The 112,981-nt window shown below is 67.3% G+C and carries 104 protein-coding genes and 3 tRNA genes; 62 read left to right on the top strand and 45 right to left on the bottom strand.

Annotated features, from left to right (window positions below):
* Positions 1-79: 79 nt before the first annotated feature.
* The 9 genes from dnaN to LTH96_RS10425 all read left to right on the top strand — a co-directional run bounded on the left by dnaN (position 80) and on the right by LTH96_RS10425 (position 9,216).
* Entirely contained in the window at positions 80-1,207 is a 1,128-nt protein-coding gene (gene dnaN / locus LTH96_RS10465; protein WP_241465676.1) for a DNA polymerase III subunit beta, read from the top strand.
* A 20-nt stretch (positions 1,208-1,227) separates the two neighbouring features.
* The gene (gene recF, locus LTH96_RS10460; RefSeq protein ID WP_241465675.1) at positions 1,228-2,499 is read left to right on the top strand and encodes a DNA replication/repair protein RecF; all 1,272 of its coding nucleotides are present in this window, start codon (positions 1,228-1,230) and stop codon (positions 2,497-2,499) included.
* Positions 2,486-3,049 carry a DUF721 domain-containing protein gene (locus LTH96_RS10455; protein WP_241465674.1) on the top strand — a complete coding sequence of 188 codons (564 nt, stop codon included), beginning with the start codon at positions 2,486-2,488 and terminating at the stop codon, positions 3,047-3,049. Before recF ends, LTH96_RS10455 begins: the two co-directional genes overlap by 14 nt.
* 264 nt (positions 3,050-3,313) lie before the next feature.
* Complete coding sequence (gyrB, locus tag LTH96_RS10450) at positions 3,314-5,392, top strand: DNA topoisomerase (ATP-hydrolyzing) subunit B (protein ID WP_241465673.1); 2,079 nt, start codon at positions 3,314-3,316, stop codon at positions 5,390-5,392.
* Between the two features lie 70 nt (positions 5,393-5,462).
* Positions 5,463-8,159: a DNA gyrase subunit A gene (gene gyrA, locus LTH96_RS10445; protein WP_370644432.1), complete on the top strand. Its 2,697-nt coding sequence runs from the start codon at positions 5,463-5,465 to the stop codon at positions 8,157-8,159.
* 264 nt (positions 8,160-8,423) lie between these two features.
* Positions 8,424-8,816: a DUF3566 domain-containing protein gene (locus LTH96_RS10440; RefSeq protein WP_370642747.1), complete on the top strand. Its 393-nt coding sequence runs from the start codon at positions 8,424-8,426 to the stop codon at positions 8,814-8,816.
* Positions 8,817-8,910: 94 nt separating this feature from the next.
* Positions 8,911-8,984, top strand: a tRNA-Ile gene (locus LTH96_RS10435).
* Between the two features lie 23 nt (positions 8,985-9,007).
* On the top strand, positions 9,008-9,121 hold the full coding sequence (locus LTH96_RS10430; protein ID WP_219886429.1) for a DLW-39 family protein: 114 nt from the start codon (positions 9,008-9,010) through the stop codon (positions 9,119-9,121).
* 19 nt (positions 9,122-9,140) lie between these two features.
* Positions 9,141-9,216, top strand: a tRNA-Ala gene (locus LTH96_RS10425).
* Between the two features lie 125 nt (positions 9,217-9,341).
* On the opposite strand, the gene LTH96_RS10420 is transcribed toward LTH96_RS10425, so the two are convergent.
* The gene (locus LTH96_RS10420) at positions 9,342-10,178 is read right to left on the bottom strand and encodes an alpha/beta hydrolase (RefSeq protein ID WP_241465671.1); all 837 of its coding nucleotides are present in this window, start codon (positions 10,176-10,178) and stop codon (positions 9,342-9,344) included.
* A gap of 216 nt (positions 10,179-10,394) precedes the next feature.
* Here LTH96_RS10420 and LTH96_RS10415 point away from each other — a divergent pair, with 216 nt between their 5' ends.
* Together LTH96_RS10415 and LTH96_RS10410 are read left to right on the top strand one after the other, a co-directional pair.
* Positions 10,395-11,756, top strand: coding sequence for a hemolysin family protein (locus LTH96_RS10415; protein WP_241465670.1), 1,362 nt, complete (start codon positions 10,395-10,397; stop codon positions 11,754-11,756).
* A complete protein-coding gene (locus LTH96_RS10410) occupies positions 11,753-12,832 on the top strand; it encodes a CNNM domain-containing protein (protein ID WP_241465669.1) in 1,080 nt (359 codons plus the stop codon). The genes LTH96_RS10415 and LTH96_RS10410 overlap by 4 nt, the downstream gene beginning before the upstream one ends.
* A gap of 256 nt (positions 12,833-13,088) precedes the next feature.
* Here LTH96_RS10410 and LTH96_RS10405 read toward each other — a convergent pair whose 3' ends face one another.
* Together LTH96_RS10405 and LTH96_RS10400 are read right to left on the bottom strand one after the other, a co-directional pair.
* Positions 13,089-13,868, bottom strand: a complete 780-nt coding sequence (locus LTH96_RS10405) for a rhomboid family intramembrane serine protease (protein ID WP_241465668.1) — start codon at positions 13,866-13,868, stop codon at positions 13,089-13,091.
* 129 nt (positions 13,869-13,997) lie between these two features.
* Entirely contained in the window at positions 13,998-14,531 is a 534-nt protein-coding gene (locus tag LTH96_RS10400) for a peptidylprolyl isomerase (RefSeq protein ID WP_274616090.1), read from the bottom strand.
* Positions 14,532-14,666: 135 nt separating this feature from the next.
* Here LTH96_RS10400 and LTH96_RS10395 point away from each other — a divergent pair, with 135 nt between their 5' ends.
* The gene (locus LTH96_RS10395; protein ID WP_241465666.1) at positions 14,667-15,629 is read left to right on the top strand and encodes a hypothetical protein; all 963 of its coding nucleotides are present in this window, start codon (positions 14,667-14,669) and stop codon (positions 15,627-15,629) included.
* Between the two features lie 124 nt (positions 15,630-15,753).
* Here the strand turns inward: LTH96_RS10395 and LTH96_RS10390 are convergent, their stop codons facing one another.
* Genes LTH96_RS10390 through LTH96_RS10380 form a run of 3 tightly spaced genes read right to left on the bottom strand, consistent with a single transcriptional unit; the run spans position 15,754 to position 17,355 of the window.
* On the bottom strand, positions 15,754-16,395 hold the full coding sequence (locus tag LTH96_RS10390) for an aminodeoxychorismate/anthranilate synthase component II (RefSeq protein WP_241465665.1): 642 nt from the start codon (positions 16,393-16,395) through the stop codon (positions 15,754-15,756).
* Positions 16,392-16,592 (bottom strand): hypothetical protein, encoded by a 201-nt coding sequence (locus LTH96_RS10385; protein ID WP_241465664.1) that lies wholly within the window; start codon positions 16,590-16,592, stop codon positions 16,392-16,394. The genes LTH96_RS10390 and LTH96_RS10385 overlap by 4 nt, the downstream gene beginning before the upstream one ends.
* Before the next feature lies 1 nt (position 16,593).
* Positions 16,594-17,355 carry a class E sortase gene (locus LTH96_RS10380; protein WP_241465663.1) on the bottom strand — a complete coding sequence of 254 codons (762 nt, stop codon included), beginning with the start codon at positions 17,353-17,355 and terminating at the stop codon, positions 16,594-16,596.
* A gap of 146 nt (positions 17,356-17,501) precedes the next feature.
* On the opposite strand from LTH96_RS10380, the gene LTH96_RS10375 reads away from it, so the two are divergent.
* Positions 17,502-17,798, top strand: a complete 297-nt coding sequence (locus tag LTH96_RS10375) for a cell division protein CrgA (protein ID WP_241465662.1) — start codon at positions 17,502-17,504, stop codon at positions 17,796-17,798.
* Between the two features lie 36 nt (positions 17,799-17,834).
* Here LTH96_RS10375 and LTH96_RS10370 read toward each other — a convergent pair whose 3' ends face one another.
* From LTH96_RS10370 to LTH96_RS10325, 9 genes are all read right to left on the bottom strand, one after another.
* Complete coding sequence (locus LTH96_RS10370; protein WP_241465661.1) at positions 17,835-18,584, bottom strand: type 1 glutamine amidotransferase; 750 nt, start codon at positions 18,582-18,584, stop codon at positions 17,835-17,837.
* Positions 18,584-19,897: a Mur ligase family protein gene (locus LTH96_RS10365; protein ID WP_241465660.1), complete on the bottom strand. Its 1,314-nt coding sequence runs from the start codon at positions 19,895-19,897 to the stop codon at positions 18,584-18,586. Before LTH96_RS10365 ends, LTH96_RS10370 begins: the two co-directional genes overlap by 1 nt.
* A 102-nt stretch (positions 19,898-19,999) precedes the next feature.
* A complete protein-coding gene (locus tag LTH96_RS13100; protein ID WP_304653914.1) occupies positions 20,000-22,336 on the bottom strand; it encodes a PASTA domain-containing protein in 2,337 nt (778 codons plus the stop codon).
* Complete coding sequence (locus LTH96_RS10350) at positions 22,333-24,162, bottom strand: protein kinase (RefSeq protein WP_241465659.1); 1,830 nt, start codon at positions 24,160-24,162, stop codon at positions 22,333-22,335. Before LTH96_RS10350 ends, LTH96_RS13100 begins: the two co-directional genes overlap by 4 nt.
* Positions 24,159-25,604 (bottom strand): penicillin-binding transpeptidase domain-containing protein, encoded by a 1,446-nt coding sequence (locus LTH96_RS10345; RefSeq protein ID WP_241465658.1) that lies wholly within the window; start codon positions 25,602-25,604, stop codon positions 24,159-24,161. Before LTH96_RS10345 ends, LTH96_RS10350 begins: the two co-directional genes overlap by 4 nt.
* Complete coding sequence (locus LTH96_RS10340; protein WP_241465783.1) at positions 25,601-27,061, bottom strand: FtsW/RodA/SpoVE family cell cycle protein; 1,461 nt, start codon at positions 27,059-27,061, stop codon at positions 25,601-25,603. Before LTH96_RS10340 ends, LTH96_RS10345 begins: the two co-directional genes overlap by 4 nt.
* 59 nt (positions 27,062-27,120) lie before the next feature.
* Positions 27,121-28,950, bottom strand: coding sequence for a protein phosphatase 2C domain-containing protein (locus LTH96_RS10335; protein WP_241465657.1), 1,830 nt, complete (start codon positions 28,948-28,950; stop codon positions 27,121-27,123).
* Between the two features lie 3 nt (positions 28,951-28,953).
* Positions 28,954-29,454: an FHA domain-containing protein gene (locus LTH96_RS10330; RefSeq protein ID WP_241465656.1), complete on the bottom strand. Its 501-nt coding sequence runs from the start codon at positions 29,452-29,454 to the stop codon at positions 28,954-28,956.
* Positions 29,455-29,467: 13 nt separating this feature from the next.
* Positions 29,468-30,259, bottom strand: coding sequence for a DUF3662 and FHA domain-containing protein (locus tag LTH96_RS10325; RefSeq protein WP_241465655.1), 792 nt, complete (start codon positions 30,257-30,259; stop codon positions 29,468-29,470).
* Between the two features lie 259 nt (positions 30,260-30,518).
* On the opposite strand from LTH96_RS10325, the gene LTH96_RS10320 reads away from it, so the two are divergent.
* The 6 genes from LTH96_RS10320 (at position 30,519) to LTH96_RS10295 (ending at position 37,020) form a co-directional block, all read left to right on the top strand.
* Complete coding sequence (locus LTH96_RS10320) at positions 30,519-31,889, top strand: ABC transporter substrate-binding protein (RefSeq protein ID WP_241465654.1); 1,371 nt, start codon at positions 30,519-30,521, stop codon at positions 31,887-31,889.
* A gap of 2 nt (positions 31,890-31,891) precedes the next feature.
* Entirely contained in the window at positions 31,892-32,896 is a 1,005-nt protein-coding gene (locus LTH96_RS10315) for a carbohydrate ABC transporter permease (protein WP_241465653.1), read from the top strand.
* The gene (locus tag LTH96_RS10310) at positions 32,893-33,870 is read left to right on the top strand and encodes a carbohydrate ABC transporter permease (RefSeq protein ID WP_241465652.1); all 978 of its coding nucleotides are present in this window, start codon (positions 32,893-32,895) and stop codon (positions 33,868-33,870) included. Before LTH96_RS10315 ends, LTH96_RS10310 begins: the two co-directional genes overlap by 4 nt.
* Positions 33,867-35,312, top strand: coding sequence for a GH1 family beta-glucosidase (locus tag LTH96_RS10305; protein WP_241465651.1), 1,446 nt, complete (start codon positions 33,867-33,869; stop codon positions 35,310-35,312). The genes LTH96_RS10310 and LTH96_RS10305 overlap by 4 nt, the downstream gene beginning before the upstream one ends.
* Positions 35,313-35,358: 46 nt before the next feature.
* Positions 35,359-36,363, top strand: coding sequence for a LacI family DNA-binding transcriptional regulator (locus LTH96_RS10300; protein WP_241465650.1), 1,005 nt, complete (start codon positions 35,359-35,361; stop codon positions 36,361-36,363).
* Between the two features lie 123 nt (positions 36,364-36,486).
* A complete protein-coding gene (locus tag LTH96_RS10295) occupies positions 36,487-37,020 on the top strand; it encodes a YceI family protein (RefSeq protein WP_241465649.1) in 534 nt (177 codons plus the stop codon).
* A 179-nt stretch (positions 37,021-37,199) separates the two neighbouring features.
* On the opposite strand, the gene LTH96_RS10290 is transcribed toward LTH96_RS10295, so the two are convergent.
* Positions 37,200-37,841 (bottom strand): TetR/AcrR family transcriptional regulator, encoded by a 642-nt coding sequence (locus LTH96_RS10290; protein ID WP_241465648.1) that lies wholly within the window; start codon positions 37,839-37,841, stop codon positions 37,200-37,202.
* A 326-nt stretch (positions 37,842-38,167) separates the two neighbouring features.
* Here LTH96_RS10290 and LTH96_RS10285 point away from each other — a divergent pair, with 326 nt between their 5' ends.
* From LTH96_RS10285 to LTH96_RS13095, 10 genes are all read left to right on the top strand, one after another.
* A complete protein-coding gene (locus LTH96_RS10285) occupies positions 38,168-38,386 on the top strand; it encodes a Flp family type IVb pilin (RefSeq protein WP_241465647.1) in 219 nt (72 codons plus the stop codon).
* 144 nt (positions 38,387-38,530) lie between these two features.
* Complete coding sequence (locus LTH96_RS10280) at positions 38,531-38,899, top strand: TadE/TadG family type IV pilus assembly protein (protein ID WP_241465646.1); 369 nt, start codon at positions 38,531-38,533, stop codon at positions 38,897-38,899.
* Complete coding sequence (locus tag LTH96_RS10275; protein WP_241465645.1) at positions 38,887-39,930, top strand: TadE/TadG family type IV pilus assembly protein; 1,044 nt, start codon at positions 38,887-38,889, stop codon at positions 39,928-39,930. Before LTH96_RS10280 ends, LTH96_RS10275 begins: the two co-directional genes overlap by 13 nt.
* A 7-nt stretch (positions 39,931-39,937) precedes the next feature.
* On the top strand, positions 39,938-40,654 hold the full coding sequence (gene cpaB, locus LTH96_RS10270; protein WP_241465644.1) for a Flp pilus assembly protein CpaB: 717 nt from the start codon (positions 39,938-39,940) through the stop codon (positions 40,652-40,654).
* A complete protein-coding gene (locus tag LTH96_RS10265; RefSeq protein WP_241465643.1) occupies positions 40,651-41,838 on the top strand; it encodes an AAA family ATPase in 1,188 nt (395 codons plus the stop codon). Before cpaB ends, LTH96_RS10265 begins: the two co-directional genes overlap by 4 nt.
* Positions 41,835-43,322, top strand: a complete 1,488-nt coding sequence (locus LTH96_RS10260) for a CpaF family protein (RefSeq protein WP_241465642.1) — start codon at positions 41,835-41,837, stop codon at positions 43,320-43,322. The genes LTH96_RS10265 and LTH96_RS10260 overlap by 4 nt, the downstream gene beginning before the upstream one ends.
* Entirely contained in the window at positions 43,319-44,272 is a 954-nt protein-coding gene (locus LTH96_RS10255; protein ID WP_241465641.1) for a type II secretion system F family protein, read from the top strand. The genes LTH96_RS10260 and LTH96_RS10255 overlap by 4 nt, the downstream gene beginning before the upstream one ends.
* Positions 44,269-45,177, top strand: coding sequence for a type II secretion system F family protein (locus LTH96_RS10250; protein WP_241465640.1), 909 nt, complete (start codon positions 44,269-44,271; stop codon positions 45,175-45,177). Before LTH96_RS10255 ends, LTH96_RS10250 begins: the two co-directional genes overlap by 4 nt.
* Positions 45,178-45,191: 14 nt before the next feature.
* Positions 45,192-45,821, top strand: a complete 630-nt coding sequence (locus LTH96_RS10245; protein WP_241465639.1) for an A24 family peptidase — start codon at positions 45,192-45,194, stop codon at positions 45,819-45,821.
* Positions 45,822-46,174: 353 nt separating this feature from the next.
* Positions 46,175-47,671, top strand: coding sequence for an ice-binding family protein (locus LTH96_RS13095; protein WP_370644430.1), 1,497 nt, complete (start codon positions 46,175-46,177; stop codon positions 47,669-47,671).
* 126 nt (positions 47,672-47,797) lie between these two features.
* Here LTH96_RS13095 and LTH96_RS10230 read toward each other — a convergent pair whose 3' ends face one another.
* From LTH96_RS10230 to LTH96_RS10210, 5 genes are all read right to left on the bottom strand, one after another.
* Positions 47,798-48,799, bottom strand: coding sequence for a sugar phosphate isomerase/epimerase (locus tag LTH96_RS10230; protein ID WP_241465638.1), 1,002 nt, complete (start codon positions 48,797-48,799; stop codon positions 47,798-47,800).
* Positions 48,800-48,804: 5 nt separating this feature from the next.
* Positions 48,805-50,055 (bottom strand): Gfo/Idh/MocA family protein, encoded by a 1,251-nt coding sequence (locus LTH96_RS10225; protein WP_241465637.1) that lies wholly within the window; start codon positions 50,053-50,055, stop codon positions 48,805-48,807.
* A gap of 9 nt (positions 50,056-50,064) precedes the next feature.
* A complete protein-coding gene (locus LTH96_RS10220; RefSeq protein WP_241465636.1) occupies positions 50,065-51,120 on the bottom strand; it encodes a substrate-binding domain-containing protein in 1,056 nt (351 codons plus the stop codon).
* A gap of 66 nt (positions 51,121-51,186) precedes the next feature.
* Positions 51,187-52,254: an ABC transporter permease gene (locus tag LTH96_RS10215; RefSeq protein ID WP_241465635.1), complete on the bottom strand. Its 1,068-nt coding sequence runs from the start codon at positions 52,252-52,254 to the stop codon at positions 51,187-51,189.
* A complete protein-coding gene (locus tag LTH96_RS10210) occupies positions 52,251-53,771 on the bottom strand; it encodes a sugar ABC transporter ATP-binding protein (protein ID WP_241465634.1) in 1,521 nt (506 codons plus the stop codon). The genes LTH96_RS10215 and LTH96_RS10210 overlap by 4 nt, the downstream gene beginning before the upstream one ends.
* Before the next feature lie 108 nt (positions 53,772-53,879).
* On the opposite strand from LTH96_RS10210, the gene LTH96_RS10205 reads away from it, so the two are divergent.
* Complete coding sequence (locus LTH96_RS10205) at positions 53,880-55,097, top strand: ROK family protein (RefSeq protein ID WP_241465633.1); 1,218 nt, start codon at positions 53,880-53,882, stop codon at positions 55,095-55,097.
* 9 nt (positions 55,098-55,106) lie between these two features.
* On the opposite strand, the gene LTH96_RS10200 is transcribed toward LTH96_RS10205, so the two are convergent.
* The 9 genes from LTH96_RS10200 to LTH96_RS10160 form a co-directional block, all read right to left on the bottom strand.
* A complete protein-coding gene (locus LTH96_RS10200; RefSeq protein ID WP_241465632.1) occupies positions 55,107-55,364 on the bottom strand; it encodes a hypothetical protein in 258 nt (85 codons plus the stop codon).
* 120 nt (positions 55,365-55,484) lie between these two features.
* A complete protein-coding gene (locus tag LTH96_RS10195) occupies positions 55,485-56,027 on the bottom strand; it encodes a Na+/H+ antiporter subunit E (RefSeq protein WP_241465631.1) in 543 nt (180 codons plus the stop codon).
* Complete coding sequence (locus LTH96_RS10190; protein WP_241465630.1) at positions 56,024-57,871, bottom strand: complex I subunit 5 family protein; 1,848 nt, start codon at positions 57,869-57,871, stop codon at positions 56,024-56,026. The genes LTH96_RS10195 and LTH96_RS10190 overlap by 4 nt, the downstream gene beginning before the upstream one ends.
* The gene (locus LTH96_RS10185; protein WP_241465629.1) at positions 57,871-59,424 is read right to left on the bottom strand and encodes a complex I subunit 5 family protein; all 1,554 of its coding nucleotides are present in this window, start codon (positions 59,422-59,424) and stop codon (positions 57,871-57,873) included. Before LTH96_RS10185 ends, LTH96_RS10190 begins: the two co-directional genes overlap by 1 nt.
* Positions 59,418-61,055 (bottom strand): complex I subunit 5 family protein, encoded by a 1,638-nt coding sequence (locus tag LTH96_RS10180; protein WP_241465628.1) that lies wholly within the window; start codon positions 61,053-61,055, stop codon positions 59,418-59,420. Before LTH96_RS10180 ends, LTH96_RS10185 begins: the two co-directional genes overlap by 7 nt.
* An 8-nt stretch (positions 61,056-61,063) precedes the next feature.
* Positions 61,064-61,504, bottom strand: coding sequence for an NADH-quinone oxidoreductase subunit K (locus tag LTH96_RS10175; protein WP_241465627.1), 441 nt, complete (start codon positions 61,502-61,504; stop codon positions 61,064-61,066).
* The gene (locus LTH96_RS10170) at positions 61,501-62,445 is read right to left on the bottom strand and encodes a hydrogenase subunit MbhD domain-containing protein (protein WP_241465626.1); all 945 of its coding nucleotides are present in this window, start codon (positions 62,443-62,445) and stop codon (positions 61,501-61,503) included. Before LTH96_RS10170 ends, LTH96_RS10175 begins: the two co-directional genes overlap by 4 nt.
* Positions 62,442-62,798 carry a monovalent cation/H(+) antiporter subunit G gene (locus tag LTH96_RS10165; protein ID WP_241465625.1) on the bottom strand — a complete coding sequence of 119 codons (357 nt, stop codon included), beginning with the start codon at positions 62,796-62,798 and terminating at the stop codon, positions 62,442-62,444. Before LTH96_RS10165 ends, LTH96_RS10170 begins: the two co-directional genes overlap by 4 nt.
* Positions 62,795-63,082, bottom strand: a complete 288-nt coding sequence (locus tag LTH96_RS10160; protein WP_241465624.1) for a hypothetical protein — start codon at positions 63,080-63,082, stop codon at positions 62,795-62,797. Before LTH96_RS10160 ends, LTH96_RS10165 begins: the two co-directional genes overlap by 4 nt.
* Before the next feature lie 242 nt (positions 63,083-63,324).
* On the opposite strand from LTH96_RS10160, the gene LTH96_RS10155 reads away from it, so the two are divergent.
* The 8 genes from LTH96_RS10155 (at position 63,325) to LTH96_RS10120 (ending at position 70,917) form a co-directional block, all read left to right on the top strand.
* Positions 63,325-64,254 (top strand): carbohydrate ABC transporter permease, encoded by a 930-nt coding sequence (locus LTH96_RS10155; RefSeq protein WP_241465623.1) that lies wholly within the window; start codon positions 63,325-63,327, stop codon positions 64,252-64,254.
* 95 nt (positions 64,255-64,349) lie between these two features.
* A complete protein-coding gene (locus tag LTH96_RS10150) occupies positions 64,350-65,210 on the top strand; it encodes a carbohydrate ABC transporter permease (RefSeq protein WP_241465781.1) in 861 nt (286 codons plus the stop codon).
* A 97-nt stretch (positions 65,211-65,307) separates the two neighbouring features.
* Positions 65,308-66,627, top strand: a complete 1,320-nt coding sequence (locus LTH96_RS10145) for an ABC transporter substrate-binding protein (RefSeq protein WP_241465622.1) — start codon at positions 65,308-65,310, stop codon at positions 66,625-66,627.
* Positions 66,628-66,726: 99 nt separating this feature from the next.
* Positions 66,727-67,440, top strand: a complete 714-nt coding sequence (locus LTH96_RS10140; protein WP_241465621.1) for a dienelactone hydrolase family protein — start codon at positions 66,727-66,729, stop codon at positions 67,438-67,440.
* A gap of 98 nt (positions 67,441-67,538) precedes the next feature.
* Positions 67,539-68,084, top strand: coding sequence for a dimethylamine monooxygenase subunit DmmA family protein (locus LTH96_RS10135; RefSeq protein ID WP_241465620.1), 546 nt, complete (start codon positions 67,539-67,541; stop codon positions 68,082-68,084).
* Positions 68,081-69,016 carry a PDR/VanB family oxidoreductase gene (locus LTH96_RS10130; RefSeq protein WP_241465619.1) on the top strand — a complete coding sequence of 312 codons (936 nt, stop codon included), beginning with the start codon at positions 68,081-68,083 and terminating at the stop codon, positions 69,014-69,016. Before LTH96_RS10135 ends, LTH96_RS10130 begins: the two co-directional genes overlap by 4 nt.
* Positions 69,013-70,011 carry a DUF3445 domain-containing protein gene (locus tag LTH96_RS10125; RefSeq protein WP_241465618.1) on the top strand — a complete coding sequence of 333 codons (999 nt, stop codon included), beginning with the start codon at positions 69,013-69,015 and terminating at the stop codon, positions 70,009-70,011. Before LTH96_RS10130 ends, LTH96_RS10125 begins: the two co-directional genes overlap by 4 nt.
* A 9-nt stretch (positions 70,012-70,020) precedes the next feature.
* The gene (locus LTH96_RS10120) at positions 70,021-70,917 is read left to right on the top strand and encodes a LysR substrate-binding domain-containing protein (protein WP_241465617.1); all 897 of its coding nucleotides are present in this window, start codon (positions 70,021-70,023) and stop codon (positions 70,915-70,917) included.
* On the opposite strand, the gene thiE is transcribed toward LTH96_RS10120, so the two are convergent.
* The 3 genes from thiE to LTH96_RS10105 form a co-directional block, all read right to left on the bottom strand.
* Positions 70,814-71,524 carry a thiamine phosphate synthase gene (gene thiE / locus LTH96_RS10115; RefSeq protein ID WP_241465616.1) on the bottom strand — a complete coding sequence of 237 codons (711 nt, stop codon included), beginning with the start codon at positions 71,522-71,524 and terminating at the stop codon, positions 70,814-70,816. The two genes, LTH96_RS10120 and thiE, sit on opposite strands and share 104 nt — an antisense overlap.
* 181 nt (positions 71,525-71,705) lie before the next feature.
* Complete coding sequence (locus tag LTH96_RS10110) at positions 71,706-72,260, bottom strand: type 1 glutamine amidotransferase domain-containing protein (RefSeq protein ID WP_241465615.1); 555 nt, start codon at positions 72,258-72,260, stop codon at positions 71,706-71,708.
* 158 nt (positions 72,261-72,418) lie between these two features.
* Positions 72,419-73,030 carry a malonic semialdehyde reductase gene (locus LTH96_RS10105; protein WP_241465614.1) on the bottom strand — a complete coding sequence of 204 codons (612 nt, stop codon included), beginning with the start codon at positions 73,028-73,030 and terminating at the stop codon, positions 72,419-72,421.
* 202 nt (positions 73,031-73,232) lie between these two features.
* On the opposite strand from LTH96_RS10105, the gene LTH96_RS10100 reads away from it, so the two are divergent.
* From LTH96_RS10100 to LTH96_RS10065, 8 genes are all read left to right on the top strand, one after another.
* A tRNA-Gly gene (locus LTH96_RS10100) sits at positions 73,233-73,303 on the top strand.
* 2 nt (positions 73,304-73,305) lie between these two features.
* Positions 73,306-74,547 (top strand): glycine oxidase ThiO, encoded by a 1,242-nt coding sequence (thiO, locus tag LTH96_RS10095; protein WP_241465613.1) that lies wholly within the window; start codon positions 73,306-73,308, stop codon positions 74,545-74,547.
* A 118-nt stretch (positions 74,548-74,665) separates the two neighbouring features.
* Positions 74,666-74,905 (top strand): sulfur carrier protein ThiS, encoded by a 240-nt coding sequence (gene thiS, locus LTH96_RS10090; protein WP_241465612.1) that lies wholly within the window; start codon positions 74,666-74,668, stop codon positions 74,903-74,905.
* Positions 74,906-74,917: 12 nt separating this feature from the next.
* Positions 74,918-75,727, top strand: a complete 810-nt coding sequence (locus LTH96_RS10085) for a thiazole synthase (protein ID WP_241465611.1) — start codon at positions 74,918-74,920, stop codon at positions 75,725-75,727.
* 15 nt (positions 75,728-75,742) lie between these two features.
* The gene (gene moeB / locus LTH96_RS10080; protein WP_241465610.1) at positions 75,743-77,008 is read left to right on the top strand and encodes a molybdopterin-synthase adenylyltransferase MoeB; all 1,266 of its coding nucleotides are present in this window, start codon (positions 75,743-75,745) and stop codon (positions 77,006-77,008) included.
* A gap of 28 nt (positions 77,009-77,036) precedes the next feature.
* Positions 77,037-78,023, top strand: a complete 987-nt coding sequence (locus LTH96_RS10075) for a carbohydrate kinase (RefSeq protein WP_241465609.1) — start codon at positions 77,037-77,039, stop codon at positions 78,021-78,023.
* Positions 78,024-78,027: 4 nt separating this feature from the next.
* Positions 78,028-78,984 (top strand): HAD family hydrolase, encoded by a 957-nt coding sequence (locus tag LTH96_RS10070; RefSeq protein ID WP_241465608.1) that lies wholly within the window; start codon positions 78,028-78,030, stop codon positions 78,982-78,984.
* On the top strand, positions 78,985-79,818 hold the full coding sequence (locus tag LTH96_RS10065) for a glycerophosphodiester phosphodiesterase (protein ID WP_241465607.1): 834 nt from the start codon (positions 78,985-78,987) through the stop codon (positions 79,816-79,818).
* 30 nt (positions 79,819-79,848) lie between these two features.
* Here the strand turns inward: LTH96_RS10065 and LTH96_RS10060 are convergent, their stop codons facing one another.
* Entirely contained in the window at positions 79,849-81,672 is a 1,824-nt protein-coding gene (locus tag LTH96_RS10060) for an alpha/beta-hydrolase family protein (protein ID WP_241465606.1), read from the bottom strand.
* A gap of 200 nt (positions 81,673-81,872) precedes the next feature.
* Between LTH96_RS10060 and LTH96_RS10055 the strand changes: the two genes are divergently transcribed.
* On the top strand, positions 81,873-82,259 hold the full coding sequence (locus tag LTH96_RS10055) for a PLD nuclease N-terminal domain-containing protein (RefSeq protein ID WP_241465605.1): 387 nt from the start codon (positions 81,873-81,875) through the stop codon (positions 82,257-82,259).
* 250 nt (positions 82,260-82,509) lie between these two features.
* On the opposite strand, the gene LTH96_RS10050 is transcribed toward LTH96_RS10055, so the two are convergent.
* The 5 genes from LTH96_RS10050 to ectA form a co-directional block, all read right to left on the bottom strand.
* Positions 82,510-82,680, bottom strand: a complete 171-nt coding sequence (locus tag LTH96_RS10050) for a hypothetical protein (RefSeq protein WP_241465604.1) — start codon at positions 82,678-82,680, stop codon at positions 82,510-82,512.
* 108 nt (positions 82,681-82,788) lie between these two features.
* On the bottom strand, positions 82,789-83,937 hold the full coding sequence (locus LTH96_RS10045) for an ABC transporter ATP-binding protein (protein WP_241465603.1): 1,149 nt from the start codon (positions 83,935-83,937) through the stop codon (positions 82,789-82,791).
* A 296-nt stretch (positions 83,938-84,233) separates the two neighbouring features.
* A complete protein-coding gene (locus LTH96_RS10040) occupies positions 84,234-84,632 on the bottom strand; it encodes an ectoine synthase (RefSeq protein ID WP_241465602.1) in 399 nt (132 codons plus the stop codon).
* A 45-nt stretch (positions 84,633-84,677) separates the two neighbouring features.
* Positions 84,678-85,964 (bottom strand): diaminobutyrate--2-oxoglutarate transaminase, encoded by a 1,287-nt coding sequence (gene ectB, locus LTH96_RS10035; RefSeq protein WP_241465601.1) that lies wholly within the window; start codon positions 85,962-85,964, stop codon positions 84,678-84,680.
* A 119-nt stretch (positions 85,965-86,083) separates the two neighbouring features.
* Positions 86,084-86,629, bottom strand: a complete 546-nt coding sequence (ectA, locus tag LTH96_RS10030) for a diaminobutyrate acetyltransferase (protein WP_241465600.1) — start codon at positions 86,627-86,629, stop codon at positions 86,084-86,086.
* Positions 86,630-86,916: 287 nt separating this feature from the next.
* On the opposite strand from ectA, the gene LTH96_RS10025 reads away from it, so the two are divergent.
* Together LTH96_RS10025 and LTH96_RS10020 are read left to right on the top strand one after the other, a co-directional pair.
* Complete coding sequence (locus tag LTH96_RS10025) at positions 86,917-88,314, top strand: uracil-xanthine permease family protein (RefSeq protein WP_241465599.1); 1,398 nt, start codon at positions 86,917-86,919, stop codon at positions 88,312-88,314.
* 118 nt (positions 88,315-88,432) lie between these two features.
* Entirely contained in the window at positions 88,433-88,633 is a 201-nt protein-coding gene (locus LTH96_RS10020) for a CsbD family protein (protein ID WP_241465598.1), read from the top strand.
* A 135-nt stretch (positions 88,634-88,768) separates the two neighbouring features.
* Here the strand turns inward: LTH96_RS10020 and LTH96_RS10015 are convergent, their stop codons facing one another.
* Entirely contained in the window at positions 88,769-90,295 is a 1,527-nt protein-coding gene (locus LTH96_RS10015; protein ID WP_241465597.1) for an amidase, read from the bottom strand.
* 87 nt (positions 90,296-90,382) lie between these two features.
* Here LTH96_RS10015 and LTH96_RS10010 point away from each other — a divergent pair, with 87 nt between their 5' ends.
* Together LTH96_RS10010 and pheA are read left to right on the top strand one after the other, a co-directional pair.
* Positions 90,383-90,712, top strand: a complete 330-nt coding sequence (locus LTH96_RS10010; RefSeq protein ID WP_241465596.1) for a rhodanese-like domain-containing protein — start codon at positions 90,383-90,385, stop codon at positions 90,710-90,712.
* On the top strand, positions 90,709-91,671 hold the full coding sequence (pheA, locus tag LTH96_RS10005; RefSeq protein WP_241465595.1) for a prephenate dehydratase: 963 nt from the start codon (positions 90,709-90,711) through the stop codon (positions 91,669-91,671). The genes LTH96_RS10010 and pheA overlap by 4 nt, the downstream gene beginning before the upstream one ends.
* Before the next feature lie 126 nt (positions 91,672-91,797).
* Here pheA and LTH96_RS10000 read toward each other — a convergent pair whose 3' ends face one another.
* A complete protein-coding gene (locus LTH96_RS10000; protein WP_241465594.1) occupies positions 91,798-93,006 on the bottom strand; it encodes a diacylglycerol kinase family protein in 1,209 nt (402 codons plus the stop codon).
* A 124-nt stretch (positions 93,007-93,130) separates the two neighbouring features.
* Between LTH96_RS10000 and serS the strand changes: the two genes are divergently transcribed.
* From serS to LTH96_RS09970, 6 genes are all read left to right on the top strand, one after another.
* A complete protein-coding gene (gene serS, locus LTH96_RS09995) occupies positions 93,131-94,420 on the top strand; it encodes a serine--tRNA ligase (protein ID WP_241465593.1) in 1,290 nt (429 codons plus the stop codon).
* 115 nt (positions 94,421-94,535) lie between these two features.
* Positions 94,536-95,039: a Dps family protein gene (locus LTH96_RS09990; protein WP_241465592.1), complete on the top strand. Its 504-nt coding sequence runs from the start codon at positions 94,536-94,538 to the stop codon at positions 95,037-95,039.
* 452 nt (positions 95,040-95,491) lie between these two features.
* Entirely contained in the window at positions 95,492-96,784 is a 1,293-nt protein-coding gene (locus tag LTH96_RS09985) for an extracellular solute-binding protein (protein WP_241465591.1), read from the top strand.
* Positions 96,785-96,871: 87 nt separating this feature from the next.
* On the top strand, positions 96,872-97,783 hold the full coding sequence (locus tag LTH96_RS09980) for a carbohydrate ABC transporter permease (RefSeq protein WP_241465590.1): 912 nt from the start codon (positions 96,872-96,874) through the stop codon (positions 97,781-97,783).
* Positions 97,780-98,721 (top strand): carbohydrate ABC transporter permease, encoded by a 942-nt coding sequence (locus LTH96_RS09975; protein WP_241465589.1) that lies wholly within the window; start codon positions 97,780-97,782, stop codon positions 98,719-98,721. The genes LTH96_RS09980 and LTH96_RS09975 overlap by 4 nt, the downstream gene beginning before the upstream one ends.
* A 120-nt stretch (positions 98,722-98,841) precedes the next feature.
* Complete coding sequence (locus tag LTH96_RS09970; RefSeq protein ID WP_241465588.1) at positions 98,842-101,208, top strand: glycoside hydrolase family 3 N-terminal domain-containing protein; 2,367 nt, start codon at positions 98,842-98,844, stop codon at positions 101,206-101,208.
* A gap of 182 nt (positions 101,209-101,390) precedes the next feature.
* On the opposite strand, the gene xylB is transcribed toward LTH96_RS09970, so the two are convergent.
* Both xylB and xylA read right to left on the bottom strand, forming a co-directional pair.
* Positions 101,391-102,836: a xylulokinase gene (xylB, locus tag LTH96_RS09965; protein ID WP_241465587.1), complete on the bottom strand. Its 1,446-nt coding sequence runs from the start codon at positions 102,834-102,836 to the stop codon at positions 101,391-101,393.
* 204 nt (positions 102,837-103,040) lie between these two features.
* Positions 103,041-104,222, bottom strand: coding sequence for a xylose isomerase (gene xylA, locus LTH96_RS09960; protein WP_241465586.1), 1,182 nt, complete (start codon positions 104,220-104,222; stop codon positions 103,041-103,043).
* Between the two features lie 114 nt (positions 104,223-104,336).
* Here xylA and LTH96_RS09955 point away from each other — a divergent pair, with 114 nt between their 5' ends.
* Positions 104,337-105,716, top strand: a complete 1,380-nt coding sequence (locus tag LTH96_RS09955; RefSeq protein ID WP_241465585.1) for an ROK family transcriptional regulator — start codon at positions 104,337-104,339, stop codon at positions 105,714-105,716.
* A 77-nt stretch (positions 105,717-105,793) separates the two neighbouring features.
* Here the strand turns inward: LTH96_RS09955 and LTH96_RS09950 are convergent, their stop codons facing one another.
* Entirely contained in the window at positions 105,794-107,164 is a 1,371-nt protein-coding gene (locus LTH96_RS09950; protein WP_241465584.1) for a hypothetical protein, read from the bottom strand.
* A gap of 320 nt (positions 107,165-107,484) precedes the next feature.
* Here LTH96_RS09950 and LTH96_RS09945 point away from each other — a divergent pair, with 320 nt between their 5' ends.
* Positions 107,485-108,273 (top strand): HAD family hydrolase, encoded by a 789-nt coding sequence (locus LTH96_RS09945; RefSeq protein WP_241465780.1) that lies wholly within the window; start codon positions 107,485-107,487, stop codon positions 108,271-108,273.
* Between the two features lie 77 nt (positions 108,274-108,350).
* On the opposite strand, the gene LTH96_RS09940 is transcribed toward LTH96_RS09945, so the two are convergent.
* Positions 108,351-110,066: a carbon starvation protein A gene (locus LTH96_RS09940; RefSeq protein ID WP_241465583.1), complete on the bottom strand. Its 1,716-nt coding sequence runs from the start codon at positions 110,064-110,066 to the stop codon at positions 108,351-108,353.
* A 135-nt stretch (positions 110,067-110,201) separates the two neighbouring features.
* Between LTH96_RS09940 and LTH96_RS09935 the strand changes: the two genes are divergently transcribed.
* From LTH96_RS09935 to LTH96_RS09925, 3 genes are all read left to right on the top strand, one after another.
* Positions 110,202-110,927 (top strand): GNAT family N-acetyltransferase, encoded by a 726-nt coding sequence (locus LTH96_RS09935; RefSeq protein WP_241465582.1) that lies wholly within the window; start codon positions 110,202-110,204, stop codon positions 110,925-110,927.
* Complete coding sequence (locus LTH96_RS09930) at positions 110,920-112,209, top strand: DNA glycosylase AlkZ-like family protein (RefSeq protein WP_241465581.1); 1,290 nt, start codon at positions 110,920-110,922, stop codon at positions 112,207-112,209. The genes LTH96_RS09935 and LTH96_RS09930 overlap by 8 nt, the downstream gene beginning before the upstream one ends.
* 119 nt (positions 112,210-112,328) lie before the next feature.
* Positions 112,329-112,808: an inorganic diphosphatase gene (locus LTH96_RS09925; RefSeq protein WP_241465779.1), complete on the top strand. Its 480-nt coding sequence runs from the start codon at positions 112,329-112,331 to the stop codon at positions 112,806-112,808.
* The last annotated feature ends 173 nt before the right edge of the window (positions 112,809-112,981 follow it).

Genomic DNA, 112,981 nt, shown 5'->3' with positions numbered 1-112,981 from the left:
GCTCGACACTCGACACAGCCACCAGATGCTTGACATTACGCACTGGGCTGTCGATGAGCCACAAGAAGGGCAGGGATCAGTGGAGTTCACTGTTGAGCGGGACGTTCTTTCCGAAGCAGTCTCTTGGGCTGCCCGTTCGCTGTCTCCCCGACCCCCGGCGCCGGTCCTGGCAGGGCTGCACATCACCGCGGCTGATCAGACCGTCACCATCTCCAGCTTCGACCATGAGATCTCCGCCCAGCTGCACATCGAGGCGGACGTGCAGCAGTCCGGGACGATCCTCGTCTCAGGGCGGCTTCTCAATGACATCGTGAAATCCCTGCCGAACGCCCCGGTCACCGTGCATCTGCAGGACGCACGCGTCCAGCTGACCTGCCGATCCTCGAAGTTCACCCTCTCCACCATGCCGGTGGACGAATATCCTGAGCTCCCAGGCATGCCGGAGCTCGCCGGCACCGTGGACGGTGCGGCATTCGCCCGCGCGGTCTCCCAGGTGATCACCGCGGCGTCGAAGGATGACACGCTGCCGATCCTCACCGGCGTGAAGGTCGAGATCGAGGGTGACACCATCACCTTCCTGGCGACTGACCGCTACCGGCTTGCCATGCGAGAGATCAACTGGTCCCCGGCAGACCCCGAGATCTCCACCTCGGTGCTGATCAAGGCCAAGACGCTGAACGACGTGGCGAAGTCCCTCGCCGGGGCCGGATCCCTGCAGATCGCGCTCTCCGAGACCGCCGAGCTGGTCGGCTTCTCCTCCGGCGGGCGGCGGACCACCTCTGTGCTGGTCGACGGGGACTATCCCAAGATCCGACAGCTGTTCCCGGAAGAGACCCCGATCCACGCCGTGGTCAACACCGCAGAGTTCATCGAGGCGGCCCGCCGCGTCTCCCTGGTCTCCGAACGCAATGGCCACGTGCGGCTGCAGTTCACCCAGGACAACGAGGTCATCCTCGACGCAGGAGTCGACGACGCGGCCTCCGCCTCCGAGGTCATCCCCGCCACACTCACCGGTGAGGCGATCACCGTCGGATTCAACCCGGCATACCTCAACGAAGGGCTCAGCGTCATCGACACCGAGTTCCTGCGCTTCTCCTTCGTCTCGGCGCCCAAGCCGGCGATGATCACCGGTCAGGCCGAAGCCGACGGCGAGAAGGCCATCGACTTCCGGTATCTGCTGATGCCGGTGCGCCTGATCAACCCGTAGCCCTGGCAGCCCAGGAGACCATGCGGATCTCACAGCTCACACTCACAGACTTTCGCAGCTACGCCCACGCGCAGCTGACATTGGAGCCTGGCCCCAACGTGCTGCTGGGATACAACGGGGTGGGCAAGACCAACATCGCCGAAGCCATCGGCTACCTCTCCACGCTGAGCTCGCACCGGGTGAGCCAGGACGGGCCCCTGGTCCGACATGGAGAGAAGCAGGCCTTCATCCGGGCCGATGCGCATCGTGGATCTCGGCAGGCGCGACTCGAGGTCGAGATCAACCCGGGGCGCAGCAACCGGGCCCGGATCAATCGCGGAAACCCGGTGCGGGCCACCGATGTGCTGGGGATCCTGCGCACCGTGCTCTTCGCTCCGGAGGATCTGGAGCTGATCAAGGGGTCCCCCGCTGTTCGGCGTCGGCTTCTGGATGATCTCGCGGTGCAGCTGCGTCCGGCGCTCGGCAGGGTGCGCCTGGACTACGAGAAGGTGCTCAAACAGCGCAACGCCCTGCTCAAGTCGCTGCGCCATGAGGGGTTCACGGCCACTCATGAGTCCACGCTCGCGGTATGGGACCACCAGCTCTCCGAAGCTGGATCTCACCTGCTCAAAGCCCGATTGGAGATGCTCACGGCGCTTCGTCCCCACACGGCGACCGCCTACGGGCAGCTCTCCGGCAGCGTCCGCACGGCGCGGCTGAAGTACCTCAGCTCCCTTGATGCCGCGGGCACGAACGACGAGGATCCAGACGTCGAGATGGCCGCTGCCCCGGACACGGAGGGGGCACCGGCCGCCGATGCGGGTGCCGGGAGCCCGACCGTGCCTGGGACGGCCGACGTCTCGGCCCTGGAATCGGCCTCCCGCGAGGAGCTGGCGGCGCTGATGGTTCAGCGTCTCGGCGCAGCCCGGCGGGAAGAACGGCATCGCGCCATCACCCTGGTGGGTCCGCACCGCGACGACATCGCCTTCACCCTGGACGAGGTGCCGGTCAAGGGCTTCGCCTCGCATGGAGAGACCTGGTCCTTCGCGCTGGCGCTGCGGCTGGCCGCGTACCGCGTGATGGTCGACGACGATCCCGGTGAAGGCGCCCAGCCGGTGCTGATCCTCGACGACGTGTTCGCCGAGCTCGACTCCCGGCGTCGACGGCGCCTCGCCGAACTCGCGGCCGAGGCGGAGCAGCTCATCGTGACTGCGGCAGTGGACGACGACGTACCGGCCAGCCTCATGCGCAACGCGCTGCGGGTGGAATCGGTGGATCAGATCAGCCAGGTGACCGTCCATGAACGAGATTGAGGACCCGCTCCACGATCATGAGGACGCCGCCAAGATCCTGCTGGCCCGGATGCGCGCGGCGGCCCGCGGGCGCGGAGAGCATCGGATGCGCGGAATCCCGCGCGGCTCCTCGCTCGCCGGTGACCCGCGCAGCGGCGCCAAAGAGGCCCAGGCACGGGGGAAGAGCACCGGGGGATCGCAGTCCGGGGCGGACCGGCGTGATCCGAACCTGCTCGGCGGAGTCGTCGGGGGGCTCATCAAGACCCGCGGCTGGAGCTCTCCTGTCGCGGTGGGCTCGGTCATCGCACGCTGGGAGCAGCTGGTCGGCTCTGCCATCGCGCAGCACTGCAAGCCGGAGAAGTTCGAGAACGGGGTGGTGGAGGTCCTCTGCGACTCCACCGCCTGGGCCACGAACCTGAAGCTCATGCAGCCGCAGCTGATGGACGTGTTCAACACTCAGCTCGGCCCGGGGATCGTCACCGGTCTCTCGATCCGCGGTCCCGCGGCGCCGAGTTGGAAGAAGGGGCGCTATTCGGTGCGCGGGCGGGGCCCACGAGACACCTATGGCTGAAACGCCAGGCTGCGATATGCCGCGCTCGGGCCCACCCAGTGGAACCCAACCTCATCCGGGCATCCCCGAGATGGTCCCAGGCCGGTTCCCCGGCCGCTGACCATGAAGTCTGGGCGTCCACAGCGTCCAAAAAATGCGATTCTGGGGCGATGGCGCGGTAGACTGGAGCGACGGCCCGAGCGTACCCACCACTCGGGCTGGTCTGTGTCATGACAAGGTCGACCTTCACGACCTTCCCGGCAACTCAAGGAGACGGCATAGCCCGTGACCTCGGCTAACGAGAACAAGCAGCACCAGGGCAACTACGGCGCCTCGGACATCACCGTCCTGGAGGGCCTGGAAGCAGTCCGCAAGCGTCCCGGCATGTACATCGGTTCCACCGGTGAGCGCGGTCTGCACCACCTGGTCTACGAAGTGGTCGACAACTCGGTGGATGAGGCCCTGGCCGGCTACTGCTCCCACATCCAGATCACCATGCAGGACGACGGCGGCGTCCGGGTCGAAGACGACGGCCGCGGCATTCCGGTGGACATGCATCCCACCGAGGGCAAGCCCACCGTCGAGGTCGTGATGACCGTGCTGCACGCGGGCGGCAAGTTCGGCGGCAGCGGCTACGCGGTCTCCGGCGGCCTCCATGGAGTCGGCATCTCGGTGGTCAACGCGCTCTCCCAGAAGGTCCGCACCACCGTGCGTCGGCAGGGCTATGAGTGGAGCATCGGCTTCGGCAACGGCGGCGAGACCACCGAGCAGCTCAGCCGGGGCCCTGAGACCGATTCCACCGGCACCACCATGACCTTCTACCCGGACCCGTCGATCTTCGAGTCCATCGAATTCGACTTCGAGACGCTGCGCGCCAGGTTCCAGCAGATGGCCTTCCTGAACAAGGGCCTGCGCATCACCCTGCGCGATGAGCGCAACATTCCGGGCAACGCCGTGGTCCACGACGAGGTGCTCGAGGAGCACCACGAGGAGACCGAGGCCGAGCTGGAGCCCACCGAGGCCGGCGGCGGCCATGACGGCATCATCGAGACTCCCAAGGGCCGCGTCGTCGTCTACCAGTACGACTCCGGGCTGCTCGACTACGTCAATCACCTCAACGCCACCAAGCGGGCCGAGGTGGTCCACGACGACGTCATCGCCTTCGAGACCGAGGACACCGAGCGCGGCATGGCCGCCGAGCTCGCGATGCAGTGGACGCTGTCCTACTCGGAATCGGTGCACACCTACGCGAACACGATCAACACCCACGAGGGCGGCACCCACGAAGAGGGCTTCCGCGCCGCGATGACCACGTTGATCAACCGGTATTCCCGAGACAAGCAGATCCTGCGTGAGAAGGACGACAACCTCACCGGCGAGGACATCCGCGAAGGTCTCACCGCGGTCATCTCGATCAAGCTGCGCGAGCCGCAGTTCGAGGGTCAGACCAAGACCAAGCTGGGCAACACCGAGGCCCGCGGCTTCGTGCAGAAGGTCGTCAACGAGAATCTCGGGGACTGGCTGGAGCGAAACCCCGGCCCGGCGCGCGACATCGTGCGCAAGGCCCAGTCAGCGGCTCATGCTCGCGTCGCGGCCCGCAAGGCCCGCGAGAACGCCCGCCGAAAGTCTCCGCTGGAGACCATGGGCATGCCCGGCAAGCTCGCGGACTGCTCCTCCAAGGACCCCTCCGAGTCCGAGATCTACCTGGTCGAGGGTGACTCGGCCGGCGGCTCGGCCAAGCGTGGCCGCGACCCCCGCACCCAGGCGATCCTGCCGCTGCGCGGAAAGATCCTCAACGTGGAGCGGGCACGGCTGGACCGGGCGCTGGGAAACCAGGAGGTCCAGTCGATGATCACCGCCTTCGGCACCGGCATCGGCGAGGACTTCGATCAGGCCAAGCTGCGGTATCACAAGATCGTGCTCATGGCCGATGCCGACGTGGACGGTCAGCACATCACCACGCTGATGCTGACCCTGCTCTTCCGCTATATGCGCCCGCTGATCGAACACGGCAACGTGTTCCTCGCGCAGCCGCCGCTGTACAAGATCAAATGGCAGACCGGTCCGCAGGATTATGTCTACACCGACGCTGAGCGTGATGTCGCGCTGTCTGAAGGTCGGGCCAAGGGGCGCAAGCTGCCCAAGGAGCTCGGGATCCAGCGCTATAAGGGACTCGGTGAGATGGACTACTCGGAGCTGTGGGAGACCACCATGGATCCGGATCACCGCACCCTGCTCCAGGTCTCCATGGAGGACGCCGCTGCCGCCGACGAGGTGTTCTCCATCCTGATGGGTGAAGACGTCGAGTCCCGCCGCGGATTCATCCAGCAGAACGCCAAGGACGTCCGCTTCCTCGACATCTGACCCGCTGCCAGCCCGTGCAGGGCGCAGCCGCGAGACGATGCCGATTTCCGCATAAGGGAGAACACCACACGTGAGTGACAACACCGAAGAACCGCAGGACCCGCAGGGCGGGCCGTCCGAGGCCGTTGAGGGCGTCGTCGTCGAAGAGGTCGTGACCACCGACCGGATCCGGCAGATCGACCTGCAGACCGAGATGAAGCGGTCCTACCTGGACTACGCGATGGCAGTGATCGTGGGCCGCGCGCTGCCCGATGTGCGCGACGGGCTCAAGCCGGTGCACCGCAGGGTGCTCTACGCGATGTACGACGGCGGCTACCGCCCGGACCGCTCCTTCAACAAGTGCGCCCGCGTGGTCGGCGACGTGATGGGCAACTATCACCCCCACGGCGACTCGGCGATCTACGACGCCCTGTCCCGGCTGATCCAGGACTGGGTGATGCGCTACCCGCTGGCCACCGGCCAGGGCAACTTCGGCAACCCCGGCGACGACGGCCCGGCGGCCCCGCGTTATACCGAGACCAAGATGGCCCAACTGGCCATGGAGATGGTCCGGGACATCAACGAGAACACCGTCGACTTCCAGGACAACTACGACGGCAAGCAGCAGGAACCCGTCGTGCTGCCCTCGCGCTTCCCGAACCTGCTGGTCAACGGCTCCTCCGGCATCGCGGTGGGCATGGCCACCAACATTCCTCCGCACAACCTGCGCGAGGTCGCCGACGGCGTGAAGTGGTATCTGCAGAACCCGCAGGCCAGCCGCGAAGAGCTGCTCGAGGCGCTGCTGCAGCGGATCAAGGGCCCAGACTTCCCCACCGGCGCACAGATCCTGGGCACCCGTGGGATCGAAGAGGCCTATCGCACCGGCCGCGGATCGATCACGATGCGCGCAGTGGTCAGCGTCGAGGAGCTCCAGGGACGCACCTGCCTGGTGGTCACCGAGCTGCCCTACCACGCGAACCCCGACAACCTGGCCCGAAAGATCGCGCTGCTGGTCAAGGACGGCAAGGTCTCCGGGATCGCGGATCTGCGCGATGAATCCTCCGGACGCACCGGCCAGCGCCTCGTCGTCGTGCTCAAGCGCGATGCCGTGGCCAAGGTGGTGCTGAACAACCTCTACAAGCACACCCAGCTGCAGGAGAACTTCTCCGCGAACATGCTGGCCCTGGTCGACGGCGTGCCGCGCACGCTGAGCCTGGACGCCTTCGTCTACCACTGGGTCACCCACCAGATCGACGTGATCGTCCGGCGCACCCAGTTCCGGCTCGACAAGGCCCAGCGTGAGGCCCACATCAAGATCGGGCTGCTCAAGGCTCTGGACGACCTGGACCGCGTGATCGCCACGATCCGCGCCTCCTCCACCGTCGACGAGGCCCGGCAGAACCTGAAGTCTCTGCTGGAGATCGACGACGACCAGGCCCAGGCCATCCTCGACATGCAGCTGCGCAAGCTGGCCGCCCTGGAGCGCCAGCGCCTGCAGGACGAGTACGACGAGCTGATGAAGATGATCGAGGACTTCCAGGACATCCTGGCCTCAGAGGATCGCCAGCGCCGGATCATCAGCTCTGAGCTGGACACCATCGTGGACAAGCACGGCGATGACCGCCGCACCCACATCCAGCTGGGCTACGACGGTGACATGTCCATGGAGGATCTGATCCCCCAGGAGGACGTGGTCGTCTCGATCACCCGCGACGGCTACGTGAAGCGGACCAAGATCGACAACTACCGCGCCCAGCACCGAGGCGGCAGGGGAGTCCGCGGCGCCCAGCTGCGCACCGACGACATCGTCGAGCACTTCTTCGTGACCACCACGCACCACTGGATCCTGTTCTTCACCAACCTCGGCCGGGTCTACCGCACCAAGTGCTACGACCTGATCGAGTCCGGTCGCGATTCCAAGGGCCAGCACGTGGCCAACATCGTGGCGTTCCAGCCCGATGAGCACATCGCCGGCGTGCTGCCGCTGCGCACCTATGAGGATGCCCCTTACCTGGTGCTGGCGACGAAGCGCGGACTGGTGAAGAAGACCGTGCTCACCGACTACGACACTCCCCGCCAGGCAGGCGTGATCGCGATCAACCTGCGCGAGGACGACGAGCTGGTCTCCTCCAAGCTGATCTCGTCCGCCGATGATCTGATGCTGGTCTCCCGCAAGGGCCAGTCGCTGCGCTTCACCGCCACCGACGAGGCGCTGCGACCCATGGGTCGCGCCACCTCGGGCGTCACCGGCATGAAGTTCCGCGAGGAGGACGAGCTGCTGGCCGCCGACGTGGTGACCGAGGACTCCTATGTGTTCGTCGTCACCGAGGCCGGCTATGCCAAGCGCTCCGATGTCAGCGAATACCGGGTCCAGGGCCGCGGCGGCCTGGGCATCAAGGTGGGCAAGCTGGTGGAGGACCGTGGTGACCTGGTCGGCGCCATGGTCGTCGAGGACGACGACGAGGTCCTGGTCGTCATGGAATCCGGCAATGTGGTCCGGTCTCCCGTCTCAGGCGTGCCCTCCAAGGGCCGTGACACCATGGGGGTCATCTTCGCGAAGCCGCGCAAGAAGGACCGCATCCTCAAGGTCGCACGCAACTCCGGGGTGACCCTGGCCGCCACGGGTGAAGCCGAGGGTGCAGCTGAGGGTGCAGCTGAGGCCACGACGTCGGAGCCCGGGACACCAGGTGCTGCTGCCGGCGAAGCTGAGCGTCCCGCCGCGGTCGATGCAGTAGCGTTGGTCCCTGATGAAGCGGACCGGGATGAATCGGACCGAGACGATGCCTGATGGAGGACTTCAGTGAGCGCAAGCAACGGCGCAGGTAATTCAGGGAGCCAGACGGGCTCCTCCGCGGCGCGGCCGGCCAACCGGTTCCCCGCGCCTCGGCCGCGTGCCCAGGCCGCTGGCGGAGCCACCACATCCCCCCGTCCCCAGGCGGAGAAGGCCGGGGCCCCCAAGCCGCGACCGACTGCCGGGGCACGCCCCAGCGGGCAGGGAGCACGTCCGGCTCAGGGTCAGCGCCCCACCGGTAGTCGTCCCCAGCCCGGCCTGGTGCGACCGACGCCCAAGGCGAAGGTGCGCAAGGCGCGGCTGCTGATCTCCAAGGTCGACCCCTGGTCGGTGCTGAAGATGAGCTTCCTGCTCTCGGTGGCCCTGGGCATCATGACCGTGGTCGCGGCGGTCACGCTGTGGACCGTCATGGACGTCTCGGGGATCTTCAACCGAGTCAACGAGCTTCTCGGCCAGATCCTCGGCACCGAGGGCGGCGGCGGGTCCTTCCGGGTCGAGGAGCTTGTGACCATCACGCAGGTCGCGGCCTTCGCCACGATCATCGCCGTGGTCAACGTGGTGCTGCTGACCGTGCTCTCGATGCTCGCTGCAGTGCTGTACAACCTCTCCGCCTCCCTGGTGGGCGGCGTGGGAGTCACGCTCACCGACGACTGAGCGCTCCGGCTCCACGATTTGGCGGGGTCGCAGGGTGCAGGGTAACGTGTAGTGGTCGCCCTCGCGGGGGTGACGCACCTGAAACAAGGTGTCCGGGCGTATAGCTCAGGCGGTTAGAGCGCATCGCTGATAACGATGAGGTCGGAGGTTCAAGTCCTCCTACGCCCACCCCGGACTCCAAGGAGGGAAACATGAAACGCATCGTCTTTGTGGCTCTCTCCGTGGCGGGGATCCTCGGTTATCGCCAGTGGCGACGAGCCGAGGACACCCGGCAGGTCTGGTCTCAGGCCACAGACTCGCTCTGATAACCTGAGAAGCACCTTTGGGGGCATGGCGCAATTGGTAGCGCACCTGCTTTGCAAGCAGGGGGTTAGGGGTTCGAGTCCCCTTGCCTCCACCAGAGGATCTGAATCGGAAGAGGCTCCCCGCACTTGAAGTGCGGGGAGCTTTTTCGTGTCCTGGGCCGGGCCCGGCGACCGTGGAGCTTCCTGTCACCGCATGCGTCTCTCGGTGCAGTCTGGTGGTTCACGCTGGGGGCCCTGTCTCGATGTGTCTTCCGGCGAGGCGGACCACGGCGGCGACGAGATCGCTCACCCCGGGCTCCTCGATCGGGAAATGCCCGCATCTGCGCAGCATCACAGCCTCGGTCGGGGCCGCGATCCGCAGCAGGAACCGCATGCTCAGCTGCACGGGGGTCCAGGCGTCGTGTGTGGGGTGAAGGAGGGTCACCGGTGTGGTCATCTCCGCCCCGGGGACATGGTCATAGTTCAGGAATGAGCTGAGAAACCCCACCGGTATTCGGGCGCCTCCGCCCAGCGGATCCGAGGCGCACAGTTCGGCCAGGTCCGGGTCCCGGCTCATCTTTGCGAAATCAGCCACGGCGCGCATCGGCACCCTCATCTGTGCGGCTCCTCCGGGGATGAGGCGGGTGAGCTGAGCGCCGGCGACGGCCAGGGGACCGAAGCGGGTCAGCCTCGCCCGGACGCGCCAGTCCTGCGGATCCAGCAGGGAGGTCGCGCCGACCGCGGCCACGTGCGGTGATCTGGCTGCCGCCTCGTAGGCGAGCATCCCGCCCATGCTCGCACCGAGCAGGATCAGCGGTCGGTCGTCGTGCTCGGCGTCGAGAAGGTCGACCAGCAGCCGGACCCAGGTCTGATACCGCACGGCGCCCGGGTCCAGGCTGAGCGTCCTGCCATAGAGCGGGAGATCCACGGCGGCGACGTCCAGGCCCTGCGCGGCGAGCAGCGAGGTGATCGGCCAGAGCGCCCCGCTGTGCCCGCCGCATGGTGTGCCGGATCGAGAAACACCGCATAGGCCTCGGTCGTCACGGGCACACGGTATCAACAGGAGACGGTCCTTCACAGGAGACTCCGGCCAGGACCTGCCGCACGCGGTCTACCCCCGGGACCCGATTGCGCTATAGTCTCGATCTATCGGTCCAATCTAAAGTCTGAAGAGGTGCCTGACACAGGTGTACGAGTTACAACGCGCAGTACTCCGCTGGCGACGATCTCGCCCCCCGAGTACTGCGAACGCAGGGCAAGCTGATCTCCGCAGGTGCACGCTGGTGGTGACCCGGTGATCGACATCTTGCTTCTGCTGCTGGGCATCCTCGTCATCCTGGTCATCATTGCCGCCAACGGCTACTTCGTGGCCCAAGAATTCGCGTACATGTCCGTGGACCGCAATAAGCTGCGGGCACTGGCCGCCGGAGGCGATAAGTCCGCACAGCGCGCGCTGGACGTCACCGGTCGCACCTCCTTCATGCTCTCCGGAGCCCAGCTGGGCATCACCGTCACCGGTCTGCTCGTGGGCTATGTCGCAGAGCCGCTGGTGGGGGAGAGTCTGGGCGCTCTGCTGGGCGGCATCGGCGTCCCGGCGGCGCTGGGGATCGCGGTCGGCACGATCATCGCTCTGGCCGCCGCCACGATCGTGCAGATGATCTTCGGTGAGCTTTTCCCGAAGAACTACGCGATCGCGAATCCGACCCCGTTGTCGCTGGCCCTGGCGCGGTCCACGAAGCTCTATCTCGCCGCCTTCGGCTGGCTGATCTGGATCTTCGATGTCTCTGCGAACGCGCTGCTGAAGCTGTTGCGGATCGAGCCGGTGCACGACGTGGAGTCCAGCGCCACGGCGAAGGACCTCGAGCACATCGTGACCAGCTCGCATGAGAGCGGAGACCTGGCCGAGGAGATGTACCTGACCCTCGACAGGATCCTGGACTTCCCGGATCACGACGTCGAGCACGCCATGATTCCGCGGTCCCGCACCGGGCTGATCCATCCTGACACCACGTTGGGCGAGATCCGTGCGCTCATGGCCCAGGAGCACACCCGCTACCCGGTGGTCGACATGCATGACGAACCCGTCGGCGTCGTCCATCTCGTAGACCTGCTGGGCACCAAGTTCACCGATGCGGCCGCTGCGATCGAGATCATGCGCTCTCCGGTGATCGTGCCGACGTTGATGCCGCTGCCTGAGGCGGTGCGCACGCTGCGTGATGCCGACGCCAAGCTCGCCTGCGTCATCGACGAATACGGCGGCTTCACCGGTGTGGTGACCATGGAGGACCTTGCGGAGGAGATCCTCGGCGAGATCACCGACGAGCACGACGACGAGGCGCCCGCCGGCATCGAACATGTCGGCGAGAACCACTGGCGCGTCGATGGTGATCTGCACCTGGACGAGGTGGAGCGCGTCATCGGTCAGGACTTTCCCGAAGGCGATTACGAGACGCTCTCCGGGCTCCTGATGTCCCAGGAGGGCGCGCTGCTCACCGAAGGCCAGGAGGTCCGGATCGATCTGCCGGCTGAACCCGCCGACTATGGCGAGTCCTCGCCCCCGCAGCGCTGGGTCGACGTCACCGTGATCAGCGTGGACCGCCACGTTCCCGAGTCAGTGCACCTTCGCCTGACCGAACATTTCGAGGAGGAACGATGAGCGACTGGCTGATCCCCACCATTGCAACCATCGCCATCATTGCCATCTCCGCCTTCTTCGTCATCCTTGAGTTCGCGCTGCTGGCTGCCCGCCGCCACCGCCTGGAGGAAGAAGCAGAGCACAGCCGTTCGGCGCGCGCCGCGCTGCGCGGGCTCAACGAGCTCACGGTGATGCTCGCCGGAGCCCAGCTGGGCATCACGGCGTGTACCTTCGCGCTGGGCGCGGTCAGCAAACCCGCTGTCGACTACGCACTCACCCCGATCTTCGAGTCGTGGAACATGCCGCTGTGGGCCGCCGACGTGCTCGCCTTCGCGCTGGCGCTGTTCCTGATGACCTTCCTGCACCTGGTGGTCGGCGAGATGGCCCCGAAATCCTGGGCCATCGCGCATCCGGAGCGAGCCGCGAAGCTCGTCGCACTCCCGGCCCAGGTGATCCTCTGGGTCTTCCGGCCCTGGCTGCTCTGGATCAACAGCATCGCCAACCGACTGGTCGCGGCCAGCGGAATCATCCCGGTGGACCGTGCGGCTGCGGGCGGCTACGACTCCGACACGATCCGGCATCTGGTCGAGCACTCCACCCGGACCGGCATGCTGGATCAGGCCTCGGCCTCGCAGATCTCCCGGGTCATCGACCTCGAGACGCTCACCGTCGACGATGTGATTGCCGCGCGCACCCGTCAGGAGACCACTACGGTGACCGCTTCGGCCACGGCGGCTGATGTGCAGGCCGCGGCCCAGCGCACCGGGCACCTGCGGATTCTGATCATCCCCGAGACCGGCACGAACCCGCTGGTGGTCCATGTGCGGGACACGCTCACCGTCGAGCCGGGGCACCCGGTCAGCGAACTGGCCCGCCCTGCGCTGGTCGTGTCCACCGGAGCGTCCGTCTATGACGCGTTCCAGACCATGCGTGAGGCCGGCGAACAGCTGGCAGTGGTGTACTCCGACGGCGTTCTTGCTGGGGCGATCACCTGGAACGACATCCTCAAGCGGATGTGGCCCACCATGGAGGAGCAGTGGAGCGAGTCAGAGGCCGCTGCCGACTCCGGTCCGCACGGGGCGGCCGCACGACGCTGAGCAGCAGCAGCTCGGCGGCCCGGCTGGATCATCCAGCGGAACATGACGATGACGCCGAAACCACGGTCTGTGGTTTCGGCGTCGTCGTATCTGCTGTGAAAGCCCAGATCAAAAGGTTATCCACAGGGTTTATCCACAGTGTGTATAAGTTACACAGGTGTGATTCCCCAGGTCAGCCCGCTATCCACAGGTTTCTGTGAATTGTGCACAAAACTGTGGATTAGTCCTGCACAGCCTGGGGAGGAAGCGGGGTGGTTCATGCGTAGGGATTCACCAGGGTCATGCCCAGGCCGGTGAGCAGCACCAGGACCACGGCGATGCCGAGCAGACCGAAGCCCTGCCAGCGCGCGCGTCGGCGCGCGTCCTGGCGCCGGTCGGTGGAGGAGCGGGCCGGGGGCTTGGAGAACACCAGGGCGCACAGCGCGCCGATGACGAGTCCACCGAAATGCCCCTGCCAGGAGATGCCGGGGACCACGAAGCTGATCACCACGTTGATCGCGATCAGCGCCAGGATTCCGCCGGTCTGGGAGCCGGTGGCGCGCATCAGGATGAACAGCGCACCGAAGAGGCCGAAGACTGCTCCGGAGGCGCCGAGCGTGGGGGTCCACGCGGGAGTCAGGAAGAGCACAGCGACAGAGCCGCCGAGAGCGGAGAGGGTCAGCAGGGCGATATAGCGCAGGGGTCCGAGCGCCGGTTCGATGGCCCGGCCGATGAACCAGAGCGCGAACATGTTGAAGAGCAGATGCATGGCGTTGGCCGGAGAATGCACCAGCGCGGAGGTGAGCATCCGCCAGGGCTCGAAAGCCCAGGAAGACGTCTGCAGCGGGGCATACCAGAGGGCCCCGGTGACGGGGTCAGGGTTCGCGTCGGTGACGGCGCTGCCGAGCAGCTGCAGGGAGAAGAGCAGGACGCAGAGCCCGATGACGGTGAAGGTGACCACCGGGCGCTGATCGTCGCGCAGCACGGCACCGAACTGGGAGCGCGCCGGGGGCCGGCGGCGTTGGAACTCATCCCTGGCCCGGGCCAGGCAGTCCACACATTGGAAGCCGACCGGGGCCTCCCGCAGACACTCCGGACAGGCCGGCCGCTCACAGCGTTGACACTGCACGGTGGCGGGCCTGTCCGGGTGCTGCGGACAGAATGTTGCGTTGATCGGTCTAGATCCTCAGAGCTTCTCGATGTCGATCTTCTCGATGACGACATCTTCCTTCGGACGGTCCCGGTTGTCGGTGGGGACAGTGTTCAGGGCGTCGACGATCTTCTGCGAGGCGGGATCAGAGACCTCGCCGAAGATGGTGTGCTTGCCCTGCAGCCAGGTGGTGGCCACCGAGGTGATGAAGAACTGGGACCCGTTGGTGCCCGGTCCTGCGTTGGCCATGGCCAGCTTGTACGGGGAGGTGAAGTCCAGCTCCGGGTGGATCTCGTCGCCGAACTTGTAGCCGGGGCCGCCGACGCCGAGGCCCAGCGGGTCTCCGCCCTGGATCATGAAGTCGGAGATGATCCGGTGGAACACGGTGCCGCTGTAGAGCGGGGTGTCGACCATCTTCTCGCCGGACTCGGGGTGGGTCCACTCGCGCTCACCGGTGGAGAGACCGACGAAGTTGTCCACGGTCTTGGGAGCGTGGTTCCCGAAGAGCTCGACGAGGATCTCGCCCTGGGAAGTACGGATAGTTGCCTTGTGTGTTGCGATAGCACTCATGGACCCCATTCTCTCACTCTTGGTGGCGCGCGGTGCCAGCTGGGGGGATGATGAAGGGATTGGCCGTGCCATAGCAGGTCACGGAGAGACCACGTAAGCTGGAGCCAGCAACCGATCCGAATTCGGAGGACATGCATGTTCGGCAAGAAGAAGAAGCGGAACCACGGCTGGGAGCACCTGGTGCTCGCAGGGGTCGAGACCGCACGTGATTGGACCGCCCCCAAACTGGGTGCGGCAGCAGACTGGGCCGAGGACACCTACCGCAAGGGTGCCCCGAAGGTGCACGACGCTTCGGGTCGCGCACTGACGGCGGTCAACGACAGCGCCTCAGTGGCCGGCAAGAAGATCAAGGAGTACTCCTCGGTCGCCGGAGGAGGCATCTCGTCCCAGTACGAGAAGCTCCCCCCACAGGCCAAGGCTGAGGTGACCAAGATCCTCTCCAAGTACGACACTGCCAAGACGCAGTTCACCTCGGAGTACGTCCCTGCCACCTCGGCGAAGCTGGGCGGCTATGCGGACAAGACCGCGAAGCTGATCCACCGCGCTGAGCTTGATCCCCGCGTCGAGAAGGCGCTGATCAAGGCCACCGGTGACAAGAAGATCGTCAAGAAGCTGCGCAGGAGCTCCGAGCGCTACGCGAAGGACGCTGCCAAGACGCTGAAGAAGCACCAGCGCTCCAACAGCCGCAAGAAGGGTCTGCTGGTCTTTGGACTGGTGGCCGCGGCCGTGACGGCAGGGGTGGCCGCATGGCGCGCCAGCCAGCCGGTGGAGGATCCGTGGAAGAAGCCTGCGCCGGTCACTCGGCCAGCGACCTCCTCCACGGCAGCTCCCAAGCCGGTGACCTCGGCTCCCAAGCCAGCCGCCTCGGCTTCGCAGCCCGCAACATCGGCGCCGAAGCCGGCTGCCCAGGGCGGTCCGGCTGCGCCGAGCACCGTCGCTGGCACCCCGGCCGCCGCGCCGAAGGCGACTCCCGATGCCCCCAAGACCTCCGGTGCGCCGGAGTCCAAGGCTGGGCCCTCGGGAGCGACCAACGTCAACGCGCAGAATGCTGACGAGGCCAAGGGCAAGAACGTTCCCTCACCGAAGCCGGCCACCTGAGCCGAGCGTCGACTGAGAACGTAGACACACAAGAGCGGACCTGGCGTGATCGTCAGGTCCGCTCCTGTGTGTCGTGCTGTCTGCGCCGACGCGTATCGGGCTCCTGCTGGGCCTGCGCGGGCACTCAGCGGATGGGGTTGAGCTTCGCAGCCTTCTCCGCCGCGCCGGTCTGCCCCATGGTCTCGAGCCAGTTGCCCAGCATCCGGTAGCCGCCCTCGGTGAGCACCGACTCAGGGTGATACTGCATGCCCCACAGCGGGGCCGTGCGGTGGGCCAGGCCCATGATGACCCCGTCCTCGGTGCGCGCGGTCACCTCGAGCACCTCAGGAATGGTCTCCGGGGCCACGATCAGGGAATGGTAGCGAGTGGCCACGAAGGTCTCGGGCAGTCCGGCGAAGGAGACGTGCCCGGTGTGGGTGACCGGGGAGGTCTTGCCGTGCATCAGCTGCTCGGCATGGGTGACCGTTGCGCCGAAGGCCTCCCCCAGGCCCTGATGCCCCAGACAGACCCCGAGCATCGGCTCCTGGGCCTCGGCGCACCAGCGGATCAGCTCCACCGAGACACCAGCCTCACCGGGGGTGCCGGGGCCGGGGGAGATGAGCACGCCGTCGTGCTCGGCGGCGAGCTTCTTGGCCTCCTCCACCGAGAGGTCGTCGTTGCGGATCACCGTGGCCTCGGCGCCGAGCTCGCGCAGGTACCCGACAAGGGTGTAGACGAAGCTGTCGTAGTTGTCGATGACGAGGATGCGGGCGGGGGTGTCGCTCATGCGGGGGTCCCTTCGGCCCGGCCCAGCGCCGGGAAGGTCATCGTTTCAAGCGTGGAGTCATTGAGCGGGCTGTACTGGCTCAGCCAGGGGAAGACGAACTGCATCAGGAGGAACACGATACCGGCCACGAGGGCCAGTGCCAGAAGGATCTGCACCACCAGCGGACCGGGAAGCGAGCGGAAGAGCCAGGCATACATCTCAGGAACCTCCCTGGCCGAGCGCAGCCGGCGCCTCGGCGGTCAGTGGTGCGAAGTCGACCAGCTCCGCGTGGGTGATCAGTCGCTCGCGGTTGGAGAAGAGCGGATGACAGGTGGTCAGCGTCAGCAGCGACCGATCAGCCTCTGCCTCCGGCTCGCCCGGGACCGGGAGGATGACCTCGGACTGCTGGGGCAGCACCACATGGGTCTCATAGACCTCATAGGTGTAGTACCCATCGGGGGACTCCACGTAGACCTCGTCCCCGGGAGTCAGGCGGTCCTGATCGCGCAGCACGTCGCCATAGGTGAGGCGGTGTCCGGCCACCGCGAAGTTGCCCGGCTCTCCGGGCAGCTGGGTCTCCGGGTAGTGTCCCAGACCGCCGGTGTTCAGCGTCTGGTCGTCGACTCCGGAGCGGACAGGTGCTGACCAGTCGGCGCCGATGGCGGGGGCGTAGATCATGGCCATGGCCCCGGAGTCCACGGCGGCCATCTTCTCTGGACACGCCGCAGCCTTCCCGTTGGGAAGCTCCTGACAGTCTTGCTGTGACTCCGGCTGCTCCTGCCGTGCCGGGTCAGCGTCCAGCTGTTCGATTCGGGTGTGGAACTCGTCTTCGATGGTCTGGGCCTCGCGATTCGCGTCGAGTCCGGTCCACCAGACCTCCCACACCACGAAGAGCAGCCCCAGCACCCCCAGGGTGATCAGCAGCTCGCCGGCGACACCGAGGATCCGGGCGCCTGTGCTGCGGCCACGGTGTCCCGACATGAATCCTCCGAAGGTTGAGTGGGGCGACCATCACACCGAAACGGTAGAATGGCACGCAGACCACGGCCGGGCCCCAAGGGGGCACGGCCGTGAGACCAGGATACCGAACCGAGATCCGTGCCAGACCCAGAGGGGACCGAACCGACGTGGCTGAGTCCAAGCACCGCAAGAACCGCAGGACGCGCGACAAGACCGAGACGAAGAAGTCTCCGCTGAACGACGCCGATCCCAAGGAGGTCAAGGACCTCGAACTCGAGGACGACTCGCTGCCGCTCTGGTACCGGGCGACGATGATCGGGCTGATGATCCTGGGCCTGCTCTGGCTGATCGTCTGGTACATCACCCAGGGCGCCGCCCCGGTGCAGGCCGCCGGCGGCTGGAACGTCATCATCGGCTTCGGCATCACCATGGTCGGCTTCTTCATGACGATGCGCTGGAAGTAGTGGGTCGAGGCATCGACGATGAACTGATGTGAGGACCTAGCGGGGTCGCCTGGTCGCCGTCGTCCGGGCCTTGCGGGTCAGCTCATCGATCGGCTGGGCAGACCCGGCCGGATCGATCTGCGGCTGGATCGTCTCGGCGTAGCGGTTCTGAACGGCCTGTGCGATCAGGAAGTCCGCGATCGCCGGATTCTTCGGCAGCAGCGACCCGTGCAGGTAGCTGCCCACGATGTTCTTCCAGCGCGCGCCCTCGTGTGAATCCCGGGCGTTGTTCCCCTCGCCCTTGGTGACCCGTGCCAGCGGCTGGACCTCGGGCCCGAGATAGGTCTGTCCGGAGTGGTTCTCGTAGCCGAGGATCTCGCCGAACTCCTTGGACTCGGCCACCACATTGCCGATCAGCCGGGTGTCGGTGCCCTCGGTTCTCAGGTCCAGGAGGCCCACGCCCTTGATCTCCCGGCCCTCCCGGGTGCGGAAGGAGTGCCCGAAGAGCTGGTACAGACCGCAGATCATCAGCATCGGGGTGCCGTCCTCGGCCAGGGCGTGGAGCTTGTCACCGATCCGCAGCAGGTCCTGCTGGATCTTGTCCTGACCGCTGTCCTGACCGCCGCCGCCGATGACGATGTCGACCTGCTCCGGGAACTCATCCTCCGGGTCGTAGCTGTGCAGGATCGGCTCATAGCCGCGCCACTGCAGACGTCGCTGGAGCACCAGCGCATTGCCGAAGTCTCCATAGATGTTCATGTCCCGGGGATAGAGCTGGAGCACGTGGATGGGCTTGGACTCTGCCATCAGAAGGCCTCGACTTCGGTATAGGCGCCAAGCCGCTTTCGCAGCCCGAGCATGGCGGTGTAGGTGCAGAAGATCCGGGCGGGCTTCCCGGGGTTCTCCTCGAGGAAGCGGGTGAGCGCGAGCGACAGGTCAGGCTCCACCGCGTCGAAGTCGACCTCGTCGTATTTCAGCCGCAGAGCCATGTCGTAGGCGCGCACTCCGGAGATCATCCGCACGCCCTCCTCCGCGAGCGAGGCGAACTCCACGTCCCAGAGCCAGCTCATGTCCCGGCCGTCGGCGTAGTTGTCGTTGATCGCGATCATCGTGGCCACACCGCCGGCAGGGAAGGAGCTCAGTCCGAGCCGGAATCCGGAGGGGTTCTTCACCAGCACCAGGTCCAGCGGACGTCCCTGCACGGTGAGGCTCTCGCCACGTCCGAAGGCCGGAGAGACCTTGGAGAGGGAGTCGATGAGCGCCGGGGCGTCCACGGTGTCGCCCAGCGCCTGGCGGACGACCGCCATCGCGGCCGCAGCGTTGAAGGTGTTGTAGGCGCCGTTGACGGTCAGTGAGGTGGTCACCGACTCGCCGTCGACGGTGAACCGGCCACCGCCCTCGATGAGCTCTTCGAGGACGACATCGGCGTGCGGGTGATCCGCCGCGGTCGCGGGTCCTGAGTGGAAGTCATCGTCGCTGGGGAAGTGGCCGCGCAGCGACTCGCTGAGCCCGAAGTAGTCGACCCGCTGGGCGCCAAGGGTCTCGGCGATGGCCCGGACCCGGGGGTCCTCACGGTTGAGCACCACGGCCTCGACCGTGTGCTGGGCGATGGTGCGCAGCATCCCTGCGGTGGTGTCGATCTCCCCGAAACGGTCCAGCTGATCACGCATGACATTGAGCAGCAGGCTGTGGTTGGGGCGCACCGCCTTGACGAAGTGCACCGCGTGGGCCTCATCGAGCTCCAGCACCGCGATGTCGGCGTCGAGCTTCCCGGAGAGCTTGACCTCTTCGAGGATCGAGGCGACGACGCCGCGGGTGAAGTTGGAGCCGCTGCGGTTGGTGAAGACCTTCAGACCCTGGCCCTGCAGCAGCTCCACGACCATCTTGGTGGTCGTGGTCTTCCCGTTGGTCCCCGACACGACGATGACCCCGCGCGGGAGCCGGTGCAGCGTGCGGGCGAGGAAATGCGGGTCGAGCTTCTCGACGACCAGTCCTGGGAAGGCCGACCCGCCGCCGCCGCGCAGCTTCGTCACGGTGCGGGCGGCCCGACCGATGAGCACCGAGCCGGCCGAGCCCAGAGCCGTGCCGAGGTTTCGCGGTGAGAAGGAGAGTCTGGACATGGCGCTGATTATTTCATCTCATTTCTGGGGTGCCGCGCAGGTCGGTGCCGCGCGGTGGTCGAGGAGGTGGTCCTGGTGGCGGTCCGTGAGGCGCAAGGCGTCTCAGTCGCCGTTGCCGCCGTTGCCGTTGGAGTTCCCGTTCGTGTCCTCCGAGTCTGCTGAGTCATCACCCGCGTTTCCCGGGGACTCCTCGGCGTCGCCGTTCGATCCGCCGTTCGCTCCGCTGTTCGCCTCAGGGGATTCCTCCTCTGCGGGGGACTCCTCGGGTGCTTCGGAGTCTTCGTCCGCTGCGTCTTCGTCCTCGTTGCCGGACTCGGCTCCGCCATCGTCGGCTTCCTCAGCGTCCTCGCTGGGGGACTCCTCGGGGTCTTCCCTGGGGGATTCACGGTTGTCGCCGTCATCGGTGTCCGGCTCGGGCGCCTCTTCCTCTTCCTCTTCCGGCTCCGGGTCAGGCTCCGGCGCGGGAGCGGGAGCGGGAGCGGGAGCCGGCTCCGGGGCGACCGCGACGACCAGCGTCACGGTGGAGCGCTGCGGGATGGTGTCTCCGGCGACGACGGACGCGCCGCCCACCCGCTGGCCGACGACGGTGTCCTCGGCGTAGTCGGTGCGCTCATCTTCGACGATGGCCACGCTGAGCCCCAGGTTCTCGAGGATCGTCTGGGCCTCGGTGCGGGTGCGGTTGAAGACTCCCGGCATCTCCACCAGACCGGTGGAGAGCACCAGATCCACCTCGGATCCTGGCGCCACCGAGGAACCAGCTTCCGGGTCGGTGCTGATCAGCATGTCTTCCTCGATGCTGGGGTGATTCTCCTGGCTGATCTCGCCGACCTCCAGGTCCACCTCGTCCAGCGCCTCACGCACCTCCTCCTCGGAGGAGCCCTGCAGACCGTCGGGGATGCGCACGCTCTGCGGCCCGGTGGAGATGTAGAGCACCACGGCGCTGTCAGGAGCCACCGCGGTCTCTGCCTCGGGGTCGGTGCGGATCGCTAGGTCTTCCTCGATCTCGGGGTGAGCCTCGGTCTCCACGGTGGGGTTCAGGTTCAGCGCGGTCAGCTCCGCCCGCGCGTCCTCCTCGGTCATCCCGGTCACATCGGGGATGGAGACCTCGGGGCTGTCGAGCATGTTCATCAGCGCCCAGGTGCCGCCGCCTGCCAGCGCGAGGATCAGCAGCGTCCAGATCAGGATCAGGCCGCCACGACGACGACGCGGTCGTTCCTGAGGCTGGTCGTGGCTCTGATAGAGGTCGGGGTCCTCCGGGGTGCGCGCGGAGAGCTGGGTGGCCGGTGCGACGCCGCCGGCGGCGAGGACCTGATTGAAGTCCTGCCGGCCGCCGATGGCCGCCATCGCCGCGGTGGGGTGGTCGTCGTCGTCCACGCCGATGCCGATCAGCGCCTTCTGGATGGCCTGGTTGAACTCCTCGGCGGTCTGGAACCGCAACGCGGGATCCTTGGTCAGGGCCTTGCCGACCACTGACTCCATCGCCGGGCTGACCTGGTGGTTGAAGTCGCTCACCAACGGTGGGGCCTCGCGCACATGCTGGTAGGCCACCGAGACGGGGGACTCGCCCTGGAAGGGCGGACGGTTGGTCAGCAGCTCGAAGAGCACGCAGCCGGCCGAGTAGAGATCCGACCGGTGGTCCACCACTTCGCCGCGCGCCTGCTCAGGGGAGAGGTACTGGGCGGTGCCGACCACGGCGGAGGTCTGGGTCATGGTCGACGCGGAGTCAGCCAGGGCTCGGGCGATCCCGAAGTCCATCACCTTGATCTGTCCGGTCTGGGAGACCATCACATTGGAGGGCTTGATGTCGCGGTGGACGATGCCCTTCTCGTGGCTGTAGCCCAGTGCGCCGAGGATCCCGTGCATATAGCCGGCCGTCTCCCGCTCGGAGAGCGGCTTGTTCAGCGCATGGTCGATCTTCGACTGCAGCTGGGAGCCGACCTGGGCGGCGGGGAGGTGGTCCTCGCCGTCGTGGACCCGGCCCGTGTCGCCCAGGGCCAGGACGTCGTCGTCGGGCTCATCGGGTGCCGGTGCATGGTTCGTCTCCCCGGCGATCCGGGTCTGCTCATCATCGACGTCTGCGGTGTCGGTGATGCGCGGAGTGCCATGCAGGATATGGCGCAGGGTGACCCCGTCGACGTATTCCATGACGATGTAGGGAGTCTTGATCTCGTGGTGCGCCTGGTCCTCGACCTCGGCGCGGCCGGAGTCATACACGGCCACGATGTTGGGGTGGTTCAGCGAGGCCGACGACTGGCCCTCGCGGCGGAAGCGGCCCTGGAACTGGGGATCACGGGCCAGGTCGGGGCGCAGCATCTTGACCGCGACCTGGCGATCCAGCGTGAGGTCATGGCCCAGGTAGACATCAGCCATCCCGCCGCGTCCGATCAACGAGGTGATTCGGTAGCGGTTGTTGAGGACGCGCTCAGCAGTCTCGGTCATATGTCGGTTCCTGTCTCCGATCCTGGCCCATCCTCGGCTGAGAAGCCAGCCCGATCGGGATCCTCGGTGCCCTCGGCACCGGATTCGCCGCCGGCCTGCCCGTCCTGGGGTGACTCGTCCTCGACCACGTCGGACTCCGTCGGCTCCGGCTGGGTCGCCTCGGGGTCCTCAGCGTCGTCCTGGTCCTCGGGCGAGGGGGATGGGGCGGGAGTCGGCGTGGGGGCCGGGGAGGTGTCCTGCTCGGGCTCCTCCTCCTGCTGACCGGTGCCGTTCTGCCCGTCGCCGTCCTGCTGGTCCTGGCCGTTCTGACCCTGATCATTCTGGCCGGGGGCCGGGTCCTGGTTCTCAGGCACGGTGTCGTTCGAGACGGCGGAATAGAACACGGTGACCGTCGACCCCGCCGGGACGCTGCCCGACGGTGCCACCCCGGTGACCACGCCCGTGGGCTCGCCTGACTCCACGGGTTCGGCCTGGACCTGGAGCCCAGCGTCCTGCAGCCGTGCGGTGACCTCCTCCAGGGAGAGTCCCAGGAAGTCGCTCTCGGAGATCTCGACCATCTCGGCGCCGGGGATGAAGGTCTCGGTGACCGTCGGCGTCGGGCTCGGCTCGTCCTCGCCGCCGTTGCCGCCGAACCGCGGGAACAGCCACGAGCCGATCAGGGCCAGCAGGACCAGCAACAGCAGTGCGATGAGCGGCCAGTACCACCGTCGACCCCCATGGAGTCGGCGCGGCTCCTTCTCCGCTCCGGCCTCCGAGCCAGCCGTGGGCGCGCTGGGGCGCGGGTGTGCGCCGCCGGCCGCGGCGGGGGCGGCTCCCTGCTGGGCAGTGTGCTCGGCGGCCTCGGCAGGCTGCTCCGGCGTGCGCGCCGACGGGGCCCGGCTGCTGCCGGGGACGACGGCGGTCGGTGTGGTGTCGGTTCGTGGGATGGCGGTGGTGGCGTCCGCGTCGGGCTCGGCGCCGTCCATATGGGCTGCTATGGCGGGAACTGCCTTCAGCGCAGACTCCGTGTCATGGCGCAGCAGGGCGTCGGCTGCTTCGGCGAGCTTGGTCGCGGTGAGCGGTCGCTTGCTGGGGTCCTTCTCCAGCATCGACATGATCAGCGCCCGCACCGGCTCAGGGACGGTGTCCGGCAGCGCCGGCGGCGGCTCGTTGACCTGTTTCAGCGCGATGGCGATCTGCGATTCGCCGGTGAACGGGCGGTGCCCGACCAGCGCTTCATAGCCGATGATGCCCAGTGCGTAGATGTCCGAGGAGCCGGTGGCGTGCTGGCCGGTGGCCTGCTCCGGGGAGAGGTACTGGACCGTGCCCATCACCTGTCCGGTGGCGGTCAGCGGCACCTGATCAGCCAGTCGGGCGATGCCGAAGTCGGTGATCTTCACCCGCCGGGTGGGGGTGATCAGCAGGTTGCCGGGTTTGACGTCGCGGTGGACCAGGCCCTGGTCATGGGCGACCTGCAGGGCGCGGCCGGTCTGGGCGAGGATCGAGAGGGTCTTCTCCCAGGAGAGCGTCTTGTCCGTCTCGAGCAGGACCGAGAGCGGGCGTCCCGGCACGAGCTCCATGACCAGGTAGCCGGAGCCGGACTGTTCGCCGTAGTCGTAGATGTCAGCGATGCCGGGGTGGTTCAGCAGGGCGGTGTGGCGCGCCTCGGCGCGGAACCGACGCAGGAACGCCTCGTCCCCGGTGTACTCCTCCTTGAGGATCTTGATCGCCACGGTGCGTCCGAGTACCTGGTCAGAGGCCTTCCAGACCTCGCCCATGCCGCCGATGGCGATGCGTTCGGTGAGCTGGTAGCGCTCACCCATCAGGATGCCGACCACGGGCCTCATTCGATCGCCGCCTCGAGCATGGTCAGCAGCTGCGGTCCAGTGAGCGAAGATCCGGTGTCGAAGTCGATCCGCTCGTAGGCCACGGTCACCGCATACTGCGGGTCGTCGGCGGGGGCGAAGCCGGTGATCCAGGAGTTCACCTCTCCGGTGTCGCCGACGTCTGCCGTGCCGGTCTTGGCCGCGACCTGGAAGGTCTCGGTCTGCGCGCGGGTGCCCGTGCCGGACTCGACGACCCCGACCATCATCTCGGTGATCTCGTCTGCCACCTGCTCGGAGGTGACCTCGGAGAGCGTCTCTGGTTCGGAGGTGGAGAGCAGCTGCAGGTCGGAGCCACGGATCGCGTTGACCAGGTTGGGCTTCATCAGGGTGCCGTCGTTGGCGATGGCGGCGGCGACCATGTTCATCTGCAGCGGGGTGGAGGTGACGTCGAACTGGCCGATGGAGGACTGGGCCAGGGCGGCGTCGGAGAGGTCGGTGGGGAAGTTCGAGGTGTCCACGCGCAGCGGGATGCCCAGGCCATCGGAGTTGAACCCGAAGGCCTCGGCACTGTCCCTGATCGAGCCCTCGCCGAGGTCCATGGCGGCCTGCGCGAAGGGCGTGTTGCAGGACTGCGCCACGATCCACGAGAGCTCCGCCTGGGAACGCTGCGCGCAGATGCCGCGATCGAAGTTCGCCAGCTCGGTGTTCGAATCCGGCAGCGTGATCGAGTTCGGGTTGGCCAGGATCGTGTCCGGCTCGTAGTCCCCGGACTCCAGCATCGCCACCAGATCGACGAGCTTGAAGGTGGAGCCGGGGGCGAGGGTGCTGGAGATGGCCCGGGAGATGTAGCGCAGATCCGGGTCGGACTCCAGCTCCTCCTGGTTCTGGATCAGTTGGGTGGAGTCCTGCACGGCGAGAGCATTGTTGTCATAGCTGGGCTTGGCGGCCATGGCCTTGATGTCGCCGGTGGCGATCTCGGTGACGATGATGCTTCCGCGGGTCCCCTCGGGGATCTGGTCGTAGGCGAGCTGCTGCAGCTCGGCGTCGAGGGTCAGCTCGACCTGACCGCCGTCCATCGTGTCGCCGGTGAACACCGAGGTGATCCGGTCGAAGAACTGGCTGTCGGACTGCCCCGAGAGGTACTCGTTGAGCGTGCCCTCCAGTCCGGTGGGGTTCGCGGCGATGGAGTAGGTGCCGGTGATCCCGGAGTAGAGCTCGGGCTCGTGGTAGACCCGCTGGTAGGCGAAGCTGGAGTTCTCCGAGGGGACGGATTCCGCGACGGCGGTGCCCTCCACCGTGATCGCGCCGCGCGGGGCTCCGCGGTCCTCATAGACCTGCCGCACGTTGTTGGGGTTGGCATTGAGCTCATCGGTCATCGCCACCTGGATGATGGAGAGCGCGACGAAGAGCGTGAGGAACAGGCCCACCGCGACGACCCAGGTGTGACGAATGGCGTTGTTCATCTCGTCGTCCCTCCCTGCTCAGCTGGCACATGGTCGATGCCGGTGTGGTCGTCGTCGTGGCGGTCATGGTGGTCGGGCTGTCGGTGCGCACCGTGCCGGTGGACGGCGCTCTCGCGTGCCCCCGGCCCGTCGGAGTGCAGTCGCGACTCGATGCCGGAGGAGGATTCCCCGGTCGCGTTGACCATCGGTCCCACGATCACCGGCTGCCGGGCGGAGTGGGAGATCAGCAGCACCAGCGCCACGATCAGCCAGTTAGCCAACAGCGCGGAGCCGCCTGCGGCAAGGAAGGGCGTGGCCAGTCCGGTCAGCGGGATGACTCGCGTGATGCCTCCGACGACGACGAAGACCTGCAGCACCAGGACGACGGCGAGGCCCACGGCGAGCAGCTTGCCGAAGGTGTCGCGGGTGCCGAGCCCGGCGCGCATGTAGCGGCTGAAGAGCAGAAGGTAGAGCAGCAGCATGGCGGAGAGCCCGATGAAGCCGAGCTCCTCGCCGAAGGCGGCGATGATCATGTCCGAGTTGGCCAGCGAGACCATGTTCGGGTTGCCCGAGCCCAGGCCGGTGCCGGCGAGGCCGCCGTGCGCCATGCCGAACAGGCCCTGCACCACCTGGTGGGAGCCGCCGAAGGCGCGTTCGTAGATGTCCTGGTCGAAGGCGTTGAGCCAGATCTCGACCCGGTCCCGGAAGTGGGACACGAACCGATAGGCCAGGGCGGCGCCGATGAGCATGAAGACCGAGCCGATCGCGATCCAGGAGAACCGGGAGGTGGCCACGTAGATCACGGCGACGAAGAGGCCGAAGAACATCAGCGCGTTCCCGAGGTCGTTCTGCACCACGAGCACGCCGATGGCGATGATCCAGGCGATGAACATCGGGGCGAGGTCACGCAGCCGGGGGAAGGTCACGGGCCCGAACTTCCGGCCCGCCAGCAGGATCAGATCGCGGTTGTTGGCGAGGAATCCGGCGAAGAACACTGCCAGGGTGATCTTGGCGATCTCGCTGGGCTGGAAGGACAGCGGGCCGAGGTTCACCCAGATCCGGGCGCCGTGCAGCTCCTGGCCCACTCCCGGCACGATCGGCAGGAAGAGCAGCACGACGCTGGCCGCCAAGGAGATGTAGGTCAGCTGCCGGAGCCGACGGTGGTCCTTGAGCAGCCACAGCAGGGCCACGGCGGCCACGATCGAGACCCCGGTCCACATCAGCTGCCGATCGGCGACCCCGGAGTAGGCGGGGGTGAAGTCGAGCCGGTGGATCATCGCGAGGCCCAGCCCGTTGAGGGTCACCACGATGGGAAGGATGAAGGGGTCCGCGTATTTCGCGCGCAGCCGCAGCACCACATGGAAGGCGAGGACCAGTCCGGCGAAGACGGCGCCTTCGACGTAGTAGTCGGCGGTGATCGGCTCGTCGAGGGCGAGCGCGACCAGCATCTGGGCGCCGATCGCCACAGTCAGGGCCATCAGGAGCAGCACCAGCTCGAGATTCCTGCGCGGCTTGTACACCTGCTGAGATGCTGCGTTCACTGGTCACCTCCCTGATTCTCGGCTGGCTGGTCCTGGGCTGGCTGATCCTCCGCGGGATCCTCGGCCGTCTCATCGGCGGGCTCGTCGGCCTCATCCGCCCCCGGCTCGTCCTCCGGGCCGGGTTCGTCCTGCTCGGCATTGGCGGTGGCCATGGCGCGCAGCTGGCTGACGATGTGTTCCGCGTGATCACGGTCGTCGGCGGCGATGCCTCGCTCGATCCGCTCCTGGTGGTACTGGGTGAGGTCTCCCAGGGCGATATCGGCGTGTTCGTCGACCTCGGAGAGCCTGATCGGCCCCAGGGACTGGGAGACGCCGCTGTAGATGGCGACCTCGCCCTGGTCCTCTCCGACGTAGTACTGGGTCTGGGTCCAGACGTACCCCAGGAAGGTGACGACGGCGACCAGCACGGCCAACAGCGCCACAAAGGTGGGCAGGAACCAGGAGCTGCGTCGTCGCGTCGTCTCCAACGCGTCGAGCTCCTCCTCATCGAGGACCAGCTCCTCCTCCTGGATGCTCTCGGGCTCCTCGGCGAGTCCGGCGCCGGCCCGGTGCGGCCCGTCGTCACTGGGGGCCTGCGCCGCGGATGAGTCCGGATCACGTGGAGCCGGCTGATCGGCGGAGGGTTCAGCGGATTCGGGGTCGGTCGCGCCAGCGGGGTCAGCGGGGTCGGAGGCACCGACGGCGGCGCCTGAGTCGGCCCCGGTCTCGTCTGCTTCGCCGTTGGCCGCGGCAGGGTCGTGCGGATGCTCCTCGAGCAGCTCGGAGTAGGTGTGGCGCACGGGACGCAGCGGCTGGCCGGTGAGCAGCGAGGCCATCGGGTGCTCATCCACATTGCGCGCGACCACGGGAATCGTGCCGGTGTCGGCTGCCTTGTTGGCGGCGCCGACCAGCAGGTGCGGACGCGCTCCGAGCTTCTTGCGCACCATGGCGGCCGACAGCGGGGAGAGCGAGTCCTCGTCGTCGTGGGCGGAGAAGGCCTCGGAGTTGACCACCGGGACCACGTCGAGCTCCATGGTCGCGTCGGCTCCGCCGTAGTTGTGGGAGGCGGCGGCCACGGCGGCCTCGCTGAGCGGCAGCTCGTTGCTCGGTGCCAGGGCGGCCTCATCGGCCTCCACGACCTCCAGGCAGACCACTGTCACATTGTCCGGGGCGCCTCCGCCGAGGGTCAGGTCGACAAGGTCATCGACGATCGACTCCAGGGTCTGGGTGGAGCGCAGCTTCTGTTCGATCAGCCGTTCGGAGACGACGGCGTTGAGCCCGTCTGAGCAGAGCAGCCAGCGCTCACCGGCCTCCAGCGGGAAGGAGGTGATGTCCAGCTCGGGTGAGGCATCGACATCGCCGAGCACGCGCATCAGCACGTTCTTGTGCGGGTGGTGCTCGGCCTGGTCTGGATCCAGCCGGCCTTCGTCGACCAGTCGCTGGACGAAGGTGTGGTCCTTGCTGACCTGCCGGAACCGTCCACGCTTGAGCCGGTAGGCGCGGGAGTCGCCGATGTGGGCGAACTGCAGCCGTTCCTGGGTGATCAGCAGCGAGGTGATGGTGGTGCCCATCCCGGCGAGCTTCGGGTTGGCCTTGACCAGCTTGTTCAAGAAGGAGTTCGCGGTCTGGATCTCATCCGGCAGCACCGTCTCGGGGTCCGCGAACCCGCGCGTGTCCAGGTGTGCGAGGTCCAGCACCGTGGAGGCGGAGGCGACGTCGCCGCCGGCGTGGCCGCCCATGCCGTCTGCGACCACGGCGAAATAGCGGCCCGCGTAGCCGGAGTCGTCGTTCTTGGAGCGCACGGCACCGGTGTCGGAGCGCGCTGCGAAGCGGAATACCAGAGCCACGGGCTAGGTCCTCAGCTCCAGGACGGTCTTGCCGATGCGGATCCGGTCCCCGGGCTCGACCGTGGAGGCGCGGGTCAGCTGCTCCTCACCGAGCCAGGTGCCGTTGGTGGAGCCCAGGTCCTCGAGGAACCAGCGGGAACCCTGCGGGAAGAGCCGGGCGTGCTTGCCGGAGGCGTAGTCGTCATCGAGCACCAGGGTGCATTCCTGTGCCCGGCCCATCATGATCGAGGCTGAGCCGAGCGGGAGCTCGGTCCCGGCCAGGGGGCCCTCGCTGACCAGCAGGCGTCGGGGTCGCGGACGCGGAGTGGGGCCGCTGTGGTTGCTGCCGGCGGGGGCGGGGGGTCCGCTGCGCGGGGCCGGTGCAGCGTGTGGGGCGGCGGCCCGGGCCCGTGAGCGCTTGGAGATGGTCATGTCCCGGCCCTGCGCTCCGATGATCGAGAGGATCAGGATCCAGAGCAGCAGCAGCAGCCCGAACTGCAGCACCGTGACAGCGAGTTCACTCATGTGTAGGCGTCCTTCAGCTCTGGCGGAAGCGCAGGCGCGCGTTGCCGAGCGAGATCAGGGCGCCGTCGATGAGCTGCACCTTGGGCGTGTCACCGGTGAGCTGCTCGCCGTCCACATAGGAGCCGTTGGTGGAGCCCAGGTCACGGGCGTACCACGCGCCGCCGGAGCGGAAGAGCTCCAGGTGCTTGCGCGAGACCCCGGTGTCGGGAACGGTGACATCGGCCGAGGTGGAGCGCCCGATCACGGTGGAGTCCGGGCGCAGCGGGTAGGTCTGCTCCTCATACTCCAGGCTCGCCGTGGGCTGCGGGGCAGGGACTGATGTCGGCGCGGGCGGAGGGGTGACCGTGGGCTGGGACATCGTGGCCGGAAGCGGGGCGGCGGCGCTGGGGCCGGCTGCCGGGGAGGACTGCTGGGGCGCGACGGGGCTGGCCAGCGGGTCCTTGTCGGTGCGCGACTCGATGCTGAGCTGACCGCGCTTGAGCTCGGTGTTCTTCACGAAGGTCGCCTTCACCGGGCCCAGCAGGGTGTATCCCTGGGATTCGGCGTGGCGCAGGATCTCCTCGCAGAGCTCCTCGGCCAGGGCGACGCCATATTTCTTGGCCTCGCTGAAGTCCTCACCGGCGAGCCGGACCTTGTACAGGTTCGGTGCCAGGTGCTGGCCCTCGGCGATGGTCTTGGACTCTCGGTCCATGTGGCGGCGTACGGCGGTGGCGATCTCCACGGGTCCGAGACTCCCTCCTCGTCCTGAGAAGGCACCGCGGACGGCCTTTTCGATGCCGTGTTCAAGCTTGTCTAGCAGTCCCACCGGCACCTCCTTCTACTGATGAATGTGTGCCCAGCCTTGAAGCGGCTGCGTGCTGAACTGGGCAATAAGTCCAGAGTCTACTGTCTCACCCCTGCACCGTGCCGCCCAGTGGCTCCTCCCGCAGGGCCTCAATGGCGGGACGGGGCTGTGACCCTTGCCACAGTCTTACCAGGGGTGCTACTTTCTTCTCACCGTGAGAGCGCTCTCACAAGACGGCTTGGGGACTCGCTCGCACCTCATATCGAAGGAGATTTCTGTGATGAGGACTACTGATCACGCGGAGGAGAACACCTCCGCAGCCGCCCACCCGGGGCGTCGGCCAGGCTCGGCCCGAGGCGCGCATCGCCGCGCCCATGTGCTGCGGGGCATCGCGCTCACCTCCGGCCTGGCGCTCGCCCTGACCGCCTGCGGAGGTGCCGCCGGCGGGGACGACGACGGCGGCGTGGCCGAGGGGGAGGACGTCAGCTTGAGCGTGACCACCTTCAACGAGTTCGGCTATGAGGAGCTCTTCACCGAGTACGAGGAGCTCAACGAGAACGTCACCATCGAGCACAACAAGATCGACACCGCAGAGAACGCCCGTGATTCGCTGCGCAACAGCCTCGGCGCCGGGCAGGGCGCCTCGGACATCGAGCCCCTGGAGGTGGACTGGCTCGCCGAGTTCAAGCAGTACCCGGACCGCTTCGAGGACCTCTCGGATCCCGAGGTCGAGGGCCGGTGGCTCGATTGGAAGTACGAGGATGCTCTGCTCGAGGACGGCAGCCTCATCGGCTACGGCACCGACAGCGGTCCGCAGGCCGTCTGTTACCGGGCGGACCTGTTCGAGGAGGCCGGGCTGCCCACCGACCGTGACGAGGTGGCCGACTTCCTCGGAGACACCTGGGAGGACTACTTCGCGGCCGGCCGGGAGTTCGTGGCTGAGTCCGACTCCGCCTGGTACTCCGGTTCCGACAACGTCTGGCAGGGCATGATCAACCAGGTCGAGGTGCCCTTCCAGGATGCGGAGGGCGAGGTCATCGCCGATACGAATCCCGAGGTGAAGGACCTCTACGACCAGCTGCTCGAGGCCTCGGTTCAGGACGAGCTCTCGGCGGGTCTGACCCAGTGGAGCGGCGACTGGTCTGACGCCTTCCAGCGCGAGGAGACCTTCGCCACCATGATGTGCCCGGGCTGGATGCTGGGCATCATCGAGGGCAACGCCGCGGAGGTCGAGGGCTGGGACATCGCCAACACCTTCCCGGGCGGCGGCGCCAACTGGGGCGGCTCATATCTGACCGTGCCGTCGCAGGGAGACAACGTCGAGGCGGCCAAGGAGCTGGCAGCCTGGCTCACCGCTCCGGAGCAGCAGCTGAAGGCCTTCGAGGTTGTCAACGCGTTCCCATCCACGGCGGAGGCGCTGGAGTCCGAGGAGCTGCTCTCAGCCACCAATGAGTTCTTCAACGACGCTCCCACCGGCGAGATCCTGGCCGAACGCGCCGAGGCTGTGGAGACCCAGCCGCTGAAGGGCACCGAGTACCTGACCATCAATGTGGCGATCCAGGACGCGATCAACCGGGTCGACGTCGACGGCTCCGACGATCCGGAGTCCTCCTGGCAGAAGTTCGTCAACGACATGGAAGCCCTGCGCTGATCATGACCGCACCTTCAAGGGCCGAGGCCGCCGCCACGGGATCCCGTAGCGGCGGTCCGGCGGGCCGGACCGGGACCGGTCGCCGGAAGCCGCGCATCAGCTTCCGGCACCGGGCCTCGGCCTGGGACCGCCGGTATTCGCCCTACCTCTACATCAGTCCCTTCTTCCTGCTCTTCGCCGTGGTCGGGCTGTTCCCGCTGATCTACACCATCTGGGTCGCCGCCCACGACTGGGACCTGATCATGGGCCAGGGCGAATTCGTCGGCACGGACAACTTCGCGCACGTGCTGGGTCAGCGGGCCTTCTGGATCTCGCTGCGCAACACGCTCTCGATCTTCATCCTCTCCTCGGCCCCGCAGGTGGTGGCGGCAATCCTGATCGCCTACCTGCTCGACTACAACCTGCGCGCCAGAACCTTCTGGCGGATGGGCGTGCTGGTGCCCTATGTGGTCACTCCGGTGGCCGTGGCGCTGATCTTCTCCAACCTCTTCGGTGACCGGTTCGGGCTGGTGAACTCGATGCTCGAGACCGTGGGCATCGACGCCGTCGGCTGGCATTCGGGCGTGCTGCCCAGCCACCTGGCCATCGCCACCATGGTGAACTTCCGCTGGACCGGGTACAACGCACTGATCTTCCTGGCCGCCATGCAGGCTGTCCCGCGAGACCTCTATGAGGCGGCCGCGATCGACGGCGCGGGGAAGGTCCGTCAGTTCATCTCGGTGACCATCCCGAACCTGCGCCCGACCATCATCTTCGTGATCATCACCTCGACCATCGGCGGGCTCCAGATCTTCGACGAGCCGCGGATGTTCGACCAGTACGGCCGCGGCGGCGCCGACGGCCAGTGGCAGACCATGACTTTGTACCTCTACGAACTGGGCTGGACCCGGTCCGACTTCGGGCTCGCCTCCGCGGTGGCGGTGCTGCTGTTCCTGCTGATCGTGGCCATCGGACTGGTCAACTTCGTCATCACCCGCCGCATCTCAAGCTCGGAGGTCAAGCGATGAGCGCGCTCGAAGAGAGGCCGCTGCCGATCATCCCGCGCACGGGACCCGCGACAGCGCCCAAGAACGACGAAGACCCCTTCGGCCGCCGCGGGTCCGGATCCGGGGCAGGATCCCGACCTGAGGGACACCGCCGCCGACGCGGAGGCTCCGGAGGGCCGGGCCGCGGACCGGGCTGGATCGTCTACGGGTGCCTGGCGGCGGTGATCCTGGGCAGCATGTTCCCGCTGTGGTGGTCCTACCTGATCGGCAGCCACGACTCGACGATCCTCTCCCGGGACTCCTTCCCGCTGCTCCCGGGCGGGAACTTCCTGGACAACGCCGCCTCGGTGATCAACACCGTGCCCTTCTGGCGGGCGACGATGAACTCGATCATCGTCTCCACCGTCACTGCGGTCTCGGTGGTGTTCTTCTCCACCCTGGCCGGCTACGCCTTCGCGAAGCTGCGCTTCAGGGGTGCCGCGCCGCTGCTGGTCTTCGTGATCGCCACCATGGCGATCCCCACCCAGCTCGGCGTCGTTCCGCTCTACCAGGTGATGGCGCGGCTGGGCTGGATCGGGGAGCTGCAGGCCGTCATCGTGCCGGGCCTGGTGACCGCCTTCGGAGTGTTCTGGATGACCCAGTACCTGCGGCAGGCGATCCCCGATGAGCTCATCGAGGCCGCCACCGTGGACGGGTGTTCCATGATCCGCACCTTCTGGCACGTGGCCCTGCCGGCCGCGAAGCCGGCGGCGGCGATGCTGTTCCTCTTCACCTTCGTCCTGAACTGGACGAACTTCTTCTGGCCGTTCATCGTGCTGGGCCCGCAGAATCCCACCCTGCCCGTGGCGCTGCAGCAGCTGCAGGCGGCGCACTTCGTGGACTACTCGCTGGTGCTGGCCGGGGCCACCATGGCCACCATCCCGCTGCTCATCCTGTTCATCTTCACGGGCCGTCAGCTCGTATCCGGAATCATGCAAGGAGCCGTCAAGCAATGAGTTCTTCCCTCACCACCCAGGCAACCAGCGCACCGCGCACCGTGGCCTTCCCCGCCGACTTCCTCTTCGGCTCCGCCACCGCGGCCTACCAGGTCGAAGGTGCTGCCGCAGAAGGCGGCCGCGCCCCCTCGGTGTGGGACACCTTCGCCCACACCCCGGGGAAGGTCCACGCCGGGGACACCGGGGACGTCGCCTGCGACCACTTCCACCGCTTCCGTGACGACGTGGCGCTGATGAAGCGGCTGAACCTCAAGGTCTACCGGTTCTCGGTCAGCTGGTCCCGGGTGATGCCTGACGGGGTGACCGTCAACCCGGAGGGACTCAGGTTCTACTCGGATCTCGTCGATGAGCTGCTCGCCGCCGGGATCCTGCCCTGGCTCACGCAGTACCACTGGGATCTGCCCCAGGCACTGGAGGATCAGGGCGGGTGGACCAACCGCCGGACCGCTGAGCTCTTTGCTGACTACGCGGTGGTGCTGCACGAGGCGCTGGGCGATCGGGTCCGACACTGGACCACCCTGAACGAGCCGTGGTGTTCGGCCTTCCTGGGCTACGCCAACGGGCACCACGCGCCGGGGCGGACCTCCCCGGAGGACGCTCTGGCCGCGGCGCATCACCTGCTGCTCGGACACGGGCTCGCGGTGAGGCGGCTGCGTCGTCGTGATCCGCAGCTGGAGCTGGGGCTGACGCTAAACTTCACCGACTACCGGCCGGCGGATCCAGAGTCACCGGGAGATGTGGATGCCGCACGCCGGCTCGATGGCAGCTTCAACCGCTTCTTCGCTGGGGCGATCTTCGACGGGGCCTACCCGGAGGATGTGCTTGCCGACCAGGCAGGGCTCTGGCGCGAGGGGCTGGTCCAGCCGGGAGACTTGGAGATCATCTCGACGCCCATCGACGTGCTGGGGGTCAACTTCTACACCGGGGAGCTGCTCACCGGTGTAGAGCCCGAACGCGCCGCGCAGGCGGCGGCCACGGCGCGGGCGACGGGGGAGCCGAACCCGAACGTGGGTTCCGAACACGTCTCGGCGGTGCCGAGGGGACTGCCGGCCACCGCGATGGGATGGGAGGTCTTCCCTCAGGGACTGCATGATCTGCTGCTTCGGCTGCACCGCGAATACACCGGTCCCGCCGGAGTGGCGCTCTATGTCACCGAGAACGGCGCGGCCTACCCGGATGCGCCCGACGCCGCGGGCTTCGTCCAGGACGATCAGCGGCTCAGCTATATCCGAGAACACCTCCATGCCGTGCATCAGGCTAGGGAGGCCGGTGCGGATGTGCGGGGATACTTCGTATGGTCGCTGTTGGACAACTTCGAATGGGCCTTCGGCTATGACCGGCGCTTCGGGATCGTACGGGTGGATTACGATACGCTCACGCGCACTCCGAAGGCCTCCGCGAACTGGTACGCACAGGTCGCGGCAACAGGTGTGGTGGACTGAGAGAAGCAACGACGCCGTGGTGACCACATCCGACGAAGGGGGACCGATGCCTGCTCGGCGACTGCCGACCCTGGAGGATGTGGCAGCCAGGGCAGGTGTTTCCCGCGCCACCGCCTCCCGGGCGGTGAACCTGGATCCACGGGTCCGCGCGCAGTCCCGGATCGCAGTGGAGGCGGCGGTGACCGAGCTCGGCTACCGCCCGAACCGGGCCGCGCGCTCGCTGGTGAACCAGGAGGTCGACTCGATCGCCGTCGTCGTGCCTGAGGCCGAGGACCGGGTCTTCGCGGATCCGTTCTTCGCCTCGATGCTCGCCTCGATCACCCAGCGGCTGGCGGATTCCCCGGTGCAGGTGCTGCTGGCCATGGGTCAGCCCGGGGGACGGCAGAAGATCGAGCGGTATCTGCGCGGCGGCTACACCGACGGCGCGATCATCGTCTCGCACCACCGCGACGATGACCTCTCCGACGTGCTCCACGAGACGAAGCTGCCCGCGGTCTACGTCGGCCGGCCCTACGCCGGAGATGTCGGCATTCCCTGGGTGGATGTGGACAACCGCTCGGGTGCGGCGCTCGCGGCAGACCACCTGATCAGTCAGGGACGACGTCGGCTGGCCACCATCGCCGGTCCGCAGGACATGGCAGCCGGGTCGGATCGATTGACTGGGTGGACCGAGGCGCTGCAGCGCGCGGGCCTGGACTCCGGCCTGGTCGAGTTCGGCGACTTCACCTCCGCCTCGGGTGCGGTGGCGATGGAGCGGCTGCTCGAGCGCGCTCCGGACCTCGACGCCGTCTTCGTGGCCTCGGATCTGATGGCGGTGGCCGCCATGCATGAGGTCCAGTCTCGAGGGATCGCCGTGCCGGAGCAGATCGCAGTGGTGGGATTCGATGACACCCACGCCGCACAGCTGACCCGCCCGCCGCTGACCACCGTGATCAACCCGGTGGGGGAGCTCGCCGGGCGTGCAGTGGACCTGCTGCTGCAGCTGATGCAGGGGGAGAACGTGGACCCTGTGGTGCTGCAGACCGCCATGGTCAAACGGACATCGGGATGACATTCAGGTGAACTTGCTTCAGTTTTGAAATAAAATGAGGCAGACTGCTGTTGTCCCCATTGACCAACCACGGTGGTTCTGCGCGTTCGGCGCGGGGCCGCGACCCTAAGAGGAGTCCCATTCATGGCACATCTGACCCCCGGCACCTGGAACCTTGATTCTTCGCACTCCGAGATCGGCATGACCGTGCGCCACGCCGGCATCTCCAAGGTGAGGGCCATCTTCGAAGAGGCCGAGGCCACCCTCGTCGTCTCCGAGGGTGATGAGGCGACTGTTGACGCGCACGTCAAGGCCGTGTCCTTCAATTCCAAGAGCCCCGACCGCGACGCCCACGTCCGCGGCGAGGACTTCCTGAACTCCGAGGCCCACCCCGAGCTGACCTTCGTGGCGAACAACATCGCCGCAAGCGGTGAAGAGTTCGAGATCTCCGGCGACCTGACCATCCGCGGCGTCACCAAGCCGGTGACCTTCGAGGTCGAGTTCGGCGGTCAGGCGGTGGACCCCTTCGGCATGACACGTGCGGGCTTCTCGGCCAACACCGTGATCTCCCGCAAGGAGTTCGGCCTGACCTGGAACGCAGCCCTGGAAGCCGGCGGCGTGCTGGTCGGCGACAAGGTCTCGATCGACCTCGAGGCAGCCTTCGTCCTGGCTCAGTGATTCGATTCTGAGGCGGTGCTCAGCGCACTGGCGATGAGGGCTCAGGCCCTCTGCTGAGAGAGGCCCGGTTCCGTGCCGGTGGAGTTGATCTCCATCGGGGCGGGGCCGGGCCTCTCCTTGTTCGGTGTCATCCGTTCGGGCGCTTCATGCTCGCAGGGCGCGTGCCGACCTGGTGGTGTTCAGGCGTCCGCGATCTGAACCTTCCTGGCCTCAGCGGGCGGGTGTGGATAGCCGGCGGTGAGGATGTTGAAGGCATCCTGGATGAGCGCCGGGAGCTTCTCATCCGGCAGGTTATTCTGCGACCAGAGGGCCAGCGAGGTGACCATCGCCGAGACCGCACCTGAGGCGGCGAGCGAGGGATAGAGGTCCGTGCTGACATTGGTGCCGGAGTGCACGGCGATGCGCGCGCTCAGAAGTTCCACCAGCTCCACCTGCTGGGTGACGCGGAAGGGGCGCAGTGAGGGATTCTTCTCCTCCAGCTGTGCGAGCTGAGAGGCCCTCCGCAGCTGCTCGGGATGCTCGCGCGCATACTCGCTGAGCTGCTCGCAGAGCACCTTCAATGGTGGCTCGTCAGACTGCTCGCCTCCGCATTCATCCAGGACCTGCTCCGCGCCGATGCTGCCGGCCGCGAGCACGGCTTCTTCTTTGGAGGGGAAGTAGTTCGAGACCGTGCGCGGGGAGACGAAGGCTTCGCGCGCGATCTCATCGATGGTGACATCACTGAGTCCTTTGGCCAAGGTCAGCTTCAATGCGGCCCCAGCGATCGCTTCTCTGGTTATCTGCTTCTTGAGCTCGCGTAGGCCCACCTGCTCTTCATCCATTGTTCAAGATTACCGCAGGCCTGCTGATTGAGACTCTTTGCCTAACCTGCAAAATTCTTTGGAATCTCGGCAGAGACGCTGCATCGTGCTCATGTCGGTTGTCCCCGATGTCCGGTCATTTTCTTTAGCTGCCCGCACACCGCATTCGCGCTGGCCTGAATGCTGTCAGGGCAAGCATGCATGAAACGCAATTTCATTCAAAAAGAAACTTGCGCAAACCGCAAAACGCTGTAATGATCAAGGCGGCACCTGATTCCTGAACGGGGGCGGGGCCAAAGTCCACAGGGCCTCTCCTGGGCTTCCATTTTGATGAGAAGGAATCCGCCATGAATCGTGCATACGCGCTCGTCGCCACCCTCCAGTCCTTCATGACTGACCGCTTCGAAGGCCGCAAAGACCGCGGCGCCACCGCCGTGGAGTACGGCCTGCTGGTTGGGCTGCTCGCTGTCGTCATTATCGCTGCGGTCATGGCTTTCGGAGACACCCTGACGAACCTGTTCAACGGTGTGAACAATGCTGTCACTGACGCCCCTGTTGGCGAGTGAGTAGGTTAGGCCGTAAATAGGGGGCTGTCGATTGAACCGTTGGTTTCAATCGACAGCCCCCTATCAGGTATCTCCACCAAGCAGAAGTCTCCTCAGAAGGGTTCAGGCGTGAGAAAACGTGCGTGTGACCGCGGTGCTTCTGCGGTGGAGTTTGCCCTCGTCGCCCCGGTCCTAGTGCTCATGCTGCTCGGCATCATCGCGTTCGGCCACGCCTTCCACGTGCAGTCAGTGCTCTCGAACGCTGCGCGTGACGGGGTCCGTGTCATGGCGCTGCAGGACGCTTCGGGCGTCACGGACCCGCAGGTCGCAGCGAAGAACACGGCCATCGATTCGGCGGCACCAGCGGCGAATGTCTCCGCCGGGCAGATCAGCATTACCCCGTCAACATGTGCGGGATCCGGAACCTCCGGCCCCGGGACGGCGACGATGATTATTCGATATCCCATGCAATTACTGGGCGGCGTAGGGTCCGTCACGCTTACCGGCAAGGGGACCATGCGATGCAATGGCTGAGAACCCTAGCCAGGCGACGGTTCAACCACAGTGACCGTGGCGCGTCCGCCGTCATCGTGGCGCTGATGATGGTGCCGATCATGATCCTGGCCGCGCTTGCCATCGATATTGCAGCCATGCACGCCAACAAGCAGCAGCTGCAGACCGGCGCCGACGCGGGTGCCCTCGCCATCGCCCAAGATTGCGCGCGCGGAGATTGCAGCACAACGGATGACACAGCCGAGACCATGGCGGAAGCCAACCTGAACGGCCCCAACAGCATCGATCAGATAAGTACCGAGGTTGATGAGACATCCGGCGACGTGGTTGTGCAGACCAGTAGTGTGCAGGACCACTGGTTTGCCCCAATCATCGGCATCAACTCATCCCCGGTTCAGGCCCAGTCAAGCGCGCGCTGGGGATACCCCACCGGCGGAACTGCCGTCATGCCACTGACATTCTCCTGGTGTGAACTCGAGGATCAGATCGGGATCACCGTATTGCGAGACGCGGAGAACAACGTCACCGGTGTAGACATCCCAGATGAGACCCCGGAGGTCACTCTCTTCAATAAGGGTGGCGAGCAGGACCACAACTGCCACGGAACCTCCGGCAGTCAGTCGGGTGGGTCCTCGGGGAATGTAGTCCCCGGTGGATTCAGATGGGTCGTACCGGGCCCGGGTGGATGCGGGAAGACGGAATCAGTCATCGGCGGCTGGGTCAGGTCTGACACAGGTAACAACGTCCCCTCGGGTTGCACCAAGGAACACTTTGAGAAGTGGGTCGGGAAGACCGTCCTGCTACCGATCTTCGACAGGACAAACGAGGAGACGGGTAACAACGCCCAGTACCAGGTCTTTGGGTACGCGGCATTCACGCTGTCTGGCTTCTATTTCGGACAATCGGTCCAGCATCCTTCGCCGGCACCTTGCCGAAGTCCAGACCGCTGCATCAAGGGAAGCTTCGATCGATTCGTCGACCTGACCGAAGATTTCGACTACAGCCCCAGCGGTCCGCGCCTCGGCGCCGCCGTCGTCGCCCTGACCGAGTAAGGCCTAAATGTCCCGTCGCCTGATTGCCGCACTTGCCGCCGTCGTCCTCGCTGCCCTGGCAGCCGTGCTGGTGATCAGCTACGTCAACCAGGCCGACGATCGCGCCATGGCGGACATGTCCCCCGAGACCGTCATGGTGGTGACCGAAGCTGTTCCGGAGGGGACTCCCGTTGAAGAGATGGGGGAGTTCGTCGGTACCGATGAGGTGCCTTCCGCCGCCGTCGTCCCGGCTGGGATCGGCTCCTTGGAAGAGGTGGCAGGGCAGGTCACGATCGCGCCGCTTTACCCCGGGGAGCAGCTCGTGGCAGAACGCTTCGCCTCCCCAGAAGACCTGGAAGGCGCCGGGGAGGTGGAGATCCCTCAGGGATTCCATGAGATCACCGTCCAGCTGCCCACGACGAGGGTCGTCGGCGGCCACCTGAATCCCGGGGATACGGTCGGCTTCTTCGTCAGTCTTACTGAGCCCCAAGAGACGCAGCTGACTCTGCAGAAAGTCCTCGTCACGCGGGTGCAGGGCGGAGTCACCGAAACCGTCGAGGAGGATGGCACGGAGACCACCACTCCCGCCGCAGACACGCTCATGGTGACTCTTGCGGTCGAGGCGACCGATGCCAAGATTGTTGCTCACGCTGCGGAGTTCCATGGGATCTGGCTCTCGCTGGAGCCCGAGGACGGTCCCGAGGATGACACCGATCCTGTCGAGGTTCAGGACATGCTGCGATGATCCGCATCGCTGTGGCCGTCGCTGACGCCGATCTCGAGCCCGCCTACGCCCAGGCCGCAGGGGCCGGGTACCTCTCGCTGCCCGTGCCCTATTCGGAGAACCCGGCAGATCTGCTGGGAAGACTCAAGGCGGGTTCCGTTCCCGGTGTGCTCGTGATGGACTCCCGGCGCGACCCTGATCTCTGTCTCGCTCTGTCCGCGCGCTTCCACACCGAACATCCTGACACCGTGGTGCTGCTGATCACGGATCAGCCCGATGCCCTCGGCCTGCGCGCCATGCGTGCCGGAGTCACTGACCTTCTCGCCCCCGGTGTCGACCTGGAACAGGTGACTCGGGCCCTCACTGTTGCCAAAGAACAGGCCGAGGCTCTCGCCGCCCGGCACGCCATCACCGATACTCAGGGCCCCACCGGCCGGGTTATCACCGTCGTCGCTTCCAAGGGAGGCGTGGGCAAGACGACGGTGATGACCAACCTCGCGGTCGCGCTGGCTCAGGCGGTGCCGAACTCGACAGTGATCGTGGACCTGGATCTGCAGTTCGGCGATGTGGCCACGGCGCTGAACCTCTCCCCAGAGCATTTCCTGCCCGACGCGCTGCAGAGCGTGGCCAGCGGAGACACCATCGCGCTGAAGACCCGGCTGACGCTGCACGAGACCGGGCTCTACGTGGTGCCGGCCCCGGCAGACCCGGCCGCCGCCGATGGGATCACCAGCGCGCAGATCAGTCAGCTGCTGCAGGTGCTCACCCAGGAGTTCCCGTACGTGGTGGTGGACACCTCCCCAGGTCTGGCCGATCACACGCTGGGAGCGCTGGATCACACCACCGATCCGCTGCTGCTCACCACGCTGAGCGTTCCCGCGCTCAGCGGACTGCGCAAGATCGTCGACACCCTCTCGGTGCTCCAGATGTTCACCGAGCGATATCACGTGGTGGTCAACCACGCCGACGCCGCCGACGGCGTCGCGCTGAGCGATGTGGAACAGACCCTCGGGGTTCCGGTGGGCACCGCGATCCCCAGGGCCAAAGGTGCCCCTGCTTCGATCAACGTAGGCGTGCCGCTGATGCAGTCCCAGACGCGCGATCCGCTGGTCCGAGCACTGGCGTCCTTGGCGAACAGGCTGCTCCCCGAAGGCGTGAGGCTCGACCGACGCGGACGGCTGCGCACGAAGGGGAAGAAGTCATGAGCCTCTCCGAACGGCTGAAGGCCGCACAGGCAGGGTCTCCGCCGCCGCACGCCGAGGCAACACCGGCTGCGGTGGACGCCGTTGAGCTCACTCTGACCCACGACAACTCAACAGAAGCTTCCCCGCAGCCCATCACGCGCCGGACCGCTGCCAGTGCCCGAGAGCGACCACCGGCGCCAGCGCGGTCGGATGAGCCTGACGACGCACTGCGTCGCCTCAAAGACAGCGCCGCCGCGACGTTGTTCCAACGCATCGGAGCCCGGCTCAACGACCCCTCCCTGGATGAGCGTCAGCTCCATGCCCTGGTCCGGGCCGAGTTGAACGCCGTCATCGAGAAGTCCGCCATCCCGCTCAGCACCGAGGAGCGCAAACGGCTCACCGCCGAGGTCCAGGACGACGTGCTCGGCTATGGCCCGCTGCAGCGGCTGCTCGACGATGAGACCGTCACCGAGGTGATGGTCAACGGGCCGGACATGATCTACATCGAGAAGTCGGGCCAGCTCCAGCGCGCGGCCAGCCGGTTCGCCTCCGAGGAACATCTGCGCCTGGTCATCGAACGCATCGTCTCCCGCATCGGACGCCGGATCGATGAGTCCGCCCCGATGGTTGACGCCCGTCTTCTGGACGGATCCCGCGTCAATGCCGTGATCCCGCCGCTGGCCTTCAACGGGTCCTCGCTGACCATCAGAAAGTTCAGCAAGGACCCCTTCAAGGTCCATGATCTGGTCCGCTTCGGCACACTCAGCCCGGAGATGGCAGAACTCCTGGACGCCTGTGTCGCGGCCAAGCTCAACATCATCGTCTCGGGCGGCACCGGCTCCGGCAAGACCACCCTGCTCAACGTGCTCTCCTCCTTCATCCCCGACGGCGAGCGGATCGTCACCATCGAAGATGCGGTCGAGCTCCAGCTCCAGCAGGACCACGTGGTCCGGTTGGAATCTCGGCCGCCCAATGTGGAGGGCAAGGGCGAGGTCAGCATCCGGGATCTGGTGCGCAACTCGCTGCGCATGCGACCGGACCGGATCGTGGTCGGCGAGGTCCGCGGTGGAGAGAGCCTCGACATGCTCCAGGCGATGAACACCGGCCACGACGGCTCCCTGTCCACCGTCCACGCCAACTCACCCCGCGATGCGATCGCCCGGCTGGAGACCCTGGTCCTGATGGCCGGCATGGACCTTCCGCTGCGCGCCATCAGGGAACAGATCGCGTCAGCGGTGGACCTGATCGTGCAGCTCACGCGGCTGCGCGACGGCACCCGACGGGTCACCGCGGTCACCGAGGTCCACGGCATGGAGGGCCAGACCGTCACGCTCCAGGACGTCTTCCTCTTCGACTACTCGGCCGGAGTCGACGACGCCGGGAAGTTCCTCGGCAAACCCATCTCCACCGGCATCCGGCCGCGATTCACCGAACGCTTCGCGGACCTCGGCATCACCGTCTCCCCGGGCGTCTTCTCCCGGCCAGAGGCCAGGCCTGGACAATGATCGAGATCATTCTCGAGAACCTTGGGCCTACCATCGGCGCGCTCGCTGGCGCGATCGCAGTGGGCATCATCAGCTACCTGGTGGTGTCCCCGGGCCCGGTGCGCGTGCCGGTGGAGCGCCGACAGCCCGGCCACCTTCCTACGCCCAGCGCCCTGGAGCGCGGCGCGGGGACCGCGACGGCGTTTGTGGAGCGGCTGATCCACCGCCGGGGAACGCCAGTGGGCGCCTCGACGTTGGAGCTCGCAGCGGTGAAGCTGCGCCCCCAGGACTTCGTCTTCCTGGTCATGGTGGGCTCAGTCGTGGGCTTCGCCCTGGGCCTGGTGCTCAGCGGTGTGCTGCTGGCGATCATGCTCGCCGGTGTTGTCCCGCTGGGAGCCCGGATACTGCTCGGGTTGAAGATCTCCAAAAGGCAGAAGCAGTTTGCTGATCAGCTCGATGACTCGCTGCAGCTAATGGCCTCGAATCTGCGCGCAGGGCACAGTCTTCCGCAGGCGCTGTCCTCGGTCGCCAAAGAGGCCGAGAGTCCCACCTCCGATGAGTTCGTGCGCATCGTCAACGAGACCCGGGTGGGACGAGACCTCGGCGTCGCCCTGGACATGACAGCCGCCCGCATGGCCAGCGAGGACTTCTCCTGGATCACCCAGGCGATCGCCATCAACCGCGAGGTCGGCGGAAACCTCGCCGAGGTGCTCGACGGCGTGGCCAACACCATCCGGCAGCGCAACGAGATCCGTCGCCAGGTCGCCACCCTCAGCGCCGAGGGCCGGCTCTCAGCGCTGATCCTGATGGTACTCCCGTTCGGTCTCGCGGGTTTCCTGCTGATGAGCAATCCCGGGTATCTCGCCCCCTTCACCGAGACCGCGCTCGGTTATGGCCTGATGATTCTTGGCGTGGTCATGCTCACCATCGGTGGACTCTGGCTGCGCAAAGTCGTGGAGATCAAGTTTTGATCTCCCTGACCACGCCCGTCGCGCTGGCCACCGCGTGTGCCGCGCTCGCCGTGGGGATGGCGGTCTGGCTGATCTGGACGGCGGTGGATCCGACGCGACGCCAGGTCCGCGAGAACCTGCGGCGCGCCGGAGTCACCCTGGTGGTGGCCCCAAACGGCCCGGGCCCGAACGAAAGCAGCTTCTCACTGTCCTCATTAGCCAGGAGGGTGACGCCCGAGGTCATCGTGAAGACCCTGGACCGGCAGCACACCCTCGCCGGCCGTCCCGCCGCTTGGACGGTGGAGAAGCTGCTCACGCTCAAGCTCCTCTGGCTCCTGGCCGCCGGAGTGGTCAGCGCACTCATCCTGCTGTCCGGGCCCCCGCCCCTCATGGTGCTGATGACTCTCGGCGTCTCGGTGGTCGGCTATTTCGTGCCGGAGCTGCTGCTCAACAGCGAAGGGACCAAACGCAACCAGCAGATCGAGTTGGAGCTCGCCGACACCCTGGACCAGATGACCATCGCGGTCGAGGCAGGTCTGGGATTCGACTCCGCCATGGCGCGCGCCGCGCAGAACGGCAAAGGACCGCTGGCGAATGAGCTGGTCCGCACCCTCCAGGACATCCAGATGGGAAACTCGCGCAGGCAGGCGTTCGAGGCGCTCACGGTGCGCACCACTGTCGTGGACCTGCGCCGTTTTGTCCGCGCTGTGATCCAGGCGGATGCCTACGGGGTCTCCATCGCGAGCGTCCTGCGGACCCAGGCGGATGAGATGCGGCTGAAGCGACGCCAGCGCGCTGAGGAGAAGGCCCAGAAGATCCCAGTCAAGGTACTCATGCCGTTGATGCTCTTCATCCTCCCTGTCATCTTCATCGTGGTGATGGGCCCGGCCGCGATCAACATCGTCGACTCCTTCAGCGGGATGTGATGAGTGAACCCGTCATGATCCCTCTTCTGACCGCGTTGCTGGCCGCAGTGCTGGGCGGCCTGCTCAGCCCGGCCCTGCGTCCGTTCCTCCAGGACGATTCCGAGCGGGTGGGGAGCCTCCTGCGTGTGCCTGTTGCGGTGCTTGCCGCGCTGGCCGGATTCGGTGCCGCGAGCGTCGCGGACAGTGCCGCGGAGCTGGTGGCCTTCGCGGCGGTCGGAGTCGGTTGCGCGCTGCTGGTGGTGATCGACCTGATGGTGCGTCGGCTGCCCGATGTCTTGGTGGCATGTACCGCTGTGGCACTGCTGGTGCCACTTGCGGTGGCGGCAGCTACCGCGGATGAATGGTCCACGTTCGGTCGGAGTCTGCTGGCGGCCGTCGTTCTCCTCGCCGGGTACTTCCTGCTGGCGCTGATCGCGCCGAGCGGGCTGGGTCTCGGTGACGTGAAGTTCGCTTTTCTGGTCGGCGGATTCCTGGGCTGGTTCGGGTGGTCCCACGTGGCGGCTGGCACGGTACTGGGATTCACGATCAATGGGGTCATCGCGCTGCTGGTTTTGGCCAGCCGGAATGGAGGCCGGGACACGCAGATTCCCTTCGGCCCGTCGATGGCCCTCGGCGCAGTCTGTGCCGTGGCGCTGCTGCCGTAACTCGAACGGGCAGAGAAACGTTCTTAGGGCACAGGCGAACGAGAATTCTTCACCGATGACAGCGTCTTCGGTCGTCTCCAGGCAGTGCTCGCGCGGTTTTCCGCCTCCGCGGAATTGTGTTTTCTGCATCGTCGTGCAAGGCAGAGAACCTGGTGATACTCCCTCGGTATTTTCTACTGATGAATTACGTAGTACTTACTCGGCCGGCTAAAAATGATATTTTCCACCATCACTGCACCTCAGGCCGCGCCTGGTTAATCTTGTGAGGCATGGCGATGAAACTGGGCTTGTGGATCTTCAGACTGCGCCGTAATCTCAGCGAAAAGTGACCCAGATCGCCCAGATCTACATGGGTGAAAAATCTGTTGGAACTTGTGCGAACGACTAGGTTCGATCGGCAAAAAGTGCATTCCATTCCGGGGGGAAAAATGAATAATACGACCAGCTCGGCTCGATCTGCGCCAGCAGTCCAGCGGCCCGATTTCAGTACACAGTTGAGAGTTGGGCTGAGCGCTCTGCTCGTCACTTTTGTTGTTATGGCGGTCGCTCTGTCGTTCTCGTCCGCTGCCTCTGCCGCCACCACTCCTGTAGGGCTTGGCACTGCCGGGTCCTATTCGGTGCTTGGTGGCCAGACCGTCACGAATACGGGCCCGAGCATCCTGAGCGGGGACCTGGGAGTCAGCCCGGGCAACGCCATCACGGGCTTCCCCCCGGGGCTGGTCGGCGGAACGACTCACGCGGGCGGTGCAGAGGCCCTTCAGGCTCAATCGGATCTCGTGACTGCCTATAACGACGTGGCCGGGCGCGCTCCGACTGCGAGCATCGCCGGTGATCTCGGCGGGCAGACCCTCGTTGATGGTGTCTACAATTCCACCGGGGCCATCGAACTCACCGGCACGCTGACGCTTGACGGCCAGGGGGATCCGAATTCGGTGTTCATCTTCCAGGTGGCGTCGAGCCTGATCACCGCAACGTCCAGCAATGTCTCACTGATCAACGGTGCACAAGCCTGCAACGTCTACTGGCAGGTCGGGAGCTCAGCGACCCTGGGAACCGGATCCACCTTCGTGGGTTCCATCTTGGCGCTCACCTCGATCAGCGCTACGACGGGCGCCACCGTGCAGGGCCGGGCCCTCGCTCGCAACGGCGCCGTGACCCTGGACACCAACACTTTCACCACCACCAGCTGCGCCGTGGAGTCGACGGGAGAACCGACCGAGACTCCAGTTCCTACCGAGGAGCCCACCGAGACGCCAGTCACGACGGAGACTCCAGTTCCTTCCGAGGAGCCCACGGAGACTTCGGTCCCGACGGAGGAGCCGACCGCGGTCCCAGTCCCCACGGACGAACCCATTGAGGTGCCGGTTCCTGCTGAGGAGCCGACCGAGGTTGCGGTCCCGACCGAGGAGCCCACTGATGTTCCAGCCGCGACGGACGAGCCGACTGAGGTTGCGGTCCCAACCGAGGAGCCCACCGATTCGGCCGCGCGGACGAACGCGGAGAGCCCGGAAGCTTCGGCATCACCTACGGAATCCGATGCCCCGAGTGGATCGGATTCCCCAACCGCATCTGACACAACGGACGATGCCGTGACGGAGGATGACACAACGGACGATGACGCGACAGAATCCGCTGCCCCGTCAGACTCAGACGACGCGACCAGTGAGGCAGACGCATCGGCGGCTGACACGGACGACGACTCAGCCGAGGCGGCATCCGATTCCTCGGATCTGCCCTCTACCGGCATCGGGACGCTGACCAGCGTGCTCGTCGGGCTGAGCGTGCTGCTCATCCTCGGCGGCGCCACACTGCTGATCATCAGGCGGCAGCGCTCGACCTCGAGCGACTAGTTCGATCCTGGGCCTGATCCAAGGTCCAGACAGCCGAAGGGCCCGAGCCTGACACCTGGTGGGTGCAATCACCAGGTGTCAGATCGGGCCCTTCGTCATGTCCTGGGCTGACGCGCCAGTCCCGCCTCAGGAGGAGGAGAACGCCGCATCGAACGCGGCATCCGAGGGTTCGAACGCATTGGCCCGCACGAACTCCAGGGCCTGGGGTGCTCCGATCAGCCGGTTCATCCCGGCGTCCTCCCACTCCACCGAGAGCGGACCGGTGTATCCGATCGCGTTGAGCATCCGGAAGGCGTCCTCCCAGGGCACATCGCCGCGGCCGGTGGAGATGAAGTCCCAGCCGCGCCGCGGATCAGCCCAGGCGAGATGCGAGGACAGCCGGCCATTGCGCCCGTTCAGCCGCTTCTTCGTGTCCTTGCAGTGCACGTGATAGATCCGGTCCTGGTAGTCCCAGAGGAACGCCACCGAATCGATGTCCTGCCAGACCATATGGGAGGGATCCCAGTTCAGGCCGAACGCCTGCCGGTGCCCGATCGCCTCCAGTGCGCGCTGGGTCGTCCAATAGTCATAGGCGATCTCCGAAGGATGCACCTCATGGGCGAAGCGGACCCCCACCTCGTCGAAGACGTCGAGGATCGGGTTCCACCGGTCAGCGAAGTCCTGGTAGCCGGCCTCGACCAGCTCCGCGGAGACCGGAGGGAACATCGCCACATACTTCCAGCTCGCGGACCCGGTGAAGCCGGTCACCGTGTTGACCCCCAGTCGGGCCGCGGCCCGCGCCGTGTACTTCATCTCCTCGGCCGCCCGCTGCCGCACCCCCTCGGGGTCGCCGTCGCCCCAGATGTGATCGGGCAGGATGTCGCGGTGCCGGGCGTCGATCGGGTCGTCGCAGACCGCCTGTCCACGGAGGTGATTGGCGATCGTGTAGACCTTCAGCCCGTTCTTCTCCAGGATGTCCAGGCGATCCTTCACGTAGGCATCGTCTTCTGCGGCCCGCCGTGGGTCCAGGTGATCACCCCAGCAGGCGATCTCCAGGCCGTCGTAGCCCCATTCACCCGCGAGCCGGGCGACCTCCTCGAAGGGCAGGTCCGCCCATTGTCCGGTGAACAGCGTGACTGGTCGTGCCATGGTCTTCATCTCCGTTCGTGATCGTGGATCTCGGTCCATTGATGCGCGGCCCCGCTGGAGCGCTCCACTGCCTCCAGCACCCGCTGCACGTGGAGGCCATCCTCGAATGAGGGCCGCGGATCCTTCCCGGCAGCGATCCCGCGCACCAGATCCACCACCTGGTGGGTGAATCCATGTTCGTAGCCCAACCCGTGGCCGGCCGGCCACCAGGCTTCGAGATAAGGGTGCTCCGGTTCGGTGGCCATAATCCGGGTGAACCCTGCGGTCCGCGCCGGTTGCGTCGCATCGTAGTAGTGCAGGACGTTCATGTCCTCGAAGTCGAAGCTGACCGCCCCGCGAGACCCGGAGACCTCGATGCGCAGCGCATTCTTCCGACCCCAGGCGAACCGGGAGGCCTCCAGGATCACCGGGGCGCCCGAGCTCAGCCGAGCGGTGACCAGGGCGGCGTCGTCCACCGTGACCGGGCCCGTCGCGGCCGTGCCAGACGCTTCGGCGGAGGCTCCCGGCCCGCCACGGAGACCACCGCTGCCACCGCCGATCCCACCTGCGGCGACGGCGGCCGCAGCGGCCACCGGGCGTTCCGCGACGATGGTGTCGAGCATCCCGGAGACCCCGGCGAAACGCTGACCGGTGAGGAAACAGGTCAGGTCCACGATGTGGGCGCCGATGTCGCCCAACGCCCCGGACCCCGCGCGGGCCTTGTCCAACCTCCAGGACAGCGGCGCGGTCTCATCGCCGAGCCAGTCCTGCAGATATTGGGCCCGCACCTGGCGCACCTCACCGATCCGGCCCTCAGCGATCAGCTCCTGGGCCAGCTTCAGCGCCGGCACCCGGCGGTAGGTGAAGCCGACCATCGCATGGATGCCCTGGGCTCGCGCTCGATGGGCGGCGTCGTTCATCCGCTGCGCCTCCGCCACCGAGTTGGCCATCGGCTTCTCCACCAGCACGTGCTTGCCGGCCTCCAGCGCCGCCGCGGCGATCTCCGCGTGGGTGTCACCCGGGGTGCAGATGTCGATCAGATCCACATCCTTGCGTTCGAGCACCCGCCGCCAGTCGGTGGCGGACTCGACCCAGCCCAGCCGCTGCGCAGCCTGCTTGCTCCGCTGTGCATCCCGGCCGACGAGCACCCGCATCTGCGGCTCCATCGGAAGGTCGAAGAACCGTGAGGCGGACCTCCAGGCCTGGGAGTGGACCCGGCCCATGAAGGCGTGCCCGATCATGGCCACGCCCAATCGTGGCTTCTCCAGTTCAGCCATGACTGCCGCTCAGGATTCGAAGGCGTAGGGCAGGTACTGGTCCACGTTCTCGGCGGTGACCACCGGTGCGTAGAGCTGGATCTCGCGAGGGACCTCGATCTGCACCAGGTCGCCCAGGGCCCGGCCCTGGGCGAGCAGCCGAGCCAGCCGGACGCCGTCGGCGGCCTGGGTGGCCGGGTAGATGACCGTGGCCTCCACCACGGAGTCCCCGGACTCGATCTCGCGCATCATGTTCGCGGAGCCTGCGCCGCCGACCATGAAGAACTCGTCGCGCCCGGCGTTCTCGATGGCGGCCAGGACTCCGACGCCCTGATCGTCGTCGTGGTTCCAGATCGCATCGATCTCCGGTGCGGCCTGGAGCAGGTTCGCGGTGGCGCTCTCGCCGCCGGCGACGGTGAAGTCCGCGGCGACCCGGTTGTCGACCTCGAGTCCGCAGTCACTGAGGGCCTGTTCGAACCCTTCGCTGCGGTCCTGGGTCAGCGGGAGCGAGTCGATGCCGGCGATCTCCGCGACCACCGCATCCTCCTGGTCGCCGAGCTGTTCACAGATGTACTCTCCGGCGGAGACGCCCATGCCGTAGTTGTCCCCGAGGATCGTGGTGCGCGCGGCGAAGGGACTGGAGAATTCGCGGTCGACGTTGACCACGGGGATCCCCGCCTCCATCGCTTCGGTGGCCACCTCGGTCAGTGCGGCGCCGTCGAAGGGCAGGACCACGATCGCGTCCACGCCGTCGTTGATGAACTGCTCGATCTGGCTGATCTGCTGATTGACGTCATCGGTGCCCTCGGAGACGCGCAGCTCGACGTCTTCGAACTCTTCCCCCTGGGACTGGGCGCCTTCGGTGATGGCGCCGATCCAGCCGTGTCCGGCGGCAGGGCCGGAGAACCCGATGACGACGTCTTCACCGGGCTCGGCGTTGTCGCCCGCAGGTTCAGCGGCGGCGGCCGCGGCGTCGTCGTCGCCGGACTCCGCCTCCACCGGGTCGTTGGAGAGGCAGCCGCTGACGAGCAGGGTGGCTGAGATGAGCGCAGCGGCCGAGAGGTACCGGCGTGGGGTGCGAGACATGATTCCTCCTGATGGAAGTTGATTCAGCTGTGCGAGTGGGTTGATTCAGGTGATGAGGTGCTCAGGTCACGTTCGACTGTGGCTGGAGAAGCGCTGCTGGAGCAGCACGGCACCGACGATGATCGCGCCGGTGACCAGCGCCTGTACGGACGAGTCGAGGTTGTTCTGCACGAAGACGTTGCGCAGCACCGCGAAGACCATGACTCCCAGGACGGTGCCGAAGATGGTGCCGCGGCCGCCTGCCAGCAGGGTGCCGCCGACGACGACGGCGGCGATGGCGTCCAGCTCATAGAGCAGGCCGTGGGTGGAGGAGCCCGAGGTGGTCCGGCTGAGCATCATCACCGCGGCGATGCCGGCGCAGAGCCCGGAGAGGGCGTAGACCATGACCAGGTGGCGCTTGACCTTGATGCCGGCCAGCCGGGCGGCCTCGGGGTTGCCGCCCACGGCGATGGTGCGGCGCCCGAAGGTGGTGCGGTTGAGCAGGAACCATCCAGCGGCGGCGACGATCAGGAACATCCAGACGATGATCGGGATGCCCAGCAGGTCTCCGCGGAAGGTGCTGGTGAAGCCCGGCACGGTGACGATCTGGGTCTGCCGTCCGGAGATCAGCTCGGCGAAGCCGCGGGCGGCGACGAGCATCGCCAGGGTCGCGATGAACGGGACCACCCGCCCGTAGGCGATGATCACGCCGTTGAGCAGTCCAGCCGCGGCGCCGACCGCCAGCGCGGTGAAGAACATCATCGACCAGTGGACGTCCATCGCGATGGCCTGGGTGCCCAGCGTGGTGGCCCAGACCGTGGCCAGTCCCATCACCGAGCCCACCGAGAGGTCGATGCCTCCGGAGGTGATCACGAAGGTCACGCCGATGCAGATCACCCCGATCACCGCGGCCTGCTGCAGGATCACCATGAGGTTCGCCACGCTGAGGAAGCGATCACCGCCGGTGACGACGCCCAGGACCACCAGTGCCGCCAGGGCGAGGATCAGGCCGAGGCTGTGTCCCAGGCTGAGGTTCGACCCGCCGACCGTCTTCGGTGCCTTCTCCTCGTCCGGGCTGAGGTCCCGGCTCGGGAGCTCCTCGCCGGCAGGAGTGTCCGCACCGGCGGGGACGCCTGTTTCTTTCGTCTCACTCATCCGTGAGCTCCTTCCATCACAAGATCAAGCACCTGGTGTTCGTCGATGTCCCTGGTCGCTCCGGTGTGGACGACCCTGCCGTCAGCGACGACGAGGACTCGATCGGCGAGTCCCAGGACCTCCTCGATCTCGCTCGAGACCATCAGCACTGCCGTGCCCTGCCGGCTCAGCTCCCTGACCAGTCCGTAGATCTCGGCCCGGGCCCCGACGTCGACGCCGCGGGTGGGCTCGTCGAGCAGCAGCACGTCGCACCCATGCACGAGCCAGCGCGCGAGCATCGCCTTCTGCTGGTTTCCGCCGGAGAGGGTGCGGATGCTGCGCTGGACGTCGGCGGGGGAGAGATGGAGCGCCTCGGCCTGTTCGCGGGCCGCGGTGCGTTCGGCGCGCTCGTTGAGCAGGCCGGATCGGGCGAAGCGGGCGAACGTGGAGAGGGTGATGTTGCGGTAGATCGGCTCGTCCAGGAGCAGGCCCTGACTCTTGCGCTCCTCCGGGGCGAGTCCCACCCCGTGGTTGACCGCATCGGCGATGGAGCCGCGGCGCAGCTTCTTGCCCTTGACCCGGACCTCGCCGGCGGTGGCGCGGCGGGCTCCGTAGATGGTTTCGAGGATCTCGGAGCGGCCCGCGCCCACCAGTCCGGCCAGTCCCACGACCTCACCGGGGCGGACGTCGAAGGAGACCGGCTCGAAGACTCCGTCGAGGCTGAGTCCGTCGACCTCGAGCAGCGGCTGATCGCTGGTGGCTCCGATCGCGGTGCCGCCGAAGTCGGAGATGACCTCGTGCCCGGTCATCAGCGCGATGAGCTCCCTGGTGGGGGTGTCCTCGACCTCGAGGCTGGTGGCCGCGGTGCGCCCGTCCTTGAGCACCGTGATCCGGTCTCCGATCCGGCGGATCTCCTCGAGGCGATGTGAGATGTAGACCACGGCCACGCCTTCGTCCCGGAGAGCTCGCACCACTCGGAACAGGTTCTCCACCTCTTCGGGATCAAGCACCGCGGAGGGTTCGTCCATGATGATCAGCTGCGCGTCATGTGAGAGTGCCCGGGCCATCGAGACGATCTGCTTCCCCGCTGCGGGCAGACGTCCGACCTCGCGCTGGGCGGGGATCTCGGGGTGACCGAGGCGCCGGAGCAGGTCGCGGGTGCGCTCCAGGGCGGTGGCCCGACGCAGCACGCCCCCCGAGCTGAGCTCGTGACCGAGGAACACGTTCTCGGCGACGCTGAGACCGTCGACGACGTCGAGCTCCTGATACATCGTGGCTATGCCCAGTCGCAGCGCGGCCATCGTGGTGGGGATGGTGACCCGTTCACCCTTCCAGAGGATCTCGCCCTCGGTGGGCTGATGGGCGCCGGAGAGCACCTTGATGAGGGTCGACTTCCCGGCGCCGTTCTGACCGAGCAGACAATGGACCTCACCGGCCCGGATGTCGAGATCGACGCCGTCGAGGGCCTTGGCGCCGGGGAAGTGCTTGATGATCCCTCGCATCCGGAGGAGCTCGGACCCACCATTTTGTGTGACCATGCTCACAAATTTAGGGGGCACTTCTGTCGGCTGTCAATCAAAAGTCAAACTAAATACGTAAAACTTTCGGACTCACTCTGACTGAACACCGGGTGGTTTACTTGAACCATGGCCTCCTTCTCCGTGATCGATGAGCAGAACAGCGTGGCGTTCGCGCCGGCGGGGAACACTCTTCCCAACAGCGCGGGAGCGTTGTTCCAGCTCCTGCGGGACGGGACGCCGCGGACGCGCTCAGACCTGACGGCGATGACCGGTTTCGCGCGATCCACGATCTCCGCGCGGGTGGAGGAGCTGCTGGATGCCTCGCTGATCCGCCCTGCGGGGGAGAACTCCTCCACCGGGGGCCGGCCGCCGAGCACCTTCGCCTTCAATCCCGACGCCCGGTCGGTGCTCGCCGTGGACCTCGGCGGAACCCACGCGCGGATCGCCGTGACGGACCTGGCGGCCCGGGTGCTGGCGGAGAAGGAGCAGGAGCTCGACATCACCCGGGGCCCGGTGGCGGTGCTCGACGCGGTGGGCGCGATCGCCATGGAGCTCCTCCAGGAGACGGGACGCAGCCCCGAGGACCTGCTCGGTGTCGGGGTGGGCGTACCGGGTCCGGTGGAGTTCGCCACCGGCCGGCCGATGAGCCCGCCGATCATGCCGGGCTGGGACCACTTCGACATTCCCGGACATCTGCGCCAGTGGTTCCCGGTGCCGATCATGGTGGACAACGATGTCAACGCCATGGCCCTGGGGGAGCACGCGGTGACCTACCCGGGTGTGGCCAACATGATGTTCGTCAAGGTCGCCACCGGCATCGGCTCCGGCATCATCAGCGATGGTCGGCTCCAGCACGGCGCCCAGGGAGCGGCAGGGGACCTCGGCCATATCGCGATCCCCGACGGCGACACGACACCCTGCACCTGCGGGAATGCGGGCTGCCTCGAAGCGGTCGCCTCCGGGCCGGCGATCGCCGCCCAGCTGCGCGAGCGCGGCTTCGACGTGCCGCACCATGCGGCGATGCTGGACCTGGTGCGCTCCGGTGACGTGGAGGCTCTGCGCACCGTGCGCCAGGCCGGGCGGCAGGTCGGATCGGTGCTGGCGGGCTGCGTGAACCTGCTCAACCCCTCGGTCATCGTGATCGGCGGGGTGGTCTCCACGGCGGGGGAACACTTCCTGGCCGGGATCCGCGAGGCGGTCTACTCCCGCTCGCTGCCGCTGGCCACCCAGCACCTGCGCATCGTGGTCACCCAGACCAGGGCGCGCGCCGGGGTGCTCGGAGCCTCCGCGCTGGTCACCGGCCACGGGCTCTCGGTCGAGAACGTGAACCGACTGGTCGGCTGAGGTCAGCGGTCAGTAGACCTTGTCCGGGGTCTCAGCGTCAGGCTGAGCCTCGCCGTTCTGCTGGGCCTTGCCGTTCTGCTGAGCCTTGCCGTCCCGCTGGGCCTTGGCGCTGCGCAGCGCCAGGACCAGGGCGGTGCCCACCATCAGCAGGGCCAGTCCCCAGCCGAGGGTCGCCGTGTAATCCGGTGCCTGTGGGATGGCGGAGAGCACGATGCCGATCGGGGCGAAGAACAAGAGTCCATTGATGACGTCTTTTTGGCGTGCCATGCGATCAACCCTACGGTGAAACACCTCGAGCGAGACCTGCGCAGGGGCGCCCGCGCGCCGCGGCTCCACCGGATCAGCCAGCCTCACTGTCCAAGCGAACCGCACTGGGCGAAGCCAGCCTCAGTCCCCGAAGGCGGCACCGACCCGGCGCTGCAGCCGGGCCCATTGGTCCGCCGGGTCGAGCGCGGGGGAGAGCGTGTGCAGCTGCACCGCCGCAGATGGAAGGACCGGTCCCTCGGCGGTGTTGTCCGCTGGTTCACCGTCGGCGGTGACCACCTGTTGGACCATGGACCCGGGCATCAGGTTCATCAACGCCAGGGCGAGCTGGCGGGCATGACCCGGTTCCAGCGCAAAGGGCGCCACGACGACGTCGGGGTCGATGTCGACCGGACGGGCCAGCGCCCGACGTGCCACATCGAGTCCGCCGAGCACCGACTGCCCCAGGAACCAGCCCAGCAGCACGATCGATGATCCCAGCCGGCGAGGCCAGCCGCGCGGTGAGCGCCGCGCGGAGGGCGGCAGCAGCAGCAGGCTCATCCCCGTGGCCAGCGCCACCGAGACCAGCCCGTAGATCAGGTAGTCTGCGCCGGCTCCGGAGAGCGCCCACCAGAGGACGCCCAGCACCACGGCGCGCAGCACCCCGGCCAATACCCAGCTGCTCATGAGAACCTCCCTGCCACGAGCATCGTGGCCACCGTGACCACGGTCAGCAGCACCACCAGCATCAGGCCGGTGGACTCCCAGCCGCCCAGCCGAGCCTCCGCCCAGGAGACTGCGCGTCGTCCCCGCTGCGCCGCGGCGGACCAGAGGCTGCCCCAGCGTTCGGCGGCGGACGTGGTGAACCCATGTGCACCATCCAGCGCCGACCCGCCGGCAGCCCCGACGCGACGCAGCAGCGACTCCTCCGCCAGCAGCAGGTCCCCGGGCGGGACCGCCGGCGTCGTCTCGCCGCGCAGCCGCACCGGAAGCAGCCCGCGGCGGGCCGCGCCCCAGACCAGCGCCGCGAGGAGGATCCCGAACAGGATCGGCCAGGTCGCGTCCCACAGGGTGCTCGGCTCCCAGCTCGGCACGGCGACGCCGTCTGCCTGCACCGGATCGGTCACCCACCGGGCGCCGATCACCCAGGGGACCACGATCCCTGCCGCGCAGACCCCCAGCCAGGACAACAGCTCCCCATCGGCCCGCCGGCGCGGATCACGGTCCGCCGCCCAGATCACCACGGCGAAGCGCAGCAGCAGCAGGGTGGACCCGGTCGCGACCAGCGGCAGCAGCAGATCCAGCCCCACCCCGAGGACCTCGATCCCACTCACCGCCTCCTTGGACACATACTTGCCGAAGGCCCCGGAGGTCAGCGGAGCCCCCGCCACGGCCAGCCCCGCCCCGAGCATCCCGAGCAGCACCAGGATCCCGGTCCGACCCCGGGCATAGTGCTTGACCACCGGCACCCCCAGGAACAGCGCCCCCTTGGCGAGGCCATGGTGGACCGCGTAGATGACCGCGGCAGCCGACGTCGCGGCCCGCAGCTCGGGGACCATCAGCCCCACCGCGACCAGCACGGTGATGAACCCCATCTGCGAGATGGTCGAATAGGCCAGGACCACCTTCGGATCATGCTGGAGGACTCCGACGGCGACGGCGGCGAACGCCCCGATCAGCGCCAGCGTCAGCAGCACCGCCCCGGCTGTCTCGCCCTCGGGCAGGAACCGCAGCCAGCCGATCATCCCGGCCTTGACCATCGCCCCGGAGAGCACCGCCGAGGCGGCCGGCGGCGCGGCCGGATGGGCCAGCGGCAGCCACACATGCAGCGGGACGGTGCCGGCCTTGACCCCGAATCCGAAGATCAGCAGCCCCTGGATCAACCCGGTGTGCGCGGTGCCTGCCGCCTCGGAGGCCTCGGCGAGCAGGAACCCGCCGGCGGAGGTCATCAGGATCAGCGCGGCCAGGATGGCGGTCTCGGAGAGCACCGACATCACCAGGTAGACCCGGGTGGCGCGCTGCGCGGCCGGGGTCCGGTAGTGGATCACCAGGCCGGCCGCGGAGAAGCTCATCAGCGCGAAGGCCAGATAGAAGCTGGCGGCGTCGGCGGCGAGGTAGGTGCCGATGTTGCCGGTGAAGCTGAGCAGCAAGAACGCCGAGAGCGCGCCCGAGCCCCGCTCCGCATCACGCAGCTTGATCCAGCTGATCGACAGCAGCGCGGCCCCGTAGAGCAGCGCGGCGATCAGCAGCAGCGGCCTGGCGTAGAGGTCCACCCCGAAATGCGCCCCGAAGAGCAGCCAGGGCACCTCGACGGTCTCAGCGACGGAGCCGGGTTCCGCCAGCAGCGCCAGCAGCACCGCCGGGGCCACGGCCAGCGGCGCGAACAGGGTCAGCCGGCGCCGAAGCGTGAACGCCTGCAGCGGGCGCAGCAGTCCCGCGAGCCCGAGGACCAGCACGATGACCAGCGGGGTCAGCAGGGACAGTGCGATGAGCAGCGACGGTGAGAAGAGCGAAGGGGGTGAGATCAGCATCAGCCCAGCACCCCCTCAGCGATGAACCGGGCGACCTGCAGCGGGGCGAAGGCCAGCGAGGCGGCGATCCCGACGAAGAGGGTCAGCCCGGCGGTGATCAGCGCCGGGATCAGCAGGCTCTTGGGCTCGCGGACCCGCAGCGGATCTGAGGCGTCGGATCCGCGGCTCACCAGCGTCTCGGGCTCCACCTCCTCGGGATCGACGAACCACAGCGCGTAGACCACGGGCAGGAAATATGCCGCATTGAGCAGCGAGGAGCCCACCAGCACCCACAGCACCCAGGGGTGCTCCGAGGCCAGCGCTCCGGTGCCCAGCTGCCATTTGGAGATGAACCCGGCCGTCGGCGGCAGCCCGATCATGCCGAAGGCGCCCACGGTGAACGCCGCCGAGGTCAGCGGCATCCGTCGTCCCGCCCCGCGCAGCTGGCTCACCGTATGGGCGCGGATCACCTCCGCGAAGAGTCCCGCGCAGAAGAACAGCGTCACCTTCATCAGTCCCTGGTGGACCAGGTGCACCACCCCGCCGGTGGTGGCGAGCACGTTGACCATCGCCACCCCCAGCACCACATAGCTGACCTGGGAGATCGTGGAATAGGCGAGCCGCTTCTTGATCTCCTGCTGGCGCAGCGCCTGATAGGAGCCATAGAGGATGGTGAACGCCGCGAGGATCAGCAGCGGGGTGAGCACCCCCAGCTCGGCGGCGGCTTCGACCCCGAAGACGTCGTGGAGCACCCGCACGATCCCGAACACGCCGGCCTTGACGACCGCCACCGCGTGCAGCAGCGCCGAGACCGGGGCCGGTGCGACCATCGCCAGCGGCAGCCAGCCATGCAGCGGGAACAGCGCGGCCTTGACTCCCAGACCGCCCACGAGCAGCCCGAAGATCAGCAGCGCCGGCATCGGATTCGAGGCGACCAGCTCGGTGACACCCTCGGCGCCGCCGTCGGCGAAGTCGACCGGGCCCACGTACATGGTCAGCCAGACCACTCCGATGAGCACCGCGAGTCCGCCGCCCAGGGCGTAGCGCAGGTAGATCCGGGCCGCCCGCAGCGAGGCGGGGGTGCCCCAGTGCGCCACCAGCGGGTAGGTCACCACGGTGAGCAGCTCGTAGAACACCAGGAAGGTGACCAGGTTCCCGGAGAAGGAGATGCCCACCGTGGCGGTGACACACAGGCTGAAGAACCCGAAGAAGCGGCTCTTGTTCTTCGTCCCGCGCAGGTATCCCAGGGCATAGACGGTGGTCAGCAGCCACAGCAGCGAGGAGAGCCCGGCGAAGAACAGCGCCAGCGGGTCCACCCGCAGCACCAGGTCGATGCCCGGCAGGAAGGGTGCGGAGAACTCGGGCCGGGCGCCGTCGGCCACCACGGCCGGGACCAGGGCGATGATCAGCAGCACCTTCGCCACCGCGGCGGTGAGGTTGATCCCGGCGCGCAGCTTCACGCTGTTCTCCGGCAGCGGGAAGATCGCGACGGCGGCGGTCAGCGACAGCAGCACCATCACCACCGGGATGGCGGGCAGGAGCTCCCCGGGCATCTGCTCGAGCCAGGTCACCATGGGGCGCCCACCTCCAGGACCCCGGTGAGCCAGACGCCGAGGAATCCGGTGAGCACGGTGAGCAGTCCCAGCACGAAGGGCGCCAGCTGCGCCTTCCCGGTCAGCGTGGGGTCTTCGGGGCGGGTCTGGGCCTGCGGCAGGGTCAGCTCGGTCTGATCGTCTTCACTCATCACCAGCAGCGGAGCCACCGCCTTGAGCAGATAGGCGGCGCTGAACAGGGTTCCGGCCACCAGGACCACCAGCATCCAGTAGTGTCCGGCGGCGACGGCGGAGGTGGCCAGCAGCCACTTGCCGGAGAAGCCCAGGGACAGTGGCAGCCCGATCAGGCCCACCGCGCTGAGACCCATGCTCATGACCAGCATCGGGTGTGCCCGGCCGGCGCCGCGCAGATCTGCGATCTCATCGGTGCCGTAGAGGTCCTTGAGGTGCCCGGCGGAGAGGAAGAGGCTGGCCTTGGCCAGCCCGTGCCCCAGGGCCAGCGCCACGGTGCCGCTCAGCGCGCCCGCCAGCACCGCGCCGTCGTCCAACGTGGTGCCCGGCTGGCCTTCGAGTGCGCTGGTCTCGGGGTCCAGCAGCAGCGGCAGCAGCAGGAACCAGTATCCGACCTGGGCCACGGTGGAGTAGGCGATCAGCGGCTTGAGCCGGGTCTGCCGCAGCGCCATCACCGACCCCACCAGGATCGCGGCGGCGCCCATCCCGGCCAGCACCCAGGCCAGGATCGCCAGCTCCGGCAGCGGACCGGCGACCCACAGCCAGACGCGCAGCAGCACGAACAGCGCGGCCTTGATGACCAGCGCGGAGAGAAGCGGGGAGACCGCACTGGGGGCCGAGGAGTGCGCCGGGATCAGCCACCGGTGCAGCGGCACCAGGGCCACCTTCAGCGCCAGGCCGAGACTGATCAGGCACAGCGCCAGCACGACGGCGGCGAGGTCGGCGTCGTCCTCGGCGGCGAGCCCGGTGATGATCTCGCCGGAGTCGATGATGTCCAGGGTGCCGGTCACCGAGTAGATCAGCGCGACCCCGATGAGGAACAGCAGCGAGCCCAGCACCGCGATGAACAGGTAGCGCAGCGCCGCGGGCCAGGCGTCACGGCCGCCGAGGGCCACCAGCGCCACCGCGGTCAGTCCCACCAGCTCCAGCCCGACATAGGTGTTGAACAGGTCCCCGGAGAGGAAGACGGCGTTGAGCCCGGACCAGCAGCCCAGCCACAGCGGCCAGAAACCGGCGTGACCCGCGCGCCAGACTCCGGGGGGCTCCGTGTGACGGTGATGCTGCTTGTCCGCATCCCGGTCCGGTGTGCCTGGGACCAGCCGCTTCCCGGTGGAGGCGGGGCGCGCGGCGGCATAGCAGCTGACCACCGCGCCGACCACGGCGGTCATCGCCAGGAACAGGGCTGAGAGGCCGTCGGCGCGCAGGGTGATGCCCAGCGGGGACTCGAAGCCGCCCAGGGCGAGCTCGAGGGTCTGCCCGGAGGTGACCTGGACCAGGATCGGGGTGCTCAGGCCGAGCACCGCCGCAGAGGTGATCACGCCCAGGACCCGCCGCGCCACCGAGCCCAGCAGCACGCTCAGCGCGCTGGCCAGCAGCGGAACCAGCACCACAGCGCCCAGGCAGAACAGGGTCAGGCTCATCGGTGCGGTCACTCCTCGGCCTCCGCGTCCTTGGAGCCGTTGAAGTGTCCAGAGTCTCCGGCGTCTCCGGAGTCTTTGGTGTCCTCGGGGCCTTCGACGTCCTGGACACCTTCGATCCGGCGGATCAGCACCGCGCCGAGTCCGGTGAAGGCCACCGTGATGACCAGGCCGGTGATCACCAGTGCCGAGAGCACCGGATCGGTCCCGTCCCCCGCGCCGGCCGCATCACCGGATTCCGCCGTGCGGGCCGCCAGGGCGAGGATGAGCATCAGCGAGCCGATCCCGGTGACGTTCAGCGCGATCAGCCGGGCGACCAGGTCCCGGGTGAGCAGCATCCGCACCATCCCGATCACCGCGATCGCCGTGCCGAGAAGCAGGTACCACTGCACCTGGGAGAGGTCGATCGCGCCCACGCCAGCCAGACCGAGGGCCACAGACAAGGGCATCATGTGGTGACCTCGCGCCGCGCGGGGTTGTCCAGGCACAGATAGATCGCGTAGAGCCCGGCCGCGATCCCCAGCGTCAGCAGGATCTCGATGGTGAGCAGCACCGGGAAGGAGAAGGGCGCGTTCAGGTGTGCCAGGGCGGCCAGGATGAAGACGACGACGCCGGCCACCAGCACTGGGCGCAGCCAGCTCACGGTGAGCTTCCCCAACGGCACGTGGGCGCTGTGCAGCAGGATCAGCACCGCGCAGAGCACGGCCCCGGACTGGAAGGCACCCCCTGAGTCGGTGCTGCCGGCGAAGAGCAGCCACAGTCCGGCCAGGAACAGCACCGGGGCGAACACCCGGATCAGCCAGTGCAGGCTCGCCGGGATCGGCGGCGCCGGGCTCAGCGCGGCGCTGAGTCCGGCCCGAGGCCCGACGTCACCGTGACCCAGCGCGAGCACGGCGACGGCCGTGAGCATCAGCACCGCAGATTCCAGCAGGGTGTCGTAGAAGCGGAAGACCAGCAGCACGCCGGTGATCTCATGCTCCACACCGGTCAGCCCCATATTCGCGGTGAGGGCCGCGTCCCAGGCGGGCAGCGACTGCTCGGCGCGGAGCCAGACGGCCGCGGCGACGACGGTCAGGGTGATGGCGCTGAGCGTGCCCACCACAGGTCGCAGCCAGGTCCACCGCGGCGCGGTCGCGGCATCGGGGGAGGGTTGGGCGGGGGAGCTGACCGAGACCCAGACCAGCAGTGCTGCGAGGATCCCGCCGCCGATGCCCGCCTCGGCCAGAGCCACATCCACGCTGCCCAGCCGCAGCCAGGCCAGCGTGGTCAGCACGCCCAGGCCGAGCAGGCCCATGGACTGGGCGAACCGGGAGCTCGGAAGAACGGTGCACAGCACCGAGGCGAGCAGCCCAGCACCGAGCACCAGGTCTGCGGCCGGGACTCCACCGGTCATGACTGGCGCTCCGGGGTGTCCGGCGTCGGTGGAGTCGCCTGCGTCGCCGAGCCGCCCCGGTGCTGCTGGAACTGCTCGGCGGCGTCGATGCCGCCGAGCACATGGGCCGAGATCGACGCCGCCGCCAGCGCCAACACCCAGGTCAGGACCAGCACCGCGGCGCTGGTCCAGCTCCCCAGCAGCAGCGCGACGCCGGTGAGGACCAGCCCGAGGCCCAGATTGTCCGCCTTGGTCAGAGCATGCAGCCGGCTGCGCAGGTCGGGGAAGCGGATCAGGCCCAAGGTGCCCACGCTGAAGAAGAAGGTGCCGGCCAGGATCAGCGCCAGGGCCGCCAGCTGGCTGAGTTCGCTCATGCGGGCCCTTGCGCGCCGGTTCGCCGGGGGCGCCTGCGCAGTCCGGCGCGCACCGCCGCCGCGACCGCCGCCGTGCCGGTGAGCACCAGCGCCACGTCGAGGTACCGGGCGCCGTCGTCGGCCAGGGCGGCGAGCACCGCCGCCAGTGCGGCGCCGGTGGTGCCGGTGAGCAGGACCACCAGCAGCCAGTCACCGGCCAGGCCGCGACGGGCGAACACGGCCAGGGCGAAAACGTAATTGGCGAGCAGCACTGCGAAGACGCCCAGCAGCACTGCTTCGCTCATCGCCGCTCCTCACTCACCAGGAATCTGTCACTCGGCAGGGATGTGTCACTGTCCGCGCCAGTCGTCAGCTGCTCGAGCCGACCCACACCAGCCTAACGATCTGACCCCGCCGCCAGGACATACACTGAGGCACTGTGACCTGTCTCTCAATCTGGGACCGTTCATGTGGAGTTCACGCTCTGTCACCCAACTCGTCAGTGGTGTGGCTAACATGAGGTCAGTAAATACTGGAAGGAAGCTGGATGAGCTCTGCTGTGCAGACTGAGCAGGAACGGACGCGCGCTCGCGCGCACCGACGACGGCAGTCGAAGAACTGGTCCCTGTTCCTGCTCTTCGCGGGTCCGAACATCCTGCTGATCCTCGCGTTCATCTACTACCCGCTGTTCTCCAACATGTACTACTCCACCCTGGACTGGCGGCTGGGCTCCTCCAGCGCCACCCAGATCGGGCTGGAGAACTACGTGGCCTTCTTCACCTCAGACTCCGGCCTGGAGGTCTGGCGGGTCACCGGCATCTTCACCGCCGGCGCGGTGCTGGGCTCGATGATCCTGGGCCTGCTGATCGCGCTGGTGCTGAACAAGAAGATCCCGGGCAAGACCGCCGCCCGCACCGCCGTGTTCTCCCCCTATGTGCTCTCCGGGGTCGGGGTGGCGATGGTCTGGAACTTCATCTTCGATCCCACCCGCGGCGGGCTCTCCCACATCCTCGGGTTCTTCGGCGTCAGCTCCCCGGAGTGGTACCTGAATGAGGACTGGTCGCTGTTCATGGTGATCATCGTCTATGTGTGGAAGAACCTCGGCTACTGCGCGGTGGTATTCCTCGCCGGGCTGCAGTCCATCCCGAAGGACCTGATCGAGGCCGCGACCATCGACCGGGCCGGCCCGATCCGCCGTTTCGTCTCGGTCACGCTGCCGCTGCTGACCCCCACGGTGTTCTTCCTTCTGGTCACCAACATCCTCTTCTCGATGACCAACGCCTTCGACATCCTGCGCACCATGACCCCGACCGGTCACGGCACCAACACCATCATCTTTGAGATCTACCTGCAGTCCTTCGGCGCCTATCAGCGAGCCGGCTACTCCGCGGCCATCGCCGTGGTGCTCTTCTTCACCCTGTTCTTCATCACCGCTGTCCAGCTGCGCTTCGTCGAGCGGAAGGTGCACTACTCATGAGCCTGACCCGATCGCGACCCCCCAAAGAGGATGCGCAGCCCCGCGGCATCGCCCCGGAGAAGAAGCAGAAGCTGACCAAGGCCGAGCGCAAACAGATGCGCCGCGGCGGCTGGCTGGACGCGTTCAGCCGGCAGAACCTCGCCGACACCATCTTCACCGGCTACCTTCCGATCTTCGTGGCGCTGATCGTGATCGTGCTGCCGCTGGCCTGGATGGTCTCCTCCAGCTTCAAGCCGCCGACCGAGATCGTCACGCTCAACCCCACGCTGCTGCCGCAGGATCCCACCCTGGACAACTTCGGCAACGTCGTGGATCGAGTGCCGCTGCTGACGATGTTCGGCAACAGCATCTACGTGACCCTGGTGGGCTCCAGCATCAAGGTGCTGCTGGCGGTCACCACTGCCTACGCGCTGGTCTTCATCAAGGTCCCAGGCCGGAACTTCATCTTCCTGGGCATCCTGGTGGCTCTGATGGTCCCCCCTGAGGTCTCGATGCTGCCGAACTACCTGACGATCACCGGCCTCGGCGGCCGCGACACCCTCTGGGGCATCATTCTGCCGGGCCTGGGCACCGCCTTCGGCACCTTCCTGCTGCGCCAGCACTTCATGGCCCTGCCCAAAGAGATGTTCGAGGCCGCCGAGCTCGACGGCGCCGGACACTTCCGCAAGCTCTTCCAGATCGCGGCACCGGTGTCCATCCCGGCCATCGCCACCGTCGGTCTGGTCACCGTGGTCAACGAGTGGAACAGCTTCCTCTGGCCGCTGGTCATCACCGGCAGCGCCGAGAAGATGACCCTGCCGGTGGGCCTGAACCTGCTGCAGTCGGTCGAGACCCAGGCCGGCAGCTACGGGATCCTGATGGCCGGCGCGGTCATCGTGATCGCCCCGATGCTCATCATCTTCGCCGCGCTGCAGAAGTACATCGTGGCCGGACTGACCCAGGGCTCCGTGAAATGACCCAAGCCGAGATGCTCTCCGCCGCCGGACCACCGGGCGCCACCCAGACCTCCCTGTCACGACTCCGAATCAATCACCGCACCACAAGGAGCACCTGATGAAAAAGCTGAACAGCAGGACGACGACGGGCGTCGCAGCCCTGAGCATCGCCGTACTCGCGCTGAGCGCATGCGGCCCCGACACCTCCGGCGATGAGCAGGAGGCCGGCGAGGGCGTCGACTGGGCCGAGGTCGAGCCGGCCGAGGAGATCGTCTTCTGGTCCAACCACCCCGGCGGGTCGGTGGATCAGGAGGAAGAGCTGATCGCCGCCTTCGAGGAGGAGTCCGGCATCTCGGTCACCCTGGAGAACTCCGGCGCCACCTACGAGGAGACCTCCCAGGGGTTCCAGACCTCCCAGGGCACCGGCGCGACCCCCGACGTCGTCGTCCTCTCGGACGCGACCTGGTTCCCCAACTACCTCAATGACTCGCTGCTGGCAGTCGACGAGGTCCTTGAGGCGGCCGAGGTCGACACCGACGGCTATGTGGAGGCCCTCTACGAGGACTACGTCTATGAGGACTCCCACTACGGCGTGCCGTATGCCCGCTCCACCCCGCTCTTCTACTACAACGCCGATCACTATGAAGAGGCCGGCATCGAATCTGCTCCCGAGACCTGGGAAGAGGTCGCCGAGGTCTCCCAGCAGCTGGTGGAGGCCGAGACCGCGAACTCCGCGTTCTCCTTCCCACCCCAGGAGGAGTATCCCGCCTGGTGGATGCAGAACCTGATCTGGGGCTACGGCGGCAGCTGGTCCGATGAGTGGGACTTCGCCCCCGTCTCTTCAGACGAGACGGTCGAGGCGCTCGAGTTCGCGCAGGACGCCACCGACGACTGGGCCTCGGTCTCCTCCGGTGACCCGGCCGATGACTTCGGCTCCGGCGCCACCAGCCAGATCGTGCAGTCCACCGGCTCGCTCGGCGGCATCCTGGACACCGCCGACTTCGAGGTCGGCGTGGCGTTCCTGCCCGGCGGCCCCGAGGCTGAGGGCGAGACCCCCACCGGCGGTGCCGGTCTGATGATCTCGGCGAACTCCGAGCCCGAGGAGCAGCTGGCCGCGGCCATGTTCATCGGCTTCATGACCAACACCGAGAACACCGCATTCTTCTCGGAGAACACCGGGTACATGCCGGTCCAGCAGGACGCCGACATGTCGGCCGTCTACGAGGAGACCCCGCAGTTCCAGGTCGCCGTCGAGCAGCTGGAGCGCGCACGCTCGCAGGACAACGCGCGGGTCTTCCTCCCCGGCGGTGACCTGGAGCTCTCGCAGACCCTGCAGAGCATCCTCACCAACGACGTCGACGTGGCCGAGGAGATGGAGTCCGTGCAGTCCTCCCTCGAAGACCTCTACGAGCGCGATCTGGCCTCCGAGCTGGAGTAGACACCGCAGCATGTGAACACCAGAACCGCCGCTCGACCCACTGGGCCGGGCGGCGGTTCTGTGCGTTCGTCGGTTCTGCGGGTTCGCTACAGTCAGACCATGAGCGAACCGACCCCGCACCAGAACACCACCTTCTCCCTCAACGGAACCGGCGCCGGTGAGCAGACCGGGCACGGCTACCTGGCGCTGCCCGAGAGCGGCTCCGGGCCCGGGGTGATCGTGATCCAGGAGTGGTGGGGACTCACCGATCACATCAAGGACGTCACCGACCGGCTCGCGGCCTCAGGCTTCGTCGCACTGGCCCCGGACCTCTACGGCGGGTCGATCACCCACGACGGGGCCGAGGCCAGGGAGATGATGTCGAGGCTGCCCGCCGAGGAGGGCGCCAGACTGCTCGCCGGCGCCACCGATCACCTGTTGGGGCTGGATGCGGTCACCTCCGCCTCGGTCGGCGCCATCGGCTTCTGCATGGGCGGCGGGTTCGTGCTCGCCCTGGCCGCCCAGCAGGGGGACAGGGTCTCCGCCGCGGTGCCGTTCTACGGAGTGGGCCAGGGCGTGCCGAAGAGCTACGTCGGGGTCACCGCCGCGGTGCAGGGCCACTACGCCGAACACGATGACAGCTGCCCGGTGGAGCGGGCCCGCGAGCAGGCGCAGCAGATCCGGGCCGAGTCCGGCGCCGAGGTCACCTACTTCTACTACGACGCCGGCCACGCGTTCCACAACGACACCAACGCCGCCGGCACCTACGATCCAGAGCAGGCGCAGCTCGCCTGGGACCGTGCGGTGGAGTTCCTCGCAGAGAAGGTGGTCTGAGCCCCAGCGCTCCTCCCGCGTCCGCAGCCTCGGCAGGGCCACCGGGGGAGGGTATCGTGTCCGCTACGGAACTCACTCTCTGTCACATGGGAGGACAGATGGCGTCGGTCCTGGACCATACGAGCATTCCCGCGTGGGCGCGTGCGCCTGCCGCGCAGCCAGTGGACCCGGCAGCCGCCTCATGCACGATCCTCACCTACGGGTCGTCGTCGCTCGCCGCAGGGTGGAGCAGCGAACTCACCGACCTCGGCATAGAACACCGCATCGTCGAGCTGGCAACGGGAGACAGCGCCCAGGAGCAGCTCATCATGGGTGAGGAGCTTCAGCGCGCCGTCGTCGGGTGGAGGTTGATGATCGTGGGACCGCTGGCGGACGTCCTGCGCGCCCGCTCCCTGGCGTTGGAGGCAGGACTGCTCGGAGCGGAGATCATCGTGAGCACCACAGACGTGGATCGCATTGAAGTCAGCTGCGCCCACTGTGCGGCGACGACGCTCACCACGGCGCGGCCGGCCCAGCTCATCGCCTGTCATGGCTGCTCGGAGACCCTGGTCGTCCATCATCATCTCTCGCCTCTGAGAGGCAGCCTCCTCGGCTCCAAGCACGACGCGGAACAGCGGCTCGAGGCGAGGAGAGAGCCGGCATGAGCACCTTTGCCCTGGAGGTCACCGACGTGGTGGACGCCTCCCCAGAGGTGCGCACGCTCACGCTGGCGCGTCCAGATCGTGGCTGGCTTCCGTCATTCACCCCGGGCAGCCACCTGATCCTTGAATGTGGACCCTCGGTCAACGCCTATTCCCTGCACGGGGACTCCCAGATGCCGGACGCCTACACGATCTCGGTGCTCCGCACCGGGTCTGCCGAGGGAGGCTCGAGGTGGCTGCATGAGCGCCGCCCGGGAGACACGGTCCTCGCCCGACCGCCGCGTTCGCTGTTCCCCCCGATGCAGAAGGCCAGCAAGCACCTGCTGGTCGCCGCGGGCATCGGAGTCACCCCGATCCTCTCGCATCTGCGGGCGGCCGTCCGCTGGGGCCACGCGGTGGAGGTCCGCTACATGCATCGACCCGGTCACGGGGTCCACCTGGAGGAGCTGCGCAACCTCGCTCCTGGGTCACTGCGCAGCTTCACCGACCGCGTCCAGTTCCGCGCCGATCTTGAACTGTGCCTGCAGCGCCAGCCCCTCGGAACCCATCTGTATTGCTGCGGGCCGGCGACCTTCATGGACGCGGTCCGCGAGGTGGCAGCACGACGAGGCTGGCCGCTCGAGCGGGTGCACACCGAACGCTTCGGTGCTGACGTGCTGGACCCGGGGAAGTCTTTCGACGTCGCCCTCAGCGTCTCGCAGAAGGTCATCACGGTGGCTCCGGGTCGGAGCCTCTTGGAGGAGCTCGAAGACCAGGGACTCGCGGTACCGAACCTCTGTCGGCAGGGATTCTGCGGGGAATGCCGGATCGACGTCACCGCTGGGATCCCGCTGCACCGCGACCAATACCTGGAGGACGAGGAGCGGGCCGCCAACGATTCGCTGATGTGCTGCGTCTCCCGAGCCGCATCTGACCGTCTCGAAGTGCCGCTGTGAGCGCTGATACGGTCGCCAGGGATCTGGTCCGCACTTTTCCCTTCCCTTTTGCCGGTGACACGTACCGATACTCCACCAACCTGGAACCAGCGCGTCAGTCGGTGCAGACGCCGGCAGGCCGATGGGGAGACGCCGTGGTGCACATCGACAGTGGATACGCCGCCGAGCTCGCTGAGCGAAGGGCCATTCTCAGCAGCGACCCCTCGCGGATGCAGGTGCTGCCGCATATGCGTCCCGCCGCGTGGGACGCCATGCTGACCCTGATGCAGGAGCTGACCCTCGCCTACCCGGACACGATGCGTCTGGACCGTGAAGCCGGGACGTTCCTGTGGACCAACCGGCGCAGGGGCATCGAACAGCGGTTCGTCTACGGGGACCCCAGCACGCTGCCGCAGGAGCCGCTGGCATTCATCGGCGACCAGGTGCAGGAGGACATCGTCCTGTTGGACCAGCGCGAGGGTCAGCTCTTCGTGGATGCGGGACTGGTCTCCTTCGCGTCGAACTGGTCCTTCGGCTTCGACCTGGGGATGAGCTTCATCGAGATCCACGGGCCGGTGCCGCGGGTCCACGACACCGGGGTCATCGCCCGAGCCCAGAAGTTCCTCATGCGTCTGCAGCCGGACGCCCCCTATCGCCGGACCAACTGGTCGCTCTCCGTAGGGCGGCGCCTGGATCTGTCCACCGAGACGTATCCCGACTGGGGGCCTGAGAGAGGAAGGGTGCTCAGCGTCGACGACGCGACCTTCGGCGCCGAGGTGCACCTGCGGGTGGAGGTTCAGCATCTGGTGCGGCTCCCCGAATCCGGGTGTGTCATGTTCTTGATCCGCACCTACCTGCTCCCCCTGGAGGCGGTCGCGGAGGTGGAGCCCTGGCGGGACAGGCTGGCGGCAGTTCTCGCCGAGCTCCCTGAGGACATGGCCGACTACAAGGGCTTCCTCGCCTACCGCGATCGCGCGGTGGACTGGCTGGCGGCCCGAAAGTCCGAGGCTCCGTAGACTGACCCGATGAGACTGGGAGCCATACCGGGCGCGACGCCGGACAAATGGGTGACGCGCTGGCGTGAGCGGTACCCCGACTTCGCACTGAGCGTGGACCGCTTCGACGAGGCGGGTCAGTTGGAGCGACTGCGCGCCGGCACGGTCGACGTCGGATACATCCGGTTCCCCGAGGACGCGCAAGCCCCCACCGGGGATGACCTGCACCGGGTCTGGCTCTACCGCGAGGCCCCGGTGGTCTGCGCCTCCCGCGATCACTGGGTGGCCGCCGCCGAGACCTCGGTGACCTGGGATGAGATCGCCGCAGAGCCGTTCTTCGACCCGGCCGAGATGCTCCCCGAGCCCGGTTCAGACACGTCAGCTCCAGACCCGTCCACTTCAGAGCAGTCAGCGCCGGAGTCAGAAGAACCGGAGGAGCATCAGCCGGCAGATCCGGAGCAGCTCGCCGCAGATGACATCCACACGCCCAAGCTGGGCGTCGATCTCGCCGCGGGGGAGCGGATGGCCTTGGAGGTCGTCGCCTCGGGTGCCGGACTGGTGATCCTTCCGAACTCGGTGGCACGGATGCTCGCCCGCCGAGACATCGTCATCCGCGAGGTCGAGGGCCTCCCAGGTTATGACGTGGGCCTGGCCTGGCTCCGCGAAGCCGACGGCCCGGTGATCCAGGAGTTCATCGGAGTGGCGCGCGGCCGGAAGCCCGGCAGCGGCCGCAGCGAGATCAGCACCGGCGTCGAGGCGAAGTCCGGGTCGAACTCTGGCTCGAAGCCTGAGGCGAAGTCTGACCCGAGGTCGAAGTCGACCCCTAAGCGGGCAGCTGCTCGCGCAGCGCCCGGGCGCTCGCGGCCGGGTCCGAAGCCTGGGTCACGGCGCGGACAACCACCACGCGGTCGGCGCCGGCCGCGGTGACCTCGCCGATGTTGGCCTCATTGATCCCGCCGATGGCGAAGAAGACCTTCGAGCTCTCCAGGCTCGCCGCCTGTGCCGCCAGCTCCAGTCCGACAGCGGCGCGGTCCGGTTTGGTCGGGGTCTCCCAGATCGGACCGGTGCAGTAGTAGTCCAGGCCGATGTCGGAGTCAGCTTCACGCACCTGCTCCCAGGTCTGGCAGGACCGGCCGATGACGACGTCGTCGCCCAAGATCATCCGGGCCTCTTCAGTGGTCAGGTCGTCCTGGCCGACGTGGAAGACGTCGACCCCGGTGATCGCCGCGACGTCGGCCCGATCGTTCGCGGCCGAGAGTCCGCCGTGCTCATTGGCGACCTGGCGCAGCAGGGTCAGCGCGGCGATCTCCGTCTGCACCGCGACACCCTTGTCCCGGATCTGGATGATGTCCACACCTCCGGTGTAGGCCGCGACGAAGAAGTCGTACAGCGCGTCGAAGTCCAGCTCATCCACCGGCCCCGCCTCGGGCCGGGTGATGAATCGCTGGAGGTCGGTGCAGACGTAGAGCCTGGCCGAGACCAGGCGATCCCGGCGCAGATGGCCCAGGTGGGAGGGGTGTGGGGTGTGTGCCATGGTCTCAGTCTCATCCATATCTCCACATTAGGGCACCCCCTGGGGCTGTGGCCTTGGGATTGGTGAACGACATGGCTCCGGCCTCCGCGGAGCGCCAGCGCAGACAGAAGCGGCCAGGACCCATCTCTGGTCCTGGCCGCAATGCTCGTCAGCCGTCAGCCTTTCGGCCGGCGTGGCCTGTTCAGCCCTTCGCGACCAGCGTCAGGAACGCGTGGTTGAAGTCATCCAGATCATCGGGGGTCCGGGACGTGACCAAGCCATCGCTGACGACGGCGGACTCGTCCACCCATTCGGCGCCCGAGTTCGTCAGGTCTGTCTTCAGGGACGGGAAGCTCGTGACTCGACGGCCCTTGACCTGATCGATCTCGGTGAGGATCCAGGGGCCGTGGCAGATCGCGGCCACCGGCTTCTCGGCAGCGAAGAATGCGGAGACGAACTTCTTGGCAGCATCGTCGATCCGCAGGCTGTCAGCGTTCAGGGTGCCGCCGGGCAGGATCAGCCCGTCGTAGTCCCCGGCCGAGGCGGAGCCGAGCTGGACGTCGACGTCGAAGTGATCGGAGTGGTTCCAGTCGCCCTCCATCGCCTGGAGGGACTTCTCGTTGGGGGAGACGATCTTCGCGGTCCCGCCGGCAGCCTTGATGGCGGCGATCGGCTCGGTGAGCTCGGGCAGCTCGACGCCGTCGGTGACCAGCAGCGCGATGGTCTTGCCGGTGATCTGTAGTGAGTTCTCGGCCATGGTGATGCTCCTTGGTATCGGTGGTCATGTCAGGCCCGTGAGGGCCTTCTGCGCCTGTCGAATCTAGCCGGTGGCGCTGGTCGGTGCCATCGCACCTCCTGCACGCGAGCTGAAGATCGGAGGTGCTCGCGAGACCCGGGGCGCCCGCGGGACGAAGGTCAGAGGACCTGGGAGATCTGGGCGAAGTCGAAGCGCTCTCCGCGCGGGTACTGGGCGTCGTCGTCGGTGCTGGGGCCGTGGCCCACGTTCAGCACCATCAGGGTCTTCCAGCCGGTCTCCGCGTGGACTTCGGCGTCGACCCCAGGTGCGTCGAGTCCGGCCATCGGTCCGACGTCGAGGCCGTGCGCGCGCAGCGCCACGATGAAATACCCGGCCTGCAGGAACGCGTTGTCGCGCCCCATCTTCTCGCGGAACTCGACTCGCTCGGCGAACTTCTCCCGCAGCCCCTCCACCTGGGGATAGAGCGTGGGCATGTGCTCATGCCAGTTCGGGTCATAGGCGAGGACCACGGTCATCGGTGCCGCGGAGGTCTTCTTGCCGTTGTCCCCCTTGAAATGCTCGACGACGGCGTCGCGCCGTTCCCCGGGGTTCAGCACGGTCAGGCGCATCGGCTGGCAGTTCATGGAGGTCGGAGCCCAGCGGGCGTCCTCGTAGGCCTGGTGGATCAGCGCCAGGTCGACCGCGCCCTCGGAGAAGAGGTTCGTGGTGTGGCGGCCTTCGAAGAGTTGATGCATGGTCTCGCGGTCCACTGCTGCAGTCGCCGTGGGCATGGGGGCTCCTCGTGCTCGTCGGTGTGCGCTTGAAGATGCCGGTTGCGGCACTATCAACACCAACGCCGAAGGCTTAGAGGTTCTTCCCTCCGCCGCTCCATCCCGCCTCTTCCTCATCTGAGCAACGGGTGTGGCTCGGGGGCGGCGCGCGTGACCCCGGTGCACCTGGTAATCTCGAAGCCTGGCTTCACCAGGCCAGAATGCGGGCGTAGCTTAATGGCAAAGCTTCTGCTTCCCAAGCAGACGACGCGGGTTCGATTCCCGTCGCCCGCTCTGTGAACACCAGGGCGAACACCGCAGTCATCGGCGCCGGCGTGATCGGGCTGTTGACCGCCTGGCAGCTGCGTCTGACCGGCCATGACGTCACCGTCATCGCCCCGAGCATCGCCCAGGACGCCTCCTACGCCGCCGCCGGAATGCTCGCCCCGATCAGCGAGGTCCAATACGGCCAGGATGATCTCTGGCCGATCATGACCGCCTCCCGGTCCGAGTACCCGCAGTTCCTCTCCACGCTCTCCCGCGCCACCTCGGTGCCCACCGGGTACCGCGAGAACGGCACGCTGCTCATCGCCGCCGACCGCTCCGACCGCGACGCCGTCGCGGAGCTGGCTGTTCTCCAGCGTGAGCACGGCATGGAGGTCAGCGCGCTGACCAGCTCCACCCTGCGACGTCGTGAGCCGGGCCTCGCCCCCGGACTCTCCAAGGGCTGGGACGTCCCCAGCGATCATCAGATCGACCCGCGCCAACTCGTCGCCGCCACCCGGGCCGCGCTGGAGGCAGACCTGGACCCGCGTCAGTTCCCCGGAGCCGGAGCTCCCGCCCGCTGGCACACCGCCACGGTCACTTCCGTCGAAGAGGCGCCCGACGAGCAAGAGGCACCCGGTCAACGGTTCATCCTCACCACCGACGACGGCGCGGCGCACCCGTTCCACTCGGTGCTGCTGGTGCCCGGACTCGGCTACTCCGAGATCGCAGGACTGCCGGAGACCTGCCCGCTGGAACTGCGCCCGATCCACGGCGATGTGCTGCGCCTGCAGGTCAACCCGGCTCAGCTCATGCGCGGGGAATCCCACGTCCTCGATGCCACCGTCCGGGCCAAGGTCAACGGCCGCTCGGTCTACCTGGTCCCGCGCGCCGACGGGGGACTGGTGATCGGAGCCTCCTCCCGCGAAGACAGCCTGGCCGGCACCCACGCCGGCTCCGTCCAGGAGCTGCTCACCGACGCCGTCGCCGTGCTGCCCGGGGTCAAGGACATGGAGCTCACCGAGATCACCACCCGGGCCCGCCCCGGCACTCCCGACGAGCGGCCCTTCCTCGGGGAGCTGCGCCCCGGACTGGTGGTCTCCACCGGCTACTCCCGCCACGGCATCCTGCTGGCCCCGCTGGCCGCCCGGCTCGGCGCCGCACTGGTGAAACCTGCACTGTTGGGATCTGCATGGTCGGACCCCACACCCGAGCTCAGCGCAGAAGATCAGCAGCTGCTTAGCCGCATGCGGCTGACCCGGCACCGAGACTGACTCACTAGACTGGTCACGGCCCGCGCCGCGCGGGCCCGAGTCCTGGATCGGACCAGGAACACACCCGGCCCGTGCCGTGTTGTGCCAAGACCACCCGCACCTGATGACGTGGAGAACCATGCTCACCGTCCGCATCAATGAAGCACCCGTGACGCTGCCTGAGGACGCCACCGTGGTGGACGCCGTCGCGCAGACCACCGGGCGCAGCCTCAACCCCGACGGCACCCCCGCCGACGGCGGAAGACTCGGCGTCGCCGTCGCCCTCGACGCCGCCGTCGTCCCGCGCAGCCGCTGGTCCGCGACCACCCTGACCGGTGGCGAAGACATCGAGATCGTCACCGCAGTCCAAGGCGGCTGAGAAGAGAGCCCTATGAACTCACCACTGCGCGCAGCAGACCTTCCCGCCCTCGAAGTCGGTGACTACACGCTGACCAACCGCCTGATCATGGGCACCGGCGGCATCACCGACCTCGACGCGCTCGAACGCGCCCTGCTGGCCTCGGGCACCACGCTGACCACCGTGGCCATGCGCCGGTACAGCCCCGAGACCAAGACCTCGGTGTTCTCGATGCTGGAGCGGCTCGGGATCGACATCCTGCCCAACACGGCAGGCTGCTACACGGTCAAGGACACGGTGCTCACCGCCGAGCTGGCCCGCGAGGCGCTCGAGACCAACCTGATCAAGGTCGAGGTCATCGCCGATGAACACACCCTGCTCCCGGACGTCATCGAGACCCTCGAGGCCACCGAGCAGCTCGCCGACCGCGGATTCATCCCGATGGTCTACACCTCCGACGACCCCGCCGTCGCACTGCGCCTGGAACAGGCCGGCGCGGCCGCGGTCATGCCGCTGGGTGCGCCCATCGGCACCGGGCTGGGCATCTTGAACCGGCACAACATCGAACTCATCACCTCCCGGGCCGGCATCCCGGTGGTCCTCGACGCCGGCATCGGCAGCGCCTCCGAAGCCGCACTGGCCATGGAGCTCGGCTGCGACGCCGTGCTGGTCGCCTCCGCGGTGACCCGCGCCCAGCGCCCCACCGAGATGGCCACCGCGATGCGAATGGCCGTGCACGCCGGCTACCTCTCCGCCCGGGCGGGGAGGATCCCGCGGCGCGAACATGCCCAGGCCTCCTCCGCTTTTGACGGCCGGATCTCCCCCATCGACGAACTCACCTGAGGAACCTGCCCCACGATGAATGATCTTTCCCAGTTCTCCCGCTCCCAGATGGAGCGGTTCCAGCGGCACTTCTCCCTGGACGGCTTCGGCATCGAGGCTCAGGCGAAGCTGCTGAACTCCCGTGTGGTGGTCATCGGCGCCGGCGGGCTGGGCGCACCGATCCTGACCTACCTGGCCGCCGCCGGGGTGGGCACCATCGATGTGATCGATCACGATGTGGTGGACCGCTCGAACCTGCACCGCCAGGTGATCCACTCCGAGTCCAGCATCGGGGAGCCCAAGACTGCCTCCGCCGCCGCGGTGATGCGCGGGCTGCACCCCGAGGTGGTCATCCACGAACACCGCGCACCGATCACCGCCGCCAACGCGCTGGAGCTGATCGCCGAGGCGGACATCGTGGTGGACGGCTCGGACAACTTCGCCACCCGCTACGTGGTCGCCGACGCCTGCGAGATCGCCGACAAGCCGATGGTCTCCGGGTCGATCCTGCGCTTCGCCGGACAGGTCAGCCTCTTCTGGGCTGGCCACGGACCCGCCTACCGCGACCTCTACCCCGAGGCTCCCGACGCCGGCGAGGTCCCCACCTGCGCCCAGGCCGGGGTGCTCGGGGTGCTGCCCGGGGTGATCGGATCCATCATGGCCACCGAGACCATCAAGTTCCTCACCGGCATCGGTGAGACCCTGTTGGGACGGGTGCTGATCTATGACGCGCTCAACGCCAGCTTCCGCGAGATAGGCCTGCACCCCGATCCCGAGCGGGTGCCGGTGACCAGCATCGGCGCCGATGTCGCCGGACTGGGCGGGTTCAGCGCCGACGCCCCCGCCGCGGCGGCCGCCCCGAACGCTTCGGCGCCCGCGACCGAGCCCGCGACCGAGTCCGCCACCGGGCAGTCTGAACCGGAACCGGCAGCCGAGCCGGCCGCCGTCGACGATCTCGACTTCAATCCCTTCACCGGGGACCCCAAGCTCGACGATGAGCTGACCCCCAAACAGTTGCGTGAGCTCCTGGAGGCCGGAGCGATCGGCGGCATCGTCGATGTCCGGGAGCCGTGGGAGCACCAGATGGGCACCATCGAAGGCGCGGTGAACATCCCGCTGGGGGATCTCTGGCACGACGACGCCGGGGTCTCCGGTCTCGATGACGTCACCGGAAAGCCGGTGGTGCTCTATTGCAAGATAGGGGTCCGCTCCCGCCAGGCCCTTGAAGTCCTGCGCCAGCGCCACCCGGAGGCGGAGCTGCGCAACCTCATCGGAGGCTATGAGCTTTACAAACAGCTCTGAGCTTTCCTGGGTGCGGTAGTTTAGTAGTGTGAGTGCATACCTGGCGGTCATCGGAGAATGCCTGGTAGATGTCGTCCATTCGGAGACATCTGCCCCCAAAGCGCACGTCGGAGGTTCGCCGTTCAATGTCGCGGTGGGACTGGCCCGGCTTGAGCACGACGTGGTCTTCGCCGGTCGCCGCGGAGACGACGACTATGGACGGATGATCGCGCGCAGTCTGCGCGCCCAGGGCATCACCGCCCTGCTGGAGGCCGACGCCTCCCCGACTTCCGTGGCGCGCGCCACCCTGGACCCCACCGGACAGGCCAGCTACGAATTCACCCTGGACTGGACGCTTCCCAGCGCTGACGAGCTGGAAGAGAAGTTCTGTGCCCTGGCCCGGGAGACCAAGCCCGCCGCCCAGAACGGCGACGACACCGGCCCGCTGGAGCACCTCCACGCCGGTTCGATCGGGGCCATGCTCCAGCCCGGCGCCGAGACGGTCAAGGGGGTGCTGGACCGGGCGCGGGGGGTCGCGACCATCTCCTATGACCCGAACTACCGCCCCACTCTGGTGCCCAACCGCGAGGAAGCCCGCCTGCAGGCCGAGGAGTTCATCGCCCGCGCCGACGTCATCCAGGCCTCCACCGACGATCTGGATCTGCTCTACCCCGAGCGCAGCCACCGCGAGACCATGGAGGCCTGGCTGCAACTGGGTCCCGCCCTGGTCATCGTCACCCGAGGACCGTCCGGGGCGATGGGGCTGACCCGCGCAGGCTTCGCCGAGCAGGAGGCCTTCTCCATCGAGGTCGCTGACACGGTCGGCGCCGGAGACTCCTTCATGGCCGCCACGCTTTCCACGCTGCGCGGGATGAACCTGCTCGGTGCCTCCCGGCGGGCAGCGCTGCGCGAGATCAGCACCGACCAGCTCGCCACCGTGCTGCGCACCGCCGCCCGGGCCGCGGCGATCAACTCCTCCCGCTTCGGCGCCCAGCCTCCCACTGCGGATGAGCTCACCCAGGCTCTCAAGAGCTGATCAGATGACCGAGCTCTCCTTCCCCGCCTCCGTTCCGACGCTCACCGGTGGGCCGGTGCACCTGATCGCCAGCGACATCGACGGGACCATCCTCAGCTACACCCACACCCAGTCCGGCACGGTCTCCGCGCGCACGGTCGAGGCGTTCCAAGCCGCCCAGTCGGCAGGTGTCCGGGTCGTGCTCGTCACCGGACGCCCGGTGCGCTGGCTCAAACACATCAGCGAGACCCTCGGCGCACTGGGCACCGTGATCGCCTCCAACGGCGCAGTCATCTACGATCTCGCCGGCGACCGGCTCATCCACGAGGCCGCCCTGAACGCCGAGGCGCTGTTCAGCGTAAAGGATATGATCAGCCAGATCGATCCGCGGGCCTCCTTCGCCGCGGAGACCCTCCAGCACGTGCACATGGAGGAGCCCTTCATCGCCGGTTCGCTGTTCTTCGAAGAGGACCGCCGCCGCGCCGCCGGCGTCACCGAGGAAGACCTGCGGCTCGGGCCGCTGGACGAGACCCTGGAGCGCGATGGGCTCACCCACGCGGCCCGGACCCCGGGAAGCGACGTCACCAGCGCCCACGTGACCGATCGGGTGGTCAAGCTGCTATGCAAGACCAACACCATGGCCCCGGATGAGTTCCTCGGCCGGGTCCAGGAGAAGGTCGGGAACCTGCTCACCGTCACCCACTCAGCCCCCGGGGTCAGCCTGCTGGAGCTCTCCGCCCGCGGCGTGAACAAGGCCGCCGGCCTCGCCCGCTACGCCGCCTCCCATCAGATCGACCGGGAACGCGTCGTCGCCTTCGGGGACATGCCCAATGACATCGAGATGCTCCGCTGGGCCGGCACCTCCTGGGCCGTCGGCTCGGCCCACCCGGAGGCCCGCTCCGCCGCGAACCACACCGCAGCATCCTGTGACGAGGACGGCGTCGCGCAGGTGATCGAGAAGCTGCTCGCCGGAGAGCTCTAGATGCCCAAGCCCTACCGCAGGCACGCCTATCGGGACGTGGCGTACCTGCTGAACTCCCGGCCCGGGCCGCTGCACCACCGGCCGCTGGCCTTCGCCCACCGCGGCGCTGATCCGCGCCGTGAGAACACCATGGGCGCCTTCCGCCATGCGGTGGAGCTGGGGTACCGATACCTGGAGATCGACGTGCGCACCGCCGCCGACGGCACCCTGGTGGTCTTCCACGACGAGGAGCTGGACCGCGTCACCACCGGCAGCGGCCCGCTGGGCGAGAAGACCTGGGCTGAACTCGCCGAGCTGCGGGTGGGCGCCGGCGAGGACTTCACCGAACCACTGGTGCGCTTCGAGGAGCTGCTGGACGCCTGGGATGACGTCCACCTCAACGTCGACCTCAAGGACTCCGCCGCGGTGACCGAGTTCGCCCGGCTGGTGGACTTACACCAGGCCCACGACCGGGTGCTCTCCGCGAGCTTCAACGACGCCCGCCGGCACAGTGTTCGACGTCGGCTGACCCGGCCGGTCGCCGCCTCAGGCGGCTGGGCCGCCACCGCGCTGATCGTGCTCATGGGACCGCTCGGACTGATGGGCCGGCTGGGCGGGCGCATCGCCGAGATCGACTGCGTGCAGGTCCCGGTCTCCCAGGGCCGGCTGCGCGTGGTGACCCCGCGCTTCGTGCAGCGCTGCCACCAGGCGGGCCTGCAGGTCCACGTCTGGGTCGTCGATGACCCCGCGCAGATGCATGAGCTCCTGGACATGGGCGTGGACGGTCTGATGACCGACGACGCCGAGGCGCTCGCCGAGGTCATGCGCGAACGCTCCGTCTGGCCGCAGCGCTGACCTGGTCCGAAGAAGACGTCACCCCACAGTTCACTCCCAGGTCGGGTCGTGGGTGTCGATCTGCTCGATGACGGACTGGATCGCGTCCAGCTGCTCCTGGCTGCGTCCATGACCGGGCAGCACCTGCGCCCAGCCGTCCACCGCGACGTCTCCGAAGTTGTGGCCGTGGCTCGGCGGGACCGCCTCGCTGACCAGCATGTCTGCCACCAGGTGCAGGAACGTGACTCCGGGGATCCAGCGCATCGAGTCGCTGACATCAGCACCCCGTCCGCCCGAGGCCGCAGGTCCCTGCAGCCACTCGGGGGACCGGACTATCACGGCAGGGTCGAGCCAGGTGATCGGATCCGTGGCGTGCTGGAGGTAGCCCAGGCGAGGCTGCCGCCAGGATCCCCCGAGTGCGGCGAAGTCGCCGGGCTTGGACTGCCAGCGCACCTGCTCACCGTCCCGGTAGACCGGCCGCCAGATGGGACTGCCCGGATCCCGGTTCGCCTGCAGGGTGCGCCACGGTTCGGAGGTCGCCGGCGGTCCGGTGAACAGGGCGGCGTCGGTGCGCGCCAACAGATCCTCCAGGCTCAAGAAGCTGCCGGACATTCCCAGCGCGCCCAGGCTCAGCCCGTAGACCACCAGCCGGGGCCGGTCCGCCTCTGGCAGCTCCTGCCACCGAGCATGGACCGCGTCGAAGAGCACCCGGCTCGAATCTTTCGGGAGATCCGGGTCGAACAGGAAGGGGACCCAGCTGGGCTGCACCGAATACTGCATCGAGGCGGTGGCGGTGTCTCCGGCATAGAGGTGTTCCAGGGACGCTATGGCCTGCGGCTCGAGCCAGCCGGAGCCGGTCGGCGTAGCGACGAGCAGCACTTCACGGTCGAACCCGCCGTGGCGTTCGAGCTCCTCCACCACCAGGGCCGCGCGGGCCGCCGGGTCTTCCCCCTGCGAGAGCCCGGCGTAGGCCCGCACCGGCTCTTCTGCCTCAGCGCCGGTGACCTGCGCGATCTGCGCCGCGCTCGGGCCGCCGCCGGCGAAGGCTCGGCCCTGTCGGCCCAGCCCGTCCCACTCTGCGGCCGAGCCGGGCCCACCGGAGCGGCCAGGCAGAACCGGGGGAGAGCTGCCCTCGAGCGTGCCCGCGTCCCGGTCGTGATAGACCTGGCCGACGACGCCGAGCCCGCCGCCGACCAGCCCGAGGATCAGGGCGAGCACTGCAGTCACCCCCGTGGCCCGTGACGCCCAGCGGCCCCGTCGCTCGGAACCGCTCCGGCGGACCACCCACCGTCCCACCGCGCTCCGCAGTGCGGTGATCCCCCTGGCGATCCCGAGGAGCAGACCCATCGTGGCGACCATGCTCGCCACGAAGGCGACGTGACCGGCCCCGTCGACCGGTTCCATCTCCACCAGTTCGCGGACCTCGTTCTGCCAGGACACCACGAGCGCCCCATAGCCGACCACATAGGCCAGAAGCGCCACGACGAGGGCACCGGTGAGGCGCACGGTGCGACGCGGTGACCGCTGCTGCATGCCGGCAGCGGGAGGCGCGCCTCCAGGTCTGGGAGCTCGACGAGCGTGCGACGCTGCGACCCCACGCCTGGTCGGCTGGCTGCCGGGAAGCTGGTCACCGACCCGCAGGTCCTCGAAACGCTGCTTCCCGAAACGCCGTGCGAGAGCCCGCCCCCCACGGCGCACCGCGAAGCCGAGCTGGAAGCCGACCATGAACCACAGTCCCGCCATGACTCCCTGGAACACCGTCGGACGGGGCACCAGTGAAGGGGTCAGCGCGAGGGACGCCAGCGCCAGGGCGCAGACCAGGTTGATCAGATGCGCCCGCAGGAAGCCGGCGCAACGTGCAGCGAGGCTCATCATGCCGATCACCTCCGCGCTGACGACACCACTCGGTGGCCAGGGAGGGGCTCTGCAGGCTTTCCAGGTCACTCTGTGAGCGCAGTCTAAGCGCGCGGGGGTCGGTTGCGGGAGGGCTCAGGGATGAAGCCCGGTGGAACATCAGCGCTGATCTGGTCCCGCAGCATGAGGACCCGCTCAGGTGCGGCTTCTAGACTGGGGACGTGAATCCCTCCAACGCTGTCCTCGCCGCACGCCTGCTCACCGAGAGCAACCCCGTCTGGGCCTGGGCCATCGCGGTCACCGCGGTGGGGCTGCTGGTGGCGGCGCTGATGGTGCTGGTCCAGGACACGGGCAAGCCCGGCAGGCGCGCCGCGATCTGGGGTGTGGTGATCTTCATGATCCCGATCATCGGCCCTGCGTTCTACCTGATCTGGGAGACCGTGCGGTACCACCGTGAGCATGGCCGCCCGGAGAAGGGCATGGTGGAGAAGTATGCCCCCGAAGAGGTGGCGCAGCGCCGAGAAGAGGCCCGCCGAGAAGAGGCCCGCCGGGACGAAGACCGGCGCGGATCGAGACGGGGCGACGACGCCGACGCCGCTGCTGACTGACTCCCAGGCCGGGGGTAGGCGCGCCTTCGGCGCGATCGGGATCGAGGTCCTCCGTGCACAGCAAGAGGGCGGGATCCGAATACTCGGATCCCGCCCTCTCAGGTGTTGCTCGGTTCAGCGGATCACGTCACCAGGATGACGATGATCACGATGAGCAGGATGGCGGTGAGGCTGATTGGAAGAATACGTCCCATGTTGTGTCTTGCCTTTCGATGATGATTCGTCTGTGTCGGTCGTGAACTGTCTTGCGCTAACGTCGGGTCACTGCCCTGATGATGAAGAGAATCCCCACCACCACCAGGATCGCGAGAACGATGTTGAAGAACAGGTTCAGAACGACGCCAAACAGCCAGAGGGCGATCCGTAGGAACACCAGCACCAGCACAATGGAAATGACAATAGACAGTGCTCTATTGGCCATGACCCCCACTTTACGGGGTTTTACCTGTGCAGTTGCTGGGTACTGGGGTCTCTGCCCGGGTCAGGGCAACACGTAAGCCGTCTTGACCTGGGGTGATATCTGCGGCTGTCAGTCTTCGGCGTCGGCCAGTGCTTCCACGTCGGAGAGCGAGGCGTGGGGGGTGTGCTCCGGGACATAGCCGTTGAGGCGCAGCCCGTTCTCGATGTCGAACAGGTGTACATGGTTCGGGTTCGGCTTGATCGTGACCCGCTCTCCGCGCATGGGAGGACGGCGGCCGTCGACCCGGACGATGAAGGGCTGGAAGGTGTTGATGCCGTCGGGGGTGCCGAAGATGTAGGCGTCGGCGCCGAGCTCCTCGACCAGGTCCACGGTCATCGGCAGACCGCTCCCGTCGGAGGTGAGCTCCATGTCCTCGGGCCGAACGCCCAGGATGACCTGGTCGCCGTGGGCCTTGTCCAGGTGGCCGTCGGGGATCGGGATGACGTCCTGGCCCACGACGATGCCCTGTCCCTGGACCTTGACCTGGAACAGGTTCATCGCGGGGGACCCGATGAAGCCGGCGACGAAGACATTGGATGGGTTGTCGTAGAGGTTGCGCGGGGAGTCGACCTGCTGGAGCACGCCGTCCTTGAGCACGCAGACGCGGTCGCCCATGGTCATGGCCTCGACCTGGTCGTGGGTGACGTAGACGGTGGTGGTCTGCAGCTCGCGGGTCAGCGCGGCGATCTGGGTGCGGGTCTGGACACGCAGCTTGGCGTCCAGGTTCGAGAGCGGCTCATCCATCAGGAAGACCTTGGGAGAGCGCACGATCGCGCGGCCCATGGCCACACGCTGACGCTGACCGCCCGAGAGCGCCTTGGGCTTGCGCTCCAGGTAGGGGACCAGGTCCAGGATCTCGGCGGCCTTCTTGACCCGCTCGGCCCGCTCCTCCTTGGAGACGCCGGCGATCTTCAGCGCGAAGCCCATGTTCTCGGCCACGGACATGTGCGGGTAGAGGGCGTAGTTCTGGAAGACCATCGCGATGTCGCGGTCCTTCGGGGAGACGTGGGAGACGTCCTCGCCGCCGATCATGATGGCTCCCTCGTTGACCTCTTCGAGGCCGGCGAGCATTCGCAGTGCAGTGGACTTGCCGCAGCCGGAGGGTCCTACCAGGACCAGGAACTCGCCGTCGGCGATCTCGAGCTGAAGCTGATTGATGGCCGGTCGCGCGCCGGGGGTGTAGATCCGGCTGGCGGAGGCATAGGTCACAGAAGCCATGGTGATATGTCCCTTTCACGGGCAGGTACGTGCCCGACGATCCGTTGTGAAGGTGATTGTGGTGACACGCGGCTCACGTGTGATGGGCCACATCTCCTGTGCATCACATCACAGCGGCAGCCAGAAGTCCAAGACCGCCTCTTCGCAGTGCGGACCTCCGCCGGACCCCGCATATCGACCCCCAGACACGACGACGGCGCCCGCCCGCCTCGCGCACGGTGTGATCCGTGGTGGAGGTGAGCAGGCGCCGTCGCGCGCTGTGGCTGAGCTGAGCAGAAGGTCAGCTGTCGCGCAGATCAGGCGTTGTCGTCCTCGAGGATCAGCGGGTAGACGCCGTTCTCGTCGTGGACCTCGCGGCCGGTGACCGGGGGGTTGAAGACGCAGACCACGCGGATCTCCTCCTCCACCTCCACGCGGTGCTTCTCCTGGCCGTCGAGCATGTAGAGGAAGCCATCGGTGATGGTGTACTTCTCTCCGGTCTCCAGATCGGTCAACGTGCCCTTGCCGCCCACGCAGTACACGGCTTCCACGTGGTTGGCATACCAGAACTCATTGGTGGTGCCGGCGTAGAGGGTGGTCTCATGCAGCGAGAAGCCGACCTTCTCCTTGGCCAGCACCATGCGCCGGGAACGCCAGTTCTCCTGCTGGATGTCACGGTCGGTGCCGTTGAGGGCGTTGATGTTCAAGGTGTACACGCAGATCTCCGATCAGTGGCTGCTCTATTGCGGGGACGAAGGGTTCTACCGGGGTGCTCGCAGGCGGGAGGGCTCTCCGAGGTTCCCGGTGGCCGCGAGGAGTGACTCCTCGATGATGCCCAGGCCCTTCTGCAGATCTTCGGACTCGATGTTCAACGCGGGCATCAGCTTGATGACCTCGTCCTGCGGTCCGGAGGTCTCCACCAGCAGATTACGCTTATACGCCTCGGCAGCGACCTTGCCGGCCGTGTCGGGGTTCGGGAAGTGGATGCCGGTGAGGAATCCGCGGCCGCGGATCGAGGAGCCGGGAACGTGTTCTGCGATCCGCTTGAGTCCCTCGTTGAGCTCGGTGATGCGCTCCGCGAGCTGGTTCTGGAAGGTGTCATCGGCCCAGAAGAGCTCGAGTGCCCGTGCGGCGGTGACGAAGGCGAGGTTGTTGCCGCGGAAGGTGCCGTTGTGCTCGCCGCCCTCCCAGACATCAAGCTCGGGCTTGAACAGGGTCAGCGCCATGGCCAGGCCGTAGCCCGAGATCGACTTGGAGACGCAGACGATGTCCGGGTAGAGGCCGGCTTCCTCGAAGGAGAAGAAGCGGCCGGTGCGTCCACAGCCTGCCTGCACGTCATCGACGATGAGCAGGATCTTGTGCCGGCGCAGCAGATCGGCCAGTGACTTGAGCCAGTCGATCCGGGCGGCGTTTAGGCCGCCCTCGCCCTGGACGGTCTCAACGATCACCGCGGCGGGCTTGTCCACGCCGGAGCCGGAATCCTCGAGGATCTTCTCCAGCCACAGGAAGTCAGGCATGTCGCCGTCGAAGTAGTCGTCATAGGGGATCTTCGAGGAGTTCGTCAGCGGGATGCCGGCACCGCGGCGCTTCATCGAGTTGCCGGTCACCGAGAGCGCACCCAGGGTCATTCCATGGAAGGCGTTGGTGAAGGAGAGGATGTGCTGGCGGCCGGTGACCTTGCGGGCGAGCTTCAGCGCAGCCTCGACCGTGTTGGTGCCGGTGGGGCCGGGGAACATGACCTTGTAGTCCATGTTGCGCGGTTCCAGGATGATCCGTTCGAAGGTCTCCAGGAAGCGGCGCTTGGCCGGGGTCTTCATGTCCATGGAGTGGGTGACGCCGTCGTTGGCGACGTAGTCCACGATCAGATCGCGCAGCTCGGGGTGGTTGTGCCCGTAGTTCAGGGCGCCGGCTCCGGAGAAGAAGTCCAGGTAGCGGGTGCCGTCCTCGGTCCACTGGTAGGGGCCGGAGGCCTTGGCGAAGGTGGCGGGCCAGTTCATGCAGTAGCTGCGGACCTGGGATTCGCGTGTGTCAAAGATATCTGTAGGCATGGTGCTCATCTGTCCTTACGTTCCGGGGAAGTCGGGGTGGATATTCACTCAGCGCGACGGCGTGGCCGGCTTGGGCTGCGCAGCGAAGCGGGTGCACTCATCGGTGTGTGCGTGACCGGTCAGCTCAGTGGGGCCACGGTGTAGAGGTCCTCGGCGGCATGTACTTCTCCAGACTCGTCGGCTGAGGGGAAGACTGCTTCGGAGAACAATGCCGTGGTGGTGATCTCGGCGTTCTTGTCTCGTGCAAGACCGGTGAACAGCGCGATCGAGGCGGCGTTGTCGGAGGTGATGGTCGTCTCCAGCCGGTGCGGGGCGACCGAGTCTACGAGGGTGCCGAGCATCCGGGAGGCCAGTCGGCGTCCGCGGAAGCGGGAGTCGACGGCGACCTGCCAGATGAACAGGGTCTCTGGGTCGCTGGGGCGGCTGTATCCGGAGATGAATCCCGCGGGCTCTCCATCGACCTCGGCGATCACCGAGGTCTCGGCGAAGTCCCGCGCCCACAGGATGTAGGCGTAGGGGGTGTTCACATCCAGTACGCCGGTTCCGGCAGCGAGCCTCCACAGGGAGGTGCCGTCGGCCACGGAGGGCGTGCGGATCTCAACTCGTTCCGAGCCCGTGGAGGCATCGGCGGAGTTCTGGGCAGGGGTGTCTGCGGTATTAGCCATCGATCTCCACAGTAGTGAGCCAACATTGAGATTCAACCGAGAACTCCGCGAATACCGGGTGAAATCGCGGTTCAGAGTGCCCAGAAAAGTTTAGTCCCAGAGTTATCCGTAGCGTTGGATGCCATGTATGGCAAGGGAAGGAGGAGATCTGCCACTTCTTCACAACGAAATACGACGAATGTAATCATTATGTGATTAATTTTCAGATTGCCTAAAGTTGAGGACGTGATGGGTCCCATGCTCAGCGCCTGGTGTGACGGTGCTCAGGTGAAGCTAAGGTTGCTGTGATGACTACGCAGAAGAAGAGCCGCCTCCCAGGTTTCGGATGGACGCTCCACGGTGACGGCAAGACGGTTCGACCCGGCGCGGTGGTGACCCCTGACGAGCGGCTGGGCTGGCTGCAGACCACCGGCGTGGGTATGCAGCATGTGGTGGCGATGTTCGGAGCCACCTTCCTGGTGCCGCTGATCACCGGCTTCCCGCCGTCGACCACGCTGTTCTTCTCCGGGGTCGGTACCGTGCTGTTCCTGATCATCACGGCCGGTCGCATCCCCAGCTACCTCGGCTCCTCCTTCGCCTTCCTCGCTCCGGTCGGCGCCGCCACCGCGCAGTATGGGATGTCGGGTGCGCTCGGCGGGATCTTCCTGGCCGGGCTCGGACTGGTGGTGGTCGGCCTCATCGTCCACTTCGCCGGCAGCCACTGGATCCAGCGAGTGATGCCCCCGGTGGTCACCGGCGCGATCGTGGCGCTGATCGGGCTGAATCTCGCCCCGGCTGCCTGGAACAACGTCAACGAGGCCCCGGTCACCGCCTCGATCACGATCGTGTCCATGCTGCTGGCCGGAGTGCTCTTCCGCGGTCTTCTCGGGCGGCTCTCCATCCTGGTCGGCGTGGTCGTCGGCTACGTCGTGGCCGTGCTGCGCGGTGAGGTGGACTTCTCCGGCATCGGCTCCGCCGGCTGGGTCGGACTGCCCGAGTTCACCACCCCGACCTTCCACATCGGCGTGCTGGGCCTGTTCATCCCGGTGGTGCTGGTGCTGGTGGCCGAGAACGTCGGGCACGTGAAGTCGGTGGCCCTGATGACCAAGCGGGACCTCGATCCGGTCACCGGGCGCGCGCTGATGGCCGACGGTGCTGCGACCATGCTGGCCGGCTCCGGCGGCGGCTCCGGCACCACGACCTACGCCGAGAACATCGGCGTGATGGCCTCCTCGCGGGTCTACTCCACCGCCGCCTACTGGGTGGCCGGTCTCTTCGCGATCGCGCTGGCCCTGCTGCCGAAGTTCGGCGCCCTCATCGCCACTGTGCCGGTCGGTGTGCTCGGCGGTGCCGGCACCGTTCTCTACGGCATGATCGGGGTGCTCGGGGTGCGCATCTGGGTGCAGAATCGTGTTGACTTCGCCAACCCGATCAACCTCGCCGTCGCAGGCGTGCCGCTGATCATCGCGATCGCGAACTTCACCATGGTCTTCGGCGAGATCGTCTTCGAGGGCATCGCCCTGGGCAGCTTCGCGGCCCTGGCGATCCACCACGTGATGAGCGCGATCGCCCGCTGGCGCGGCACTGACGTCGGCTTCGCCACGGACGACGACGACGCCCTGGCCACCCCTTTCAATGCCGATGACCTGGCCGCCCAGGAAGCGGATCACGTGCCTGCGGCTGAGCCGGATCGCCGCAAGCCATAGGTTGCGGTGCGGCATCGGTTCACTGGGAGTTCCCTGGAAAATGCCTAATCAGGGTGACAGTGCCCAGTGTGGTCGGTAGCGTGACAAGAGAATTGTCCGCCGACGAAAGGAATCACCTATGGGACTCGATGACAAGGCCAGCAACAAGACCGAAAAAGCCACCGGCTCCGCCAAAGAAGGCTTCGGCAAACTGACCGGCGATCGGGAGGCCGAGGCGGAGGGCAAGGGCCAGAAGAACCAGGCGAAGGCGAAAGACGTCGCTCAGGACGCGAAGGACAGCGTCAAGGGCTTTGCCGAAGGTCTGAAGAAGGACAACTGAATCTGACCTCTCTGAGGCTCCGCTCACCGCGGAGCGCAGGTGAGAGATTCCCGGCGCCGGGTTCGAGAAATCGGACCCGGCGTTGTTGTGTGTTCTGCCGTTCTCCGGCGGACCCTGGGCGCAGCTCCTGGCCGCTCAGGCCTGCGTCATGGTGGCGGCCAGAGCGAGCAGCTGCTCCTCTGACCCGGTGCGTCCGATCAGCTGGATCGACCAGCTCAGACCCTCGGCGTCGGTATGGGTCGGGACATTGATCGCCGGCAGGCCCATCACGTTGACCACCGAGCTGTAGGGAGTGAAGCGGCACTGTTCCCGGTAGTTCTCCTCGGGGGTCAGGCTCGCGAACCACCCGATCTCCGGCGGGGCGTAGGCCAGCATCGGTGTGGCCAGGACATCCCAGGGGCCCATGAAGGCCTCGGGGTCGTCCGCGAAGTCCTCCAGCGCGGCGATCGACTCGCGGGTCTGCTGTTCCGGGCGGCTCTTCGCGAGTTCGATGAAATAACGGGTCAGCGGGGCCATGGCGGCGAGCTGCTCGGCGGGCGGATCCAGTTCGCCGAGCGGGGTGGTCCACAGCGCCTGGAAATGCCGGTGGTAATCGGGGGGCCAGAACGCCTCCGCACCGGTGCAGTGGCTGCTGCCCTGCAGGATGTGACCGCGCTGTTCCAGCAGCGAGAGCCCCTGTTCCAGGGCCAGGACTGCCGATTCCGCCAGGACGATGTCCAGCTCCGGGGAGAACGGCGATTCCGTGATCACCCCGATGCTCAGCCGGTCCATCCCCTGGTGCAGCGCCTGCCGCACCCGGCGCAGCGCGGGCCCTGCCGGGAGGTCCTCGGGGGCAGGACCTGGGCGAAAACGGTGACCGGCCATCACGTCGAAGAGCAGGGCGGCGTCCTCCGCGGTGCGGGCGATCGGTCCAGCCACCGCCAGGTTGCGCACACTGCTGCGCTGTTCGTCATCGGGGAGCCGTCCACGCCCTGGCTTCAGCCCGATCAGACCGCAGGCCGCCGCCGGGATGCGCACCGAGCCGCCGCCGTCGCTGCCGGGCGCCAGCGGAAGCATGCCTGCCGCCACGGCGGCGGCTCCACCTCCGGTGGATCCTCCCGCGGTGCGCTCCGGCGCCAGGGGATTCCGGGCCGCTGGTGCGAGCTCGTTCTCCGAGTAGCAGGGCAGCCCGAACTCGGGGACCTGCGTCTTGCCGATGCTGATCATCCCCGACATGTGGACGCGGCGTGCGAGTGGGTCGTCGTGGGCCGGGATGCTGGCGGGAAGTGCGGCCGTGCCGCGGGTGGTGGGCATTCCCGCCACGTCGACCAGATCTTTGAAGGCGGTGGGCATTCCCAGCAGCGGCGCGCGCGCTGCGAGTTCCTGCATGGCGGCGCTTCGTGCGGCACCGGTGCGGGAATCGAGCACGGCGCGGCGGACCTGGTCGATCTCAGCCGCTCGCAGCAGAGCCGACTCGGGGTCGAGGTGGATGAAGGCGCCGAGCTCGGCCTGGGCTGTGGCGGCGGTGACCGCGGTGGTGGTCAGCTCCACCGCAGAGATCTCACCGGCGACGAAGTCGTGGCGCCACTGCACGGCGCTGGCGGCGCGAAAGTCGACCAGCGGAGACGATTGGCTTGTGGAGGGTGCCGGGGCGAGTGGGGCAGGATCAGCGGGATGCACCATGGGCTCACTCTATGTGGACTGAACTGGGCAGGCGATAGTCTTGACAGCGCACCAGACCTGTTTGTTCCGCTCTGAAGGAGGCCGCAGATGGCAGATTTCGAGACCGTCCGCGCCGCAGACGTCCCCGCCGACGCCGCCCTGCTGGATGTGCGGGAGGGCTACGAGTTCGCCGAGGGGCACGCCCCGGGGGCTCTGCACATTCCAGTCGACGAGATCCCCGGACGGTTCGAGGCTGAGCTCGATCCGGACGAGGACTACTACGTCATCTGCCGCACCGGTGGTCGCTCGGTGCGGATCACCGCCTGGCTGACCTCTCAGGGCTACTCCGCAGTCTTCGTCGCCGATGGCATGGGCGGCTGGCTCGAGGCCGGGCGTCCGATGAGGTCCTCCACCGGGGAAGCACCCAAGGTCCGATGAATACCTCTACGAACCCCTCTGCGCAGTCTCAGGCCAGTGCTCCGAGGTACTCCTTCCTCGGGCCCGCCGGCACCTTCACCGAGGCCGCGCTGCTGCAGGTGCCCGGCTCGGACCACGCCGCGCGAGTGCCGGCCGGCTCGGTGCTGACCGCGCTGAACATGGTTGAATCCGGCGAGGTCGACGCCGCCATGGTCCCGATCGAGAATTCAGTGGAGGGTGGGGTCACTGCGACCCTGGATGCCATCTCGGTGAGGCATCAGCTGCACATCCTGCGCGAGGAGCTGGTGAAGATCAGCTTCGTGCTGGCCTCCGCGGCCCCGCTGCCCCTGGAGCAGATCCGCACCGTGGCCACCCACACCCATGGGTGGGCCCAGGTGCGCCGCTGGGCCGAGTCCGCAATCCCGGGTGCGGAGTTCGTCCCAGCCTCCTCCACCGCAGCGGCGGCCCGTGGGCTGCAGGCAGACGCACCCCTGGCCGACGCGGCGGTCTGTTCCCCGCTGGTGGCCGAGCAGCTCGGCCTGAACGTGCTGCAGCGCGGCATCGAAGACGTGACCGGTGCGGTGACCAGGTTCGTGCTGGTCTCCCGGCCCGGGGTCACCCCGCCGATGACAGGGGCGGACAAGACGACGATCATGATTCCGCTGCCGCAGGACCGGGCAGGAGCCCTGATGGAGCTGCTCGAGCACTTCGCGACCCGCGGGGTCAACCTCTGCCGCATCGAATCCCGACCCACCGGCGATGGTCTTGGGCAGTATTACTTCTCCATCGACCTCGAGGGTCATATCGACGAGGCGCGCGTGGCAGATGCGCTCGCCGGGATCCACCGGATCGCCCCGGGGATCCGGTTCCTGGGCTCCTACCCCCGAGCCGATCGCAAGCCCCAGCAGACCACGGCGGAAGTCTCCGACGAAGCCTTCACCGCCGCCTCCGCGTGGATCAGCTCGCTGAGACACGCGTAAGAGAACCCGGCGCGGGCCCCGCGCTCGGCGAAGCCGAGGGTGGGAGCCGGGTGAACGGGATCAGCTCGCTTGCACCACGCGTAAGAGAACCCGGCGCGGGCCCCGCGCTCGGCGAAGCCGGTCTGATCAGCCCCCCTGGGGCTCCTTGGTGATCCGACCCTCGGTGAGCCTCGGCTGCTCAGCATGATCGCTGGCCTGGTCCGCCTCGGAGTCTTCGTGCGCGGCCTCGATGTCTTGGATGCCCCGGACGGAGACGCCGTTGACCACCAAGGCACGCGGGCGGACCCGTGCTGAGACGCTGATGACCTCGCCCATGGCGTCGCCGTCGATCTGGAACGGCATCGGCTCGGCCATCGTGATCTTCACGCGCTTGGCCTGGCGCACGGTCATCACGGGGATGTCGGCGGCGAAGCGGGTCACGGTCTTGGCCATGATCCTCGCCCAGTCCCACGCGTGGCGGGGGGTGAAGAGCACCGCATCCATGTGTCCGTCGTCGAACTTCGCCGAGGGCACCAGCAGCATGTTGGCCTGCAGCGAGCCGCAGTTGGCGAGCAGGACCGAGCGCACCCGGTAGGCCTGTGCGGCGCCGTCGTCGATGGAGACAGAGATGGCGGAGCGGGAGCCCATGATGTGGCGCAGCCCGGCCTCGCCGTAGGCGAGCCAGCCGGCGCGCTGCTTCAGGGCGTCCCGAGTGTCTCCCATGACCTCAGCGTCGAGACCGCCACCGGCGATGACCAGCGAGTTCTCCTCGTCGGTGCGCCCGTCCGGTCGTTCAAGGCTCAGATCAAGGGTGTCCACACGGTGGCTGCGGCCGTGTATGGCCTCATCCACGCAGGCCCGGAGGTCCTGGAACGGCAGCCCGATATTGCGGGCGAAGAGATTTCCGGTGCCCAGCGGCACGATGCCCAGCGCCGTCTGGGTGCCGACGATCTCGGCGGCCACAGCGCGCACGGTGCCATCCCCTCCGGCCGCGATGACGGTGACGGCGCCGGCCTCCAGTGCCCGCCGGGTCATCTCATGGCCGGGGTCCTCCGCGCTGGATGCCATCACCAGGGGTGCTGGCATTCCCGCCCGGGAACAGGCGGAGTGGATCTGACGCACGACGTCGTCGGCGGGGTCCTTGGTGGGGTTCACGACGACCGCCACCAGTCGCCCGGGGCCATCGGCAGTCACCGAGGGGTGAACCGCAGGCTTGCTTTCGAGCTCCTGGGTGAGTTCGGCCGTGCTCCGGCGCAGCCGGTGGTGGGCGATGCCCAGCCAGACCACGGCGACGAGCAGGATCGCAGCAAGAGCGAGCGTGGACCAGAGGAGGGCGCTGAGCGTGGCGGTAGTCATCATCTTCAGTCTACTGCGGCCGGTTCCAGGGGGAACCGGTGCTGTCCGGAGTCATCTTCACCCTTGGCGGGGGGCGGCTGATCGATGAGCTCCCCAGGGGCGCCGGTGGCGATAAGCTGGGGGCGTGATCGACATCAAGGACCTCATCGAGAATCCCGAGAAGTACCGGGCCAGCCAGCGCGCACGTCAGGCGGACGAGTCCGCAGTGGACTCGCTGATCGCCGCGCAGCAGACACGCAGCGCCGCCATCACGCGCTTCGAGACGCTGCGCGCGGAGCAGAAGTCCTTCGGCAAGAAGGTCGCACAGGCCGCCGGGGAGGAGAAGCAGCAGCTCCTCGCCGAGGTCAAGGACCTCTCGAACCAGGTGAAGGCCGCCGAGGCAGAATCCCAGGGCGCCGCGGAGCAGCTGCGCCGCCTCCAGGCAGCCTTCCCCAACCTCATCCACGAAGGGGTCCCCGCCGGCGGCGAGGAGGACTTCATCGTGCTGCGCGAAGAGGGTGCCGCCCGTGACTTCGCCGCGGAGGGCTTCACGCCCAAGGATCACCTCGAACTCGCCGAGTCCTTCGCCGCGCTGGACATGGAGCGCGGAGCCAAGGTCTCAGGGTCACGGTTCTACTTCCTCAAGGGCATCGGTGCACGCCTGGAGCTGGCCATGATGCAGATGGGCATGGACCAGGCGATCGAAGCCGGCTTCACCCCGATGATCACCCCCACCCTGGTGCGCCCGGAGACCATGGCCGGCACCGGCTTCGATGTGGAGCACGACGACGAGATCTACCGGCTCGAGCGCGACGACCTCTACCTGGTGGGCACCTCCGAGGTGGCCATCGCCGGGTATCACTCCGATGAGATCCTCGACCTCGCGAAGGGGCCGGAACGGATCGCCGGATGGTCCACCTGCTACCGCCGCGAAGCCGGCTCCCACGGCCGCGACACCCGCGGGATCCTGCGCGTGCACCAGTTCAACAAGCTGGAGATGTTCACCTTCTGCACCGCCGAGGAGTCCGCCGCCGAGCACGCCAAGCTGCTGGCCTGGGAGGAACAGATGCTGCAGAAGATGGAGCTGCCCTACCGGGTGGTCGACATCGCGGCCGGAGACCTCGGCCTCTCGGCCGCCCGCAAGTACGACTGCGAGGCGTGGGTGCCCTCGCAGCAGACCTACCGCGAGCTGACCTCTACCTCGGACTGCACCACCTTCCAGGCGCGCCGGCTCAACATCCGCGAGCGCACGCTCAAGGAAGACGGCTCCAAGGGGCCGACGACGCCGCTGGCCACGCTGAACGGGACCCTGGCCACCACGCGGTGGCTGGTGGCCATCCTGGAGAACCACCAGCAGGCCGACGGCACCGTCCGGGTCCCTGCCGCGCTGCGCCCATACCTCGGCGGCCTGGAGGTCATCGAGCCGGTGGTGTGACCGAACTCGACTGAGGATAGGCTCGTCTGCCTAGCCAGCGCTTTTCTGAATCATTAGTATCAAGAGGGTCGGCGCCGAACAGCGCCAATTGCCTCAACAGCACAAGGAGTGTCACATGACTCAGAAGTACTCCGACTACACCGCGCCAGGTCTGGCGCAGGAGAACGGTCACGAGATCGCCGGTCTGCTGCAGAACCGCCTGTACGCCCTGAACGACCTCCACCTCGTGCTCAAGCACGTGCACTGGAACGTCGTGGGCCCGAACTTCATCGCCATCCACGAGATGCTCGACCCGCAGACCGAGGTCGTCCGAGGCTTCGCCGATGAGGTGGCAGAGCGCATCGCCACTCTCGGCGGGTCCCCCTCGGGTCTCAGCGGCGAGCTGGTCACCAAGCGCAGCTGGGAGGACTACCCGCTGTTCAAGGCCGATGGTGCCTCGCACCTGGCCGAGCTGGAGAAGGTCTACGACGGCGTCATCGGCGATCACCGCGATGTGCTCAACAAGGTCGGCGAGCTCGACCCGATCACCGAGGATCTTCTCGTCGGACAGGTCAAGGAGCTCGAGCTGTTCCAGTGGTTCATCCGCTCCCACCTGGACAAGGCAGGCGCAGCCTCCTGATCGACTGAGCCTGAGCTCCCTCGAAGAGCCCCCGTCAGCACCTCTCCGGTGCCGACGGGGGCTCTTCTGCGTCAGCCCACCGACTGACACCTGGACGCTTCAGCTCAAGGGGGTCTGGCCACCCGTGAATTTAACGTGCGGGCTCAGACCCCTGGTGGCCGAGGTAAGGGGCCTGTGAAGTCGCCGAAGACAGTGGTCATCGGTGTTGCGCGACTGTGACAGCGGTCATGTGGTGTGTCTTGACACACACCCAGGGCCTATTTAGTCTTACGGCAAGACGAAATCCAGATCACAGTCTTAACCAGGCCCGTTTTGGCTTCAGGACCGGATCTGGTTCGGACTTTGGCGCTGTACTGCTGAGTCACCCGTCCGGCCGATCCGGAGTGCTGGGGAGACCTTGGCGATGTACCGGTACAGAGCTGGGGCTCGCACTGATGAGAAAGGACGCAACGATGCGCAGAACAACTCGAGTGGCCGCTGCAGGCCTCGGAGTGACATCCCTCCTGGCGCTCTCGGCCTGTGGCGGCGACGACAACGGCGGTGGTGGCGGCGATGCCGATGCTGACGCATGGATTCTCACCGGCGGCGGCTGGCCGGCCATCCAGGAGGACTTCGACCGCTGGAACGAAGCGAACGAAGATGCTCAGATCGACACCGAAGCCATCGAGAACGACTCCTATAAGGGTCAGATCCGTACGGCGGTCGGCTCGGGCGAGGCGCCCACGCTGATCATGTCCTGGACCGGCGGCGCGCTGCTGGAATACGCCGAGGAAGAGCGCATCGTCGACCTCAGCGAGCACACCGGCGAGCTGGAGTCCCGGGTCTTCGATTCGGTCTGGCAGAACGGTCAGGTCGACGACAGCACCTATGCGGTGCCGCTCAACGACGTGCAGCCAGTGGTCATGTATTACAACCAGTCAGTCTTCGATGAGGCAGGCGTGGAGATCCCTGAGACCTGGGAAGACGTCGAAGCCGCCATCGACACCTTCAACGAGAACGACGTCGCTCCCTTCTCGCTGGCCGGCGGCTCCGTCTGGCCGGCACTGATGTGGCTGCAGTACCTCACCGATCGCCACGGGGGCGAAGAGGTCTTCCAGGCCGTGGTCGAGGGTGAAGAGGGCGCATGGGACAACGAGTCCATCCTCTTCGCGCTCGAGACCATGCAGGACCTGGGTGAGAACGGCGGCTTCATCGACACCTACAACTCGGTGACCGCTGACCAGAACGAGGACGCCCAGCTGCTGGCCGATGGACAGGCCGCGATGCTGCTGCAGGGCTCCTGGGTCTATTCCACGATCCATCAGGACTTCCCGGAGTTCGCGGAGTCCGGTGACTTCGGCTTCACCTCCTTCCCGACTCTGGAGGACGGCGCCGGTGATCCCTCGAACATCGTGGGCAACCCCGCCAACTTCTGGTCGGTCTCTGCTGACGCCTCGGAGGAGGAGCAGCAGATCGCCTTCGACTACATCAGCGAGAACCTCTACAACGAGGAGACCGTGACCTCCATGCTGGAAGCCGGTTCGCTGCCGCCGCTGTCCGACATCGAGGATCAGATCGCGGAGACCGATGACGCGGACTTCCTCGAGTTCTCCAGCGGGCTGGTGGGCGAAGCCAATCACTTCCAGCTCTCCTGGGATCAGGCAGTCGCTCCTGAGGTGGCCCAGCCGCTGACGGACAACCTGTCACAGATCCTCCGCGGGGACATGGCCCCCGAGCAGTTCGTCGAAGCGATGAACTCGCTCTGATGTACCCCCACAATCGGTTCGGGGCGGCTCCATCAGCCGCCCCGGACCGATTGCCCTGCACCGACAACAGGAATCTGAATCGAGCTCATGACTGAAACCGCTGCTCGAAGCAGGACGACCGGGTTGGGCCATAAGGGACCTTCATTCCTGATGGCGCTGCCGGCTGTTCTGTTCTTCGGAATATTCGCACTGATACCGCTCTTCGGGGTGGTCGTGATCTCCTTCATGGAGTGGAACGTTCTGGGCTCGCCCACCTGGGTGGGTCTGAGCAACTGGCAGGCGGTGCTCTTCGACCGGCCCTTCACCTGGACCGCTCTGGGCCTGACCATCACCTTCGTCATCGGCTCCTACCTCTTCCAGGCCCCCGTGGCCCTGCTGCTCGGCGTCTTCATGGCAGGACAGCAGCGCTACCGCGCGCTGCTCGCGGTCCTGTACTTCCTGCCGCTGCTGTTCTCCTCAGTGGCCGTGGGCCTGACCTTTCAGTCGCTGTTCTCCCCGAACTACGGCCTCTCCGCAGCCCTGCCCTTCGATTGGCTGCCCAATGACTGGTTGGCGAACTCCGACCTGGTCATGTGGGTGATGATCTTCGTGGTCGGTTGGTGCTTCGTGCCCTTCCATGGTCTGCTCTACCAGGCCGGGGTGCGCCAGATTCCGCAGTCCATGTATGAGGCCGCCACCATCGACGGCGCCGGCCGGGTGCGGCAGTTCTTCTCGATCACGATCCCGCAGCTGCGCTACACGATCATCACCTCTTCGACGCTGATGCTGGTCGGTTCACTGACCTACTTCGACCTGATCTTCGTGCTCACCGGCGGCCAGCCCGCCAACGCGGTGCGGATCCTGCCGCTGGACATGTACGTGACCGGCTTCAGCTCATACAACCTCGGCTACGCCTCGGTCATCGCGGTGATCTTGGTAGCCATCGGACTGACTCTCTCCTTGGCGCTGAACATCATCTCCGGTTCATCCAAGATGGAGAGCGACAAGGCAGGCGCATGATGACTCCCACCGCAAGCACCCAATCCGCGACCCCCGACGCCGGCATGGCCCTCGCCCCCGAGGTGCCCGGCTTCGAGCGCCGCGACGTGAAGCAGAACAAGGTCCGCCGCACCGGCGCCCCGGGAGAGAAGCCGAACATCCTCGGCGGCCTCGGCGGCTGGCTCTGGCTGGCCATCATCATCCTGCCGATCTACTACATCGTCATCACCTCGTTCCGCACCAGCGAGGATCTGCGCTCGTCCAACCAGCTGCTGCCCACCACGAATCCCACGATCGCCCCCTTCATCCGGGTGATCCAGAACGACTTCTTCCATTACTTCACCAACTCGCTGATCGTGACGCTTTCGACGGTCGCCGTCGTGCTCGCCGTCTCAGTGATGGCGGCCTACTACATCGCTCGGTCCACCACCCTGGGCGGGAAGCGACTGTTTCAAATCATCCTGCTGGGCATCGCGATCCCGGTGCAGGCCACGATCATCCCGGTGTACTACCTGATCCAGCAGCTGGGGCTCTATGACACCCTCTGGGCGCTGATCCTGCCGCAGATCGCCTTCGCGATCCCGTTGAGCGTGCTGATCATCGTGAACTTCGTCCGCGACATCCCGATGGAGCTCTTCGAGTCGATGAAGGTCGACGGCGCCGGAGAGTGGAAGATCCTCACCGCGCTGGTGCTTCCCATGGCCAAGCCGGCCCTGATGACCGTGGGAATCTACCAGGCGCTGCAGGTCTGGAACGGCTTCCTGTTCCCGCTGGTGCTCACCCAGAGCAGCGACGTGCGGGTCCTGCCGCTCTCGCTGTGGGAGTACAGCGGCCAGTTCGGCATCGACGTGCCGGCCACCCTGGCCGCCGTCGTGCTCTCCGCGCTGCCGCTGCTGGTGGTCTACATGTTCGCCCGCCGCCACATCGTGGCCGGTCTGACCGCCGGTTTCGGCAAGTGACACTCGGCACCACGCATTGATCCACTCGGCGAAGCTGCCGGTCCTTCTCGATCGGCAGCTTTGTTGTTCCTCGACTGACCGCGACAGCTGCGCTGCGCCGATATCCCTAGGAGTTCACACATGAGCAACCCCACGCCCGAACGCATCACCGGCCCCTGGAACGACACCTCCCTCTCGGCGGCGGCGCGCGCCGAGGCGCTGCTGGAAGAGATGACGCTGGAGGAGAAGGTATCCCAGCTCGGCTCGCACTGGGAGATGCGCGAGGACAAGGACGCCCAGGGTGAGGTCGCGCCGATGGAGGACGCCATGTCCTCGGGCAAGCTGCCCTTCGAGTCCGAGATCCTCGACGGCGAGGGGCACCTGACCCGCACCTACGGCACCGTCGCGCTCTCGGTGCCCGAAGGTGCCGCGGACCTGCGGCAGCGGCAGGCCGCAGTGGTCGCCGCAAACCGCTTCGGCATCCCCGCGATCGCCCACGAGGAGTGCCTCACCGGTTACACCGCCTATCAGGCCACGATCTACCCGACCTCACTCGCCTGGGGTGCGACCTTCGACCCGGAGCTCATCGAAGAGATGGCCGCCGCGATCGGCGCGGACATGGCCGCCACCGGCGTCCAGCAGGGGCTCTCCCCGGTGCTCGACGTCGTCCGCGACGCCCGCTGGGGCCGGGTGGAGGAGACCATCGGCGAGGACCCCTATGTGATCGGCACGCTGGCCACTGCCTACGTCAAGGGTCTGCAGGGGAGCGGGATCATCGCCACGCTCAAGCACTTCGCCGGCTACGCCGCTTCCCGGGCGGCCCGGAACCACGCCCCGGTGCACATGGGCAGACGTGAACTCATCGACATGATCTTCTACCCCTTCGAGCTCGCCGTGCGCGAGGGCAAGGTCGGCTCGGTGATGAACTCCTACGCCGACATCGACGGCGAAGCCCCGGCCGCCTCGCACTGGCTGCTCACCGAGGTGCTGCGCGAGCAGTGGGGCTTCGAAGGCACCGTGGTCGCCGACTACTGGTCGGTGGCGTTCCTGGAGAAGATGCACCACGTGGCAGCCGACCAGGCCGAGGCCGCGCGGCTGGCCATCTCCGCCGGGCTCGACGTGGAGCTGCCGCACACCGGCGGCTACCGCACGCTGGCTCAGCAGGTCCGCGACGGGCTGCTCGAGGAATCGATCCTGGATGCCTCGGTGCGCCGGGTGCTGCGACAGAAGGCCGAGCTCGGCCTGCTCGACCGCCGGACGCACGACGCCGACTGGGAGCCCAGCATCGATGAGTCGGTGAACCTGGACTCAGACAGCAACCGGGCCCTGGCTCGCACCGTGGCCGCGAAGTCCCTGGTGCTGTTGAAGAACGACGGCGTCCTGCCGGTCACCGCCGATTCTCTGGCCGGCAGGCGGATCGCGGTCGTCGGTCCCTCCGCCGACGAGCCGCGCACCATGATGGGCTGTTATTCCTTCCCCAACCACGTGCTGGCCAAGTACCCCGCCGGGACCTTCCCGCACAAGGGAATCGGCGTGCCGATGCCCTCGGTGCTGGAATCTCTGCGTGAGACCTACCCCCAGGCCGAGGTCACCTACAGCTATGGCTCCCCGATCGTGAGCTACGACGACTCCCAGATCGCCGCGGCCGCTGAATCCGCGGCCGCGGCAGACCTGGCCGTGGTGACCGTCGGCGACCTGGCCGGCATGTTCGGCGCCGGCACCTCAGGCGAAGGCTGCGATGTCGCAGACCTCAAGCTTCCGGGCGCCCAGCACGAGCTTGTCGAAGCCGTGCTGGCCACCGGCACTCCCGTGGTGCTGGTGGTCATCTCAGGCCGCCCCTACGCCCTGGGCGGCCTGGCGGAGCGCTGCGCGGCGATCGTGCAGGGCTTCTTCCCCGGAGAAGAAGGCGGCCCGGCCATCGTGGACCTGCTCAGCGGGGCCATCGAGCCGACCGGGCGGCTGCCGATCGGCGTGCCGGTCCACCCGGGTGGACAGCCCTCGGGCTACATCGCGGCCCCGCTCGGCCTCAACAGCCAGGGCGTGTCCAATCTCGATCCCACCCCGCTCTACCCCTTCGGCCACGGTCTCAGCTACACCACCGTGGAGTACTCGGATCTCCTCGTCTCAGGCGCACAGATCCCGGTCGACGGCACCGTGGAGGTCTCGATGACGCTCACCAACACCGGAGACCGGCCCACCGAGGAGGTGGCCCAGCTCTACTTCGGTGACCGGGTCGCCTCCGTGGCTCGTCCGGTGCGCCAGCTGCTCGGCTACGCCAAGGTGCAGATGGCTCCGGGGCAGAGCCGCACCGTGACCTTCGAGGTCCACGCCGACCGGTTCTCCTTCACCGGGGTGCACTACCGCCGGATCGTGGAGCCCGGGGCGATCGACCTCTACGCAGGTCCTTCGGTCGGGGAGCTGCCGTTGCAGGCCGAAGTCACGCTGATCGGGGACGTCCGGGAGATCAACGGCCAGCGCGTGCTGACCACTCCGACACGCGTCAGCTAGGTCCACTCTCAGCTGGCCGGCGGCCGAGGCATCAGCGAGGGATGAGGGAAGCCCCCGGCGCATCAGCGTCGGGGGCTTCCCTCATCGGGGCTCTGGGGGAGGGGCGGCTCACCTCGTGCAGCCAGACGATGTGCCACGGGTCCGTGATCCGGATCAGGGTCGCTCGGCACGGAGCGAGCGCCTCAGTGCTTCTGGGCGATGAGTCCGCGGCGGGCGGCGTAGGCCTGGCGGACCTCCGGGGTCGGGGTGGCGGTGATCGTCTGGGTCTCCACCGTGGACCAGGCTGGTGGATTGGGCGCTCCGGAGAGCACCCAGGCGGCCTGACGGGCGGCGCCGTCGGCGACATACTCGCCGGGAGCCGGGACGCTGACCTCGCGGCCCAGGATCGCCGGGGCTATCTGCTGGACTGCCGCGGAGCGGGCAGCGCCGCCGATCAGCGTGATGGACTCCACCGGGACGCCCTGGGAGGTCATCGCCTCCAGGCCGTCGGCGAGGCCGCAGAGCAGGCCTTCCACGGCGGCGCGCGCGACGTCCTGCGGGTTCATCGAGGCCAGCGTGAGCCCGATGAAGGATCCGGTGGCGTAGGGGAGGTTCGGAGTGCGTTCCCCCTCGAGGTAGGGCACCAGGGTCAGCCCGTTGGCGCCGGGCTGTGCGGCCAGGGCCAGGTCCGCGAGCCCGGCGTGGTCCACTCCGAGCATCTTCGCGGCACCGTCGAGGACTCGCGATCCGTTGAGGGTGACCGCCAGCGGCAGAAACTCCCCGGTGGCGTCGGCGAAGCCGGTGACCATTCCGGAGGGGTCCTGGATGGGCTCCGGCGAGACCGCGGAGACCACGCCGGAGGTGCCGATGGAGAGCGCGACGTCGCCGGTGCTCATGCCCAGACCCAGGGCCGCGGCGGCGTTGTCCCCGGCGCCGGGGCCCAGCAGCAGGTGCTCCCAGCCGCGGGCTGGGTCCCCGGTGCCCACCTGCTCCCGCGGTCCGCATACGCGCGGCAGGATGATCTCCCGGGCGGCGTCCTCGGAGATCCGCAGGGCGCGGGCCAACAGGTCATAGCGGTAGCTGCCGGCGGCGGTGTCGAAGTAGCCGGTGCCGGAGGCGTCGGAGCGATCGGTGGCCAGGTCCGCCAGCTCGGTGGAGCCCGAGAGCTTCCAGGTCAACCAGTCGTGGGGGAGTGCGACGGCGGCCAAGCGGGCGGCGTTCTCCGGCTCCGCATCGACGAGCCAGCGCAGCTTGGTCACGGTCAGCGAGGCCACCGGCACCGAGCCGGTCATCGCTGTCCAGGCTGCGGCACCCTCGGTCCCGCCGCCGTATTCGGCGATCAGCTCGGCCGCGGCATCGGCTGAGCGCGTGTCGTTCCAGAGCAGCGCGTCCCGGATGACCTCGCCCTGGGCATCGAGGGCGACCATCCCGTGCTGCTGCCCGCCCACCGAGGCGGCGGCGACGTCGGCGAGCCCGCCGGCGGCCGCAATGGCGTCGATCAGCGCAGCCCACCAGGCGGCTGGGGCGACCTCGGTGCCCTCGGGGTGCTTCGCGGAGCCGGTGCGGACCAGCTCTCCGGTGTGCGCGTCACGGATGACGACCTTGCAGGACTGGGTGGAGGAATCGATACCGGCGACCAGAGTGGGCATGCGGTGTCCTTTCGTGACGCTCGCCCGGGCAGGCTGCCGGTCAGGGTCGGCCCTTGGCGCTGGCGGGGGAGCTGGCGTGGGGGATGGTCTGGGGTCGTTTCTCGAGGGTCCCACAGCGGTGGCCGGCCGCTCCAGTGTCCTGATGCGACCGGCCACGCGGTGAAGCTCAGCTGTTCGGCCGAGGCCCGGCCGAACTGGTGAGGATCAGCCGATCAGGTGTTTCATGGCCAGCTGGTTGAGATTCACGAAGCCGTAGTTTCGCTCGGCTGCCTTGTCCACGTCGAACTTCTCGTAGCTGGAGGTGTCGGCGAGGAAGTCGGTGAGCGACTCGCCGGCGGCCAGGGTGGACTCGCCGAGCTCGTAGACGCCTGAGTCCTTCAACGCAGCCTGGACCTCGGGGTCCGCACGGAAGGCCTTGGACTTGTCGGCGAGCATGGTGACCATCTCGACGTTGGCCTTGGCCGAGTCCCAGATGCCCTGCACGTAATCGGTGCGGGAGGGCTTGTAGTCGAAGTGCATCCAGCCGTCGTAGCTCGGTCCGCCGCCTGGGAAGCCGTTGACCAGCAGGTCGACGGTGAAGAACGCCGAGGCCAGTTCACCGTGGCCGAAGACCAGGTCCTGGTCATACTTGATGGAGCGCTGACCGTTGAGATCGATGTGGAAGAGCTTGCCCGCCCACAGCGCCTGCGCGATGCCGTGGGTGAAGTTCAGTCCGGCCATCTGTTCGTGACCGGTCTCCGGGTTCAGCCCGACGATGTCGCCGTGCTCGAGCTGGGCGATGAAGCCAAGCGCGTGACCGATGGTCGGCAGGAAGATGTCACCGCGTGGCTCGTTGGGCTTGGGCTCCAGTGCGATGCGCAGATCGTAGCCCTTGTCCTTGATGTAGCTGGCGATGGTGTCCACGCCCTCGGCGTAGCGCTCGTGGGCGGCGAAGAGATCCTTGGAGCCGTCGTACTCAGCGCCTTCACGGCCGCCCCACATCACGAAGGTCTCGGCGCCGAACTCCGCGGCGCGGTCGACGTTGCGCAGCAGCTTGCGCAGGCCGAAGCGGCGCACCGAGCGATCGTTGGAGGTGAGTCCGCCGTCCTTGAAGACCGGGTGGGAGAAGGTGTTGGTCGTCACCATCTCGACCTTCAGACCGACCTCGTCCGCCACCTCTTTGAACCGGGTGAAGTACTTCTCGCGCTCGGCGTCGTCGGTGCCGAAGGGGGCGACGTCGTCGTCGTGGAAGGTGACGCCGGACGCGCCGGCCTCCTTCAGCTTCGGCAGGTACTCCCAGGGCTCGAACGCAGGGCGGGAGGCCGAACCGAACTGGTCCTGCGCGGTCCATCCGACGGTCCAGAGACCGAAGGAAAGCTTGTAGTCAGATGCTGGCGTCGATGCCATGGGGGCCTCCTGCAAGGAAAAGGAATGGTTCCGGGTGCACCGGGAAAGCTGTGACCCGGCACTCATTTTGTTTCTAGATGTAACCTAAATCCTATTGGGGCTAAGATCAAGTCCGTGAACCGAGACACTCCCCGCAGGACGGCAGGACCGAGCCCCAGTACGGCGTTCGGCGTGACCTCGCGCGGCTCGCTCGCCCGGCTGGGCCGCAGCTCCGGAGACGACCACGGCGACTTCTCCCGCGCCCCGCGCGGAGACGGAGCGGCCAGCGACCAGTCCTCCCGCCCCGGCGCCCGCCAAGAGACGCTGCGCGAATCCAACCTGCTGCTGCTGACCGAAGAGATCTTCTCCGCCGTCGAGCCGCTCTCCCGGGCTGACCTGGCGATGCGCACCGGCATGACCCGCTCCACCGTCTCGCGGCTGGTCGATGACCTGCTCGCCGCCGGGATCATCCGCGAAGGCTCCCCGGCCGTCGGCGGGGGCTCCCGCGGCCGGCCGGCCGTGCCGCTGCACCCTGCGCGCGCGACCCTGGCCGGGCTCGGCGTGGAGATCAGCGTGGACTTCATGGCGGCCCGTGCGCTGGATCTGACCGGGGAGACCCTGGCCGAGGAGATCATCGACGGAGACTTCCGCGGCTCGGATCCAGAAGCCGTGCTGCCTCGGGCTGGTGCGATGGCGCTGCGGGTGGCCCAGCAGGCCACCGCCCGAGGCGCGCGCGTGGTGGGCACCGTCCTGGCACTGCCGGGCCTGATCGGCGCCGACGAGCATTCGCTGGTGCTGGCCCCGAACCTCGGATGGCGCGGCGTGGACGCCGTGCCGCTGCTGGTCGGTGAGCACCGTGACGCCTTTGGTGGATTCATCCATGCCGCGAACGAGGCCAAGCTCGCAGCGCTTGCGGTGGCGCAGGAGCTGGCCGCGGCTGATCAGCAGGAGCAGACCTTCCTCTACGTCTCCGCGCAGATGGGCATCGGGGCCGCCGTGGTCATCGAATCAGTGGTCGACGTCGGACAGCACGGCTGGGCCGGAGAGATCGGGCACATCTCGGTGGAACCGGAGGGGCCGCAGTGCGGCTGCGGAGCGCTGGGCTGCCTGGAGACCTACGCCGGGAAGCGTTCTCTGCTCGCGGCCGCCGGGATGGAGCGCACCGCCACCGCGCAGGACCTGGTGGAGCTCAGTCAGCGCGACGACGACGCCGGCCGGACCGCCTGCCAGGCCATCGACCGCGCCGGATGGGCGCTCGGCGTGGCGCTGGCCGGGGCGATGAACCTGCTCGACGTCCACGACATCGTGCTCGGCGGGGTCTACGGCCCGCTCGCGGACATGCTGCGTCCGCGCATCGAGAAGGAGCTCAACTCCCGGGTGCTCTCCGCGCAGTGGAGCACCTTCCGGGTGCGCACCGCCTCGAGCCAGTCGGCACCGGCGGCAACCGGCGGTGCGCTGCGCGCGATGCGCTGCGTGGTGGACGCGCCGCTGCAGTGGGTCCCCCAGCCCGGGTGAACCCAGCTTGCATGAACCGAGCCTGCATGACCCCGGGCAGCGTGTGCCCATGAGTGGAGCGCCGCAGCTGAGGGGTGTCAGTCGGCTCGGATGGCTTCGATGCTGTAGCCCATGCGGAACCATTTCCCGGGCTCCAGGTGGATCAGGTCCTCACCGCTGTTGAGCGCATTCGGCGGGCAGGTCATCGGTTCGATGGCCACCCCGGCGCGATCGATCCGCTCCCCGGTGTAGACCTGGACCCAGGGCGAGTCGGCGATCATGCGCACCACGAACCCTGAGGGCCCGTGGATGAGTTCCGCGGTCCAGCCCTCCTCGGGCAGATCGGTGAAGGCGTGATCGATGTTGCGCCCGGCCAGCAGCGGGCCGTTGGTGAGGTCGAAGTCCTGAGAGACCGACTTGCGGCCGGTCACAGTGCCATCGGCCTTGGTCTTGAGCATCGTCCGGGCGGGGAGCCGCAGCCGGCATTCCCTCAGCGAGGCCCCACCAGCAGTCAGGTAGGGGTGGAAGCCGGCGCCGAAGGGCGCGGTCTGCGGGACCTGGGCGGGGGTCGCGTCGGTGCCATCGATGTCAGCATCAGGGGCGTCGGCGTCGCGGACTTCGGCTTCTGAGGCTTCGCCGTCGGGGACGTCGGTGTCGGCGACTTCGGTGTCTGTCGCGTCGGCATCGGCGACCGCGGCGTCTGGGGCCGCACTCTCCTGGTCTTCGCTGGCGGAGGCAGCCAGGTCGTGCTTGAGATCCTCGTCCTCGGCTGTTTCGCCGTCGGGGGTGTCGCCGTCAGGGGTGTCGCTGTCTGCGGCGAGGGCGTCTGCAGCGTCGGCGTCAGGCGTATCGCTGTCGGGCTCGGCTGCCCTGAGGCCTGCGCTGTCGGGCTCGTCGGCACCGGGGCTCACGTCGTCGTCGTCGTCCCTCGCGCCTTCTGAGGCTTCAAGATCACCGGCTTCGACGCCGTCTGCGGCCAGAACGCTGTCATCAGCTTCGACAAGAGGTGCCTCGGTCTCCGGGGCGCCGTCCTCCAGCTGCTCAGGGCGGTAGCGCGCCATCAGTGTCGCGGCGAGGCCGACGTCGGCGGAGACCCGGTAGGTCAGGGCGATGTCCAGGCCGAAGGGGTATCCCTCCGAGCTCTCCAGCCAGCCCGCCAGCTGCACCTCGGACTCCTTTTCGGAGATCACGCGCAGCGGCAGGTCGATGAGCAGTCCGTGCAGGGCGGCACCGGTGGCCTCTTCGTTGACCGGAAGCAGGTGCTCCACCCCGTTGTAGGTGTAGCTGCCACCCTTGGTCCGATTGGGCCACGGAGCCAGCACGGCCCCGGCGAAGGAGCCGTCGGTCTTCGCGGCGGGCACGATGAGCTCGTCCTCGTGATGTGTGAGGTTGAGCAGCTGGCCGCCGAGAAGGCTGACCTCTGCCGTGTATCCGCCGCCGGTGATGGATACCGAGTTCATCGCGTCCATTTGTGGTGCCTCCTACGAAGCGTCGCAATTCTCTGCGCTTCCCTGACACTGCCCCGACCCGGCTGAAGACCAGGCGGACGGTGGCAGTGAAACGCAGAGTTACATGTATGGCAACAGTACCCAAAAGGCGATAGTCCGGCCTATTCGTGCCGAACCTCGGGGTGCGGGGGTGCAAGACTGACCCATAAGGCATAATGACCGGTTACCCCTTCCGAGCGAGTGTGATGACAATGAATACATCTGCAGTGACGACTTCTGAAGAATTCTCGATCCCGGCGGCCGGCGCAGGCGGCAGCTTCTCCCATACCCCGGGGAAGAAGATGGTCTGCCTGGACGTGGACGGCACGATCGTCTTCCACGACGGTCGGATGTCCGACGCCGTGAAGGAGGTCGGTCGCGCCCTGGTGGCCGAGGGGCACACGGTGGTGGTCTCCACCGGCCGGTCCCTGCCGGCGACGCTTCCCGTGGTCGAGACCTTCGGCATCGAACACGGCTACGCGGTGTGCAGCAACGGCGCAGTGACCGTGCGGATCGATGTGTCCCTCGAGGACGGCTACGAGGTCCTGGACCGGCGAATCTTCGACCCCGCTCCCGCGCTGGACGCGCTGGTGGAGCGGCTGCCGAATGCCCGCTACGCCATCGAGACCTCCGTCGGCGACTTCCTCTCCACCGAACGCTTCGAGGACATGTCCTTCGGCCTCGATGCCCGCGGCGTGAGCTTCCAGGAGATGAAGGAGGCCGAGGCCGTCCGGCTGGTGGTCAACTCCACCGAGTCCACCGCTGAGGACTTCGCCACCGCGGTGCAGAGCATCGGCCTGCACGGAGTCACCTATTCGGTGGGCTGGTCGGCGTGGCTCGACATCGCCGCCTCCGGAGTCAGCAAGGGGTCCTCCCTGGAGGCGCTGCGCGAACGGCTCCAGGTGCCCGCCAAGGACACGGTCGCCGTCGGTGATGGGCGCAATGACATCGAGATGCTCGGCTGGGCCGCCCGCGGCGTCGCCATGGGGCAGGCGCCCCAAGAAGTGATCGACGTCGCCGACGAGCTCACCGCCCCGGTCGAGGAAGACGGACTGGTGCCGGTTCTGCGCAGCATTCTGAAGCAGGATTGAGGCGCGGGGGCGGTCACCCCGCGCCCAATCCGCCCCAGCCGCCCCACTCGATGAGGGTGGGGCTCTAGGAAGCTAGGTCAGCGCAGGGGCAGCTTCTCGTCTGCGGTGAGCGCGACGTCGTCCTCGGGCTCCTTCTCCCCGCTCCACGCCCGCTTCATAGACATGATGCACTCCACCAGGACCCAGACCGCGGCGAAGATGATGACCACGTTGATCGTCAACAGCAGCCACTCGCCGTTCTCGAGGAAGCTGAACACCTGGACCACAGCGGCGTAGGAGCTCATCACGAGCACGAACGCCATCGGGATCAGCACCGGCAGGAACGGGCGGTTCTTGCGCATCAGCATCACCACGATGATGCCCATGGTCAGCGAGGCCAGCAGCTGGTTGGTGGTGCCGAACAGCGGCCAGATCAGCATGCCGCCGGAGCCGTCGGCGCCCTGCGAGAAGGTCAGCCCGCCACCGATCACGATCACCACGATGGTCGCCGTGATGACGCCGATCCGGATCTTCGCGAGTTCGCCGATCTCCTGGACCACGAAGCGCATCAGGCGCACGCCGGTGTCCATGGTCGTCGCCGCGAAGAGCACGGCCATGGTCGCCAGAATGGTGGCCGAGAGACCCACCGGGATCCCGAGGCCCGCGTTGACGATCGCGCCGCCGCCCGCGACGAAGTTCCCGACCGGGTTGTCGTTGAAGGAGGAGTAGACCTCTTCCCACTGGGTCAGCGTCTGGAAGCCGGCGGTGGTGGCGATGATCGCACCCAGGGCCAGCAGGCCCTCGCCCACGGCTCCGAAGTATCCGACGAAGCGCGCATCGGTCTCCCGGTCCAGCTGCTTCGAGGTGGTCCCGCTGGCGACGGTGCCGTGGAAGCCGGAGATCGCGCCACAGGCGATGGTGACGAAGAGCAGCGGAATCATCGAGGGGGTGCCCTCAGGCAGGTTCGTGTTGATCGCCGGAGCCACGATGGTCGGGGTGGCGAACATCGTTGCGCCGTAGAGGATGCCCAGACCGATGAACAGCTGCACGCCGTTGATGTAGTCACGTGGCTGCAGCAGCACCCACACCGGCAGCAGCGAGGCGATGCCGGCGTAGAGGAAGAGCACGATGATCCAGACGCCGTTGGGCGCCAGGCCGAAGGTGCTCTCCGGCAGTTCGATCGGGTACGCGTTGCCCAGGATGATCAGGCTGTAGAGCGCGATGACGCCGACTGCGGTGACTGCCAGCAGGTTCCAGCGGAACCGGTAGATCGCCTGACCAACCAGCAGCGCGACGATCAGCGCGCCCCAGGTGGGTATGACCGCCCCCGGCTGGGAGACCAGCAGGTTCGAGATCACCACGGCGAAGGCTGCGACCACCATGAGCAGCAGCAGGAAGACCACGACCAGGAACAGGTTGCGGCCGCGGGCGCTGATGTAGCGACCCGAGAGCGTGCCGATCGACTGGCCACGGTTGCGCTGGGAGGCCCAGAGTGCGCCGAGGTCATGCATGCCCGCGATGAACACGGTGCCGACGGTGACCCAGATGAACGCCGGGAGCCAGCCCCAGATGACGGCGACGGCGGGGCCCACGATGGGCGCTGCGCCGGCCACCGAGGTGAAGTGGTGGCCCCAGAGCACGTAACGGTTCGTGGGGACGTAGTCCACGCCGTCGTTGAACTGATGTGCGGGCGTCTTGAACTCCGCGTTGAGCTTGTAGACCTTCTTCGCGAGGAACCGCGAATACAGGAAATAGCCGCTGAGCATCATAGCGACGCCGATCGCGGCGATGACCAGAGAGTTGACTCCGTCCATCTTGACCTCCTCATTGGGGGCGCCTGCATGAGGGCAGGCGCCGGTTACGGTGCGAATGATGTGATGGCAGACATAGTACGCAGATTGTGTGAGCGAGGACACCGCCGAGTCGTGACGCGCGACTAGGATCATCAGATGCCTCAGCCCAGCGAGCGCCCGTTGACCCCCGCACTGACCTTGGAGGAGCTCTGGCCGCCCTTCGGCCTGCGCATCCAATCCGCGCGGATTGAGCTGCGGGTCGTGCGCGAGACCGACTTTCCTGCGTATGTGGACGCCGCGACCTCGGGGGTCACCCAGACCAGCAGGAATCCGTTCCGCCATGCCAGGAACGAGCAGGAAGCTGCAGGACTGCCGAAGAGTGCGCTGCCGCGGCTGTGGTCCACTCGATCCGAGATCGGCCCAGACCAGTGGAGTCTGATGCTCGGAATCTTCCTCAAGGGTGCCGGCAGCGCCGAAGGTTGCCTGACCCAAGAGCCCGGTGAGCTCATCGGGATGCGGGACTGCCGCGCCGAGGATTGGTCCGTGCTGCGCACCATCGGATCCGGCAGCTGGCTGCGCGCCGACCGGCAGGGCCAGGGCCTGGGCACCGAGGCTCACGCCGCGATGCTGCTGTGGGCCTTCGACCACTTCGGCGCCGAATACGCCGAGTCCGGCGCCTCCACCTGGGACGAGCGCTCGCGGCGGGTCGCCGAGACGCTGGGCTACTTCACCGCCGGCACCCGTCGGGTCCCGGATGCCCACGGCGAGAAGTCCGAATGGGAGCACATGTTCCGGCTGCCGAAGAACGACCTGCTCCGCCCGCCCTGGCAGATCCAGGTCACCGGCAACGACCGACTCAGGGGCTTCTTCGGTCATGACTGAGTCAGAGGCAGGCCCCGCGCGCTCGACGCCGGCACCCCCGGCGACGACGACGCCCGCGCTGCCCGTGAGCACCGACTGGGTGCGCGCCGTCGTCACAGGTGCCCAGCACATCCCTGCCCCGGCCGGCCCCGGGTTCTACGCCAGCGCGGCGGGAGTCCTGCGCGGAATCGGGCTGATCCAGCTGGACCCGCTCACCCGGGTCTCCACCGCGCAGCGGCTCACCACGCTGACCCGGCTGCCGCGAAGCGCCCGGGCCGAGGACATCGACTCCTCGCTCTGGCCGGCGGGAGCTCCGCTGCACGGGGCGCCGGTCTCCTTCGAGGCCTTCACCAAGGTCGCCTGCGTGTTCCCGATCGAGGACTGGCCGCTGCTGCAGCTGCGCCGCGAACGCGTCCGCGAGACCTACGCGCTGAGCCTCGATCCGAAGATGCGCGCGCAGATCCGCGAGGTGGTCGCCGCGGCGGAGAGCGGCGCCCAGATCGGCGCCATCGAAGCCGCGATGGGCGCCACGCGCACCACCGGCTGGAACTGGTCTGAGATCAAGCACGCCGCCGAGCTCATGGTCCGCACCGGGGAGCTGGTGATCACCGCGCGCAACGGGATCATCCGGCTCTTCGACCTGCCTGAACGCGCGCTGCCTGCACCGATCCTCGAAGCGGCACACCTCCCGAGGGATCAGCTGCGCGCCGATCTCGCCCGCCGGGCCGCCGGAACCCTCGCGGTGATGACCGCGGCCGACTTCGCCCACCATTACCACCTCTCCACCGCCGACGCCGCCCGTGGCATCGCGCTCGCCGGGCTCACCGCGCTGCAGGTCCAGGGATGGAAGGACCTCGCCTACTGCCACCCACAGCTGCTGGACCCGGTGCCCGATCGCGCCGCCCCTGAGGCAGGCGCCACTCCGCAGCCCTCCCCACACACCACCTCGCCGCCCGGCACCGCACCGGCAGCCCAGTCCCGACTCATCGGCCCCTTCGACCCCTTGCTGCGAGACCGCGGTCGGGCCCGCCGGATCTTCGACTTCGACTACAGCTTCGAGGCCTACGTGCCCAAGGACAAGCGGCTCTACGGCCACTACGTCATGGCGGTGCTCTCCGGCACCGAGATGGTCGGCCGGGTGGACCTCCAGCGCGTGGGCGGGGTGCTGCAGCTCAATCGGATCTTCCCTGAACGTGGACACAGCACCCGCGCGGTCACGGCCCGGGCCCGCGCCGGGGCCGGGACGCTGGGCGCCCAGCTCGGCACCGAGGTGGAGCTCCGGGACGCCGCACGAGACCGTTGACCGGGCGCAATGTGTACGCTTGGCCGTGGAAGCGGACGCGCAGCGAGAATCCTTCACGGGCTTCCGGTGCGGCCGCACAGCAGTGCTCTTGACGCTCAACACTAGGAGAACCCGTGGCCCTGACTCACGATGTCACCATCGAAATTCCCGAAGGCTCCCGCGTGAAGTACGAGATCGACCATGAGACCCACCGTCTCCGGCTCGACCGCGTGCTCTTCACCCCCATGCAGTACCCGACCCACTACGGGTACTTCGATGACACCCTCGGTGAAGACGGTGACCCGCTGGACGCGATGGTCTGGATCCCGGGCGTGGACCTGGTCCCCGGCGTCGTCGTGGAGTCCCGCCCGGTGGGCGTGCTGAACATGACCGACGATGGCGGCGGCGACGCCAAGCTGCTCTGCGTCCCCAAGGACAAGCGCTTCGATCACATCCAGGAGCTCGAGGATGTGGATCAGTGGACGCGCCAGGAGATCGAGCACTTCTTCACCCGTTATAAGGACCTCGAGCCCGGCAAGTGGGTCAAGATCGAGGGCTGGGCCGGTCGCGAAGAGGCTGAGGCCGAGCTGACCCGCTCCATCGAGCGCTTCAAGGGCTGACCCAGCCCGACTTCACATCGAGTGGGCGATCTGAGCGACTTTTCCGCCTGCGGGTTCTAGTGGTGGTTGCAACAGCCTGAGATTCAGGAGTTGCAAGTGCCTTCACCACATCACCCCCGACCCCGGACCGGACAGGGATACCCGGCCTGGTTCAAAGACCAGGTCCTGGATGA

The sequence above is a fragment of the Nesterenkonia sp. LB17 genome (assembly GCF_022565915.1).
In the GTDB taxonomy this organism is placed as follows: domain Bacteria; phylum Actinomycetota; class Actinomycetes; order Actinomycetales; family Micrococcaceae; genus Nesterenkonia.
Note: the sequence above shows the minus strand (reverse complement) of the source record. Positions and strands in the feature narration are given on the sequence as shown.

What these genes read in the sequence shown, in the direction of transcription:
- recF (WP_241465675.1), top strand. Translation starts at nt 1,228, where the DNA reads ATGCGGATCTCACAGCTCACACTCACAGACTTTCGCAGCTACGCCCAC.
- LTH96_RS10455 (WP_241465674.1), top strand. Translation starts at nt 2,486, where the DNA reads ATGAACGAGATTGAGGACCCGCTCCACGATCATGAGGACGCCGCCAAG.
- LTH96_RS10430 (WP_219886429.1), top strand. Translation starts at nt 9,008, where the DNA reads ATGAAACGCATCGTCTTTGTGGCTCTCTCCGTGGCGGGGATCCTCGGT.
- LTH96_RS10410 (WP_241465669.1), top strand. Translation starts at nt 11,753, where the DNA reads ATGAGCGACTGGCTGATCCCCACCATTGCAACCATCGCCATCATTGCC.
- LTH96_RS10400 (WP_274616090.1), bottom strand. Translation starts at nt 14,531, where the DNA reads ATGAGTGCTATCGCAACACACAAGGCAACTATCCGTACTTCCCAGGGC.
- LTH96_RS10395 (WP_241465666.1), top strand. Translation starts at nt 14,667, where the DNA reads ATGTTCGGCAAGAAGAAGAAGCGGAACCACGGCTGGGAGCACCTGGTG.
- LTH96_RS10390 (WP_241465665.1), bottom strand. Translation starts at nt 16,395, where the DNA reads ATGAGCGACACCCCCGCCCGCATCCTCGTCATCGACAACTACGACAGC.
- LTH96_RS10385 (WP_241465664.1), bottom strand. Translation starts at nt 16,592, where the DNA reads ATGTATGCCTGGCTCTTCCGCTCGCTTCCCGGTCCGCTGGTGGTGCAG.
- LTH96_RS10380 (WP_241465663.1), bottom strand. Translation starts at nt 17,355, where the DNA reads ATGTCGGGACACCGTGGCCGCAGCACAGGCGCCCGGATCCTCGGTGTC.
- LTH96_RS10370 (WP_241465661.1), bottom strand. Translation starts at nt 18,584, where the DNA reads ATGGCAGAGTCCAAGCCCATCCACGTGCTCCAGCTCTATCCCCGGGAC.
- LTH96_RS10365 (WP_241465660.1), bottom strand. Translation starts at nt 19,897, where the DNA reads ATGTCCAGACTCTCCTTCTCACCGCGAAACCTCGGCACGGCTCTGGGC.
- LTH96_RS13100 (WP_304653914.1), bottom strand. Translation starts at nt 22,336, where the DNA reads ATGACCGAGACTGCTGAGCGCGTCCTCAACAACCGCTACCGAATCACC.
- LTH96_RS10350 (WP_241465659.1), bottom strand. Translation starts at nt 24,162, where the DNA reads ATGAGGCCCGTGGTCGGCATCCTGATGGGTGAGCGCTACCAGCTCACC.
- LTH96_RS10345 (WP_241465658.1), bottom strand. Translation starts at nt 25,604, where the DNA reads ATGAACAACGCCATTCGTCACACCTGGGTCGTCGCGGTGGGCCTGTTC.
- LTH96_RS10340 (WP_241465783.1), bottom strand. Translation starts at nt 27,061, where the DNA reads ATGGCCCTGACTGTGGCGATCGGCGCCCAGATGCTGGTCGCGCTCGCC.
- LTH96_RS10330 (WP_241465656.1), bottom strand. Translation starts at nt 29,454, where the DNA reads ATGAGTGAACTCGCTGTCACGGTGCTGCAGTTCGGGCTGCTGCTGCTG.
- LTH96_RS10320 (WP_241465654.1), top strand. Translation starts at nt 30,519, where the DNA reads ATGAGGACTACTGATCACGCGGAGGAGAACACCTCCGCAGCCGCCCAC.
- LTH96_RS10315 (WP_241465653.1), top strand. Translation starts at nt 31,892, where the DNA reads ATGACCGCACCTTCAAGGGCCGAGGCCGCCGCCACGGGATCCCGTAGC.
- LTH96_RS10310 (WP_241465652.1), top strand. Translation starts at nt 32,893, where the DNA reads ATGAGCGCGCTCGAAGAGAGGCCGCTGCCGATCATCCCGCGCACGGGA.
- LTH96_RS10305 (WP_241465651.1), top strand. Translation starts at nt 33,867, where the DNA reads ATGAGTTCTTCCCTCACCACCCAGGCAACCAGCGCACCGCGCACCGTG.
- LTH96_RS10300 (WP_241465650.1), top strand. Translation starts at nt 35,359, where the DNA reads ATGCCTGCTCGGCGACTGCCGACCCTGGAGGATGTGGCAGCCAGGGCA.
- LTH96_RS10295 (WP_241465649.1), top strand. Translation starts at nt 36,487, where the DNA reads ATGGCACATCTGACCCCCGGCACCTGGAACCTTGATTCTTCGCACTCC.
- LTH96_RS10290 (WP_241465648.1), bottom strand. Translation starts at nt 37,841, where the DNA reads ATGGATGAAGAGCAGGTGGGCCTACGCGAGCTCAAGAAGCAGATAACC.
- LTH96_RS10285 (WP_241465647.1), top strand. Translation starts at nt 38,168, where the DNA reads ATGAATCGTGCATACGCGCTCGTCGCCACCCTCCAGTCCTTCATGACT.
- LTH96_RS10275 (WP_241465645.1), top strand. Translation starts at nt 38,887, where the DNA reads ATGCAATGGCTGAGAACCCTAGCCAGGCGACGGTTCAACCACAGTGAC.
- cpaB (WP_241465644.1), top strand. Translation starts at nt 39,938, where the DNA reads ATGTCCCGTCGCCTGATTGCCGCACTTGCCGCCGTCGTCCTCGCTGCC.
- LTH96_RS10265 (WP_241465643.1), top strand. Translation starts at nt 40,651, where the DNA reads ATGATCCGCATCGCTGTGGCCGTCGCTGACGCCGATCTCGAGCCCGCC.
- LTH96_RS10260 (WP_241465642.1), top strand. Translation starts at nt 41,835, where the DNA reads ATGAGCCTCTCCGAACGGCTGAAGGCCGCACAGGCAGGGTCTCCGCCG.
- LTH96_RS10255 (WP_241465641.1), top strand. Translation starts at nt 43,319, where the DNA reads ATGATCGAGATCATTCTCGAGAACCTTGGGCCTACCATCGGCGCGCTC.
- LTH96_RS10245 (WP_241465639.1), top strand. Translation starts at nt 45,192, where the DNA reads ATGATCCCTCTTCTGACCGCGTTGCTGGCCGCAGTGCTGGGCGGCCTG.
- LTH96_RS10230 (WP_241465638.1), bottom strand. Translation starts at nt 48,799, where the DNA reads ATGGCACGACCAGTCACGCTGTTCACCGGACAATGGGCGGACCTGCCC.
- LTH96_RS10225 (WP_241465637.1), bottom strand. Translation starts at nt 50,055, where the DNA reads ATGGCTGAACTGGAGAAGCCACGATTGGGCGTGGCCATGATCGGGCAC.
- LTH96_RS10220 (WP_241465636.1), bottom strand. Translation starts at nt 51,120, where the DNA reads ATGTCTCGCACCCCACGCCGGTACCTCTCGGCCGCTGCGCTCATCTCA.
- LTH96_RS10215 (WP_241465635.1), bottom strand. Translation starts at nt 52,254, where the DNA reads ATGAGTGAGACGAAAGAAACAGGCGTCCCCGCCGGTGCGGACACTCCT.
- LTH96_RS10210 (WP_241465634.1), bottom strand. Translation starts at nt 53,771, where the DNA reads ATGGTCACACAAAATGGTGGGTCCGAGCTCCTCCGGATGCGAGGGATC.
- LTH96_RS10205 (WP_241465633.1), top strand. Translation starts at nt 53,880, where the DNA reads ATGGCCTCCTTCTCCGTGATCGATGAGCAGAACAGCGTGGCGTTCGCG.
- LTH96_RS10200 (WP_241465632.1), bottom strand. Translation starts at nt 55,364, where the DNA reads ATGGCACGCCAAAAAGACGTCATCAATGGACTCTTGTTCTTCGCCCCG.
- LTH96_RS10195 (WP_241465631.1), bottom strand. Translation starts at nt 56,027, where the DNA reads ATGAGCAGCTGGGTATTGGCCGGGGTGCTGCGCGCCGTGGTGCTGGGC.
- LTH96_RS10190 (WP_241465630.1), bottom strand. Translation starts at nt 57,871, where the DNA reads ATGCTGATCTCACCCCCTTCGCTCTTCTCACCGTCGCTGCTCATCGCA.
- LTH96_RS10185 (WP_241465629.1), bottom strand. Translation starts at nt 59,424, where the DNA reads ATGGTGACCTGGCTCGAGCAGATGCCCGGGGAGCTCCTGCCCGCCATC.
- LTH96_RS10180 (WP_241465628.1), bottom strand. Translation starts at nt 61,055, where the DNA reads ATGAGCCTGACCCTGTTCTGCCTGGGCGCTGTGGTGCTGGTTCCGCTG.
- LTH96_RS10175 (WP_241465627.1), bottom strand. Translation starts at nt 61,504, where the DNA reads ATGATGCCCTTGTCTGTGGCCCTCGGTCTGGCTGGCGTGGGCGCGATC.
- LTH96_RS10170 (WP_241465626.1), bottom strand. Translation starts at nt 62,445, where the DNA reads ATGACCGGTGGAGTCCCGGCCGCAGACCTGGTGCTCGGTGCTGGGCTG.
- LTH96_RS10165 (WP_241465625.1), bottom strand. Translation starts at nt 62,798, where the DNA reads ATGAGCGAACTCAGCCAGCTGGCGGCCCTGGCGCTGATCCTGGCCGGC.
- LTH96_RS10160 (WP_241465624.1), bottom strand. Translation starts at nt 63,082, where the DNA reads ATGAGCGAAGCAGTGCTGCTGGGCGTCTTCGCAGTGCTGCTCGCCAAT.
- LTH96_RS10155 (WP_241465623.1), top strand. Translation starts at nt 63,325, where the DNA reads ATGAGCTCTGCTGTGCAGACTGAGCAGGAACGGACGCGCGCTCGCGCG.
- LTH96_RS10150 (WP_241465781.1), top strand. Translation starts at nt 64,350, where the DNA reads ATGCGCCGCGGCGGCTGGCTGGACGCGTTCAGCCGGCAGAACCTCGCC.
- LTH96_RS10145 (WP_241465622.1), top strand. Translation starts at nt 65,308, where the DNA reads ATGAAAAAGCTGAACAGCAGGACGACGACGGGCGTCGCAGCCCTGAGC.
- LTH96_RS10140 (WP_241465621.1), top strand. Translation starts at nt 66,727, where the DNA reads ATGAGCGAACCGACCCCGCACCAGAACACCACCTTCTCCCTCAACGGA.
- LTH96_RS10135 (WP_241465620.1), top strand. Translation starts at nt 67,539, where the DNA reads ATGGCGTCGGTCCTGGACCATACGAGCATTCCCGCGTGGGCGCGTGCG.
- LTH96_RS10130 (WP_241465619.1), top strand. Translation starts at nt 68,081, where the DNA reads ATGAGCACCTTTGCCCTGGAGGTCACCGACGTGGTGGACGCCTCCCCA.
- LTH96_RS10120 (WP_241465617.1), top strand. Translation starts at nt 70,021, where the DNA reads ATGAGACTGGGAGCCATACCGGGCGCGACGCCGGACAAATGGGTGACG.
- thiE (WP_241465616.1), bottom strand. Translation starts at nt 71,524, where the DNA reads ATGGCACACACCCCACACCCCTCCCACCTGGGCCATCTGCGCCGGGAT.
- LTH96_RS10110 (WP_241465615.1), bottom strand. Translation starts at nt 72,260, where the DNA reads ATGGCCGAGAACTCACTACAGATCACCGGCAAGACCATCGCGCTGCTG.
- LTH96_RS10105 (WP_241465614.1), bottom strand. Translation starts at nt 73,030, where the DNA reads ATGCCCACGGCGACTGCAGCAGTGGACCGCGAGACCATGCATCAACTC.
- thiS (WP_241465612.1), top strand. Translation starts at nt 74,666, where the DNA reads ATGCTCACCGTCCGCATCAATGAAGCACCCGTGACGCTGCCTGAGGAC.
- LTH96_RS10085 (WP_241465611.1), top strand. Translation starts at nt 74,918, where the DNA reads ATGAACTCACCACTGCGCGCAGCAGACCTTCCCGCCCTCGAAGTCGGT.
- moeB (WP_241465610.1), top strand. Translation starts at nt 75,743, where the DNA reads ATGAATGATCTTTCCCAGTTCTCCCGCTCCCAGATGGAGCGGTTCCAG.
- LTH96_RS10070 (WP_241465608.1), top strand. Translation starts at nt 78,028, where the DNA reads ATGACCGAGCTCTCCTTCCCCGCCTCCGTTCCGACGCTCACCGGTGGG.
- LTH96_RS10065 (WP_241465607.1), top strand. Translation starts at nt 78,985, where the DNA reads ATGCCCAAGCCCTACCGCAGGCACGCCTATCGGGACGTGGCGTACCTG.
- LTH96_RS10060 (WP_241465606.1), bottom strand. Translation starts at nt 81,672, where the DNA reads ATGATGAGCCTCGCTGCACGTTGCGCCGGCTTCCTGCGGGCGCATCTG.
- LTH96_RS10050 (WP_241465604.1), bottom strand. Translation starts at nt 82,680, where the DNA reads ATGGCCAATAGAGCACTGTCTATTGTCATTTCCATTGTGCTGGTGCTG.
- LTH96_RS10045 (WP_241465603.1), bottom strand. Translation starts at nt 83,937, where the DNA reads ATGGCTTCTGTGACCTATGCCTCCGCCAGCCGGATCTACACCCCCGGC.
- ectB (WP_241465601.1), bottom strand. Translation starts at nt 85,964, where the DNA reads ATGCCTACAGATATCTTTGACACACGCGAATCCCAGGTCCGCAGCTAC.
- ectA (WP_241465600.1), bottom strand. Translation starts at nt 86,629, where the DNA reads ATGGCTAATACCGCAGACACCCCTGCCCAGAACTCCGCCGATGCCTCC.
- LTH96_RS10025 (WP_241465599.1), top strand. Translation starts at nt 86,917, where the DNA reads ATGACTACGCAGAAGAAGAGCCGCCTCCCAGGTTTCGGATGGACGCTC.
- LTH96_RS10020 (WP_241465598.1), top strand. Translation starts at nt 88,433, where the DNA reads ATGGGACTCGATGACAAGGCCAGCAACAAGACCGAAAAAGCCACCGGC.
- LTH96_RS10015 (WP_241465597.1), bottom strand. Translation starts at nt 90,295, where the DNA reads ATGGTGCATCCCGCTGATCCTGCCCCACTCGCCCCGGCACCCTCCACA.
- LTH96_RS10010 (WP_241465596.1), top strand. Translation starts at nt 90,383, where the DNA reads ATGGCAGATTTCGAGACCGTCCGCGCCGCAGACGTCCCCGCCGACGCC.
- pheA (WP_241465595.1), top strand. Translation starts at nt 90,709, where the DNA reads ATGAATACCTCTACGAACCCCTCTGCGCAGTCTCAGGCCAGTGCTCCG.
- LTH96_RS10000 (WP_241465594.1), bottom strand. Translation starts at nt 93,006, where the DNA reads ATGACTACCGCCACGCTCAGCGCCCTCCTCTGGTCCACGCTCGCTCTT.
- LTH96_RS09990 (WP_241465592.1), top strand. Translation starts at nt 94,536, where the DNA reads ATGACTCAGAAGTACTCCGACTACACCGCGCCAGGTCTGGCGCAGGAG.
- LTH96_RS09985 (WP_241465591.1), top strand. Translation starts at nt 95,492, where the DNA reads ATGCGCAGAACAACTCGAGTGGCCGCTGCAGGCCTCGGAGTGACATCC.
- LTH96_RS09980 (WP_241465590.1), top strand. Translation starts at nt 96,872, where the DNA reads ATGACTGAAACCGCTGCTCGAAGCAGGACGACCGGGTTGGGCCATAAG.
- LTH96_RS09975 (WP_241465589.1), top strand. Translation starts at nt 97,780, where the DNA reads ATGATGACTCCCACCGCAAGCACCCAATCCGCGACCCCCGACGCCGGC.
- LTH96_RS09970 (WP_241465588.1), top strand. Translation starts at nt 98,842, where the DNA reads ATGAGCAACCCCACGCCCGAACGCATCACCGGCCCCTGGAACGACACC.
- xylB (WP_241465587.1), bottom strand. Translation starts at nt 102,836, where the DNA reads ATGCCCACTCTGGTCGCCGGTATCGATTCCTCCACCCAGTCCTGCAAG.
- xylA (WP_241465586.1), bottom strand. Translation starts at nt 104,222, where the DNA reads ATGGCATCGACGCCAGCATCTGACTACAAGCTTTCCTTCGGTCTCTGG.
- LTH96_RS09950 (WP_241465584.1), bottom strand. Translation starts at nt 107,164, where the DNA reads ATGGACGCGATGAACTCGGTATCCATCACCGGCGGCGGATACACGGCA.
- LTH96_RS09945 (WP_241465780.1), top strand. Translation starts at nt 107,485, where the DNA reads ATGGTCTGCCTGGACGTGGACGGCACGATCGTCTTCCACGACGGTCGG.
- LTH96_RS09940 (WP_241465583.1), bottom strand. Translation starts at nt 110,066, where the DNA reads ATGGACGGAGTCAACTCTCTGGTCATCGCCGCGATCGGCGTCGCTATG.
- LTH96_RS09935 (WP_241465582.1), top strand. Translation starts at nt 110,202, where the DNA reads ATGCCTCAGCCCAGCGAGCGCCCGTTGACCCCCGCACTGACCTTGGAG.
- LTH96_RS09930 (WP_241465581.1), top strand. Translation starts at nt 110,920, where the DNA reads ATGACTGAGTCAGAGGCAGGCCCCGCGCGCTCGACGCCGGCACCCCCG.